This window comes from Streptococcus tangpeifui, assembly GCF_044503215.1.
GTDB lineage: Bacteria > Bacillota > Bacilli > Lactobacillales > Streptococcaceae > Streptococcus > Streptococcus tangpeifui.
The window spans coordinates 1,959,555-2,074,897 of the sequence record NZ_CP172427.1 but is presented as its reverse complement, the minus strand read 5'-3'; the positions used below and the strand labels follow the sequence as shown (position 1 = coordinate 2,074,897).

The 115,343-nt window shown below is 41.4% G+C and carries 106 protein-coding genes and 1 tRNA gene (2 of these 107 cut by a window edge); 78 read left to right on the top strand and 29 right to left on the bottom strand.

Annotated features, from left to right (window positions below):
- Together ACFSN5_RS09555 and ACFSN5_RS09550 are read left to right on the top strand one after the other, a co-directional pair.
- Window positions 1-124: the final stretch of a CPBP family intramembrane glutamic endopeptidase gene (locus ACFSN5_RS09555; RefSeq protein ID WP_165212181.1), read on the top strand. 587 nt of this gene lie to the left of the window's left edge; the window shows 124 of its 711 coding nt (coding positions 588-711); its start codon lies off the left edge, out of view; the stop codon is at window positions 122-124.
- 34 nt (window positions 125-158) lie between these two features.
- Window positions 159-842, top strand: coding sequence for a CPBP family intramembrane glutamic endopeptidase (locus tag ACFSN5_RS09550; RefSeq protein WP_165212183.1), 684 nt, complete (start codon window positions 159-161; stop codon window positions 840-842).
- A gap of 420 nt (window positions 843-1,262) precedes the next feature.
- On the opposite strand, the gene proC is transcribed toward ACFSN5_RS09550, so the two are convergent.
- Together proC and pepA are read right to left on the bottom strand one after the other, a co-directional pair.
- The gene (gene proC / locus ACFSN5_RS09545) at window positions 1,263-2,033 is read right to left on the bottom strand and encodes a pyrroline-5-carboxylate reductase (protein WP_165212185.1); all 771 of its coding nucleotides are present in this window, start codon (window positions 2,031-2,033) and stop codon (window positions 1,263-1,265) included.
- Between the two features lie 62 nt (window positions 2,034-2,095).
- The gene (gene pepA / locus ACFSN5_RS09540) at window positions 2,096-3,163 is read right to left on the bottom strand and encodes a glutamyl aminopeptidase (protein ID WP_165329421.1); all 1,068 of its coding nucleotides are present in this window, start codon (window positions 3,161-3,163) and stop codon (window positions 2,096-2,098) included.
- Window positions 3,164-3,262: 99 nt separating this feature from the next.
- Here pepA and ACFSN5_RS09535 point away from each other — a divergent pair, with 99 nt between their 5' ends.
- From ACFSN5_RS09535 to ACFSN5_RS09520, 4 genes are all read left to right on the top strand, one after another.
- Entirely contained in the window at window positions 3,263-3,553 is a 291-nt protein-coding gene (locus ACFSN5_RS09535) for a DUF4651 domain-containing protein (RefSeq protein WP_165212187.1), read from the top strand.
- On the top strand, window positions 3,546-3,863 hold the full coding sequence (locus tag ACFSN5_RS09530) for a thioredoxin family protein (protein ID WP_165212189.1): 318 nt from the start codon (window positions 3,546-3,548) through the stop codon (window positions 3,861-3,863). The genes ACFSN5_RS09535 and ACFSN5_RS09530 overlap by 8 nt, the downstream gene beginning before the upstream one ends.
- A gap of 21 nt (window positions 3,864-3,884) precedes the next feature.
- Window positions 3,885-4,511, top strand: coding sequence for a YtpR family tRNA-binding protein (gene ytpR / locus ACFSN5_RS09525; protein ID WP_165212191.1), 627 nt, complete (start codon window positions 3,885-3,887; stop codon window positions 4,509-4,511).
- A 377-nt stretch (window positions 4,512-4,888) separates the two neighbouring features.
- Complete coding sequence (locus ACFSN5_RS09520) at window positions 4,889-5,284, top strand: single-stranded DNA-binding protein (RefSeq protein ID WP_165212193.1); 396 nt, start codon at window positions 4,889-4,891, stop codon at window positions 5,282-5,284.
- Between the two features lie 204 nt (window positions 5,285-5,488).
- Here the strand turns inward: ACFSN5_RS09520 and ACFSN5_RS09515 are convergent, their stop codons facing one another.
- From ACFSN5_RS09515 to ACFSN5_RS09500, 4 genes are read right to left on the bottom strand one after another with little or no spacing between them, the layout of a single operon-like run.
- A complete protein-coding gene (locus tag ACFSN5_RS09515; protein WP_165212195.1) occupies window positions 5,489-7,108 on the bottom strand; it encodes an ABC transporter transmembrane domain-containing protein in 1,620 nt (539 codons plus the stop codon).
- 45 nt (window positions 7,109-7,153) lie between these two features.
- Window positions 7,154-8,176, bottom strand: coding sequence for a hypothetical protein (locus tag ACFSN5_RS09510; RefSeq protein ID WP_165212197.1), 1,023 nt, complete (start codon window positions 8,174-8,176; stop codon window positions 7,154-7,156).
- Complete coding sequence (locus ACFSN5_RS09505) at window positions 8,169-8,687, bottom strand: hypothetical protein (RefSeq protein WP_165212199.1); 519 nt, start codon at window positions 8,685-8,687, stop codon at window positions 8,169-8,171. Before ACFSN5_RS09505 ends, ACFSN5_RS09510 begins: the two co-directional genes overlap by 8 nt.
- A gap of 27 nt (window positions 8,688-8,714) precedes the next feature.
- Window positions 8,715-9,299: a hypothetical protein gene (locus ACFSN5_RS09500; protein ID WP_346773318.1), complete on the bottom strand. Its 585-nt coding sequence runs from the start codon at window positions 9,297-9,299 to the stop codon at window positions 8,715-8,717.
- A 169-nt stretch (window positions 9,300-9,468) separates the two neighbouring features.
- On the opposite strand from ACFSN5_RS09500, the gene ACFSN5_RS09495 reads away from it, so the two are divergent.
- From ACFSN5_RS09495 to groL, 4 genes are all read left to right on the top strand, one after another.
- Window positions 9,469-10,065, top strand: a complete 597-nt coding sequence (locus tag ACFSN5_RS09495) for a TetR/AcrR family transcriptional regulator (RefSeq protein ID WP_165212201.1) — start codon at window positions 9,469-9,471, stop codon at window positions 10,063-10,065.
- Between the two features lie 297 nt (window positions 10,066-10,362).
- On the top strand, window positions 10,363-11,154 hold the full coding sequence (locus ACFSN5_RS09490) for a Cof-type HAD-IIB family hydrolase (RefSeq protein WP_165212203.1): 792 nt from the start codon (window positions 10,363-10,365) through the stop codon (window positions 11,152-11,154).
- Window positions 11,155-11,317: 163 nt separating this feature from the next.
- A complete protein-coding gene (gene groES, locus ACFSN5_RS09485; RefSeq protein ID WP_165212205.1) occupies window positions 11,318-11,602 on the top strand; it encodes a co-chaperone GroES in 285 nt (94 codons plus the stop codon).
- A gap of 197 nt (window positions 11,603-11,799) precedes the next feature.
- Complete coding sequence (gene groL / locus ACFSN5_RS09480) at window positions 11,800-13,425, top strand: chaperonin GroEL (protein WP_165212207.1); 1,626 nt, start codon at window positions 11,800-11,802, stop codon at window positions 13,423-13,425.
- Between the two features lie 386 nt (window positions 13,426-13,811).
- Here the strand turns inward: groL and ACFSN5_RS09475 are convergent, their stop codons facing one another.
- Together ACFSN5_RS09475 and ACFSN5_RS09470 are read right to left on the bottom strand one after the other, a co-directional pair.
- The gene (locus tag ACFSN5_RS09475; protein WP_165212209.1) at window positions 13,812-14,510 is read right to left on the bottom strand and encodes a DUF975 family protein; all 699 of its coding nucleotides are present in this window, start codon (window positions 14,508-14,510) and stop codon (window positions 13,812-13,814) included.
- Window positions 14,511-14,696: 186 nt separating this feature from the next.
- A complete protein-coding gene (locus ACFSN5_RS09470) occupies window positions 14,697-15,569 on the bottom strand; it encodes an RluA family pseudouridine synthase (RefSeq protein WP_165212211.1) in 873 nt (290 codons plus the stop codon).
- A 68-nt stretch (window positions 15,570-15,637) separates the two neighbouring features.
- Here ACFSN5_RS09470 and pbp2a point away from each other — a divergent pair, with 68 nt between their 5' ends.
- The 3 genes from pbp2a (at window position 15,638) to secE (ending at window position 18,531) form a co-directional block, all read left to right on the top strand.
- Window positions 15,638-17,983 (top strand): penicillin-binding protein PBP2A, encoded by a 2,346-nt coding sequence (pbp2a, locus tag ACFSN5_RS09465; protein ID WP_165212213.1) that lies wholly within the window; start codon window positions 15,638-15,640, stop codon window positions 17,981-17,983.
- A 180-nt stretch (window positions 17,984-18,163) separates the two neighbouring features.
- Window positions 18,164-18,316: a 50S ribosomal protein L33 gene (rpmG, locus tag ACFSN5_RS09460; protein WP_081478736.1), complete on the top strand. Its 153-nt coding sequence runs from the start codon at window positions 18,164-18,166 to the stop codon at window positions 18,314-18,316.
- A 26-nt stretch (window positions 18,317-18,342) separates the two neighbouring features.
- Window positions 18,343-18,531: a preprotein translocase subunit SecE gene (gene secE / locus ACFSN5_RS09455; protein ID WP_165212215.1), complete on the top strand. Its 189-nt coding sequence runs from the start codon at window positions 18,343-18,345 to the stop codon at window positions 18,529-18,531.
- A 171-nt stretch (window positions 18,532-18,702) separates the two neighbouring features.
- Here secE and ACFSN5_RS09450 read toward each other — a convergent pair whose 3' ends face one another.
- Window positions 18,703-19,782 carry a hypothetical protein gene (locus tag ACFSN5_RS09450; protein WP_165212217.1) on the bottom strand — a complete coding sequence of 360 codons (1,080 nt, stop codon included), beginning with the start codon at window positions 19,780-19,782 and terminating at the stop codon, window positions 18,703-18,705.
- Window positions 19,783-19,981: 199 nt separating this feature from the next.
- On the opposite strand from ACFSN5_RS09450, the gene nusG reads away from it, so the two are divergent.
- Window positions 19,982-20,524 carry a transcription termination/antitermination protein NusG gene (gene nusG, locus ACFSN5_RS09445; RefSeq protein WP_004227945.1) on the top strand — a complete coding sequence of 181 codons (543 nt, stop codon included), beginning with the start codon at window positions 19,982-19,984 and terminating at the stop codon, window positions 20,522-20,524.
- 565 nt (window positions 20,525-21,089) lie between these two features.
- On the opposite strand, the gene ACFSN5_RS09440 is transcribed toward nusG, so the two are convergent.
- Window positions 21,090-22,274, bottom strand: coding sequence for an SAM-dependent methyltransferase (locus ACFSN5_RS09440; RefSeq protein ID WP_165212219.1), 1,185 nt, complete (start codon window positions 22,272-22,274; stop codon window positions 21,090-21,092).
- A gap of 986 nt (window positions 22,275-23,260) precedes the next feature.
- Between ACFSN5_RS09440 and ACFSN5_RS09435 the strand changes: the two genes are divergently transcribed.
- From ACFSN5_RS09435 to ACFSN5_RS09400, 8 genes are all read left to right on the top strand, one after another.
- Window positions 23,261-24,694: a 6-phospho-beta-glucosidase gene (locus ACFSN5_RS09435; RefSeq protein ID WP_165212221.1), complete on the top strand. Its 1,434-nt coding sequence runs from the start codon at window positions 23,261-23,263 to the stop codon at window positions 24,692-24,694.
- A 48-nt stretch (window positions 24,695-24,742) separates the two neighbouring features.
- The gene (locus ACFSN5_RS09430; RefSeq protein WP_398600716.1) at window positions 24,743-25,078 is read left to right on the top strand and encodes a hypothetical protein; all 336 of its coding nucleotides are present in this window, start codon (window positions 24,743-24,745) and stop codon (window positions 25,076-25,078) included.
- Window positions 25,079-25,290: 212 nt separating this feature from the next.
- Window positions 25,291-25,608 carry a PTS cellobiose transporter subunit IIB gene (locus ACFSN5_RS09425; protein WP_165212225.1) on the top strand — a complete coding sequence of 106 codons (318 nt, stop codon included), beginning with the start codon at window positions 25,291-25,293 and terminating at the stop codon, window positions 25,606-25,608.
- Window positions 25,609-25,631: 23 nt separating this feature from the next.
- Window positions 25,632-27,617 (top strand): BglG family transcription antiterminator, encoded by a 1,986-nt coding sequence (locus ACFSN5_RS09420; protein ID WP_165329422.1) that lies wholly within the window; start codon window positions 25,632-25,634, stop codon window positions 27,615-27,617.
- A gap of 4 nt (window positions 27,618-27,621) precedes the next feature.
- The gene (locus tag ACFSN5_RS09415; RefSeq protein ID WP_165212230.1) at window positions 27,622-27,936 is read left to right on the top strand and encodes a PTS cellobiose transporter subunit IIA; all 315 of its coding nucleotides are present in this window, start codon (window positions 27,622-27,624) and stop codon (window positions 27,934-27,936) included.
- Window positions 27,937-27,948: 12 nt separating this feature from the next.
- Window positions 27,949-28,467 (top strand): hypothetical protein, encoded by a 519-nt coding sequence (locus ACFSN5_RS09410; protein WP_165212232.1) that lies wholly within the window; start codon window positions 27,949-27,951, stop codon window positions 28,465-28,467.
- Between the two features lie 14 nt (window positions 28,468-28,481).
- Window positions 28,482-29,834 (top strand): PTS cellobiose transporter subunit IIC, encoded by a 1,353-nt coding sequence (gene celB, locus ACFSN5_RS09405; protein WP_165329423.1) that lies wholly within the window; start codon window positions 28,482-28,484, stop codon window positions 29,832-29,834.
- 112 nt (window positions 29,835-29,946) lie between these two features.
- Entirely contained in the window at window positions 29,947-30,291 is a 345-nt protein-coding gene (locus tag ACFSN5_RS09400) for a thioredoxin family protein (protein WP_165329424.1), read from the top strand.
- 116 nt (window positions 30,292-30,407) lie between these two features.
- Here ACFSN5_RS09400 and gshAB read toward each other — a convergent pair whose 3' ends face one another.
- A complete protein-coding gene (gene gshAB, locus ACFSN5_RS09395; protein ID WP_165329425.1) occupies window positions 30,408-32,663 on the bottom strand; it encodes a bifunctional glutamate--cysteine ligase GshA/glutathione synthetase GshB in 2,256 nt (751 codons plus the stop codon).
- Between the two features lie 357 nt (window positions 32,664-33,020).
- Between gshAB and ACFSN5_RS09390 the strand changes: the two genes are divergently transcribed.
- Complete coding sequence (locus tag ACFSN5_RS09390; protein WP_165329426.1) at window positions 33,021-34,313, top strand: adenylosuccinate synthase; 1,293 nt, start codon at window positions 33,021-33,023, stop codon at window positions 34,311-34,313.
- 196 nt (window positions 34,314-34,509) lie between these two features.
- Here the strand turns inward: ACFSN5_RS09390 and ACFSN5_RS09385 are convergent, their stop codons facing one another.
- Window positions 34,510-35,220, bottom strand: a complete 711-nt coding sequence (locus tag ACFSN5_RS09385; RefSeq protein ID WP_004226876.1) for a UTRA domain-containing protein — start codon at window positions 35,218-35,220, stop codon at window positions 34,510-34,512.
- Window positions 35,221-35,433: 213 nt separating this feature from the next.
- Between ACFSN5_RS09385 and malQ the strand changes: the two genes are divergently transcribed.
- From malQ to ACFSN5_RS09325, 12 genes are all read left to right on the top strand, one after another.
- Window positions 35,434-36,927 (top strand): 4-alpha-glucanotransferase, encoded by a 1,494-nt coding sequence (gene malQ / locus ACFSN5_RS09380; protein ID WP_165212242.1) that lies wholly within the window; start codon window positions 35,434-35,436, stop codon window positions 36,925-36,927.
- 4 nt (window positions 36,928-36,931) lie between these two features.
- Entirely contained in the window at window positions 36,932-39,193 is a 2,262-nt protein-coding gene (glgP, locus tag ACFSN5_RS09375; RefSeq protein WP_165212244.1) for a glycogen/starch/alpha-glucan family phosphorylase, read from the top strand.
- A 218-nt stretch (window positions 39,194-39,411) separates the two neighbouring features.
- On the top strand, window positions 39,412-40,203 hold the full coding sequence (locus ACFSN5_RS09370) for an endonuclease/exonuclease/phosphatase family protein (RefSeq protein WP_165212246.1): 792 nt from the start codon (window positions 39,412-39,414) through the stop codon (window positions 40,201-40,203).
- A gap of 244 nt (window positions 40,204-40,447) precedes the next feature.
- Window positions 40,448-42,622, top strand: coding sequence for a PTS transporter subunit IIBC (locus ACFSN5_RS09365; protein WP_165212248.1), 2,175 nt, complete (start codon window positions 40,448-40,450; stop codon window positions 42,620-42,622).
- A gap of 176 nt (window positions 42,623-42,798) precedes the next feature.
- Window positions 42,799-43,941 (top strand): tRNA guanosine(34) transglycosylase Tgt, encoded by a 1,143-nt coding sequence (gene tgt, locus ACFSN5_RS09360; RefSeq protein ID WP_165212250.1) that lies wholly within the window; start codon window positions 42,799-42,801, stop codon window positions 43,939-43,941.
- Window positions 43,942-44,062: 121 nt separating this feature from the next.
- Window positions 44,063-44,365, top strand: a complete 303-nt coding sequence (locus ACFSN5_RS09355; RefSeq protein WP_165212252.1) for a CHY zinc finger protein — start codon at window positions 44,063-44,065, stop codon at window positions 44,363-44,365.
- A gap of 122 nt (window positions 44,366-44,487) precedes the next feature.
- Complete coding sequence (locus ACFSN5_RS09350) at window positions 44,488-45,027, top strand: biotin transporter BioY (RefSeq protein WP_165212254.1); 540 nt, start codon at window positions 44,488-44,490, stop codon at window positions 45,025-45,027.
- A gap of 162 nt (window positions 45,028-45,189) precedes the next feature.
- Window positions 45,190-46,446: a DUF975 family protein gene (locus ACFSN5_RS09345; protein WP_165212256.1), complete on the top strand. Its 1,257-nt coding sequence runs from the start codon at window positions 45,190-45,192 to the stop codon at window positions 46,444-46,446.
- 915 nt (window positions 46,447-47,361) lie between these two features.
- Complete coding sequence (locus ACFSN5_RS09340) at window positions 47,362-51,768, top strand: PolC-type DNA polymerase III (RefSeq protein WP_165329427.1); 4,407 nt, start codon at window positions 47,362-47,364, stop codon at window positions 51,766-51,768.
- Window positions 51,769-51,975: 207 nt separating this feature from the next.
- Window positions 51,976-52,137: a hypothetical protein gene (locus tag ACFSN5_RS09335; protein ID WP_165329428.1), complete on the top strand. Its 162-nt coding sequence runs from the start codon at window positions 51,976-51,978 to the stop codon at window positions 52,135-52,137.
- A 773-nt stretch (window positions 52,138-52,910) separates the two neighbouring features.
- A complete protein-coding gene (locus tag ACFSN5_RS09330) occupies window positions 52,911-53,348 on the top strand; it encodes a MarR family winged helix-turn-helix transcriptional regulator (RefSeq protein ID WP_004225599.1) in 438 nt (145 codons plus the stop codon).
- A gap of 116 nt (window positions 53,349-53,464) precedes the next feature.
- Window positions 53,465-54,013 (top strand): NADPH-dependent FMN reductase, encoded by a 549-nt coding sequence (locus tag ACFSN5_RS09325; protein WP_165329429.1) that lies wholly within the window; start codon window positions 53,465-53,467, stop codon window positions 54,011-54,013.
- A gap of 996 nt (window positions 54,014-55,009) precedes the next feature.
- Here the strand turns inward: ACFSN5_RS09325 and ACFSN5_RS09320 are convergent.
- Entirely contained in the window at window positions 55,010-56,410 is a 1,401-nt protein-coding gene (locus ACFSN5_RS09320) for an MFS transporter (protein ID WP_165329430.1), read from the bottom strand.
- A 178-nt stretch (window positions 56,411-56,588) separates the two neighbouring features.
- On the opposite strand from ACFSN5_RS09320, the gene ACFSN5_RS09315 reads away from it, so the two are divergent.
- Window positions 56,589-57,233, top strand: a complete 645-nt coding sequence (locus ACFSN5_RS09315) for a TetR/AcrR family transcriptional regulator (protein WP_004228848.1) — start codon at window positions 56,589-56,591, stop codon at window positions 57,231-57,233.
- A gap of 28 nt (window positions 57,234-57,261) precedes the next feature.
- Here ACFSN5_RS09315 and def read toward each other — a convergent pair whose 3' ends face one another.
- Together def and ACFSN5_RS09305 are read right to left on the bottom strand one after the other, a co-directional pair.
- Window positions 57,262-57,876 carry a peptide deformylase gene (gene def, locus ACFSN5_RS09310; RefSeq protein ID WP_165329431.1) on the bottom strand — a complete coding sequence of 205 codons (615 nt, stop codon included), beginning with the start codon at window positions 57,874-57,876 and terminating at the stop codon, window positions 57,262-57,264.
- 78 nt (window positions 57,877-57,954) lie between these two features.
- The gene (locus ACFSN5_RS09305; RefSeq protein WP_165329432.1) at window positions 57,955-58,608 is read right to left on the bottom strand and encodes a Crp/Fnr family transcriptional regulator; all 654 of its coding nucleotides are present in this window, start codon (window positions 58,606-58,608) and stop codon (window positions 57,955-57,957) included.
- A gap of 89 nt (window positions 58,609-58,697) precedes the next feature.
- Here ACFSN5_RS09305 and ACFSN5_RS09300 point away from each other — a divergent pair, with 89 nt between their 5' ends.
- The 11 genes from ACFSN5_RS09300 (at window position 58,698) to ACFSN5_RS09250 (ending at window position 71,763) form a co-directional block, all read left to right on the top strand.
- Window positions 58,698-59,882, top strand: a complete 1,185-nt coding sequence (locus ACFSN5_RS09300) for an MFS transporter (protein WP_165329433.1) — start codon at window positions 58,698-58,700, stop codon at window positions 59,880-59,882.
- Between the two features lie 370 nt (window positions 59,883-60,252).
- A complete protein-coding gene (locus tag ACFSN5_RS09295; RefSeq protein ID WP_165212274.1) occupies window positions 60,253-60,624 on the top strand; it encodes a hypothetical protein in 372 nt (123 codons plus the stop codon).
- Between the two features lie 287 nt (window positions 60,625-60,911).
- A complete protein-coding gene (rpsO, locus tag ACFSN5_RS09290; protein ID WP_165212276.1) occupies window positions 60,912-61,181 on the top strand; it encodes a 30S ribosomal protein S15 in 270 nt (89 codons plus the stop codon).
- A gap of 476 nt (window positions 61,182-61,657) precedes the next feature.
- Complete coding sequence (gene adhE / locus ACFSN5_RS09285; RefSeq protein WP_165212278.1) at window positions 61,658-64,327, top strand: bifunctional acetaldehyde-CoA/alcohol dehydrogenase; 2,670 nt, start codon at window positions 61,658-61,660, stop codon at window positions 64,325-64,327.
- 334 nt (window positions 64,328-64,661) lie between these two features.
- Window positions 64,662-64,994: a hypothetical protein gene (locus ACFSN5_RS09280; RefSeq protein WP_165212280.1), complete on the top strand. Its 333-nt coding sequence runs from the start codon at window positions 64,662-64,664 to the stop codon at window positions 64,992-64,994.
- Window positions 64,995-65,413: 419 nt separating this feature from the next.
- Window positions 65,414-67,690 carry a polyribonucleotide nucleotidyltransferase gene (gene pnp / locus ACFSN5_RS09275; protein WP_165212282.1) on the top strand — a complete coding sequence of 759 codons (2,277 nt, stop codon included), beginning with the start codon at window positions 65,414-65,416 and terminating at the stop codon, window positions 67,688-67,690.
- Window positions 67,683-68,432, top strand: coding sequence for an SseB family protein (locus tag ACFSN5_RS09270; protein ID WP_165212284.1), 750 nt, complete (start codon window positions 67,683-67,685; stop codon window positions 68,430-68,432). The genes pnp and ACFSN5_RS09270 overlap by 8 nt, the downstream gene beginning before the upstream one ends.
- A gap of 11 nt (window positions 68,433-68,443) precedes the next feature.
- Complete coding sequence (gene cysE, locus ACFSN5_RS09265; RefSeq protein WP_165212286.1) at window positions 68,444-69,028, top strand: serine O-acetyltransferase; 585 nt, start codon at window positions 68,444-68,446, stop codon at window positions 69,026-69,028.
- A 66-nt stretch (window positions 69,029-69,094) separates the two neighbouring features.
- Window positions 69,095-69,271, top strand: a complete 177-nt coding sequence (locus ACFSN5_RS09260) for a hypothetical protein (RefSeq protein WP_165212288.1) — start codon at window positions 69,095-69,097, stop codon at window positions 69,269-69,271.
- Between the two features lie 748 nt (window positions 69,272-70,019).
- Complete coding sequence (gene cysS, locus ACFSN5_RS09255) at window positions 70,020-71,363, top strand: cysteine--tRNA ligase (protein WP_165212289.1); 1,344 nt, start codon at window positions 70,020-70,022, stop codon at window positions 71,361-71,363.
- Window positions 71,356-71,763 carry a Mini-ribonuclease 3 gene (locus ACFSN5_RS09250; protein ID WP_165212291.1) on the top strand — a complete coding sequence of 136 codons (408 nt, stop codon included), beginning with the start codon at window positions 71,356-71,358 and terminating at the stop codon, window positions 71,761-71,763. Before cysS ends, ACFSN5_RS09250 begins: the two co-directional genes overlap by 8 nt.
- Before the next feature lie 395 nt (window positions 71,764-72,158).
- Here ACFSN5_RS09250 and pbp3 read toward each other — a convergent pair whose 3' ends face one another.
- Together pbp3 and ACFSN5_RS09240 are read right to left on the bottom strand one after the other, a co-directional pair.
- Window positions 72,159-73,394, bottom strand: a complete 1,236-nt coding sequence (gene pbp3 / locus ACFSN5_RS09245; RefSeq protein ID WP_165212293.1) for a D-alanyl-D-alanine carboxypeptidase PBP3 — start codon at window positions 73,392-73,394, stop codon at window positions 72,159-72,161.
- A 226-nt stretch (window positions 73,395-73,620) separates the two neighbouring features.
- Window positions 73,621-74,979: an aspartate kinase gene (locus ACFSN5_RS09240; protein WP_165212295.1), complete on the bottom strand. Its 1,359-nt coding sequence runs from the start codon at window positions 74,977-74,979 to the stop codon at window positions 73,621-73,623.
- Between the two features lie 157 nt (window positions 74,980-75,136).
- On the opposite strand from ACFSN5_RS09240, the gene ACFSN5_RS09235 reads away from it, so the two are divergent.
- The 18 genes from ACFSN5_RS09235 (at window position 75,137) to ACFSN5_RS09150 (ending at window position 90,917) form a co-directional block, all read left to right on the top strand.
- Complete coding sequence (locus tag ACFSN5_RS09235) at window positions 75,137-75,793, top strand: HAD family hydrolase (protein WP_165212297.1); 657 nt, start codon at window positions 75,137-75,139, stop codon at window positions 75,791-75,793.
- A gap of 169 nt (window positions 75,794-75,962) precedes the next feature.
- Window positions 75,963-76,754 carry a trans-2-decenoyl-ACP isomerase gene (locus tag ACFSN5_RS09230; protein WP_165212299.1) on the top strand — a complete coding sequence of 264 codons (792 nt, stop codon included), beginning with the start codon at window positions 75,963-75,965 and terminating at the stop codon, window positions 76,752-76,754.
- Between the two features lie 399 nt (window positions 76,755-77,153).
- On the top strand, window positions 77,154-77,588 hold the full coding sequence (locus ACFSN5_RS09225) for a fatty acid biosynthesis transcriptional regulator FabT (protein WP_004229930.1): 435 nt from the start codon (window positions 77,154-77,156) through the stop codon (window positions 77,586-77,588).
- Window positions 77,588-78,562: a beta-ketoacyl-ACP synthase III gene (locus tag ACFSN5_RS09220; protein WP_165212301.1), complete on the top strand. Its 975-nt coding sequence runs from the start codon at window positions 77,588-77,590 to the stop codon at window positions 78,560-78,562. The genes ACFSN5_RS09225 and ACFSN5_RS09220 overlap by 1 nt, the downstream gene beginning before the upstream one ends.
- A gap of 65 nt (window positions 78,563-78,627) precedes the next feature.
- The gene (locus ACFSN5_RS09215; RefSeq protein ID WP_165212303.1) at window positions 78,628-78,852 is read left to right on the top strand and encodes an acyl carrier protein; all 225 of its coding nucleotides are present in this window, start codon (window positions 78,628-78,630) and stop codon (window positions 78,850-78,852) included.
- Between the two features lie 223 nt (window positions 78,853-79,075).
- A complete protein-coding gene (gene fabK / locus ACFSN5_RS09210; RefSeq protein ID WP_165329435.1) occupies window positions 79,076-80,050 on the top strand; it encodes an enoyl-[acyl-carrier-protein] reductase FabK in 975 nt (324 codons plus the stop codon).
- A gap of 73 nt (window positions 80,051-80,123) precedes the next feature.
- Window positions 80,124-81,044 carry an ACP S-malonyltransferase gene (gene fabD, locus ACFSN5_RS09205; RefSeq protein WP_165212307.1) on the top strand — a complete coding sequence of 307 codons (921 nt, stop codon included), beginning with the start codon at window positions 80,124-80,126 and terminating at the stop codon, window positions 81,042-81,044.
- Window positions 81,045-81,053: 9 nt separating this feature from the next.
- A complete protein-coding gene (gene fabG, locus ACFSN5_RS09200) occupies window positions 81,054-81,791 on the top strand; it encodes a 3-oxoacyl-[acyl-carrier-protein] reductase (RefSeq protein ID WP_165212309.1) in 738 nt (245 codons plus the stop codon).
- Between the two features lie 57 nt (window positions 81,792-81,848).
- A complete protein-coding gene (gene fabF, locus ACFSN5_RS09195; protein ID WP_165329436.1) occupies window positions 81,849-83,081 on the top strand; it encodes a beta-ketoacyl-ACP synthase II in 1,233 nt (410 codons plus the stop codon).
- A 6-nt stretch (window positions 83,082-83,087) separates the two neighbouring features.
- On the top strand, window positions 83,088-83,549 hold the full coding sequence (accB, locus tag ACFSN5_RS09190) for an acetyl-CoA carboxylase biotin carboxyl carrier protein (protein ID WP_165212313.1): 462 nt from the start codon (window positions 83,088-83,090) through the stop codon (window positions 83,547-83,549).
- A complete protein-coding gene (gene fabZ, locus ACFSN5_RS09185) occupies window positions 83,546-83,968 on the top strand; it encodes a 3-hydroxyacyl-ACP dehydratase FabZ (RefSeq protein ID WP_004229915.1) in 423 nt (140 codons plus the stop codon). The genes accB and fabZ overlap by 4 nt, the downstream gene beginning before the upstream one ends.
- A gap of 202 nt (window positions 83,969-84,170) precedes the next feature.
- On the top strand, window positions 84,171-85,538 hold the full coding sequence (locus ACFSN5_RS09180; RefSeq protein WP_165212315.1) for an acetyl-CoA carboxylase biotin carboxylase subunit: 1,368 nt from the start codon (window positions 84,171-84,173) through the stop codon (window positions 85,536-85,538).
- Window positions 85,539-85,546: 8 nt separating this feature from the next.
- Window positions 85,547-86,410, top strand: coding sequence for an acetyl-CoA carboxylase, carboxyltransferase subunit beta (gene accD, locus ACFSN5_RS09175; protein ID WP_165212317.1), 864 nt, complete (start codon window positions 85,547-85,549; stop codon window positions 86,408-86,410).
- Window positions 86,407-87,177 carry an acetyl-CoA carboxylase carboxyl transferase subunit alpha gene (locus ACFSN5_RS09170; RefSeq protein WP_165212319.1) on the top strand — a complete coding sequence of 257 codons (771 nt, stop codon included), beginning with the start codon at window positions 86,407-86,409 and terminating at the stop codon, window positions 87,175-87,177. Before accD ends, ACFSN5_RS09170 begins: the two co-directional genes overlap by 4 nt.
- 267 nt (window positions 87,178-87,444) lie before the next feature.
- Complete coding sequence (locus tag ACFSN5_RS09165) at window positions 87,445-88,617, top strand: IS110 family transposase (RefSeq protein WP_398600561.1); 1,173 nt, start codon at window positions 87,445-87,447, stop codon at window positions 88,615-88,617.
- 469 nt (window positions 88,618-89,086) lie between these two features.
- Window positions 89,087-89,713 (top strand): hypothetical protein, encoded by a 627-nt coding sequence (locus tag ACFSN5_RS09160; RefSeq protein WP_004229403.1) that lies wholly within the window; start codon window positions 89,087-89,089, stop codon window positions 89,711-89,713.
- 17 nt (window positions 89,714-89,730) lie between these two features.
- Window positions 89,731-90,387: a DNA alkylation repair protein gene (locus ACFSN5_RS09155; protein ID WP_165213174.1), complete on the top strand. Its 657-nt coding sequence runs from the start codon at window positions 89,731-89,733 to the stop codon at window positions 90,385-90,387.
- Between the two features lie 296 nt (window positions 90,388-90,683).
- On the top strand, window positions 90,684-90,917 hold the full coding sequence (locus tag ACFSN5_RS09150; protein ID WP_165213176.1) for a leucocin A/sakacin P family class II bacteriocin: 234 nt from the start codon (window positions 90,684-90,686) through the stop codon (window positions 90,915-90,917).
- A gap of 356 nt (window positions 90,918-91,273) precedes the next feature.
- On the opposite strand, the gene serS is transcribed toward ACFSN5_RS09150, so the two are convergent.
- Entirely contained in the window at window positions 91,274-92,554 is a 1,281-nt protein-coding gene (serS, locus tag ACFSN5_RS09145) for a serine--tRNA ligase (RefSeq protein ID WP_165213178.1), read from the bottom strand.
- Between the two features lie 267 nt (window positions 92,555-92,821).
- Complete coding sequence (locus ACFSN5_RS09140; RefSeq protein ID WP_165213180.1) at window positions 92,822-93,193, bottom strand: DUF956 family protein; 372 nt, start codon at window positions 93,191-93,193, stop codon at window positions 92,822-92,824.
- A 210-nt stretch (window positions 93,194-93,403) separates the two neighbouring features.
- Here ACFSN5_RS09140 and ACFSN5_RS09135 point away from each other — a divergent pair, with 210 nt between their 5' ends.
- Together ACFSN5_RS09135 and ACFSN5_RS09130 are read left to right on the top strand one after the other, a co-directional pair.
- Entirely contained in the window at window positions 93,404-93,754 is a 351-nt protein-coding gene (locus ACFSN5_RS09135) for a hypothetical protein (protein ID WP_165213182.1), read from the top strand.
- A gap of 547 nt (window positions 93,755-94,301) precedes the next feature.
- Entirely contained in the window at window positions 94,302-96,593 is a 2,292-nt protein-coding gene (locus ACFSN5_RS09130) for a peptide cleavage/export ABC transporter (protein ID WP_165213184.1), read from the top strand.
- Between the two features lie 434 nt (window positions 96,594-97,027).
- Here ACFSN5_RS09130 and ACFSN5_RS09125 read toward each other — a convergent pair whose 3' ends face one another.
- From ACFSN5_RS09125 to ACFSN5_RS09090, 8 genes are all read right to left on the bottom strand, one after another.
- Complete coding sequence (locus tag ACFSN5_RS09125) at window positions 97,028-97,954, bottom strand: PTS system mannose/fructose/sorbose family transporter subunit IID (protein WP_165213186.1); 927 nt, start codon at window positions 97,952-97,954, stop codon at window positions 97,028-97,030.
- A 14-nt stretch (window positions 97,955-97,968) separates the two neighbouring features.
- Window positions 97,969-98,784 (bottom strand): PTS mannose/fructose/sorbose transporter subunit IIC, encoded by an 816-nt coding sequence (locus ACFSN5_RS09120; RefSeq protein ID WP_165213188.1) that lies wholly within the window; start codon window positions 98,782-98,784, stop codon window positions 97,969-97,971.
- 32 nt (window positions 98,785-98,816) lie between these two features.
- On the bottom strand, window positions 98,817-99,818 hold the full coding sequence (locus ACFSN5_RS09115; RefSeq protein ID WP_165213190.1) for a PTS sugar transporter subunit IIB: 1,002 nt from the start codon (window positions 99,816-99,818) through the stop codon (window positions 98,817-98,819).
- A gap of 1,018 nt (window positions 99,819-100,836) precedes the next feature.
- Complete coding sequence (locus tag ACFSN5_RS09110) at window positions 100,837-101,223, bottom strand: DUF956 family protein (RefSeq protein ID WP_165213192.1); 387 nt, start codon at window positions 101,221-101,223, stop codon at window positions 100,837-100,839.
- Window positions 101,224-101,236: 13 nt separating this feature from the next.
- Window positions 101,237-102,157, bottom strand: coding sequence for a PTS system mannose/fructose/sorbose family transporter subunit IID (locus ACFSN5_RS09105; protein ID WP_165213194.1), 921 nt, complete (start codon window positions 102,155-102,157; stop codon window positions 101,237-101,239).
- Window positions 102,158-102,172: 15 nt separating this feature from the next.
- Window positions 102,173-102,976, bottom strand: coding sequence for a PTS mannose/fructose/sorbose transporter subunit IIC (locus ACFSN5_RS09100; RefSeq protein ID WP_165213196.1), 804 nt, complete (start codon window positions 102,974-102,976; stop codon window positions 102,173-102,175).
- 17 nt (window positions 102,977-102,993) lie between these two features.
- Complete coding sequence (locus ACFSN5_RS09095) at window positions 102,994-104,004, bottom strand: PTS sugar transporter subunit IIB (protein ID WP_165213198.1); 1,011 nt, start codon at window positions 104,002-104,004, stop codon at window positions 102,994-102,996.
- Window positions 104,005-104,280: 276 nt separating this feature from the next.
- Window positions 104,281-105,093 carry a Cof-type HAD-IIB family hydrolase gene (locus tag ACFSN5_RS09090; protein ID WP_165213200.1) on the bottom strand — a complete coding sequence of 271 codons (813 nt, stop codon included), beginning with the start codon at window positions 105,091-105,093 and terminating at the stop codon, window positions 104,281-104,283.
- A gap of 252 nt (window positions 105,094-105,345) precedes the next feature.
- Between ACFSN5_RS09090 and ACFSN5_RS09085 the strand changes: the two genes are divergently transcribed.
- The 4 genes from ACFSN5_RS09085 (at window position 105,346) to brpA (ending at window position 109,042) form a co-directional block, all read left to right on the top strand.
- The gene (locus tag ACFSN5_RS09085) at window positions 105,346-106,764 is read left to right on the top strand and encodes an NCS2 family permease (protein ID WP_165213202.1); all 1,419 of its coding nucleotides are present in this window, start codon (window positions 105,346-105,348) and stop codon (window positions 106,762-106,764) included.
- A 100-nt stretch (window positions 106,765-106,864) separates the two neighbouring features.
- Window positions 106,865-107,305 carry a tRNA (adenosine(37)-N6)-threonylcarbamoyltransferase complex ATPase subunit type 1 TsaE gene (gene tsaE, locus ACFSN5_RS09080; protein WP_165213212.1) on the top strand — a complete coding sequence of 147 codons (441 nt, stop codon included), beginning with the start codon at window positions 106,865-106,867 and terminating at the stop codon, window positions 107,303-107,305.
- Window positions 107,298-107,810, top strand: a complete 513-nt coding sequence (locus tag ACFSN5_RS09075; RefSeq protein WP_165213214.1) for a GNAT family N-acetyltransferase — start codon at window positions 107,298-107,300, stop codon at window positions 107,808-107,810. The genes tsaE and ACFSN5_RS09075 overlap by 8 nt, the downstream gene beginning before the upstream one ends.
- Before the next feature lie 8 nt (window positions 107,811-107,818).
- A complete protein-coding gene (gene brpA, locus ACFSN5_RS09070; RefSeq protein WP_398600687.1) occupies window positions 107,819-109,042 on the top strand; it encodes a glycopolymer--peptidoglycan transferase LytR in 1,224 nt (407 codons plus the stop codon).
- A gap of 348 nt (window positions 109,043-109,390) precedes the next feature.
- On the opposite strand, the gene ACFSN5_RS09065 is transcribed toward brpA, so the two are convergent.
- Window positions 109,391-109,693 carry a hypothetical protein gene (locus ACFSN5_RS09065; protein ID WP_165213218.1) on the bottom strand — a complete coding sequence of 101 codons (303 nt, stop codon included), beginning with the start codon at window positions 109,691-109,693 and terminating at the stop codon, window positions 109,391-109,393.
- Window positions 109,690-110,109, bottom strand: a complete 420-nt coding sequence (locus ACFSN5_RS09060) for an HIT family protein (RefSeq protein WP_165213220.1) — start codon at window positions 110,107-110,109, stop codon at window positions 109,690-109,692. The genes ACFSN5_RS09065 and ACFSN5_RS09060 overlap by 4 nt, the downstream gene beginning before the upstream one ends.
- 100 nt (window positions 110,110-110,209) lie before the next feature.
- Between ACFSN5_RS09060 and ACFSN5_RS09055 the strand changes: the two genes are divergently transcribed.
- From ACFSN5_RS09055 to nusA, 7 genes are all read left to right on the top strand, one after another.
- Window positions 110,210-110,935, top strand: coding sequence for an ABC transporter ATP-binding protein (locus ACFSN5_RS09055; protein ID WP_165213222.1), 726 nt, complete (start codon window positions 110,210-110,212; stop codon window positions 110,933-110,935).
- Window position 110,936: 1 nt separating this feature from the next.
- On the top strand, window positions 110,937-111,983 hold the full coding sequence (locus ACFSN5_RS09050) for an ABC transporter permease (RefSeq protein WP_165213224.1): 1,047 nt from the start codon (window positions 110,937-110,939) through the stop codon (window positions 111,981-111,983).
- Window positions 111,984-112,101: 118 nt separating this feature from the next.
- Window positions 112,102-112,908 carry a cell cycle regulator CcrZ gene (ccrZ, locus tag ACFSN5_RS09045; RefSeq protein ID WP_398600683.1) on the top strand — a complete coding sequence of 269 codons (807 nt, stop codon included), beginning with the start codon at window positions 112,102-112,104 and terminating at the stop codon, window positions 112,906-112,908.
- Window positions 112,909-113,544: a tRNA (guanosine(46)-N7)-methyltransferase TrmB gene (gene trmB / locus ACFSN5_RS09040; RefSeq protein ID WP_165213228.1), complete on the top strand. Its 636-nt coding sequence runs from the start codon at window positions 112,909-112,911 to the stop codon at window positions 113,542-113,544.
- A 166-nt stretch (window positions 113,545-113,710) separates the two neighbouring features.
- Window positions 113,711-113,797 (top strand) — tRNA-Ser (locus tag ACFSN5_RS09035).
- 247 nt (window positions 113,798-114,044) lie between these two features.
- Complete coding sequence (gene rimP, locus ACFSN5_RS09030; protein ID WP_165213260.1) at window positions 114,045-114,521, top strand: ribosome maturation factor RimP; 477 nt, start codon at window positions 114,045-114,047, stop codon at window positions 114,519-114,521.
- 164 nt (window positions 114,522-114,685) lie between these two features.
- On the top strand, window positions 114,686-115,343 hold the 5' portion of the coding sequence (nusA, locus tag ACFSN5_RS09025; RefSeq protein ID WP_398600680.1) for a transcription termination factor NusA. 575 nt of this gene lie beyond the right edge of the window; only the first 658 of its 1,233 coding nucleotides appear in the window; the start codon lies at window positions 114,686-114,688; its stop codon lies off the right edge, out of view.

Sequence of the window (115,343 nt, the reverse complement as noted above, 5' to 3'; positions counted from 1 at the left end):
GGGAGCTGTTATAGGTTTCTTTGCCTTTAAATACAAACGGCTGGAATATGGTATTGTTCTGCATATCCTCAATAATTTTATTTCTGTTTTAATCATGTACCAAATGATTAGCCTTCCTTGGTAGGTCAAGTTAGTAATTAAATGGGAAAGGAAAAGATATGAAAATTGCTAAAATTGCTTTTAATAAGTTGAAATGGCTGTTGTTAGCCTTCCTACTTTTTTATCTGGATAATGCTCTCCAAGTTTGGTTTATCCTTGGGAAAAACTTAAGCAAGACAGGAACCTCTCTAACGGCTACACTTGTATTTTTACTGGCAACTCTCCTTTTGTTTTTACTCTTTAAGTTTTTGAGAGAACCTCTGTCCATTAAATCCTTGACCAGCACTAAGTTTGCTTGGTATTTATTAGCCCTGCCAGCTGTTTTTATCACCAATGTTATTGGCAGTTTGGTTCAACAACTGTTAACACATTCTAGCGCCAGCGCCAACCAAAATGCCTTGATGAACTTAGGGATGCCCTTTTATTTAGCGATTGCTTTTTTGGTTATTTTCGCTCCTGTTACTGAAGAATTGATTTTCCGCAAGTGCCTCTTAGAAAAGGTTTTTGGCTTTGAGGGCTACTGGAAATGGATTGGTTGGCTGGTGACGGCCGTCCTCTTTGCTGCCATTCATCTCATTCGGGATCCTGCTAATATTGGCGGTTGGATTACCTATGGAGGTATGGGCTTGGTCTTTGGTTTTGTGGCGATGCAATCCAAGCGGGTTGAATATAGCATCGCTATTCACATGTTTATGAATGCTTACGCTACCTTCATCATGATTTTGATGACCTTAGGTCAATAAGGGTTAAAGAAAAAAGCTGAAGGGCGAACGTCCGACTAAGCGGGCTAGATGTAATTGATAGCTGGCACGCCTGATTCTAGGCTCTATCGCATTGGTAACCCCTGCTAGGCCCAACTTTACGGGATGCTTGCCTGATGGCAGGAAAATACTAAAACTCCTCAGAAACCAGTATTTCTGAGGAGTTTTGTTAAAGATAATATCTAAAGAAAATCAAAATAGACAAAGCGGACCTTCGTTAAATCTGCTGTCTCTGAATTTAACACGTCAAGTTTTATAGGATCGTGTCTAAGCCTCCATTAAAACACACCGATGACAAAGCATTGATTGCTAGGGCTCGTGTCATAAGGTCCTTATAGGCTGGGCTCACTTCTACCCATTTAGCCAAAGGTAGAAACGGGGAGTATTAACATTAAGTCAGGCTCAGAGCTCTTTAGCTCGAGCGATAGTGGCATCAATGCTGGAAATGGCAGAAGCGGTTAAACCAGTCTTTTCCAAATCTGCCAAGCCTGCGATGGTAGTACCGCCAGGACTGGCAATCTTATCAATTAAATCATGGGGACTTTCCTGTCCCTGACTGAGATTCTGTGCACTGGCTAGGACAGTTTGTGTAACAATGCTCAGGGCTTGATCCTTAGGAAAGCCATGCTTGACACCAGCCAGAGCTAAGGCCTCCATGAAGAGGTAGATGTAGGCTGGACTTGAACCAGCCAAAGCAGTGAAAGTATCAAAATCCTTCTCAGCAATTGCAAAGGTAGACCCGAAACAATCGGTGATGGTTGTAGCTAAGTCCCAAACTTCCTCATCAACATACTGATTGGCACAGATGGCTGTGGTACTCTGCAAAATCTGGGCATTGATATTAGGCATAATCCGAATCAGAGGTAGGCTAGGGTCGGTTAGCTCGGCCAAGCGTCTTAGGCTGACCCCAGCTGCCATGGATATGATGGGCTGATGAAAGTCCAAGGGTTCAAGAACAGTAGGCAAGACCTGAGGCTTGACTCCCAAAATGATGAGATCGGCCTCTGCAACTAAATCAGTTTGTTTTGCCAAGGCTCTGACTCCCAATTGTTCAGCTTGACGGGCTGTTTTTTGCGGGTCACGCCCGGTCACTAAAAGATCAAAGTCTGTTTTCTCTAGCCCCTTGATGATAGCTGTGGCCATCTTTCCAAGGCCGATAAATCCAATTTTCATAGCTGATAACCAAGACTTTGCAGCCTGCAGCCTAACCAGTTGCGTTAGCAAAGTCCCTTTCCTTAATAGTTTTTGATTAGATTGACTGTGGAGCGATCCAATTTTCTAATAATTGCTTGCAAGAAAGCCTGAGCCTGATAGAAGTCGTCTATATTGTAGAGAGTTTGGTGGGAGTGGATGTAGCGAGCACAAACACCAATGGTAGTCGCAGGCACCCCGCTGTTTTGTAGGTGGGCAGCTCCAGCATCAGTACCGCCCTTGGCTGCATAATACTGGTACTTGATGCCGGCTTCTTCAGCTGTTGTCAAAAGGAAGTCTCGCATATTAGCCAGCATAACATGACCTGGATCGTAGAAACGAATCAAGGTACCGTCACCGATTTTACCTTGGCCACCGTAAACGTCGCCTGCCGGTGAGCAATCAACGGCAAAAAAGAGTTCAGGGTCAAACTTGGTCGTTGAAACATGAGCTCCGCGCAGACCAACTTCCTCTTGAACATTGGCACCAGCAATCAGGGTATTGTCCAGTTGGCTTGTTTTCAGCTTGTCTAAGAGCTCAGTCACCATGAGAATTCCATAGCGATTATCCCAAGCCTTGCTGATGACGTTTTTTTGATTGGCTGTCAGAATAGCTTGACTATCCGGCACAATAATGTCACCGGGAGTAATGTCAAAGCTTTGCGCCTCATTCTTATCACTAAAGCCGCCATCAAAGATAATATCAGCAACGGCTGGTAGGTTAGTCTGACCATTTTGTCCCCGCAAGAAATGTGGAGGAACTGATCCTGAAATAATCGGTAACTTCTGACCCGAGCGCGTGATTAAAGTAAAACGCTGCGAGGAGAGAACCAATGGATTCCATCCTCCTATAGCTACAGCTCTCAGAGTCCCATTTTCCTTGATTTCACTGACCATAAATCCGACTTCGTCCATGTGGGCAGCCACCATGACTCGCGGAGCATCAGACCTTGCACTTTCTTTGATCCCAAAGAGTCCTCCCAGACCGTCGGTTTCAATTCTGTCGACATGAGGTTCAATAGCCTGACGCAGATAGTCTCTCACTTGGCTTTCATGACCAGCCAAGCTCTTAAGATTTGTCACTTCTTGAATTTTTGTAAATAAGTCTGTCATTGCGTCCTCACTTTCTTAGTCTTATTTTAGCATAAAGCTGGTTGGTCAGTCCTATTCTGTCTGTCGCCAAAGGCCTTTATTTATGATAAAATGAAAGGCATGAAACATAAGAAATTACTGCTAACAACAGGTCTGGCAGGTCTAGCAGGCTTGACAGCTCTGGGCTATGGTCTGCAACAAAAGATGGCTGACCGTAAGCAGGCCCGCCTTGTAGCTGAAATTAGAGCTTATTTTAGTCAGATGGGGGATATTCAGGTCCTCTATATCAAGGATTATGAGACAGAAGGCTCCAGTTTATCAGGCGGTCTGGTCTTTGAAGATGGCCGCGTCCTTGATTTTATCTATGATGACGGCCATATTTCCTATAGTGAGGAGCAAGAAGATGCTTAAACCAGAAACTTACGAAGAATTAGCTGCCTATTTAGAACAAGATGGCCGTTTGGTCTTCTTATTCACAGCGGATTGGTGTCCCGATTGCCAGTTTCTCTATCCGTTTTTGGATGAGTTAGAAGCCGACAATCCTCATGTTACCTTTGTTCAAGTAGATCGCGACGCCTTTATGCCCCTGGCTCAGAAATGGGATATTTTTGGGATTCCTAGTCTGATTGTCGTGGAAAATGGTCAAGAGATTGGCCGTCTGGTCAATAAACTTCGTAAGACCAAGCAGGAGATTAACAGTTTTTTAGCAGGATTGAATTAAACAGAAGGAAGTCAGATACTCATGATTTTTGCTTATAATAAAGAACAAGTCGGCGATGTCCTCATGGTCATCCTTCAAGATACCAAGCCAATTGCCCGTCAAGTTGAGCGCAAGGGCAAGGTTGCTCGTGTTTATGCAGAAAATGACGGACGTACCTTAGCTTGGAATATTTTTGAAGTTTCCAGTCTGATGGAGCTGACTGGAAATGGTCAAGTCTTTCCGAGCGAAAAGGATATAGAGATTCTCAATCAAGAATTAGCCAAGGAAGGCTTTGAGGAAAGTTTAGAAGCAACTCCTAGTCCAGTTTTTGTTGTTGGACAAATTAAGGAAATGGAGTCTCATCCAGATAGTGATCACCTCAATATTTGTCAGGTAGCTATTGGCGGGGACCAGACCGTTCAAATCGTGGCTGGAGCTCCAAATGCTGCTGTTGGCCTTAAGACCATTGTAGCTCTGCCCGGAGCTATGATGCCCAGTGGCAGCCTGATTTTTCCAGGTAAGCTTCGAGGAGTTGATAGTTACGGCATGATGTGTGCTCCTCGGGAATTAGCCCTGCCAAACGCTCCGAAGAAACGCGGTATTATTGAACTGAATGATTCTGCTGTAGTCGGTGAAGCTTTCGACCCAGCCAAACATTGGCAAAACTAGGCCTGCTAACGTTTCATTTGTTAGAAATATCTACAAGAATCAGGAAAATGGAATAGACAACTGGCAGCGTCCTTCTTCACACAATACTATATTTTTTGATGTTGACGTATAAGAAATCTGTAGATGAGGAAGCTTGATTTTTCTTACTCTTTAATTTTTGAAATTAGGCTGCAATTTGCCTACTGGAGCATTTTAAGCTCACCTCTTAGAAATGCTTTGCCATTAATCCATGCATGATATGGAAAGTCAAAAAGCGGACAAGATTAGAGTTCTACTACGACAATTCTAAAATGTTTGCTTTTTAATTTATTATTGTTTTTTATCCTAAACCTCTTTTTTCATTTCTTTTACGAATAAGAAAGTAAGGAGGTGAAGATATGTATAATAAAGTCATTCTTATCGGCCGTTTGACAGCAACTCCCCAGATGGTTAAAACCCCTTCGGATAAATCCGTCTCCCGCGTGACTTTAGCTGTCAATCGCCGTTTTAAAACTCAGGATGGTGAACGCCAAGCTGACTTTGTCACTGTCGTTTTCTGGGGCAAGTTGGCTGAAACACTCGTCTCTTATGCTGGCAAAGGGAGTCTGGTCTCTCTTGATGGTGAGATCAGGACGCGTCATTATGAAAAGGATGGACAGACTCGCTATGTAACCGAGGTCCTGGCTCAATCCTTCCAGCTGCTGGAAAGCCGTGCCCAACGAGCCTTACGTGAAAATAACGGCACCGGCGACCTAACAGACTTAGTCCTCGAAGAGGAAGAACTCCCTTTTTAATTCTAATATCCTAATTCCTACCTTGATCATAGTGCAGTTTCATTGAAGTCATCTATGCTCACGTAACAGTCTCCCGCCCAGAATATCTATTTCCAAATTTATATTAAAGATTGACGTATTTATCAAACATCATCAAAGCACTCTAGCCCTTGTCTTTCGAGAGACTCAAAAATCGCATGAAGCTATTATCCTTCATGCGATTAATTATTTGATAGTGTTATCATGAATTTTTAATACTCTATCAAAATTTATTCCTTTTATAATATGGTGATCAACAATTAATAAAATACTATCTGGAAGTTTTGATTTTATAACAGATAGTAAACTATCCATTGACGTATAATCTATATTAGAAAAAATTTCATCCAAAATCAATAGCTTGGGCTTATATGATATCGCTCTAGCAATTCGTAATTTTTGAAGTTCACCTAAACTAAGATAATTTCGTAATTCCTGACTAGAAATATTCAAGCCTTTATCTAAGGACAGAATTCTCTCGTATATACCCACAGATTTTAATAAATCATAAATTTCTTCATCAGAAGATAAAAGTGATGAGAACTCCTCTTTTAATGTTTTTAACGGGAATCCTTGATTATTAGATAAATAGACAATTTGATGAGGTCCCAATTTCTGCGAACTATTTAGTTTTAGATATAAACTATCCCCATTTTTTTCTTCTAAACGAATACAACCTGTATAATTATTGTATATGTTGGCAAGAGATTTTAAAAATAATGATTTACCAGTACCATTTTCCCCTTTCAATAAAATACACTCTCCATTATGAAGAATCAGATTAATACCCCTTAAGATACTACTATTTCCACTATACACCGAAAAATCAGATAACTCTATAGCACTTAAGTTATCAAAATTAACTATATAAGAACTATCTGTTACCTTATTCAAATACAATAATATCCTTGCTTCATAAGTTCTGCTGATTGATAAAACAGCCCACAAATTAATCAGTTGAGTAACAGGACCAAAAATCAAACCACTATAAGAATTAAAAGCTACCAAATCTCCAATAGAAAAAATTCCATTTCCTATAAAATTTACTCCTAATACGAATATCAAAATTGTAGTAGAAGAAACTATTCCTGTAGAAATAATCTCAATAAAATTTTGAAAACCTCGTATTTTTGAATTAATAATGAAATTATTATTAATTACGTTCCAAAAATCAGAACGAATCTTATCGAACATTCTAAATACTCTTATTACTTCTAAATTAGTTGTTATATTTTTTAAAGTGTTAAGCAACTGATCTCTGCTAAATTGTTGCTCAAAACTAAAGGTTTTCAATTTTTTTCCGGCATAAATAATCCACAACACATATGTAGGAATGACTATCAACACTGGCAACGTTAATTGGATATTTAATCTTAAAAGCATTATTAAATACCCCATAAAAAGACCAATACTTGATATAAAAGTCACAACAATATTTTCAATATTAGATACGTAAAGCTCAGAGTCATTAAATATCACAGTAGTTATATTTGAATTATCCGATAATGACTCAATATTGTTCTCTGACAAAATTTGTTTACGTATCTCTAATAAGAATCTTTGGAAAAAGGTAGCAGATAAGATGGAATTTATCCTCCCTACTACAAATTGAAAAAAAAGAACAACAACTATAAGTATAATATAATAATATAAAGAGTTGAACTGCTTTAATATTAAAACTTTATCGATTATCATCTTAGAGATATAAGGAATTGGCAAAGATAACAAATTACCTAATATAATTAGAAAAACAATCAAAGTGAACTGAAACTTATGGTATCTAATGAATTTTCTGAAAATAATCATAGCTAATCCTTAATCAAATATACACCCTTAAAAAGGTAATTAAAATTAATTAAGTATCGAATTATAAATAACCACCTTTTCTAAATATCTAGTCAAAACTTCCTCTTTGACAGATTCGTAATTATCTCTTATAGTTCCTAGCAACTGTTTATTATTATATAAATATGCACAATAAAGACATTTATGAGCGAAAAATGGAGCTTCTTTCCCCATCCACTTAGACGCTGTTTCTACAATTTTTTTAGGTCCATCAACAAAGATCCAAGCTTTTAAAAAGTCTCTATGGTGACTAGATAACACCTTATTCAATTCCACTCTGTCAATTTTACCTAAGTGCAGCTCACTAATATCATTGGAGGTTAACCCACAACAGCCAACTACATCACCACGGGGTTCCAAAGCAACTGTATCAAATATTCCATCACAACCTTCATTATTACCTGATAAGAGTTTTTTGTCGAACTTATAAACTGTATTCGTATGAAAAGAAACCCATATTGTCGGCATGACCTTCAAAAGTTTTGAATATTTTTGACCTTGTATATACTTAGTGTAAAGTGGATGATTTACAAAATCCTCTACTTTAAATTTCTTACTGCTATTGGTTTCAACTGCAATACAAGTCAACATTCCTTGTTCCACACTAGCTATAGCACAATGCAAAACACATTCTACCGGAATAAACTTTTGATGACTATCCCCAGTTGAAAAATTAATTTCATTTAATCCATTATATTTTAATATTTGAATCTTTTCTCTAGCAGATTCTATACTTGTACCCCAAAAGCCATTAGTGACACATCTTGTTAGAAAACCTAAATCATGTGCATATCTAATACTTTTGACTAACAATTTAAAATTAATAAAACACTCGCCACCTGAAAAAACAACAACTTTGATACTCTCAATATGTTTAATCTTGTCCAAAAATGATTTTATTTTACCAAAATTTAAAGAATTTCCTTTCAATCGCGGTGAGCAAGAAAAACAACATTCATCACACTCAGCAACGCATTGATATGTCATTAGTATAGCTGCTGTACGCGGATTAGGTTCTAAATTATTCATTAATTTCTCCTAAATTATTGTATTCTCTAACAATTTCAACAAATTCTTCGATTACACTTCTTAAATATGATATCCCACCAATTTTCAATGCTTTCTTAGAAATTTTAGATAAGAATTTATTATCAATTTTTTTGAAAAACTCTTCACTTTTATCAGGATCAGAAGCTAATACGCCTAATGCAACAGCAACAAGTGTGGCTGCTCCTACTACTGTCGTTACTCCTGCTACTACATTAGCTCCGGCTGCAACCTCATGTAAGGCCACATAGGATACAGTATAGAGCCACCCTTTGCTGTATTCTACAGTAGGCTTTAACGAATACACTTCATCTTTAGACATATCATAATTAAGTCTTTCATTTTCTATAAAATCATAAGGACTTAATAAATCTTGACCAGATAAAACATCTAAAGTCATCACATCTGCAATATTTTCTGGCATATCTAAACTAAATTTAGATTCTTTATCCATATTTCTTAAAGAATCACCAAAAATTCGTTTGTCACTCATAACACATACTCCTTTCAATTATATGAATTAATTGGTTGGTCCGAAAATTAACAATAGGCAAAATATAATTAATATCAGAACAAATGCACTTGCATAAATTATACGCCCTATGGGATGCTTAGGATTTATAGCTATACCAAATTTTCTAACCTCTGAAAATGTCTTAGAGGTTTGAAATCTATTAACTTCAAATTTATATCCTGCTGCTACCATACAGAATATTGAAACACACAATAAACAGGCTAGTAACTTTTGACTTTTTAGGGGAAGACTATTATTAAAGCAAATCATTATAATCATTATTATTAATTCACAAGCAAGAAAAATAAAGAACAAAAATAATGGCATACTGGTTCTTTTATGTTGCTTAACTTTTAAAGATTTGGACTCTCTTTTTTTATGAGTATTCCCAGAATAATTTCCCAGAAATAATAGGATCAGCAGACCCATTATTACTATTAGATTTTCAGTAAAGCTAATCTCAAAATGAATATTAAAGGCGGCTAATGAAATGAATCCTACCACTATTAAGATATTAAGCATTTTTGTCTTCTGTTGCATAACAATATCACCTTCACCTAACCATATAAAAAATCCTTTGATTTCTCTCATAATTATCATAATTTCTAATTAAATATTATTCCTAAAACACCAAACATTCAATAGTGATTTTTTGACAGAGTGTAAAAATATTAATTTGCAAAAAGCCCTTAATTGCTATAAACTTACTGTAATATGATGTTATTTAGTTCACAATATGTAAAAAAATAGGAGTAAACCAATGACAAAAGGAACTCGAGAAAATATCATCAATGCATTTTTTATATTGGCTTCAAAATATCCTGAACGTTCATCTTTCTCTCTTGCTGAAATAGCTAGAGAAGCTGGTATAACTAGACAAACTATCTACAAAAATCACTTTAATAGCTATGAAGAAATTATTGATTATATCCAATTTGCGACAGATAGAAAAATTGATAGTCTATTTTCTGAATTTGATGGTAGCCAAACAATTGATTGTTTTTTATGTTATGTGATAATCCCAGAATTGTATAACAACAAAAGCTGGCTAAGATATCTCTATTCAACTGCGGCTGATCCCAAATGGAGAAAATATCTTCAACAAAAGTATTATAAATGGATACTAAAAGAGCTGACGATCAACTGTCATAATTTTCAATTAGATAATATCTTTATTTCTAAATGGTTAGTTAATAGCGTTTTAGCACTTATCGAGATATGGATATCCGAAGAATTTCCAATTCCCCCAGAAAAATTTTCAAAAGAATTTTTAAATTTGATAAATAGCCCACTTTCCGATTTCTTTTTACGTGAAAACTCTCAACAGAAAAGGTTAACAAATAGAAAAGCTAACTAATTTTTTTACGTTACACAATATTTTTCCATCAACATAACTATAATTCATTACAATAATTTGGTAATGCTACTTCAAACTACGATATTAAGCGGAGACCATTTAATCACTGGATTAATCAATAAATTTTTACAATCAATGGTCCATCAAGATAATATTTTAATTTCCGCCTCCTCTTGACAATACTATATGCTTTTGTTGTACATTTATATAACGGAATGATTATGGCCTTAGAAATCATACGAATACAAGCTTAGAAAATGTTATAATAAAAGTAATTTAGGTCAAGGAGGCTGATTTATGCAAATAATTTTCAGTGATATAGATGGTACTCTTCTTAACCAAGACCATCAGGTAACCCCAGCGACTGCCCGAGCTATCAAGTCTTGTGTAGATAACGGGCTCTATTTTGTGCCAGTGTCTGCTCGAATGCCTGAAGCCATTCGCCCAATTATTGATAACATCGGTATTCTCAGTCCCATTATTGCCTACAATGGTGCCTTGATTCAGGCTCAAGACGGGACAGTTGTCGACAGTAAGACTATAGCCATGTCTGAGATTCGATCAGTCTGCCAGACGGTTGAAAATCTGGGGCAGGATCTGGCTTGGAACATCTATAGTTATAGTGATTGGTACTCATCCCATCAGGGCCATGATTTGGTTCACGATGAAGAAGTGGTGGTTAACTTAGAGTCGCAAGTTGCTGACCTTGATCAGTTGGACAGTCTTAAAGAAGCCCACAAGGTTTTAGTCATGTGTCCACCTAATCGGACCGACCAAGTTTTGCAGGCCCTCAAGCGGGGCTATCCTGATCTATCCATCGCTAAATCTGCTGCTCATCTGATTGAAGTCATGGCAGCAGGAATTGATAAAGGTCAGGCAGTTAAGACCTTAGCTGACTACTATAGAGTTCCTATAAATGAGACTTTGGCTTTTGGCGACAACTATAATGATTTAGAAATGTTGGAAACTGTCGGTTATGGCGTCCTCATGGGCAATGCTCCCAAAGCTCTGAAGAATCGAATTGGCAAGGTTACCTTGGACCACAACCACGATGGCATTGCCAAGGTTCTACAAGAAGAAATTCTCTAAGAGTTCACGCGGAGAATTCTGAGGATGTCTAACTTTTAGCATGCAGAAAAACTTTACCAATTGGTAGAGTTTTTTCTTGACTAATTTTGACCAAATGCTACAATAATAAATGTAATTAGCACTCGAACTGTTGAAGTGCTAAAAAATTAATGGAGGTCAGACAATGTTAAAACCTTTAGGTGATCGTATTGTTGTAAAATTTGAAGAAGTAGAAGAAACCACAGCTAGTGGTTTTGTTTTGGCAGGTAGCTCACATGAAGCTACTAAAACAGCAACTGTTTTAGCCGTTGGGCCAGGCTCTCGGACACTGCATGGAGATTTGATTGCTCCGAGTGTAGCTAAGGACGATAAAGTTCTGGTTGAAAATGGTGCTGGTTTGGATGTTAAGGATGGTGATGATAAAGTTTCCATCGTCCGTGAATCTGATATTTTGGCTATTCTTAGCTAAGAGTAAGGCCGAATCCCATTCAAAATTGTCAGCTTACTAGTATCTAATATAAAAAGAACCTTAGGTCGGTTTTGTTGGAGAAAAAATGCAAAGTTCTAGGTGTTCTTGAACATGGAAACGTGAAGAATTCCGAGGGCTACCTCTCCTAAGGTTACTAATCTAAGCAATATATAAACAAGAAAGACAGGTAATAATAAATGGCAAAAGATATTAAATTTTCAGCAGATGCGCGTTCTGCAATGGTCCGCGGAGTCGATGTTTTGGCTGATACCGTTAAGGTAACGCTTGGCCCTAAAGGCCGTAATGTTGTTTTGGAAAAATCCTTTGGTTCACCTTTGATTACAAATGACGGTGTAACTATCGCTAAGGAAATCGAGTTAGAAGATCATTTTGAAAATATGGGAGCCAAATTGGTTTCAGAAGTTGCTTCAAAAACCAATGATATTGCTGGTGATGGTACAACAACTGCCACCGTTTTAACCCAAGCCATCGTTCGCGAAGGGCTTAAAAATGTAACAGCAGGAGCTAATCCAATCGGTATCCGTCGCGGTATCGAAAGAGCTGTTGCAACAGCTGTTGAAGGTCTAAAAGCTATCGCTCAACCAGTTTCTGGTAAAGAAGCTATTGCGCAAGTTGCCGCTGTATCTTCACGTTCTGAAAAAGTTGGTGAATACATTTCAGAAGCTATGGAAAAAGTTGGCAACGACGGTGTCATCACCATTGAAGAGTCTCGTGGTATGGAGACTGAATTGGACGTTGTTGAAGGGATGCAATTTGACCGTGGTTACCTTTCTCAATACATGGTAACCGATAACGAAAAAATGGTTGCTGATCTTGATAATCCTTACATTTTGATTACCGATAAGAAAATTTCAAATATCCAAGATGTCCTTCCTCTTTTAGAAGAAGTGCTTAAAACTAGCCGTCCTCTTTTAATTATTGCAGACGATGTTGATGGTGAAGCCCTGCCTACTTTGGTTCTTAATAAGATTCGTGGTACCTTTAATGTCGTAGCTGTTAAGGCGCCTGGCTTTGGTGACCGCCGCAAGGCTATGCTGGAAGATATCGCTATTTTAACGGGCGGTACTGTTATTACGGAAGATCTTGGTTTGGAACTTAAAGATGCTAGTATCGCTTCGCTAGGTCAAGCTGCTAAAATCACTATTGATAAGGATTCAACAGTTATCGTTGAAGGAGCTGGCCAAGCTGATGCAATCGCAGAACGGGTCAATGTGATTAAGTCACAATTGGAAACAACAACATCAGATTTTGACCGTGAAAAATTGCAAGAACGTTTGGCAAAATTATCTGGCGGTGTTGCAGTTATCAAGGTTGGTGCTGCGACTGAAACAGAATTAAAAGAAATGAAACTTCGCATTGAAGACGCCCTTAATGCAACCCGCGCTGCCGTTGAAGAAGGCATCGTTGCCGGTGGTGGTACAGCCCTTGTTAATGTCATTGAAAAAGTTGCCTCTCTTGATGTGAAAGGGGATGAAGCAACTGGCCGTAACATTGTTCTGCGTGCGCTTGAAGAACCCGTTCGTCAAATTGCCCGTAATGCTGGCTATGAAGGTTCCGTTATCATCGAAAAACTTAAAGCTAGCGCTGTTGGTACAGGCTTTAATGCAGCCAATGGAAGCTGGGTAGATATGGTTGAAGCAGGAATCATTGATCCTGTCAAAGTTAGTCGTTCAGCCCTGCAAAATGCAGCTTCTGTAGCCAGCCTCATTTTGACAACTGAAGCCGTTGTTGCCGATCATCCAGAAGAAAAAGCTCCAGCTGCCCCAGCAATGGATCCAAGTATGATGGGCGGCATGATGTAATAGAAAAAAATTATCTAAGCAGCAAAGAAGGCTGATAGTTAACGGGAGTGGGATCAACCCAAAAGTTGAAAATTTTGGCTCTCACCATTTCTTAATTTCTAGAGTGACCTGAAACGGTCTCTCTCCAGATCGTTTCACTCCCACCCCTGTGCAAGAGGTTAGGAACACTGGACGAGTTTTGTCCAGCCTCCATCTCTCTTACTAATTCAAAAGAGACAGTGTTATCAGCTGTCTCTTTTTTGTATCGTAAGGTTAATGGCTTTCTAGTTATCAACACTAGCTGAAAGATTAGGCTGGCTTGCTATGATGAAGGAACTATATTCCTCACTAACTTATAAAAACGGAAGGCTCATCTGAACCTTCCGTTTTCAATATGGGAGTAGCTTTTAATCTGCTAAGACAGTCGGATTTTGAGCAATGAGGCAGCGATAGAACTCGGCGCGTGTCGTTAGGATGTAAGGGTAGAGCCAGAGATAGCCGATTCCAAGGGTTAGGGTTGCTAAGAACCACCAACCAAGAAAACTGAGATCAAGGACGAAAAGTTCCCATTTGTGTCCCTTCATCAAATGCTTAGATCTGGTAATTGCTTCAGTAGCGGATAGATTTTTTCCTTGCCGTTTAAGATCATCAACGATATAAATAGACATGGCATAAGAATAAGCTTTGATGATGCCAGGAATAATGAGGAGCAAAGTCCAAAGTAGTGTAAAAATATATTGAAGAATCCAAGTCAGAATGAAGGCCCAAATACGACCTTCCGTAAATCCTGCGAAAACGCTGGTCAGAACATTTTCATCCTTACGGTTGTCACTGAAGTGCAGGAAGCCCAGAATAGTACTAGCAGCAATCAGGCCAAGGACTAGGCCTCCGGTCTGTACCAAGGGTGAAGCATAAAAAGTGAAATGTACATCAGTGATAAGGCCATTATGATGAGTAAGCAATTCCTTTGTGGTTAGGATATCATGGATGCTATTCATTTGAAGACAAATTTGAATAATCCAAACGATGGCAACAACCCCGATAGCCCATTTCCAATTACCAGAAAGCTTTTGTTTGGCTCGGGATTTTAATTCACTGCGTTTCATAATTGTTCTCCTTCGAACGATAATTTTTTGTGGGAAGTAAAGATAGCATAAGTTATTTAGTGTTGTTGTCTAATTGAACTATTCTCTTGCTACAATAAGTGTAATGGATCTTCTGAAATTTGTAAAGCCCTAAATTGAAAAATTCTCCTAAATCGAAATCTGCTGGAAATAAAAAAAGGGCTTGCCTTATTTGGGCAAGCCCTTTTCAAAGCTAGGAGATTGAGCCTTGACGGTGATTGTTTCCCCGCTGAAAGGATGGAGAAAACTGAGTTCATGTGCATGAAGCATGAGCCGTTCAGCAGGGACCTTGCTGTAGAGCGGATCCCCAATAATGGCGTGACCATGGTGGGCAAGATGAACTCGGATTTGGTGGGTGCGACCAGTTTCCAACTGACAGTTGAGCAAAGTGCAGGTTCCTTTAGGACCAATAAATTCCTTTAGCTTACGAATATGGGTGATGGCAGTCTGTCCTTTGGCGGTTACCAGCCGTTTTCGCCGATCGTGGCGATCTCGGCCAATTTTATCACGATAGGTCATGGATTCTTTTGCTAACCTTCCTTGAACAAGAGCCCAGTACTGTCGGGAAATTTTCTTATCTTCCAGCAATCGATTAAGAATAGGCAGGACAAAAGGATTTTTGGCAAAGAGGACTAAACCACTGGTCTCCTTATCCAGCCGATGAACCACATAGCAGGTGTCTCCGACATAAGCTGAAACATGGTTGAGGAGGGCAATTTCATTGGGGTGGTTAGCGTGCGTCTTCATCCCTTCAGGTTTATTGACAATAATCAAATGTTGGTCTTGATAGAGGCAGTCCACCAGTTGAGCTTGCCCCATTGGGAGATTTTTCTTGGGATAATCTTCTTCATCAAAAATCAGACTAATATTGTCTCCGGCTTTAACTTGGCTTTGCCAGTGAATGCTTTGACCATTGACTAAGAGATGCTTCTTGGTCCTAAGAAAATGACGGATTTTTCGCGGGACCAGCCAATGATTTTCCAAGAGATCTTTGACAGTCGTTGGCGGAAAGGAAGTTGGCAGTTGGATGAGAAATTTCATGACTTTGATTTTAACACAAAAGACGTTTTCTCTCTAGGTTTTTGGAAGAAACTTGCTATAATAAGGCTATGAAATTTTTAGAAATGATCAAAAAGGGAGCCAAGAAACTTGGCAGTAAGTTCTTGACTTTGATTTCAAATAAGAAGCAAAATAGGAAACCATCTGTTAAGGCTGGACCATCTGATAAGGATAATGGCCTGTCCATGACTCAAAAACTGGAGTCGGTTCCAGTTCATGAAAGTGACTATCATCGTAGTCGAACCCATCATCAGAGCCGGCTAGATAAGTTAGTTGAGAAGTATCCCAAACTAGCTTTTCTTAAGGTTATTATTCCTGACAAGCAGTCTTGGATTCGTCGATTCTGGCGTCGCTACAATCTCAGCCGAATTTTACTGTTAGGAGTTAGCCTTTTTGTCCTCTTTACAGCAGCCTACCTCTTTTATCTGGCCAAGACGACCAATGTCTCTGACCTTCAGGATGCTCTCAAGTCCTCAACGGTTATTTATGATCGTAAAGGTAAGGAAGCAGGTACCCTCATGGGTAACAAGGGAACCTATGTTGAACTGGATCGGATTTCCGATGACTTAGAAAATGCGGTTATTGCAACGGAAGACCGCAGTTTCTACAAAAACCATGGGATCAACTACAAGCGGTTTTTCTTGGCAGTCTTTACAGCCGGTAGGTTTGGTGGCGGTTCAACTATTACCCAGCAGTTGGCTAAAAATGCTTACCTTAGTCAGGAGCAGACGGTTACGCGGAAGGCCAAAGAATTCTTCTTGGCTGTTGAGCTCAATAAGAAATATTCTAAGAAACAAATCCTGACTATGTACCTCAACAATGCTTACTTTGGTAACGGAGTTTGGGGAGTTGAGGATGCCAGTCAAAAATATTTTGGCACCTCAGCTGCCGATTTAACCATTGATGAAGCTGCAACCTTGGCAGGTATGCTTAAGGGTCCAGAAATTTATAATCCTCTCTACTCAAAAGAGAATGCGACCAACCGCCGTGATACTGTCTTGCAGAATATGGTCAATGCCGGTTTCCTCAAAGAAGCTGATGCTAGATCCTTTAAGGCGGTGAATGTGTCCAGCCGTCTGCAGGACACCTACTCGGGTAAGAATGAGTCCTATAATTATCCCTCTTATTTCGATGCTGTGGTCAATGAAGCCATCAATAAATATGGAGTGTCTGAGAAAGATATTCTCAATAATGGTTATAAGATTTATACAGAATTAGATCCTGACTATCAAGAAGGGATGCAGACAGTCTATTCAGATGCTTCAATCTTTCCAACTTCTCCTTACGATGGCTCATCAGCCCAATCGGCCAGTGTTGCTGTCGATCCGTCGACAGGTGGGGTCCGCAGTTTGGTTGGCCGCCTTAATTCGACAGAAGATCCAACCTTTAGGGCTTACAATTATGCGACTCAATCGTCGCGGAGTCCAGGCTCGACTATTAAGCCTCTGGTGGTTTATTCCCCAGCTATCTCAGAGGGTTATGATATTGACGAAGATCTGCCCAATACGGTTCAGGATTACGATGGCTATGCTCCGTCTAACTATGCAGGTATTGAGTCTGATAAAATTCCTATGTATCAAGCTTTAGCCAATTCTTACAACATCCCAGCTGTCTACCTCTTGCATGAAATGGGAGTGGACACTGCTTTTGACTATGGTAAGAAGTTTGGTTTAAATATGGATAAAGTTCCGAAAAATCTCGGAGTTGCTCTGGGTGGTAGTGTGACTACTAATCCTTTGGAAATGGCTCAGGCTTATTCGACCTTCGCTAATGATGGAGTCATGAATGAAGCTCACTTTATTACTAAGATTGAGACCGCCTCAGGGAAACCTGTAGCGGAATACAAGAAAGCTTCTTCTCGTGTTATCAGCAAATCGGTCAGCGACAAAATGACCAGCATGATGCTGGGCACTTTCTCCAATGGTACAGCGGTCAGTGCCAATGCCTATGGTTATACCATGGCGGGTAAGACCGGGACCACTGAAACCAGCTTCAACGAGGATCTGATTGGTGATGAGTGGGTTATTGGTTACACGCCTGATGTGGTCATTGCTCAATGGATGGGCTTCGAGCATACCGATGAAAATCATTATATTGTTGATGACTACGGGGCTTCGGACAATGTCTTTAGTCAGACAGCCAGCTATATCCTCCCTTATACCAAGGGAACAGAGTTTACGCAGCAGAACGCCTATGCATCAGACGGTCAAAGTCTAACCTACGATGCTAGTAATAAAGATAGCAGCAGTAATTCTGATGAATCCAAAGATATTATTGATAAGATTCAAGATGCTGCGGAGGATGCTAAAAATAAGGTTAACAAGGCTGTTGATGATTCTGGTTTGGTGGATAAAGCTAGAGATGCTTGGGATACCGTCAAGGGCTGGTTCCAATAAAGGGCTAGCCGTCAGCAGCAAGCTGAGCAGTGTTAAGAAGTGCAGGTGTCAGAAAACAAACTTTTTACTGCCTCACTTAAAATGACTGAATCAAATATGATACCTCCCTGCCTGGTGCCTCAACTTGCCTATCAGCTAAAATCATGGTAAAATAATTGGGATTAAAAGGGGAGGCCAGCTATGGCGCAGAAAAAAGCAAGCCTAGCCTGTTCGGAATGTGGCTCACGAAACTATTCAATTGCTGTGAGTTCTACTCCTAAACCGACACGCTTGGAAGTCAATAAATATTGTAAACACTGTAAAAAATATACCTTACATAAAGAAACTCGCTAACAAACGAGCAGAAGGAGAGAGACATCGTGAAATTTTTAGCAGGAATTTTTCAAATCCTAGAGCACACCAATTGGCCAACGCCTAAACAACGCTGGAAAGATTTTCTGGCTATCTTAGAATATACATTCTTCTTTACCGTGATCATTTACGCATGTGATCTAGCTCTTCATTGGGGAGTTAATTATCTGCTTAACTATGTGAACCTACCTTTCTAGGAGAAAAATTAGCAAATAAAAGAAATGACCTAGCCAAATGCCAGGTCATTTCTTTTTTTATGATTAAAAAGAACGAATCGATAATCTCTTTTGACTGAGGAACAAGTGGCTCAGTCAGTGTGGCTTGCTCTACTAAAAAATCCTTGAGACGAGTCTCAAGGATTGGGATTTTTAACCTGCTTGGAAGTCGCTGTTATCAGAGTCATCAAGATTTGAATAGTCATCTGAATCATTGCCATTGACTTTATTGTAGAAATCTTTGTAGGAAATATAGTAGTCTTTAGCATTGCGCTTAGCTTTTTTAGCTCGAGCCCCTGAGATTGACTTGTAAGTTTCCTTGAAATAAGGCTGATCATCATCGTAATAAACAATAGTCAGTTCTTGATCCTTGACAAAAAATTTAGCTTTCAAATCATCGAACGGAACATGATCTTCCATTTCAGCAGGGTAATAGTTGAAGTAGTCATCATCATCAATTCTGACTTCAACGGCCTGCCCTTTTTTATTAATATTGAAAGTCAAAGAAGGATGGGCAGGAGAAGCGAAGGCAAAAATGTAATCCCCATTATAGGTTGAAACTGTAGTCGCGTTATAAGAAACGAGGCCCCCGTTTTTGCTGGTCAGATAGGTATCGAATTGAACATTTTCATAATCTGATTGAGAGTCGCCATCAACAATCTTACCATCCCGTGAGAAGGTCGTCCAGTCATCACTCTTGTAATAGGCGGTTTCAGTCAGCTGCCAGTCACCAGAGATATCTTTTTGTGAAGCTTTCTCTTGGGAACTGTGGCCAAAAATCCCTAAGATTAAGAGAACCAAGGCGATGACCACCATAATGCCAATATTGAGCCAGAGAGGCCAACCTTTATGGCCGTCTTTTTTCTTGAAAGCCTGTCCCATTTTTTTGAAAACTGATGGCTTAGCTGGAGCAGCTATTGGAGCCATCTCAGGAGCAGATGGTACTGGTCCATTGGCGGGAGCAGTGACTTGAGGCTGACTAGGGGTTGGGGCTGTTCCTGTTGCAGCTGTCGTTGGCTGGGGCTGGAGGTTTTGCTCAGTAGGACTTGTAGCAGCTGGATCCTTGGGCTCTTGTTGCTTGTTCAGCTCTTCAGCTGGAGTTTGAGTAGCCGGTTCAATAGTTTGATCAGGCTGATATTCACCAGCCAAAGCAGCTTTTTGATAATCCTCAGGCTGAGGTTTTCGTCCTTGAGTTAGTTCAAAAAACTCAGCCCATTCTTTTTCATTCATCATAGCAATGGTCTCCTTGGTTAAATTTTCTTCTAAAAGAGTTAGATAGAAATAGTATATCATTTTTTAAGAAATTTTGAAAATCTGCTAAAAATTCTTTGCAAGGTCCAGAAATATGCTATAATAGTGAGGAAATGAAGCCCAAAGAAGGCTTTTTTATATTGCTCTTAGTTAGCTGAGAAGGAAAGAAAGGAAAATTGAGATGCTAGATTCATTTGATAAGGGCTGGTTTGTTCTGCAAACTTACTCTGGTTACGAAAACAAGGTTAAGGAAAACCTTTTGCAACGTGCTCAAACCTACAACATGACAGAGAATATTCTGCGTGTGGAAATCCCAACTCAAACCGTTAATGTTGAAAAGAACGGAAAGGTTAAGGAAGTTGAGGAAAATCGCTTCCCCGGTTATGTCCTTGTAGAAATGGTAATGACCGATGATGCCTGGTTTGTCGTACGTAATACCCCTAATGTTACCGGTTTTGTTGGCTCCCACGGGAACCGTTCAAAACCAACGCCGCTCTTGGAGGAGGAAATCCGTGCCATCCTTGTTTCTATGGGACAAACTGTTGATGTGATTGATACCAACATCAAGGTTGGTGATGTCGTACAAATTATCGACGGTGCTTTCATGGGACAAGAGGGGCGTGTTATTGAAATTGAAAATAACAAGGTCAAAATCATGATCAACATGTTTGGTTCTGAAACGGCTGCTGAAGTTGAGCTCTACCAAATTGCAGAATTAAATTAAGAGGTTAGGGTGTTAAAAAAGACGTATGATTTTAGGGATTTCTCAAAAAATACTGATTTTAGAGAGAAGACATCTAAATTATTAGTCTTTTAATCGGAGAAACTAAGATACAACGCCAACGCCGTTAACGTCCTAAAGGAGAATTGGCGAAGAAATGACTTCTAGCCTTATTTTATCTTTCCCCACAGAGGTTTCGGCGGTTCAGTTATTAAGGTGTATATGGCAAAGTTATTTAGTTACGACAATAACAAATGTCCAAAAGTGAATGGAATAAAATCACTATAGTTAGCTATCGAATTTATTGTCTCATTCCTACAAAGATGATGATTAGATTAACCACTAGGGATAAGAAGCTCCCATCACTTCTTGCATCAAAGTGTTCATCGAGTTAAAGCTAGAAGGAGTAAGGCTTTTTCTCAGCTTATTAGTCTTACTAGCTTCGTGGAGATGACACTGTTGGTTATCTCGGTTTCATATTGCTCCTAACCAAGCAAGTTATACCAGTGTTTGAAAATCACTAATAAAAACTGAGTCTAGGAAACTCCTAGGCTCAGTTTTTGTGTGGTTATCTATACATATAGTCCCTAGTCATGGGCATGGTAGATTTTGTTTTGCCTTTCGATAGCAAGTATTGAACGACATCAATATTTCCTGCTTGGAAGGAGCCGGCACAAGCCTGTAAATACAAGTCCCACATTCTGATGAAGCGTTCATCGTGGAGTTTTCGAACTTCTGGCAGGGCTTTATGGAAGTTTTCTGTCCACATCTCAAGAGTCTTCTGGTAGTGACGGCGCAGGAACTCAATATCAGCAACTTGAAGTCCAGCATCAGAAATATGATCTAGATTTTCAGTTAGCCGAGGAATGTAACCGCCAGGGAAAATATATTTATTAATCCAGCCATTATAGCCATTGCCGTGGTTTCCTCCAGCTTGGCCAGTAATCCCATGAATTAATGCTAATCCGTCATCTGCTAGGTAACGAGAGATGGTATCAAAGTACTGGCCTAAATTCTCTTTACCGACATGTTCAAACATGCCAACACTGGTAATATAATCGTAAGGCCCCTCTTCAATATCGCGGTAATCTTTGAGGATAACCTTTGCCCGATCTTCCAGACCTTTTTCTTTAATGCGTTGATTGACATAATTGGCTTGTTCTTCACTAAGCGTGATACCTGCGACTTTCAAGTCATATTCTTCACAGGCTGTTAGCATGAGAGTCCCCCAGCCGCAGCCAATATCCAATAATGTTTTTCCAGACTTAGGATTTAGTTTCTTAATAATATGGTGGACCTTATTGATTTGGGCCTCTTCCAAGCTATCATCCTCATGCCTGAAGTAAGCACAAGAATAGGTTGCTGTTTTATCAAGCCACAGGCGATAAAAATCATTTCCAATATCATAATGACTTTGGACATCGGATTTGCTATCACTTTTAGTATGGGATTGCTTCGGTAAGAAGCGGGCAAATTTACTGTTTTTCAAAAAACTATCAGAGGCACGGTAGGCCGATACAATCAATTCTTGAATCGATCCCTCAATTTCAATATCGCCATCCATGACGGCTTCCCCTAAAACAATTGAAGCATTTTGGGTTAGATTAGCTACTGAAATTTTCTTATTAAATTTAATTTTAACTCGTGGATTTTCACCATTATAAACCTCAGTTTTGCCATTAGGATAAGTAACCTGCAGCGGGATATCAAATGAATTTTTAATGAGTTGTTTAACAATTAAGTTATCCATCATGAGAGCAAAAACCTCCAATTCTAATTTTAGTTCTATTATAGTTCTTGGAGAAGCTGAACGTAAAAAATTTGATTTGTTCTTGGACAAATCAAGGGAAAGTGTCTAATTTTAAAAAATAGGATGTTTGGGTTGAATAATTATTGATATCAATGCTGACATAGGAGGTCGCTTTTAAGATGCAAAGCCGCTCTATTCTCTGAGAAATCATTAATTGGAAGTAGGGAATAGAGAGTAGACTAGGTTTTCCGCTTTGAACTTGAGGCAAGAGGAAAACCAGCCAGCAGGGTTCATTGGTGCTAAAGTATCTAATAAATGGTTCAGGAGTAATACTTCTTGGCGTAGCCAACAAGTTTTGCTGCCATCTACTGCGCCGAAAGCTGGTTTCTAAACAGGAATATTGGACGAGTTTTTGTCTAATATCAACGAAAGGCATGAAGGAATTCAAAGAATGTGAGATTCCTTTCGTATAATTGTTGCTTTTTAATTTTGAAACCAAGCTTCAACAGTTTTTCCCCAGCTTGCTGAACTTCCTAGAGTGGCAGTCGGATTCAATATAAAACGAAACCGTTTTCCTTATTGGTGCGGAAAAAGTTTAACTGGTCATTTTTCATCTGCCCTCTTATAATGTAAATGAGTCAGTGTGTGACTGTTCAAAAATCAGATCAAGTATCTTTAGTGGCGCTGTGCTTCTTCAAAAATTAGTTGTTTAACGGCTTAGATCTTGATAATTGAACACGGTCTGTGGATTGTGTCAAAAAGATAAGTTCTCCCAGAATCCTTAGTGATTCGTCGTCGTACTCCCTATTTTGACTTTATCCGCGGGCGCCCTTTGTATCTTATCAATTGAACACGGGACTAATTCCCTTGGAAAAAAGATAGCTTGTCTCTGAAATCAGGATTTCCGACCAACCTTCTATTTTTCTGTCGGGAATTTTCGCTAAAGCGAACCGTCCCTTTGTATCTTAAAATAATAGAGGAGGCAGATTATGTCTAAATTACCAAACAACTTTTTATGGGGCGGTGCGGTAGCGGCCCATCAATTGGAAGGCGGCTGGCAGGAAGGCGGCAAGGGGATTTCCGTTGCTGATGTCATGACAGCAGGCCGACATGGTGTCCCGCGGGAAATCACTGATGGTGTGATTGAAGGCAAATACTACCCCAATCATGAAGCTATTGATTTCTACCATCATTACAAGGAAGATATCAAACTCTTTGCAGAGATGGGTTTCAAGTGTTTCCGGACGTCTATTGCTTGGACCCGCATCTTTCCAAATGGGGATGAAACTGAGCCCAATGAAGCAGGTTTGCAGTTTTATGATGACCTCTTTGATGAATGTCTCAAATATGGCATAGAGCCTGTGGTGACTCTGTCGCATTTTGAGTTGCCTTATCATCTAGTTACTGAATATGGTGGCTTTACCAACCGCAAGGTTATTGATTTCTTTGTCCGTTTTGCAGAAGTTTGCTTCCGTCGTTATAAAGACAAGGTCAAATACTGGATGACCTTCAATGAAATCAATAATCAAGCTAACTACCAAGAAGATTTTGCACCTTTTACCAATTCGGGTATTGTCTATAAAGAAGGCGATGACCGTGAAGCCATTATGTACAAGGCGGCCCACTATGAGCTGGTGGCTTCTGCGCGTGCAGTCAAGATTGGCCATGAGATTAATCCTGACTTGCAGATTGGCTGCATGATTGCTATGTGCCCTATCTATCCGGCAACCTGTAAGCCATCTGATGTTTTGATGGCGCAAAAAGCCATGCAAAAACGTTATTACTTTGCTGATGTACATGTGCATGGCTATTATCCAGAACACATCCTAAAATACTGGGAACGTAAAGGCATTGATGTTGATGTGACTGATGACGATAAGGCAGACTTGTTAGCTGGTACAGTGGATTATATCGGATTTAGTTACTACATGTCCTTTGCGATTGATAGTCACCGTCCAAATAACCCACATTATGACTATCTGGAAACCGAAGACTTGGTCAAAAATAACTACGTTAAAGCATCTGAATGGGACTGGCAGATTGATCCTGAAGGCCTGCGTTATGCTCTCAACTGGTTTACTGATATGTATCACCTGCCGCTCTTTATTGTAGAAAATGGTTTTGGCGCTATTGACCAAGTGGCAGAGGATGGCATGGTGCATGATGATTATCGGATTGATTACCTAAAAGCCCATATTGAACAGATGATTAAGGCTGTTGATGAAGACGGTGTTGATCTCATGGGCTACACGCCTTGGGGCTGTATCGACCTTGTATCTGCAGGAACAGGTGAAATGCGCAAGCGCTATGGTTTTATTTATGTGGACAAACATGATGATGGCACAGGAACCTATGCCCGTTCACCGAAGCTGTCCTTCGATTGGTACAAAAAAGTGATTGCCTCAAATGGGGAAAATCTATAATGGCTTCTGCTAGCTATTTGTCCGAAATCAGAAGATGAGATGAGATTTATGTGGAATGTTATTTTGGAAATTTTATCTGTCATTGCTATCCTAGGTTTGATATTTTACCTTATTTTGTGGGTAAGAAAAAGAATAACCACTCCGACCTATCAGGGGAAAAGTGGCAAACCAGCTAGCACTTATTTCATTAATTTTAAGGAAAATGATAAGCCAGATATTCGCCAAAATTCCAAACTGATGGATATTTTATCCATAAAATATGAAACATCGGATGGTTTTGTAGTTGCCTCAACCATCAATGATATCAAGTTGCGGCAGTTAATCATGCGGGAATATCAGCTCAAGCTTAAAAACGTTATTGTAACCTACCGTCAGCTTGTTTAGGCTATTATTTTAGTTGGGTTTTATCGATAAAGAAAAGAAGTCAATCATGGAGGTTGACTTCTTTTTGCGGAAATTTTAGAGAATGCTGTTTTCATAATTTCCGCATTCATAGAGAAATTTTCCGTTGAGATACGGAAAAAGTAGCCATGCACATATTGAAAACGCTGTTATATAATTAAGGTAGAAATAAATTAATAAAGGAGTTTAATATTATGGCAAAACAAGCATTGATTATCTGCGCAGGCGGTATGTCCTCTTCGATGATTGCTAAAAAAACAATGACTATGCTGCAAGAGCAGGGAGAAGATATTGAAATGGATGCGGTAGGCGTACCAGAAGGTCAAAAACGCATTGAAGCTGATGAGTATGACCTTTATCTGGTTAGTCCGCAGACAAAAATGAACTTCAAACAGCTGGCTGATGCTGCTGCTAAAAAGAATAAACCTATCGTTCAAATTCCGCCGCAAGCCTATATTCCTATTCCGATGGGAATTGAAAAGATGGCTGCCTTGGTCAAGGAAAATATCTAAATCTGATGAGGGGAGAGCGTCTTATGCTGAATAAACGTGAAAGACAGATTCTCCAGGTTCTTATTAAGAATAAGGATCATTATACGACCAGCCAGGAGCTGGCCGATCAACTAGCCTGTTCAGATAGGACAGTTAGAACCTACTGCAAATCCTTAGTGGATAAATTATCACCCTATCCCAAATTAGAGTTGACCTCAAAGCAAGGACATGGTTACAAACTTATCATTTCCGATGATGATCAGTATTCTGCCTTCTTGGAAGAAAATCATCTGAATCTAGCTCAGCTCCCCTATAAGGAAATTTCTGATATTAACGATCGTTATAATTATTTGCTTAACAAGCTTCTCTTCGAGCAAAATGAGATTTATTTTGATGATTTAGCGGATGAACTCTATGTCAGCCGTTCAACGCTGTCAAGTGACTTTAAAAAAATTCGAGAAAAGTTTATTCCCTACCATCTAGGAATTGAAAGTAAGCCTAACAAGGGGGTTTATATTACCGGCAGCGAACGTGATAAGAGACGCTTTATTATGGATTACTTTATCAGTTCGGGTTTTGTCAATACCATGCATACCTATGTTGATAATGATCTTTTCAGCCAGAAAATCAGCTTTGAAGAACTCACCATTATTGTCTTAGATGAGTGCCGTGAGGGGAAATTAAAACTCTCCGATTACGTTATTCAAAATTTAGTCATTCATATTGCTTTGGCTATTCGGCGGATTACGGAAGGATTCAAGATTAGTAAGCTCAGCGAGGCAGTTGACATAGCCGATTGGCATGAACGCAAGATTGCTCAGCGTATCCTTGACAGAATTAGTTCAGTGACAGGTATTGATTTTCCTAGTGAAGAAGTCGACTATATTACCTTGCATCTAGTGACTAAAAAACAAGCCACTGCTAATCACCTCGTGCAGGAGCAAGAAGATCGTCTCCGTCAGGAATTGCTGGCATCCATTGAAACCTTAAATCCAGCAGTCAAGAATGATTTTCAGCTGATTGAAGGCTTGTTATCCCACCTCTCAACCATGCTGATACGTTTGGAAAATGAGGTGATTTTAGATAATCCGCTGACGGATGAGATTGAGAAAAAATCTCCAGATATGTATCAACTGGCTGAAAAGACCCTGTCACTCATGCCGACCTTCAGCCAGTTTTCTGTGTCAAAAGATGAGCTGGCCTATATCGCTCTTCATTTTATGGCAGCTAAAGAGCGCTATAAGGAACATAAAAAATATAATATCCTCGTTATCTGTGCGACTGGTTATGGCAGTGCCCAAATGCTCAAAAGCCGTATTGAAAATGAATTGGGGAATATCGTTCGTGTCGTTGATGTGATCGGCTATTATGAAATCAGCGATGAAAAGCTAAAAGATATTGATTTTATCATTTCATCTATTGATTTATCAACCTTGATTTTTAATATCCCCGTATTTACAGTATCGGTATTTTTAGATGATGAGGAAATTAATCATATCAGGCAAGAAATAGCCAGTTTGTACACCAAAAGTCGCCTAGCCCACTATGCTAATAATGAGAGATTTTCACTAGGGCAGGTTTTTGATGAGTTTTTTACAAAAGAGACCTTCTTTATTTTTGACAAGGGTGATAAAGATGAGGTGCTTGCCCAGCTGATCCACAGTATGGCGGATTGTGAAGGAAAACATTTTGAAAGCCGTATGCAGGAGATGATTAAGCAAAGGGAACTGATGAGTTCTGTCGTCTTCAGTGACAGCATTGCTGTTCCCCATCCGCTTAAGGCAGTGGGAACGAAACACCGAGTAGCCGTAGCAATCATCCATCAGGGCTTAAAATGGAGCGACGATTATCCAATGATTAAGTTGATTTTTCTAACGTCCATGTCAATTTATGAAAATGACGGTCTGCCCGTTATTGCCAGCAGTATCGTTGACTTAGTAGACAGGCCTGAATTACAGACTAAAATCCTAGCTTGCCAAACTTTTGAAGCGTTTAAAGAGCTGTTTTTACAATTAGAAGAAAGGAAATAACGATATGAATACAGAAGAGCTACAGGTTGCCGCATTTGAAATTATCCTCAATTCGGGAAATGCCCGTGCCATCGTTCATGAAGCGTTCGACGCTATGCGACAGGGTGACTATGATTTGGCGGAAACAAAGCTCGACCAAGCTAATGAAGAATTTCTGAAGGCTCATCAGTCACAGACAGAGCTTTTACAAGAATATGCAGGCGGGACTGAAATCAAGGTAGAAATTATCATGGTCCATGCCCAAGATCACCTAATGACAACCATGACCCTACGGGAAGTGGCGCTTGAAATGCTTGAGTTGTATAAAAAAGTAAATTAGAAAGGAGTCGGGATGTCCCATCAATCAAATAGAGATTCAAAAAAAGTAGACAGTCAGGAATTAAAACGGCAAATGACTCTGAAAAATAATTTGTTTTCACGCTACCTGTTGTTTAGGTACAGTCTGGCTTTATTTTTCTTTGTGAATCTTTATTGGATACTTTCTCTGGTTTACAGACCAAGTGTCTATCTCATTTTGCCGGTGGTTTTGCTGTTTCTGTTCATTGCAGCCTGTGCTGAGCAGTTTAAACTTTACGGAGCTAAGGAGGTTCATCTTAAACAGACTGAGCGATCCTTAAAAACTCAAATCAGTGTAGAGCTGTTTTTGCTGGCTGTTTCTGTGATTCCCCAGCAGCTACCCACAGCTGTTCCCTTCTTTTCAGATACTGTACCGGCTCACCTATTTTTTGCCCTAGTGCAATTTCTTGGTTTGCTTATCTGTTGGTATAATCTCAAACGTATTAGACAAATCAAGAGCAATGAAGACAAATTTTACCATCGTTTTCATAATCATATTAAAAAATATATTTAATGGAGGAAAAAATTATGGATGAACAAAAGGGACTATTTGGTTTCCTGAATAAGTATCTTATGGGACCGATGAGCGTTATTGCCCAATATAAGGTTGTCCGAGCTATTACGGCAGCGGGTGTTGCTTCTGTACCTTTTACAATCGTCGGATCAATGTTTTTAGTATTTAATGTTTTACCAGATTCATTTAGTTTTTGGCCGGTTGTAAGAGACATTTATGAAGCAACATTTTATAAGTTTTCAAGTCTTTATATGCTTGCTTATTATGTTACTATGGGCTCTTTGTCACTTTATTTTGTTTTAACCATGGGGTATGAGTTAACCAAAATATATGCCGAAGAGGAAGAATTGAACTTGAATCCTTTGAATGGTGCAATGCTCTCGCTCTTTGCTTTTCTGATGACCGTTCCGCAAATTATTTTTAAAGGCGGTTCAATGTCAACAGTTCTTAATCTGAAAAAAGGTAAAGTAGTATCAGATGGTTGGGCAATTGCTGATGGAGCTATTACACGTTTTGGAACATCAGGGATTTTTACAGCTATCATTATGGCTATTTTGGCTGTCATGCTTTATCGCATATGTGTGAAACATAACTGGGTTATTAAAATGCCGGAAGCTGTACCGGAAGGGGTATCCCGTGGCTTTACAGCTTTGGTACCAGGATTCGTTATCGCATTTGTTGTCTTATTTATAAATGGTGTGTTTGTTGTATTAGGGACAGATATTTTCCAAGTTATTGCAGCACCATTTGGCTTTGTAAGAAGTTTAACAGATACTTGGATAGGTATCATGATTATTTACCTCTTAACACAAGCATTATGGAGCATTGGTATCCATGGAGCTAATACTATCTTTACGCCTTTTGTTAACCCAATTGCCCTTGCCAATATGGCAGCTAATGCCAAAGGAGCTCACTACATTGTTGCCGGTGAATGGTCTAATATGTTTGTTATCGCTGGTGGATCTGGTGCAACTCTAGGGTTATGTATTTGGTTAGCAACCCGTGCCAAATCAGAACAATTAAGTGCTATTGGTAAAGCGTCAGTTGTTCCAGCAATTTTCAATATCAATGAGCCACTTATTTTCGGGATTCCAATTATCTATAATCCCTCTTTGATTATTCCGTTTATTTTAGCACCTATGACCTCTGCTACTCTTTATTACTTTGCCATGAAATTGGATTTGATTAAAGCAGTATTTGCTCAAGTTGCTTGGCCAACTCCAGTGGGAATTGGTGCCTTTACAGGTACAGGAGACTGGAGGGCGATTATTTTAGCCTTAGTTTGTGCCCTTGCTGCCTTTCTTGTTTATTATCCGTTTATTAGAAATTATGATAGAAAATTGCTTAAAGAAGAGCAAGGTGCTTAATTAGATCTCTTTTATAAGCCTGCAAACTTGCGGGCTTTTTTCATAGCCAAAATTTGCATGGCTCCTAGTTTTGTTTTATGATAGGGACAAAAGAATAAAGTGAGGGAATCTTATGTCTAGTTTTGATCAAGCTGTAGCGCTTATGGAACCTATTTCTGCGGCAGAAGCCCGCAATCGTATTGCTGCTCAAGAGAAGTTTATCCTTTTTATCGGCCGTCCGACCTGCCCATTTTGTCGGCGTTTTGCGCCTAAGCTGGGTCAGGCAGTGCAAGAGACAGGCGCAGCTGTTGCTTATCTAAACAGCGAGGATATGTCACAAATTGAGGATATTCAAGCCCTTCGCAATCGCTACGGCGTAGCCACAGTACCCGGACTTCTGGTCTCTCAAAATGGTTCTGTAAAAGTTGTTTGTGATTCATCATTAACACCAGAAGATATCAAAGATTTTATGGGTTAAAGCAAAGCTATAAAAGGGTGCCTACATTCCGTCCCTTTCTATAAGTATCATAAAAATTCCTAACAGTTCATCAATCTGCTAGGAATTTTTTTGTTTATGATATTAGCGTCGCGGTCTTATAGTTCTGGAAAAAGTTTTTCAATAACTCGAGTTGAAACAATCTGTCCGGGCCCTTGAGCACAGTAGGTATGCATATACATGAGAGGGTTGAAGTTGAGCTCGATACAGGTAGCGTTGGCAGCCTCTTTGGAGTAGGGCTCTCGATAATCAGGGATGATGAGATCCACACCGCAGACCCAGGCGTCCATAGCTTCTGCCATTTGAGCAGCTAATTCTAGGTAACTGGGATGCATCTGCTCGGTCATGTCAATCGAATCTCCGCCAGTTGAAATGTTGGAATTCTCCCGCAGGTTAATACGGCTATCCTTGTCTGGGATACTGTCGAGCGTGTAACCTTGCTGTTCCAACATCAGCAGTTCAATCTCTCCCAGCTCAATTTTTTCTAAGGGTGAACGGTGGCCAGTGCCGCGCAGAGGATTGCTGTTTTTCTTGTCAACCAGCTCTTTGATGGTAGAGTGTCCATCGCCAATGACATTGGCTGGCTGCCGTAAAAGAACAGCCAGAGTCCTCCCCTCTAAAACGAAGAAGCGATACTCAGTTCCAGAGACATAGTCCTCAACCAAAATGCTATCGTCTTCCGCAAAAGCTAGCTTCACAGCCTTTGCATAATCCTCTTGACCGACACTGTCTTTAAAAATAGAGATTCCCAGTCCAAAATTTGTACTCTTAGGTTTGATGACAATCCCCCTCTTATGACTGAAGCGGGCAAAATCATCAAGGGCATCTTCCAAGCAGTGAAATTCAACCCCATCTGGAACTGGGAAACCAGCCTTGCTTAGAATTTTTTTAGTAACGGTCTTATTTTCCATGGCTAAGGGAACGATATAGCTATCCTTAGAAGTCATATTCCCATTTTTGACATATTCGGTATGATTCCCAAGGGATAATTTGAGGAATTGATCACTTTCGTCCAAGATTTCCAGCTGAATCCCCTTTTGAATGACATCAAACATGATAAGCTGGGTTGATAGTTCCATGCTTTCAAAACCCTTGAGAGCATAAGGGGCCTGCCAAGCTAGATTGCTGAAAATCTGTCCTTGTTTGCGGCCAAATTCTTCTAAAGAGCCCCCTTTGATTTCCTTGGCCAGCCGACCGCCGATGGTTAAACTAGGGTCTGCCAATTGGGTTTCCAGCTTGTCGACCAGCTGGCTATAATAAGGAGGTAGGCTAAAGTGTTCAATAACGGCTCGCATGGCCTGCAGAAGGTCCTTGACGGGGGCCTGATTAGGCAGGGGCTCGAGAGGATTGGCTTTGGCAATGTGTTCATTCAGCTTTTCAGCAGCAGCCAGTTCCTTGTCAACTGCTTCAGGGCCATCCAACCAAAGCAGAGCTAAAGCCAGAAGGTGAACGGTGTCCAACGTTTCTTGAGTAATTCCCTGCTGGTCAAAAGGATCAATGTCAAAACAGCGGAATTCCAAGTAGGTAATGCCTTGTTCCAAAAAGTCTCGGCTGCGTTTTGAGCCGCGTAGGCGAACTGGCGAGTAAAATTCTTTTTCTGCAATCAACCGCCCATCAGCCACACAGGCCTCAATATCTGCTACATACTGGTTTAGGCTGCTGTAGGAAATTTTGACAGATTCATGGTTAACATAACCCAGAGAACTGTTACGAATAGAGCGAACAGAGCCATCCAAATCGTGGTCAAAGAAGCCTTTTTCTGCAACCGGACTTGCTCCATAAAGATAGGTCAGGAACCAGCGATATTTGATAAAGTTTTGAGCCAGCTTGAGGTAAAGATCATTTTTAAAGGCAACCAAATCCTGATAGTCACTTTGCTGGAATAGCTGATTCAGCAAGTCGGTTCCCAGTCCAAAATTATAATGAATACCCGAGATAGTCTGCAATCTTTTACCGTAGACTTTAGCGAGATGCTCCCGATATTCCCGTTCAAAAGCATCCTCTAAGTGAGCAATAACGATCTCGTCTTCGCTAACCTGCGGTGGCATAGACAGAGGCCAGAGGTAGTCTTCTTTAGCGATGGAACGGCCAGCGACATCTGTGATAGCCCGCAAAAAGCGGCGTGCTTCCGTGGTCGATTGGCTGATTGGTGTAATCAGTTCAATCTGAGGCTCGCTGTAGTCGGTCTGAACATAGGGATGAAAATTGCGTGAGCCCAGCCGATCAGGGTGGGATCTTTGGGACAGGCGGTTACTTTGGCGGTCAATCCTCAGACTTTCATGTTCCAGTCCAAAAGTCCCTTGGAGAATAGGGAGGTTGGTGGAGCTATTTTGTAGGATTTGGTCGACAGTCATAAAATCTCCTCTTCTAGCAGTTCTTATATCCTATTAAATGAAATAATCAGTCTACCCCCACTATACAACGAAATACCTTGGCATTCAAACGTTGGCTATAGATTAGTCATAGTTTTTTCTTATGGCAGGAGAAATGGTTTCATCAGGAAGAAAAAACTAGAAAGTTCGGCTTTTACTTACAAAATGATATTATAAAAAGTTTTTCCTTCACTTTTAGCCAATTTCATTGACCAAATCTTGAAAAAAAGTCAGAAATTTCCTATAATAAGATGTTGTAGAAAGCTGATAGGTGAAAGTCCTATCGTCTATTTTCCAGAAAGGTGAGAGGGTCTTATTCAGCCCCTCCAAAGTATTTATATGACATCAGTAGTAGTCGTCGGAACCCAGTGGGGAGACGAAGGTAAGGGAAAAATTACAGATTTTTTGAGTCAGGATGCAGAGGTCATCGCCCGCTATCAGGGGGGTGATAACGCCGGTCACACTATTGTGATTGATGGCAAGAAGTTCAAGCTTCACTTGATTCCATCAGGAATCTTCTTCCCAGAAAAACTGGCAGTTATTGGCAATGGCGTTGTGATCAATCCGAAGTCTTTGGTGAAAGAGTTAGATTATCTTCATGCAGAAGGTGTCAGCACTGATAACTTACGCATTTCAGATCGGGCTCATGTTATTCTCCCTTATCATATTAAATTGGACCAGCTGCAGGAGGCCGCTAAGGGAGATAATAAAATCGGAACAACCAACAAGGGTATCGGCCCTGCCTATATGGATAAAGCAGCCCGTGTCGGGATTCGTATTGCTGATCTTTTAGACAAAGACATTTTTGCGGAACGTTTAAAAGTTAATTTAGCTGAAAAAAATCGGCTCTTTGAAAAGATGTATGAATGTTCTCCCCTTCAATTTGAGGATATTTTCCAAGAATACTATGACTATGGCCAAATCATTAAGGACTATGTCACAGATACTTCTGTCATATTGAATGATGCCCTTGACAGTGGCAAACGCGTTCTTTTCGAAGGAGCGCAAGGAGTGATGCTGGACATCGATCAAGGAACTTATCCTTTTGTCACCTCATCCAATCCCGTTGCTGGTGGCGTAACCATCGGTTCTGGTGTTGGGCCAAGCAAGATTAACAAGGTTGTCGGAGTTTGCAAGGCTTATACCAGTCGCGTTGGAGATGGTCCTTTCCCGACAGAATTAAATGACGAAACGGGTGATCGTATTCGGGAGATTGGCCATGAATATGGGACAACAACAGGTCGCCCGCGCCGGGTTGGCTGGTTTGACTCCGTTGTCATGCGCCATAGCCGCCGAGTTTCAGGGATTACTAATCTTTCGCTGAATTCTATTGATGTTTTATCGGGCTTAGATACGGTGAAAATCTGTGTCGCTTACGATTTAGACGGTGAACGCATTGACCACTACCCAGCTAGCTTGGAACAGCTCAAACGCTGTCAGCCAATCTATGAAGAATTGCCGGGGTGGTCAGAAGACATTACTGGTTGCCGCAGTCTTGATGAACTGCCGGAAGCCGCCCGCAACTACGTTCGCCGTGTCGGTGAACTGGTCGGCGTCCGCATTTCGACCTTCTCAGTCGGACCGGACCGCGACCAAACTAACATCTTAGATAGTGTTTGGGCGAATATCTGATTAAGGGACAAAGCTGTTAAGTGACTTGAAGAAAATAGGAGGTTTGTACTTTTTTCAAATCCTTGTGGCGCGTTCAGTTATATAAAATATAAAGTAATGAGTTGTTTAAGAAAACTATTGCGCATTTATTGGCATAGACAAGAAAAACCTCGACTAGTTTAAACACTAGTCGAGGTTTTTATCAGTCTTACCACACTTACCGCTTAGCCATGGTGACAAAGGTAAATTTATCAGGGCGGTAACTAATGGTACCGTATTGAAAGAGCTGGCCGTTTGAGAGATAGGTCAGGCTGGTGACAACCGCTACCATATTGAAGTCGCCAAGATCCATATTATCCTTTTCTTCCTGAGTAGCGTAGCGGAAGGAAATTTCTCGACGAGAATGGGTGATTTTTAATCCCAGCTGATTTTCTAAATACTGATAGATGGACGTTTCGGCGATCTCTTTATTAAGATAGGGAACTACCCGACGGTCGAAGTAGGAGAGTTCAAACTCCAACCTTTCATCATCAATCAGACGGCTGCGGCTAACACGGTAAAAATCAACACTGTCATCAACCTTGAAGATATCCATCAGCTCTTGCTCTCCTTGAACAATGTAGAGATTGTCTAGCTGAGTTTTGATATCCAGATGTTCATCGCGGTTGAGTTCATCAGAGGTTTTGATTTCAGAGAGATAGTTATTTTTAGTGCGGCCGTGCTCCATGACGATAGAATTGCGGCCTCGCATCTTTTGGATGTAGCCATCCAATTCCAAGAGCGATAAAGCCTTACGAATGGTGTCCTTGGAGTAGCCATAAATGGCCATCAATTCATTTTCGGTTGGCAATTCTTGATTGGGCTGGAGCTTGCCTTCTTCAATTTGTTTTTTTATATCTTCATAGACCTGCTTGTACTTGCTCATCATCATTATATCCTTCAGTTTTATACGATTATTCTACCATAAATTATCGTTAAAAACCAGTTTAATACGTATCAAAGAAAGAGTAGAAAAAAGAATTACGTAAAACTATTGACAAAAGAAATCGCTTCCACTATAATGAAGACTGTAAAATGAAACTTTAAGACCGTTCCGGCGAGCCTAAACAAAGCTCTAGTCTGGTAATTATGGAGGATATTTATGAGAAAACGAAAAAGCGGTGTCTTGATGCACATAACGTCACTGGCAGGAGACAGGGGGATCGGTAGCTTTGGGCAGGCAGCTTATGATTTTGTCGATTTTCTAGTGGAGACCAAGCAAACCTATTGGCAAATTCTGCCACTGACCACGACCAGCTATGGAGATTCCCCCTACCAATCCTTTTCAGCTATTGCTGGTAATACCAATCTGATTGACTTAGATATTTTGCTTGATCAAGGTTGGCTAGAAGAGGAAGATTTAGCAGGCCTTGATTTTGGAGACAATCCTAATAAGGTTGATTATGGCCTGCTTTTTGAGGTTCGACGTCCTCTTTTGGAAAAGGCCGTAAAAGCCTTTTTAGTGGATAAAAATGCCCAAGAGGCTCTGGCTAAATTTGAAAAGGATAATCAATCTTGGTTAGCTGACTATGCGGAATTTATGGCCATCAAGGAGCATTTTGGACTTAAGGCCCTGCAAGAATGGGATGATAAAAAAGCTATCCAGCGTGATCAAGCAACCCTAGTCAAGCTGCGTAAAAACTTGGCAGATACCATTGCCTATCACAAAGTGACTCAGTATTTCTTCTTTGAACAGTGGCAGGCGCTTAAGGTCTACGCCAATAGAGCAGGGATTGAAATTATCGGTGATATGCCAATTTATGTTTCGGCTGATAGTGTGGAAATGTGGACCCAGCCTCAACTCTTCAAGGCTGATGATAATCGTAAACCACTCTATGTAGCGGGCGTACCTGCCGATGAATTCAGCGATGAAGGTCAATATTGGGGCAATCCTATTTATGATTGGGAAGCCCATAAGAAGACTGGCTATGCTTGGTGGATTTACCGCATGGAAGAAACCCTCAAGCTCTATGATGTTATTCGGATTGACCACTTCAAAGGTTTTTCTGATTTCTGGCAGGTTGATGCCAGTCATGATACGGCTAAGTACGGGACCTGGCAGTCTGGCCCTGGTTATGAGCTCTTTGCAGCAATCAAGGAAGCGCTTGGCGACTTACCTATTATCGCTGAAAACTTAGGTTATATTGATGAAAAAGCTGAGAAACTTTTAGCAGACACAGCCTTCCCAGGCATGAAGATCTTGGAGTTTGGCTTACAAGGGCCGGATGAAAGCAATGTCGATTTGCCACACTTCTACACGAGTCACTCAGTAGCTTACACAGGCACCCATGATAATGAAGTAGTGCGCGGGTGGTATCAGGGCTTAAGCGAAGAAGCAAGAGCCTATACTGACCGTTACACCCATCGGGCACCGGGAGAGCCCGTGACACAAGCACTGCTACGAACCCTCTACGCATCGGTTAGCGATATTGCCATCGCCGCCATGCAGGATGTTCTTGATTTGCCGGCCTCCAGTCGGATGAATACGCCAAATACCGTCGGTACCAACTGGCAATGGCGGATGACAGCCGACCAATTAACGGATGATAAGAAAGAATTTTTAAAGACTATTACAGAAACCTATCACAGAGGATAAGAAAATGAGTATTACACAGTATATAGAAGAAAAACAAGGGACTAAGCTAGCAGATTTGGATAACAAGGCCATCTATTTAGCTCTGATGGACTATGTTAAAGAGAAGGCTAGTCAGCTTCCTAAAAATAGAGGTAAACGCAAGGTCTACTACATTTCAGCTGAGTTTCTAATCGGGAAGCTCTTATCCAATAACCTTATTAATTTAGGAATTTATCAAGAAACCAAAGAAGCCCTAGCAACAGTTGGGAAATCCATTACCCAGATTGAAGATGAAGAACTAGAACCATCCCTTGGAAATGGCGGACTGGGGCGTCTAGCCTCTTGTTTCATTGATTCTATGTCAAGTCTTGGTATCAATGGTGAAGGTGTTGGACTTAACTACCATTGTGGCCTTTTTAGACAGGTCTTCCACGATAATCAGCAAGAAGCTGAACCCAACTACTGGATTGAAGATGACTCTTGGTTGGTACCGACAGATATCAGTTATAACGTGCCTTTTAAAGAATTTACTCTCAAGTCCCGCCTGAATCGTATCGATGTGCTGGGTTACCACAAGGATACTAAAAACTACCTCAATCTCTTTGATATCGATGGTTTGGACTACGACCTAATTGAGGATGGCATTACTTTTGACAAGGCACAAATCCAAAAGAACCTAACCCTCTTTCTCTATCCGGATGATTCAGATAAGAACGGTGAGCTTCTGCGGATTTATCAACAGTATTTTATGGTCTCAAATGCGGCCCAGCTTCTGATTGATGAAGCCTTGGAACGTGGTTCTAATCTCTATGACTTGGCGGATTATGCCTATGTCCAAATCAATGATACTCACCCATCCATGGTTATTCCAGAACTCATTCGACTCTTGACAGAGAAACATGGGATTGATTTCGATGCAGCAGTGGCTATCGTCTCTCAAATGGTCGGTTACACCAACCACACTATTTTGGCGGAAGCCTTGGAAAAATGGCCTCTGGATTATCTCAATGAGGTAGTACCACATTTAGTGACTATTATTGAAAAACTGGATGCCTTGATTCGAGACAAGTACAGCAATCCAGCCGTGCACATTATCGATAAAGACCAACGTATCCACATGGCCAACATGGATATCCATTACTCGACCAGTGTCAATGGGGTTGCTGCTCTTCATACGGAAATCCTGAAGACTAGTGAACTTAAAGATTTCTATCAACTTTACCCTGAGAAATTTAATAACAAAACTAACGGTATTACTTTCCGCCGCTGGTTGGAATTTGCCAATCAAGATTTGGCGGCCTATCTCAAAGACCTGATTGGTGATAGCTATCTGACCGATGCTATGAAATTGGAGAAACTCTTGGCTTTTGCTGATGATGAGAGAGTTCAAAATCATCTGGCTGAAATCAAATTCAATAACAAGCTAGCCCTTAAGCGTTACCTCAAGGATAATAAGGGGATTGATTTGGATGAGCATTCTATCATTGACACTCAAATAAAACGTTTCCACGAGTATAAGCGGCAACAGATGAATGCCCTCTATGTTATCCATAAATACTTGGAAATCAAGCGAGGCCATCTGCCTGAGAAGAAAATTACCGTCATCTTCGGTGGTAAAGCAGCGCCGGCCTACACCATTGCTCAGGACGTCATCCACCTTATTCTCAGTCTGTCAGAGTTGATTAACAATGACCCTGAAGTTAGCCCTTACCTTAATGTACATCTGGTGGAAAATTACAATGTTACTGTAGCTGAGCATCTGATTCCAGCAACCGATATCTCAGAACAAATTTCTTTGGCCTCTAAAGAAGCTTCAGGTACAGGAAACATGAAGTTTATGCTCAATGGTGCCCTGACCTTAGGGACCATGGACGGAGCCAATGTCGAAATCGCCGAGCTGGCTGGGAAGGATAATATTTATAGCTTTGGTAAGGATTCTGATACCATCATTGACCTTTACGCTAAGTCTGGTTATGTTTCTAAAGATTATTATGACAAGGATGCTGAAATTAAAGAAGCTGTAGACTTTATAGTTAGTCCTGAACTTAAGACGGTCGGTAATGAAGAACGGCTCAACCGCCTTCATCATGAATTGATTTCTAAGGACTGGTTTATGACCTTGATAGATTTAAAAGACTACATTGCAACGAAAGAAAGAATGGTGGCAGACTATCAAGATCAAGCAGCTTGGAATTGTAAGGTTATCCATAACATCGCCAAGGCTGGTTTCTTCTCTTCTGATCGGACCATTGCTCAGTACAATGAAGATATTTGGCATAGCTATTAACCCTTGACCTTACAAGGAGAAAATAAATTGGCTGGAAGCTAAGGCTTCTGGCTTTTTAAATACCATACAGTGAGACTTTTATTTCGGAATTGAATTGAAAAAAATAAAAAGAATTCCGTAAAACATATTGACAAAAGAAAGCGCTTACGGTATAATGAAAAAGTCTTAAGGAGATTAAGGGAATTATTTACTAATTCCCTTATGAAAGGAGTGTGGAGATGAATCTATTAAGCTTGAATGTTCATGCTTGGTTAGAAGAAAATCAAGATGAAAAGCTTGAACATTTAGCGGAAACGATTGCTGAGAAAAATTACGATGTCATCGCTCTGCAGGAAGTCAATCAGACGATCTCAGCACCAAAAGTTAGCGGAGAGCTGGGAAAGGATAATTACGGCTTGATTCTGCTTGATTTGCTTAGGCAGAAGGGATTGACGGCTTATTCTTACCATTGGTCAATGTCTCATATTGGTTATGATATCTACGATGAAGGAATTGCCATTCTGACCAAATACAAGGTTTTAGAAGCTGAGGGCTTTTACACTTCAAAAAGTCAGGATATTCATACCATTGATTCGCGGAAAATTATTCGGCTCAAGCTGGAAGTTAATAATAGGTTGTTGGAAGTTTATTCCTGCCACATGAATCTACCGACTAGTCAAAGAGAAAGTCAGATTGATAATTTGCAAAGATTAGTTAACCATTCTCATTTCTCTGGGCTTAAAATTTTTATAGGAGATTTTAATACCGATGCCCTTGGCAATCCAGAAGACTACCAAACCATCCTTGATCAGGGGCTGCTGGATACTTACCAGCTGGCTAAGAAAAAGGATTCTGGCGTGACAGTTTCCCAATCCATTGATGGTTGGAAAGGCCAAAAGCAGGATAAGCGTCTGGATTATATCTTCGTCAATCAAGAAATTTCAGTCCAATGCAGTCGGGTCATCTTCAATGGCCAGAACAAGCCAGTCGTTTCCGACCACTTCGGATTAGAAGTGACTTTGAAGATTTAAGGGACAAGAATTCGACCGAACAATTTATGAAAGACCTTGGTTAGCAAATTCTAGTTTGCTCGCTGGGCTTCTAATTTTCCATCATCTTAATAGTTTAATGTCACTAAACTCGAACTAAATTTCTTAGAAAAAAGATAAACTATCTTGTATCTCGCTGAGACTGCACTAGTTTCCCATTTTCTAAGAAATTTTCGCAAGACGAAATGGTTCTTGGTAATATATATACACAAAGGAGTAGCTTTACATGAAAAATCTTAAAAGCTTAGCTAGTTTCGAATTTTGGCAAAAATTCGGGAAATGTTTAATGGTTGTTATCGCTGTCATGCCTGCTGCAGGTTTGATGATTTCTCTCGGTAACTCTCTTGCTTTGATTGCCCCCAATAATACAACTTGGACACAAATCACCAATCTGATTTCTCAAATCGGTTGGGGTTTCCTTAACAATTTGCATCTGCTCTTTGCTTTAGCTATTGGTGGCAGCTGGGCTAAGGAAAAAGCTGGCGGTGCCTTTGCTGCAGGTATTTCCTTTATCCTGATTAACTTAATTACTGGTAACTTCTATGGAGTAACCACTGACATGTTGGCCGATGATAAAGCGGTTGTTCACAATATTTTTGGCGGCACCATGCGAGTTGCTGACTACTTTATCAATGTCCTTAACCAGCCAGCCCTCAACATGGGAGTCTTTGTTGGTATCATCGCTGGTTTTGTTGGTGCGACCGCCTACAACAAGTACTACAACTTCCGTAAGCTTCCGGATGTTTTGACCTTCTTCAATGGGAAACGTTTCGTACCATTTGTGGTTATCCTGCGTTCTGCTATTGTTGGTCTTGTCATGGCTATCTTCTGGCCATTGGTCCAAACAGCGATCAACAACTTTGGCCAATGGTTGGCTAACTCACAAGATACTGCCCCATTTTTGGCGCCATTCCTTTATGGAACTCTAGAACGTCTGCTTCTGCCATTTGGTCTGCACCACATGCTGACTATTCCTATGAATTATACTCAGCTTGGCGGGACCTATCACTCAATCACTACGGGCAAAGATGTCCTTGGACAAGACCCGCTGTGGTTGGCTTGGGTAACTGACTTGATTCATCTTAAAGGTTCTCACCCTGGACAGTACCAACATTTGTTGACTCATGTCACACCTGCTCGTTTCAAAGTGGGTCAAATGATTGGTGCATCCGGTATTCTGATGGGAATGACTGTTGCTATGTACCGTAATGTTGATCCTGATAAAAAGAAAAAATACAAATCAATGTTCATCTCAGCAGCAGCGGCAACCTTCCTGACAGGGGTTACAGAGCCTCTTGAATACATGTTCATGTTTGCTGCAATGCCACTCTACCTTGTCTATGCCTTTATCCAAGGCTGTGCCTTTGCTATGGCTGACCTTGTTCATTTGCGCCTCCATTCTTTTGGTAATATCGAACTCTTAACCCGTACCCCAATGGCTATTAAGGCTGGTCTGGGTGTAGATGTCATCAATTTCATTTGGGTATCTGTCCTCTTTGGCCTGATAACTTACTTTATCGGTAACTTCATGATTCAAAAGATGAATCTTGCAACTGCTGGACGTAACGGCAATTACGACAGCGAAGAAGTTGATGAAGCCATCCATGCCAACAACGGCGATGCTAATACTTCTGTTGATTCCCAAATCGTTCAAATTATCAATCTACTTGGTGGTCGAGACAATATTGACGATGTTGATGCTTGTATGACACGCTTACGTGTAACGGTTAAAGATCCAGAACAGGTTGGCGACGAAAATGACTGGAAGAAAGCTGGTGCCCTCGGTCTAGTTGTCAAAGGGCATGGTGTTCAAGCCGTTTATGGGCCTAAGGCTGATGGTCTTAAATCTGACATCCAAGATTTGCTTGATTCCGGTGCTCGTATCCCAGTGGTTGACTTCTCTAAGAAAGAAGACGTTGCTGCCCCTGAAAATACCTTCAAGGGCGTGACAGAAAATGTACTCTCTGTTGCTGAAGGGGAGATCATCCCAATCGACCAAGTTAAAGACCCAGTCTTCTCTGGTAAGATGATGGGGGATGGCTTCGCAGTTCAACCAACAGATGGCAATATTTACTCACCAGTAGCTGGTGTGGTTACGAGTGTTTTCCCTACGAAACACGCTTATGGCCTCCTGACTGATGAAGGCCTAGAAGTTCTGGTTCACATTGGTATTGATACCGTTAGCCTTAATGGAATTCCATTTTCGCCTAAGGTGACAGATGGTCAACGTGTAGAAGCTGGCGATCTTTTAGCAGTAGTTGATTTAGAGGCTCTAGAAGCCGCGGGTAAAGAAAAATCTGTCATTGTTGTCTTCACGAATGCGGCAGAAGTTAAATCCGTTACCCTAGAAAACTTAGGCAAACAACCAGCTAAGACTTTAGCCGCTAAGGTTGAAATCTAAGAGAAAGTCTCAGTCTATCAAGAAAAAAGCTTGTTAGCCTCAGGAAAGAATGTTTAAGAAGTCGGACTGGCCGACTTCTTTTTTAGATGCAAATCTGAGTGACATCTTTTTCATATTTTGATAGAATAGTAAGGCTAAAATCGCCCTTGCAAGGGGCTTACAAGGGAGAACTATCAATGACTGATGTACCGATTAAATATCGTCTGATTAAAAAAGAAAAACACACAGGTGCCCGCCTAGGGGAAATTATCACCCCGCATGGCACCTTTCCAACTCCCATGTTTATGCCAGTGGGGACTCAGGCGACGGTCAAGACCCAGTCACCTGAGGAACTTAAAGAAATGGGATCAGGGATTATCCTCTCCAACACCTACCACCTCTGGCTGCGTCCGGGAGACGAGCTGATTGCTGAGGCTGGTGGTCTCCACAAGTTTATGAATTGGGACCAGGCTATCCTGACAGATAGTGGCGGTTTTCAGGTCTACTCACTAGCTGATAGTCGTAATATTACAGAAGAAGGCGTTACGTTCAAAAACCATCTCAATGGGGCTAAGATGTTCCTCTCACCTGAGAAAGCCATCTCTATCCAGAATAATTTGGGATCAGATATCATGATGTCTTTCGATGAGTGTCCTCAGTTCTACCAACCTTATGACTATGTTAAAAAATCCATCGAGCGTACGAGTCGTTGGGCTGAGCGTGGTCTCAAGGCCCATCGCCGCCCGCATGACCAAGGCCTCTTTGGGATTGTGCAGGGAGCCGGATTTGAAGATCTGCGCCGGCAATCGGCAGCTGACCTTGTCAGCATGGACTTTCCTGGTTATTCTATTGGGGGTCTAGCTGTTGGAGAAAGTCATGATGAGATGAATGCGGTCCTAGATTTCACGACCCCGCTCTTGCCAGAAAATAAACCCCGTTATCTTATGGGCGTCGGAGCACCAGATAGCTTGATTGACGGAGTTATCCGAGGAGTAGATATGTTTGACTGTGTGTTACCTACTCGTATCGCCCGTAATGGGACTTGCATGACCAGTCAGGGACGTCTTGTGGTCAAAAATGCTGCCTTTGCTAAAGATTTTGGACCTTTAGATCCAGATTGTGAGTGTTATACATGCCGAAACTATTCACGCGCCTATCTGCGTCACCTGCTTAAAGCAGACGAAACCTTTGGTATTCGCCTGACCAGCTATCACAATCTTTACTTCCTAGTCAACCTAATGAAGAAAGTTCGCCAAGCTATTATGGATGACAACCTGCTGGAATTCCGACAAGATTTCATGGATCGTTATGGTTATGGTAAAAATGGCCGCAATTTCTAAACAAAACAATCACTCCTCATAAGGGGAGTTTTTAATCGCCCTATTTGTTAACCTCTATAAAAAAATAAGTTGACGAGCAAAAACTAAGATGGTAGTATAAGATTATACTTAGGAGAAAAAAATGCTAGAAATTTTAGGCTTAGATTTAGATAAAGCAGGTCGTTGTCAACACTACTACGGTCCCAATGATGTTCTTGCTTTGAAGTGCCGGGACTGCCAGAAATTTTATGCCTGTTACCAATGCCATGATGCTCTTTGCGACCATCCCTTTAAAGCTATGGATAAACGGGAAGTAAAATTGGTCCTTTGTGGCAATTGCCGGAGTCTCTTGAATTGGCAGGATTACCAGACGGGAGCTTGTCCTTCTTGTCACCACGTTTTCAATCCCAAATGTTCTTACCATCACGATATTTATTTTGAATAGAATTGAACCCGCCTACACTTCTGCGAAAAAAGACCCACCTGTCTTGAATTTATAGGATTCATTGTCCGGTTTGCTTTTCTTCGGAGTGCTTGACAGTTTAGTATCTTATGAAAGGAAGTCTTATGAAGACTAAAGATTTGGCTGCGATTGCCATGATGACAACGCTTCTAGTCGTTCTCAGTTATATTCCAGGAATTCCTTTGGGCTTTATTCCTGTTCCTATTGTTTTACAGAATCTAGGAGTCATGCTGGCTGGCTGCTTGTTAGGCGGTAAAAAAGGAAGCTTATCGGTTTGCTTACTCTTTTTAGTCGGCTTGGCTATTCCGGCTTTTTCTGGCTTTACTACAACTATTCAGGTTCTCATTGGCCCAACCGCTGGCTATGTTTGGACTTGGCTATTGGTTCCTCTCTTGCTCGACTGGGGGCTGTCTCATCTGCGAAAAATTACGGCTTTGACCAGTTTTATTGTCATCTGGTTGACTGGTGTTTTTTTCGTTGACTTACTGGGTGGTCTCTATTTGGCGGTCTATACAGGGATGTCGATCTTTACAGCGGTCGTTTCCAGTAGTCTCGCTTTTATTCCTGGGGATAGTCTTAAAGTTTTAGTAGCGACCCTTGTTTTTCTGCGTTTTCATAAAATTTCAGCAAGTCATAAGTCTTAGAAAAATTTTTATCTGTCGCCGTCCTTTGAGGTCAGGCGACTTTTTTACATTGACAACCCCCATCAAGCGTAATAGAATAGTAGTATTAAACTGTATAAATGACAAAAGGGTTTAAAAGATCAACCTATCTGCCCTTTGAAATTGATAGTGAAGGAGTTTACTGTGAAAACAAGGAAAGATTTAAAAGAGCAAGCAAAAACAGCCCTTCGAGGGAATTGGCCCTGGGCAGTTGGGGTCCTTTGGGTTCCAACTATCATTCTGGGACTCATCTCCACCTTCTTGCTGGGAGTGCTGGCTCTGGTTTGGAGAGCAGCTTCATCAGATTTTACTGCCACATCTAATGTTGTCCTGATTTTTATCGTAATGGCTTTCTTGCTGCTGGTGCTCTTTACCTTCTTTGCCTCTGTTGGTATAGGTGCCGGAGCCAGTTATGCCTACTTGGATTTGATTCGTGGTCGTAAGCAATCCTTTAGAGAAGCGGCAACTTATGCTTTCAAGGAGCAGCGCTTCGATAGTATTTTTGGGGTCGTTTTGATGACTGCCATTTATACTTTACTTTGGATGGTGCTTTTGATTATCCCTGGCTATATGAAAGCCGTGTCCTATTCCCAAGGACTTTTCATCCTCAAGGATGATATGGAAGCAGGTAAGGGAATTACCACAACCTCTGCTATTACCAAAAGTAAAGTGATAATGGAAGGACACAAGAGAGATTACTTCATGCTCATCTTGAGTTTTTCGAGGTGGTTCTTGGTGCCGGCAATCTTTGTTGCTTTGTCAGTTTTCCTTTTCGCCAATCAGCAAGTGGTTTGGGGGGCTTTCTTTTTCCTTTGCTATTTCCTTACTCTGGCTGTTTGGATTCCCTATGTGGCAACAACTCAAGCAGCTTTCTATGAAGATTTGATCCATCAGGAACAGCCCAAGGAAATTGTCCAGCTTGAAGAAAAACTAGCCAATGCTAAGTTAGAGGCTGATAAAGCTATGTCGGATTATAATGACCGTATCGCCGACCGTAAGGCTGATAAGAAAAAGGCTCACGACAAAAAGATGGCCAAAAAGTTGAAGGCTAAGAAGGAACGTGAAGAACAGCGTCGTGAAAGAGTTGCTAAGAAACGTCGAGAGCGTGAAGAAAAAGAAGCGAAAAATCCTAAAAAGAAAGCGTCTAAAAAATCCAAAGTGGCCGATAAGCAGCCTGTTGAGTCCAAAAAAACAGAAAAACTGTCTAAAAAAGTAGAGGATGCTAAGCCAGAAACTCAAGAAGAATCTAATAAGAAAATCATTAAGGCTGAAAAAGAAGTAACAGAGCAAACAAATCAATCGTCCAAGAAGTCAGGACCTAAGTCAGATAAGGTTCATCACTCAACGTCTAAAAAGCCTAAGACCAAAGCCAAAAAGAAAAAAGGTAAGAAACGTAAGTAATTGTCTAAACTTTTTGTATTTGTGAAAAAGTAAGGTAATCAAGCCGTCTAAAACTAAGTACTTAAGGAGTGGGATAGGCAGCTGCAGTCAAACTACCCTATTTAAAACAGAGTGGGACTCAATCAGTAAACCGTGATTTATCACGGTTTTGATTTTCCTCGCTCTCCCGTTTTAAGGCTCAGGCCTCTGCCACTTTCTTATTTTTAGGTGGCAGGCTTTGGCAGTCTATCCCCAGATTGCCAAAGTCCACTGGAGCATTTTGACACTTGCTTTGCAAGCTTTATTTCCCGATTAAAAAGCTCTACCAGAGCGTTTTAACCCACCTTCGCACAGCTCAAACATATTAAGATTAGTAGTGATAAACTCCCCCGACGGGAGACAGTCCTCACTACTTTTTCTTTATGATAAAGTAGAGGAGTCTTGTTAAGTCGTAAGACCTTTTGAGGTTGGAAATAAGATGAACAAGCTTCATCAGATTAGTAACCTCCAACAGTTTGGAAAACTGTTGGAGCTATCACTTACGTGGTAATTAAACAGTCCTGTAGACTGTTTAAGGGGTGCCTGAAAATGAGACTGCGCCCTAGCCCCAAGATAAGGATCGCCAATCAGCAGTGGTTCATTGGTGCTAAAGCACCTAATGAACTGTGCAGGAGTAAGACTTGTTGGCATAGCCAACAAGTCTTACTCCCAGCCACTGCGTCAATCTAGTTAAATCTATAATCATGTTAATGAGACAGGACCTTGTCCAGTCTTTTTTTGATTTGGTCTTGGCTAAGGGAACTTATGGTTTAAATATGCTATAATATAAGGGCTAAATTGGCCAAGGCTAGGTTGAAAGTTGATCCAAGGGCCTAGGTCAAATGCTACAAGTATCGTCAGGAAACTCGTCATTTTAGGAAAAAACGGGAGTCAGTCATGTCAGAGCTATTTAAAAAATTGATGGAACAGATTGAAATGCCGCTTGAGATGAGACAGTCTCAGGCCTTTTTGTCTGCTGATATCAAGGAAGTCAAGGTACATGCCCTTAGTCGTCAATGGGATTTTCATTTTAGTTTTGAGCAAATTTTACCGATTGCGCTCTATCAAGAGCTGGCTTATCGTCTTGTTTCGACCTTTAAGGCAGCAGATATTAAAGCTACCTTTACCATTGAGGCAGAAAATAGAGATTTTTCTGATTCTGATTTATTACAGGCCTACTATACAGAGAGTTTTAATCACCCCCTCTGCTCCAGTGCCAGCTTTCGCTCGAGCTTTTCAAATCTGACAGTCACCTATGATCCAACCAAGGAACAGATTCTTATCCATGCTCCAGGCTTTTTGAATAATGACCATTTTAAACAAAACCATTTGCCCAAGCTGGAACAGCAGTTTGCCCAATTTGGTTTTGGTCAGGTCTCTTTTGCCATTGAGGTTGATGAGGATAAGACGCAAGAGCTTACCCAAGCCTTTGAGTCCAGTCGACATAAGAAGATTGAGCAGGCTCAGGAAGAAAATGCCCAAGCGGTTGCTTCTTTGGAAGCTTCTATGCCAGCTCAGGAAGAGTCAGCGCCGGCTCCTCAATTTGATTACAAGGAAAGAGCAGCCAAACGTCAAGCTAGTTTTGATAAGGCGGAAATCACGCCTATGGTTGAGATTGAGACTGAGGAAAACCGCATTGTCTTTGAGGGAATGGTTTTTGATGTGGAACGCCGGACGACGCGGACCGGCCGGCACATCATCAGCTTTAAGATGACCGACTACACTTCTTCCTTTGCTATGCAGAAGTGGGCTAAAGACGATAATGACCTCAAAAAGTACGACATCATTGCCAAAGGAGCCTGGCTCCGAGTTCGAGGAAATATTGAAAATAACCAATGGACCAAGACTTTGACCATGAATGTGCAGGATGTGAAGGAAATTGTCCACAAGGAACGCAAAGATCTTATGCCTGAAGGACAGAAGCGGGTTGAGTTTCACGCTCATACTAATATGTCTACCATGGATGGTCTGCCTACGGTTGAACACTTGATTGACAAGGCGGCTAGTTGGGGCCATACAGCCGTTGCTATTACCGATCATGGCAATGTGCAGAGCTTCCCTCATGGCTATCATCGAGCCAAAAAGGCTGGTATCAAGGCCATCTTTGGTTTAGAGGCTAATATCGTTGAAGACCGGGTGCCAATCACCTATAATGAAGTGCCTATGGACTTACATGAAGCGACTTATGTTGTCTTTGACGTAGAAACCACGGGGTTATCTGCTGTTAACAATTCCTTGATTCAAATTGCGGCTTCCAAGATGCACAAGGGCAATATCATTGATCAGTTCGATGAATTTATCAATCCTGGACATCCTTTGAGTCAATTTACGACAGATTTGACAGGGATTACGGATAACCACCTTAAAGATGCCAAGCCCCTCTTGCAAGTTTTGCAAGAATTTCAGGAATTTTGTAAAGACACTGTCTTGGTAGCCCACAATGCCACCTTTGATGTAGGCTTTATGAATGCTAATTATGAGCGTCATGATCTGCCTACCATTACTCAGCCCGTTATTGATACTCTAGAGTTTGCCCGCAATCTCTATCCTGAATATAAGCGCCATGGTCTAGGGCCTCTCACTAAGCGTTTCCAAGTTGCCCTGGATCACCACCACATGGCCAACTACGATGCGGAAGCGACTGGACGTCTGCTCTTTATCTTCATCAAGGAAGCGCGTGAAAATCGTGGTATCAGTAATTTAGCTGATCTTAATACGAAATTAGTATCGGAAGATTCCTACAAAAAAGCCCGTGTCAAACATGCCACTATTTACGTGCAAAATCAGATTGGTCTTAAGAATATTTTCAAGCTGGTCAGTCTGTCTAATGTTAAATACTTTGAAGGTGTAGCTCGGATTCCCAGAACAGTGCTGGATCAGTATCGAGAAGGCTTGCTTTTGGGGTCGGCCTGCTCAGAAGGGGAGGTCTTCGACGCTGTTCTTTCCCATGGGGTCGATAAGGCTCTCGAAGTGGCCAAGTATTATGATTTTATCGAGGTCATGCCACCAGCCATCTATCGCCCTCTGGTTGCCCGTGAGCTTATTAAAGATGAAGAGGGAATTCAGCAGGTTATCCGTGACTTGATTGAGGTTGGTCGCAAACTCAATAAGCCAGTTCTGGCAACAGGTGATGTCCACTATCTTGAGCCGGAAGACCAGCTCTACCGAGAAATCATCGTCCGCAGTTTGGGTCCGGGGGCTATGATTAATCGTCCAATCGGCCGAGGTGAAGATGCCCAACCCGCCCCCCTGCCGGATGCCCATTTCCGAACTACCAATGAAATGTTGGATGATTTCTCCTTTTTGGGTGAAGACTTAGCCTACGAAATCGTTGTAACCAATACACAAGAATTTGCGGAACGGTTTGAAGAAGTGGAAGTCGTCAAGAATGATCTCTATACGCCTTACATTGATAAAGCCGAAGAGACTGTTGCGGAAAAAACTTATGCCAGAGCCTTCGAAATTTATGGCAATCCTCTGCCGGATATTATTGATCGCCGTATTGAAAAGGAATTAACTTCTATTTTGGGAAATGGTTTTGCCGTGATTTATTTGGCTTCCCAAATGTTGGTTGATCGCTCCAATAAGCGTGGCTATCTAGTCGGTTCACGGGGGTCTGTTGGATCTAGTTTTGTGGCGACCATGATTGGGATTACCGAGGTCAACCCTATGCCGCCTCATTACATCTGCCCAGACTGTCAGTATTCAGAATTCATCACCGATGGTTCGGTTGGATCAGGTTTTGACTTGCCGGACAAAGATTGTCCAAACTGCGGTCACAAGCTAACTAAGGATGGTCACGATATTCCCTTTGAAACCTTCCTAGGATTCGATGGAGATAAGGTTCCCGATATCGACCTTAATTTCTCTGGGGACGACCAGCCATCTGCACATTTGGATGTCCGTGATATCTTTGGTGAAGAATACGCCTTTCGGGCTGGGACCGTTGGCACAGTCGCCGAAAAGACAGCCTACGGCTTTGTCAAAGGCTATGAGCGCGATTACAATAAATTCTACCGTGATGCTGAAGTGGACCGTTTAGCCATGGGATCAGCCGGCGTTAAGCGGACAACGGGTCAGCACCCTGGCGGTATCGTTGTTATTCCAAATTATATGGATGTCTATGATTTTACGCCGGTCCAATACCCTGCTGATGATACCTCAGCAGAATGGCAAACAACCCACTTTAATTTCCACGATATTGATGAAAATGTCCTCAAACTCGATATTCTGGGCCATGATGATCCAACCATGATTCGTAAGCTTCAGGACCTGTCTGGAATTGATCCTACAGATATTCCGGCCGATGACCCAGATGTCATGAAACTCTTCTCAGGTACGGAAGTCCTTGGTGTTACAGAAGAACAAATTGGTACCCCGACAGGTATGCTGGGAATTCCAGAATTTGGTACTAACTTTGTTCGGGGGATGGTTGATGAAACTCATCCGACAACCTTTGCTGAATTGCTCCAGCTCTCTGGACTCTCTCACGGTACGGATGTTTGGCTGGGCAATGCCCAAGATTTGATTAAAGAAGGCATTGCTACTCTTTCAACAGTTATCGGCTGTCGGGATGATATCATGGTTTATCTCATGCATGCAGGCCTTGAGCCTAAAATGGCTTTTACGATTATGGAACGGGTTCGTAAAGGACTTTGGCTTAAAATTTCTGAGGAAGAGCGCAATACCTATATTCAAGCGATGCGGGATAATAATGTGCCAGACTGGTACATCGAATCTTGCGGTAAGATCAAGTACATGTTCCCTAAGGCCCATGCAGCGGCCTATGTTATGATGGCCCTACGGGTAGCCTACTTCAAAGTGCACTATCCTATCTATTACTACTGTGCTTACTTCTCTATTCGGGCTAGAGCCTTTGAACTCAAGACCATGAGTGCCGGACTGAGTGCCGTTAAGGCCCGCATGGAAGATATTGCAAATAAACGCAGGAATAACGAAGCTTCTAACGTTGAAATTGACCTTTATACCACCTTGGAAATTGTCAATGAAATGTTGGAGCGAGGCTATAAATTCGGTCAGTTAGATCTTTATAACAGTGAAGCAACTGAATTCAAGATTGAAGGTGATACCCTGATTCCGCCATTTGTCGCTATGGATGGTCTTGGTGAAAATGTTGCTAAACAAATTGTTGCTAGCCGCCAAGAAGGAGAGTTCCTGTCTAAAACCGAGCTGCGTAAGCGCGGTGGTGTTTCAGCAACCCTAGTCGAAAAAATGGACGAAATGGGTATTTTAGGTGATATGCCAGAAGATAATCAGCTATCTTTATTTGATGATTTCTTTTGATTATTTACAGCGATTGCTTCAGTGGGGTGCAACTCCTTCGCTAATAGCCAATGCAACACTGATCGGTTGCCTTTCATACCGTCAGCTGTTAAACAACTTATAAAATTTAGGGAAACCATCTAGCATAAAAATCTATATAAGTATGACAGCTAATGTTAACTCGCGAAAGGAAAACAGTACGAAGGTCGAACAAGAAGGGAGATTTCAATGCAATTAGATATCAAATGGGATGACAAATCCAAAAACGAACATTTTGATTACCATTTAGAAATTTCTGGTAAGCAGGCTTTTGGGGTAACCATAGTCATCTGTGGGACAGTTATTCTAGGAAAATGTTTGAAAACTATATACAGCAATAAACACCACTAAACATTTAGCATAAAGTGGTCAGGACAGACAATTTTTCTTTTGAAATTTATTTGTCATTACATCAAGCTTCTTGATATAAAAAGTAAAATCGAACACATTAGAATTTTCACCTTTAAAAATCTAATCGTGTTCGGTTTTTAATATTACTGTCGGATTATGGTGCGTCATACCCTTTGAAAGTCAAAACGATAGGCCGTTGCTTCAGACGATACTAAGTAAAGCAACAGGTTAGTAAGGAAACAAGGTAAGTTAGTAGGGGATTTGCTTTCGTTAAGGTTCCACAGGCCCTGACGTGTTAAGCCTGATAGTAGCGGATTTAACCAAGGCTCCGCCTTGTCTATTTTGTGATTTTCAGAAAGTATAAACTGATGAAGCACATGATATTGTCTGTGAGAACGCTGCTCAAAGATGTCTATTCCAGCCTCGAAAGCCTCAAGAAGTCAACTCGCTTGCTTGACGTACTTTTTAGTGCTACAATGAATGAAATTGGATGTCATTTTAGGAAAGAATTACTAATTAGTGCAAAACGTTTGACAGGAAAATTCTTTCGCTCTACAATAATCACACCCTGCTTAATAGCTGGCGCATTTGAGTCAAATTTGCGCATGTGAGCAGAGAAGAACGTAGAAAGGAAGCCTTCCCTAACAGACCCTCTATAACCTGAATCTAGATTTTTCATAATTCCGAGAAGTCTAGATTCTAAAGCTTAGTGGCTAAATGCCTCTTCTGCTTAGGTTGTTCTGTCTCGTTTTGTTGGTTTTAGGAGAACGTCCATGACAAAATTTAAGAATTCTGCTGTCAAGAGTATGGTTGTAATGCGTAAGGCATTTCGAACTATTGATACCAGAGTTTCCGCAACTTTCCGTGATTTTGATTTAACACCTGCTCAATTTAGTGTCTTAGATGTCCTTTATGCTAAGGGTCCTCTGCGTATTGGTGATCTGATTTCTAGTATCTTATCAACGTCAGGCAATATGACCATTGTCATTAAAAATATGGAAAAAAATGGCTGGGTCCAACGTCGGGTCAGCAGAAAGGACCATCGCGCCTATATTATCTCGATTACAGATAAAGGGCGACGCATTATAGAAAAAGCTCTACCGGCTCATATTGAGGCCGTTGAAGAAACCTTTAGCGTTTTGACTGAAGATGAGCAAAACCAATTAATTGAACTTTTGAAGAAATTCAAAACTCTTAATGATAAGGACTGAGCAAATTACTGTGCAGTCTTTTAATTTAATGCTATTATTACTACATAGTAATAATATGCAGGGCAGTTTTATGTCAAGCATTACTAAAAAATCTATTTCAAAAGGAAAACCAAAAAATGAAAAATATTCTTTTTATCGTTGGCTCTCTTCGTGAAGGGTCCTTCAACTATCAAATGGCTGAACAAGCTGAACAAGTTTTAGCTGAAAAAGCTAAGGTGTCTTATCTGGACTGGTCGCAAGTGCCAATGTTTAATCAGGATCTTGAAACACCAGTCTTGCCGGCTGTTCAAGCTGTTCGCGATGCCGTTGAAGCAGCAGATGCTATCTGGATCTTCTCACCAGTTTACAACTTCTCAATCCCAGGTTCTATTAAGAACCTTTTGGACTGGTTGTCACGTGCTAAAGATCTTTCAGATACGACAGGTGTTTCAGTCCTTCAGGACAAAGTTACAACAGTTTCTCTCGTAGCTAACGGTGGTACTGACCAGACAGCAGAAATTTACCGCAACCTTTTGCCATTCATCCGTACTAATTTCGTTGACGAAGTGACGACTTCTCGTGTTAATGATTCGGCTTGGGCGGATGGTCAATTCGTTGCTGAGCAAGAAACCCTGGCACAGCTGAACAAGCAGGCCGATGCTCTTCTAGCAGCTTTGGCTGACTGATACTAAAGCAATAGAAAAGAGAGTGGGACAGAAGTCAATTTTTTATATAAATTGACTTCGTCGTCCCACCTCTGCACAGTTGATTAGGATGGCCGCTAACAATTGCGGAGTAGTTAAACAGTCCAGTGGACTGTTTAAGGGGGTACCTGAAATGCCAAGATAAAGACTCCCAATTACTGCGTCAAACTGTTATTACTGAAAAAATAGAAGGCTGGAATATTTTTTTCCAGCCTCTTTTTGAAAGCTGAAAACATCTTCCAGCAAGTAGAATTAGAAAGATTTCAAGATTTTTGAAACCATCAAACGGGTACTGTACTCCTCTACTTTATTGTTTTACATAAGAAAGGTAAACAAGATAGCTACTAGATTATTGAAAAGACAGAGGCTGTAGCCTATTCATCACAGTTACAAAACCAATCACAAATCTCCTGTCTTCGTAAATACTTTGGACTTCTGGAGAAGGAAACAAGGAAGGTTGATGAAAAGTTGGAGAAAACCAAAAAGTAGAGAGGCAAAGCCCCTACCCTCCAATCATTTTGGCCAGCTATCACAACTTAAAAGCCTTTTAAGAAGGCATTGCAGGAAATATCTTTTTCAACCATAGGAGCAAATCACAGGTAAAAAAGATGGGGTAAAGGCAAAGGGCATGCCAAGTTTAATGCTGCCTGACTAGCCGAGGTCGTTGTAGGGCTAGCCATCCTCATCACAAAGCCACCGATAGATAAATTTAACAGCTAATAACACCGCGATACCAAAGACGTAAAGACCATATATGTCCCATCTAATCTTTTTACAGTTTCTAGGTCCTTGTAATAATTAGAGAAACAGCCAAACTAAGGCGGCAAAGACGACTGAACTCAAATTAGCGACTAAAGCTGGTTCAATTTGTAACAAGTGCTCATGAGTCATAAATAGAATTTGAACCAAGTAGTCAAGAACGAGAAAGGCAGGGACTAAGACAAGCTATTTTATCTTATTTCTAGAGAGTTTTTGATCTTATTTTTTATCAGCCACCCCTTTGAGATAGTCTTTTCTCCTAGGGAAGAGGAGGGTCAAAGCCAGCATCAGAATCATGAAAGGAATCCAAATCTTGTAGATGGAGATATAGGCATCTGCCATAGTGCTTGGTGTATAGAGCTTTAGGGCCTTAAGATTATTGGTCGCCATAGAAATGAAGACAGAAACGGCTAGAACAGAGCCGATTTGACGGACAACTCCAAGAACACTTTGGGAGGAAGTTAAGAGCTCCCCTTGCAGACTGGAGGCCGCCAAGACATTGACAGGACCAGCAATAGTCCCAAAGCCGATACCGAGAATAATAGTAGCAGCAGTCATTTCCCAAGTCTTGGCAGGGTTAACGGTGACTAGTAAGCCATAGGAAAGGAGGATGCTCCCCAAACCGATTAGGACCAAAATCCGTGGGCCTAGCCTATTGATGAGCAGGCTTCCTAGGCCACCAAAGATGAAGACAATGATGGACATAGGTAAGAGAATGAGAGCTGCACCAAGCTCCGCCTTACTTTGCACATTGGTGAAGTAGGTTGGGAGAATAACGAGCACACCGACATAGAAGAACTGCACGACCGTGGCTATAAAGGTGGAGGCAGAGAACTCTCGGAATCTAAATAGATTAAGGTTAATCATAGGGTGCTCAATCCGCTTTTCCAGAGAAATAAAGATGATAAGAGCTATGAGGAAGACAAGAAAACATGCCAAACTTTTAACATCCCAAAATCCCCAGTCACGAATTTTAATGATACCAAGGGAAGCAGCAAAGAGACTCATCATAGAAAGGAGACTACCTATCCAGTCAATCTTGGTTGAAATTCGTTCGTCATTGCGAAAATGATAAGTAAAGCAAATAAGCAAAAAAGCGAATAGAACAAAGGGGAGATTGATAAAGAAAATCCAATGCCAAGACAGACTATCTGTTAAGAATCCACCGAGAGTAGGACCGATAGCGGCAGCTCCTCCTTGGGTCAGGCCTAAGGCAGCAACGACCTTAACCCGATCCTCAATGGACCAAGTGGAAATACCTAAGGTATTTCCAACGGGCAAGAGAATGGCAGCTCCAAAACTGGCAATGAGACGGCCGACCAGCAGCCAATTAAACCCTGCTGAAAAACCAGATATTAAACTGCCGCAGCCAAAGAGGCAGAGACCAAGTGCAAAGAAATGTCCCTTGCCGTAAATATCGGCGAGCTTACTTAGGGGGATAGTAAAACTGGCAAAAATAATAGTGTAAATATTGATAGCCCAAGACAGTCTGTCCAAGCCGATGTTAAAACTTTTCTGAATAGCTGGAATAGTGATATTCATGATGGTGGTATCTAGCATCACCAGAAAAACTCCCAGACACATGGCCAGTGTCAGTAAAATCTTTTTCAATTTAGTCATAATGACCTCCTTTTTGTGTTCACACAAATATGAGCGATTGCTCATATTTTAGACATATTATAGTCTCACTTAGGAATCTTGTCAAGACAAAAAATGAGTCAATGCTCATGTTTTTAAGGTATTTGAGTAGCTCCATCATGTGCTATAATAGGAGTAGCTTTGATAAAGAGGAAATCACATGATAGAAAAAAAGGTTCGCTCTCCTCGGCAGGAGAGAAGCATTGAAAAACGAGAAAAAATTTTAAGGATAGCTAAGGAGCTGTTTTCAGAAAAAGTCTATTTTAATGTGACAACCAACGAAATTGCCAAGACGGCTGGTCTGTCTGTTGGGACTCTCTATTCTTATTTTGCCAGCAAGGAAGATATTTTAATTACGCTCTTGGAACGCTACAATCACGCCTTTATCGATAAGATTTTTACGGAACTCAGCACCAAGGAGTCTTTAGACCTGTTTGCTCAGGCTCCTAAAAAATGGCTGCATTCTCTGGTAGAGCAATTGCTGCGGGTAGAGGATACAAAATTTCATGCCCAGATCGAAATGCTGGCTTATGCGGTTCCTCAAGCCAAATCTCTTCTTGAAGAGCACAATGAGAAAATAAAAACTCTGACTTATCAATGTTTCTTGGATTACCAAAACAAGCAATCAGATATTAGTCTCAAAACCTTGTCACTTGTAGTCTTTGACTTTATATCCGCCTTGGTTGATGAGCTACTCTACCATGATCATAGCCCAAAAGAATTTGAACAGATAAAAAAGACTGGTATCGACAGCCTTTACCTAATTATAGATACTTATTTAAGTGAACCCCAAAACAAGCCCTGACTTTATTAGCCAGAGCTTGTTTGTTTTTTTATTGAATAATCAGCATGCCTTCCTTTATTTCGAAAGGATTGTTTTCATTGATGCGATCGTAGAACATGATACCGTTAGTGTGGTCAATTTCGTGTTGAACCACCATGGAGTTGTAGCCTCGAAGTTTGACTTTTTGTTTATTACCGTTTTTATCAAGATACTCAACAGTCACCCGTGAATGGCGAACAACGTAACCGGGGACCTCACGGTCGACAGAGAGACAGCCTTCACCATCGGCTAAGGCTGCATCCTGTACAGAGTGGGACACTATACGAGGATTGTACATAATTTCCTGCAGACTATAGGGTTGAGCTGGCGGATTGCCTTCTTCGTCTTCAGGATTAGGGACTAGAACAGCGATAATCCGTTTAGAAATGTCTAGTTGAGGAGCTGCCAAACCAACCCCCCCTCGAAGGCCCATTTTTTCAGCCATAGCAGGATCTTGTGAATTCTTGAGAAACTGCATCATTTTTTCGCCTAGAATAATATCTTCATCAGAGAGCGGTAATTCCACATCCTTGGCAACTGCTCGTAATGTTGGATTTCCTTCACGGATAATATCGGACATATCAATCAGATGACTGGCCTTAATGATTTTTTCTTGTGGTGACATGATTAAACCTCTTTAAATGTAAAATTTATACTTGAATTCAGTATAGCACGAAAAAATGGAGAAAGAAAGATTGGGACACTAGTTTCGAATACTAGCTATTTCTAACTGTGAACGATCGATAATTTTATAAGTCTTAAAAGCAATCTTTTTTATAATGCCTCGATCCTGCAATTGCTTGACCACTCGGCCGAGGTGGCGGTAGGAAGTCCCGAAGACATCGGCTAAAACACTGGGGTGTAACTGAAAGATGTTATCGACCTCCTGAGCCAGAATATAAGTAGCCAAGCGCTCCTTGACGGAATAGGAAATATTGGTCGAAGAGATGATGTTTTGTTGCTCCAATTTTTGGGCAAGCTGGCGACCGATCTGATAGAGAAAGAGAGGATCTTGGTAGAGCTGATCACGGTTGGTCAGGGGTAACTGGATGATTAGGCTAGGCTTTAGGGCTATGACAGATGAGACACTGACCTCGCTAGTCATCAGCTCAATATCACCGATAAGGGTTGGTTGTTCCTGAGTTTCTAAGATATGTTCCTTACCATTAAAGAGCCGCCGAACAATCTTAATGTGGCCTTCGATAAAATAGAAGAGATGCTGTAAGTCCTGCCCTTGCTGGCAGATAGCCTGTCCCTTGTCGTAGGTCACAATCTGGAGTTGCTTAATATAGTGCTGAGGGAAAATACGATCTAGCTGGTATTTGTTTAGGTAGTATTCTAAGGACTTTTTTGCCATAGCGACCTCTTTTTAGGACCTATGTCCTATTTTTCTTTTCTAATTTTCATTATACTGGTATCATTACTGTTTTTCAAGAAGGAATTATTATGAAAATGACGATGGAGAAAATCAGCCTCTTGGCCTTATCCCTGATGCTGGTTTCAACCTATGCGATCTCTCCAGCCCTACCGGAGATGATTCATTATTACAGCCAGAGGGGGATTAGTCCTGACCGAGTGGAACTGCTTGTTTCCCTGCCTTCCTTTGCTATTATTGCGGTCCTATTGATAACGCCTTGGATCAGTCGGGCCTTTTCTGAACGCTTGATTATTGTCAGCGGTCTTTGTTTGCTTTCGCTGGGAGGCTTTTTCCCTTTAATTAATCAAACCTATAGCCTGGTTTTTCTCTCACGCCTGGTTTTGGGGTTTGGGATTGGTCTCATCAATGCCCGTGCTATCAGTATTATCAGTCAACGCTTTACAGGACGAGACCGCATCAAAATGCTGGGCCTTCGTGGATCAGCAGAAGTCCTAGGCTCAGCTCTTTTTACCTTTATAGCAGGTCAATTACTGAATTTTACATGGTCGGTAACTTTTGCAATTTATGCGCTAGGTTTCCTTATCTTGGGGCTTTACTTGGCATTTGTTCCTCGATCACCTGAGTTAACGCCTGTCCAGCAAGAGCCTGTTAAAGATAAAAAGCAAATAAAAACTGATCATTTAAGTCCTCGTCAATTGCTGTATATTTTATCCCTTGCCCTCTATGCAGGTTTTGTTATCCTTATTAATTCGGCTAATACTCTGAGAATTCCTCTCGTTGTGACCCAGTACGGATTGGGCAGTGCCCAGCAGGCCAGCCTGATTCTCAGTTTGATGATGCTGATGGGGATTGTGGCGGGAACATTCTTTAGCAGCTTAGTGGAGTTCCTTGGCCGCTCTTTGATGAGTCTAGTTGTCTTCATTTTGGGCTTGGGACTTCTTATCATGTGGCTGGCCCCCAATATTATTATTTTGGGCTTAGGGGCTCTTCTGACAGGCTTTGTCTATAGCCTAGGTGTCACCTATGTCTTCAACCTCATCTCTGAAACCATTCACAAGCGCCACCTCCATACAGCTACCACCTTGGTTCTTCTGGGCTGTAATCTGGGAGGAGCTTGTGCCTCGCTGGTTCTGCGCTTTTTTGGCTTCTTTGCCAGCGGATCGGGAGCCACTTTTGCTATTTTTGGGGGTCTGAGTATAGGACTGGGTTTAGTTCTTATGTTAAAAAATCTTTTGCTTAAGGGAAATAAATGAGGAAAACAGAATCAAAAAAATTAGAAGAGACAGGAAAAGCTGACTGTTCTAGCTAAGCACGATGAGAAATTATGACTAAAGAAAATCATACAGAAGGACCTATCGAGAAAAATCGAACAATGGCTATCCTAGGTTGGTCGTTTTAGGAGGATGTCTAGTTTGCTTGATCTTTTTGGGAGTTTTAACACTTGCTCTCTGTATAGGCAGTCGCATCGGTCTAGCTCTGCTAAGGACTCTTACTTTTGGACTGAGCCAAAATCTCATGATATTAAGAACTATATGGATGCTGATTATCAGTTCGACTGGACATTAAAGGAAGTTAAGCAATTAAAAATCAATAAAACCATTCTCAATAAAGTGCTAAAGAAACATGGGAAAGCGTCCCAAGCCAGTAGTTACGATGAAGGATAATAGTAAAATATATTTGGATTACAATAGTAACGACAATGATTGGCAGCTTGCTGTCCATTTAACCTTTGAGAAAAATGGATTTGGCAAGTACCAATTGACAGATGTCGATGGAGGCCTAGTAGCTGATGATGTTGAAACTGTCAAACAAGAAAACCCCACAATCGGCTGGTCACGAGAACAATTTAACCAGCTGATTGAAGGTGACTATGAAAACCAAGCCAAGGGTGGGACAAGTTGGAAGACCATTCAAAAAGATCATCCTTACTCAGCCCATTATCTATTTGAATACGATGACACCTCCCCAGATGCAAAAAGAGGATCCCTAAGCTAAAAGCTAGAGGTCAGGTATGGTGATGATATTGATCCCAATGGTATCGTTCTGGAATTTTTGTCCCCAGATAGTGGAAAAAATTTTTACTTGAATGAGAAATCTGGGCCAGACTCTTTTTCAGATTAACTTGTTAAGGGATGAAATTTATCTTGTCCAAATTAAAATACTTTGACAGACCTAACCCAATTTGCTAGAATGTAAGAGTCGCAAAGACAAACTAACTTCTTCTTGGTAGTAGGATTTGCCAAAGCCTACCACTCGGATGGAGCAATAAAAGGAGAAAAAATATGGCAATTTCAAAAGAGAAAAAAAATGAAATCATTGCTCAATATGCTCGTCACGAAGGCGACACTGGTTCCGTTGAAGTGCAAGTTGCAATCCTAACTTGGGAAATCAACCACCTTAATGAACATATTCAGCAACACAAAAAAGACCACGCAACTTACCGTGGTTTGATGAAAAAAATCGGTCACCGTCGTAACCTTTTAGCTTACCTTCGCCGTACCGATGTTAATCGCTATCGCGACCTCATTCAATCACTCGGACTTCGTCGGTAATAAAATGATGCTGAGGGCGATTAAAAGGTGTAGGATTTTAGGAGCCTGTTAAGGAATTTTGATTTCTTAAGACAGATTCCTAAAACCTGTTAGCCCGAGCTTGAATAACTAAGCTTAGTTTTACAACTGAGCTTATTTTTATTGTCTATCAGTCTCAAAGAAAAATAGGGAAGCAGGCAGTGAAGCAAGAAACTTCAAGCCTGCTTTTTTCTTTTTTACAGAGTTGTAGGCTCTGCAAGTCACTTTTTTAGACTTACTAACCGTTTGGTTTGATAGTTTTTTCATAGAAAGGAAAGCAGTTTATTGTATAAATTAAAAAAATCGTGAAAAAATTCACAAAAGTACTTGACATTATTTTGTAAAAGATTACAATATTAATGTGAAGAAAATCACAAACTAATTTTTTAAAAATTCTTATGTGTGATTATCTTCTTAGTCAAACATTCGTTAATGGATTATCGTTGGAGGATAAATTTATGGCAAAAGCAACTAAAACTGCAGAACTCAGTGCTGAAGAATTGGCGCAACAGTATACAGGGGAACTTGTAGACAAAGCCGTAGAAGCTGAACGTGTTTATGCAACTTACTCTCAAGAGCAAGTTGATAAAATTGTTGCAGCTATGGCGCTTGCCGGTTCAGAAGCCGCTCTTGAACTGGCGAAAGAAGCACATGAGGAAACAGGTCGCGGTGTTATCGAGGATAAAGATACTAAAAATCACTTTGCGACAGAATATGTTTATGAACGTATTAAAAATGAAAAAACGGTTGGCATTATTGGTGAAGATAAAGTAGCTGGCAGTATCCAAATTGCAGCCCCTCTTGGTGTTTTAGCTGGTATTGTACCAACAACTAACCCAACATCAACAACCATGTTCAAAATTTTGGTTGCTTTAAAGACACGCAATGCGATCGTCTTTGCCTTCCACCCATCAGCTCAAAAATGTTCAGCGCACGCCGCACAGATTCTCTACGATGCTGCGGTCAAAGCCGGTGCTCCTGAAAATATTGTTCAATGGATTGACACACCATCAATCGCTAATACCAATGCCTTGATCTCAAATAAGAAAATTGCCTCCATCTTAGCAACCGGCGGCCCCGGCATGGTTAATGCAGCTCTTAAATCTGGTAACCCATCAATGGGGGTTGGTGCTGGTAATGGTGCTGTTTATGTAGATGCAACGGCCCACCTTGATCGTGCAGTCGAAGATCTTCTTTTGTCAAAACGTTTTGATAACGGCATGATTTGTGCAACAGAAAACTCAGCAGTAGTTGAAGCTCCAATTTACAAAGAATGGCTGGCTAAAATGCAGGAAAAAGGTGCTTACTTGGTACCTAAGAAAGACTATAAAAAACTTGAAGATTTCGTCTTCAATGACAATCACGGTGTTAACGGACCCGTTGCTGGTATGTCAGCTGCCTGGATTTGTGAACACGCTGGTGTGAAATTACCAGAAGGTAAAGATGTGCTCTTGTTTGAATTGGACAAGAAAAACATTGGTGAAAAATTATCTTCAGAGAAGCTTTCTCCAATCCTTTCAGTTTATAAAGCGAAAGATCGCCAAGACGGTATCGAGATCGTGGCTGCTTTGCTTGATTATCAAGGTGCTGGTCACAACTGTGCTATCCAAATCGGTTCTCAAGCTGACCCATTCGTTACGGAATATGGTGATGCCCTTAATTCATCTCGTGTCTTGGTTAACCAGCCAGACTCAGTCGGTGGTATTGGTGATGTCTATACAGATGCACTGCAAGCCAGCTTAACTCTTGGAACAGGATCATGGGGGAAAAATTCATTGTCACACAATCTATCTACTGGCGACCTCTTGAACGTAAAAACTGTTGCGAAACGCCGTAACCGTCCTCAATGGATTCGTTTGCCAGAAAAAACTTACTACGAAAAGAATGCTATTTCTTATTTGCAAGATGCCTATGAACCAATGACACGCGCCCTCATCGTTGCCGACCCGGGGATGGTTCAATTTGGTTTTGTTGATACGGTTTATGCGCAATTAGCACTTCGTGATGAAAAAGTGGTGACCTCACTTTATGGCACCATCAAGCCAGACCCAACTCTTGGTCAAACAATTGAAATCGCCAAACAAATGCGTGACTTCAAGCCTGATACCGTTATTGCTATCGGTGGTGGTTCTGCGATTGATGCCTCTAAGATTGCTCGTTTGATTTACGAAGTATCTCTTGATCGTGAAGAAGGATGGCTTGATGCTTATGAAAATGTGAGTGAATTCTTCCTTGAATTGCAACAAAAATTCATCGATATCCGCAAACGTATTGTGAAGTTCAAACATCAAACAGAGACTCGTCTCTTCTGTATTCCAACAACATCAGGTACAGGTGCAGAGGTAACGCCGTTTGCTGTTATCACAGATGATTTCACACACGTGAAATACCCACTTGCCGACTATGAATTAACACCTCAAGTCGCTATCGTTGATCCAGAGTTTGTTATGACTGTACCAAAACGTACAGCTGCTTGGTCAGGTCTTGACGCTTTATCACATGCCCTTGAATCTTACGTATCTGTTATGGCGTCTGACTTTACACGTCCATGGTCACTTGAAGCTATCAAGTTAATCATCGAAAACTTGGAAGATGCTTATAACTATGATCCTAAGAATCCAACACTTCGCGGTGAACAAGCCAAAGAAAACATGCATTATGCTTCAACGCTTGCTGGTATGGCTTTCGGTAATGCCTTCCTTGGTATTAACCACTCACTGGCACACAAGACTGGTGGCGAATTCGGCCTTCCGCACGGCCTTGCTATCGCAATTGCCATGCAGCATGTTATTCGCTACAATGGCGTAGCAGGAAATGTCAAACGTTCAGTTTACCCACGTTATGAAGAATACCGTGCACAGCGTGATTATGCAGATATTGCTCGAGCCCTTGGACTTGAAGGTAAAGACGATGCTGAATTGGTTGAAGCACTCTGCGCACGCATTGACAAGTTGATGCATGCAGTAGGTGTTGAACCAAAACTTTCAGCTAACGGGGTTACCAAGGAAGCCTTTGACGCAGCTGTGGATCGTCTGGCTAGTTTGGCTTATGATGACCAATGTACACCAGCTAACCCACGTCAGCCATACATTGAAGATATGAAACAACTTTTGATTGATCAATTCTAAGGTACAATCGGATAAACTAGAAGAAGGCTGGACAAGAATTCGTCCAGTCTTCCTATTTTGGAACAAACTCTTGGCGCAGCAGTTGAGAGTAAGACTTCTTCGTAACCAACAAATCTTACCCTTGCATAGTTCATAGGTGCTTTAGCCTCTATGAACTGCTGCTGGCAGTTTTTCCTTTTGCCGCAAGGCCAAAGTGGAAAACCTAGCCAATTGTGCAGAGGATAGTGGGATAACAAAATCAAAATCGTGATTTTATCACAATTTACTGATTTTTGTCCCACTCTCCTCTTTTTTTGCTGACTTGGCTTTTTAACCTTTATGCTATAATAGAGCCATGTTAGTTCAGCTTCTCTTTATTTTTATTCTAGCCATGCCAGCCTTAGGTCTGGTTTTTCTCGGGCTAGCCCTGTCCTCAGGCTACCGCAAATTGGTCTGGATCAGTTTCTTAGGTATTCTTGTTTTTGGTCTGTCTTTTTACAGTCTTCATCTAAAAAATGATGTCTTTTTTTATAGCTTCTTTATCCTAGGCCCCTTTTTGTTTGGCTTAGGACTGCCACTAAATTTAACCAAGCCCAAGCGGATTCAAGCCGGATTTTCTGGCTTCGGAATTATTGTCGTGTTTTTCTTAGCCTTGTTAATCATAGCTCAGATGCTTAATCGCTTCTAATGCTTTTTGAAAAACTAAATGATATGTCATTGCCTTAGGCCTTGCTTCGTTTCAGTGTTATCAATTGTCGTTTGTCTTATTCCAACCTTAAATCCACTAGATAATTTAAGCTGCCTGTGCTTGATGCCTAGTCTGATTTTATATAAACATAGACTTCAAAGGACAATTTTGAGGCTTTTTCTTAGCTTTAATCCTGTTCCTAATCTTATCATTAGCCTCCTTTTGTGGTAGAATATAAGCGATACCATGATTTTATACAAAATTAAGTCAAGAGGCCTTGCAGTAAATCTTTAAGCTCATCTTTATTTAATTTTGTAAAAAACAGGTATCAATTTTAACTAGAACATTCAAGGATTAGCGAGGGCCAGGCTTTAGCCTATGAAAAAGTTCTTGCTGATTCATGGGTATGAGGTAGATTCATGGCAAAACAAACCTTTCAAATGACTTTTGCAGGGAAACCCCTAGTGGTTGAAATCGGTCAAGTAGCCAAACAGGCTAACGGTGCTGCTGTTGTGCGTTATGGAGATTCAACAGTCCTATCCGCTGCAACCATGTCCAAAAAAATGGCTACAACTGACTTTTTTCCTTTGCAGGTTAATTACGAGGAAAAGATGTATGCGGCTGGCAAATTTCCTGGTGGATTTATGAAACGGGAAGGTCGTCCTTCGACCGATGCCACTTTAACGGCTCGTCTGATTGATCGTCCTATTAGGCCCATGTTTGCCGAAGGTTTTCGCAATGAAGTACAGGTCATCAATACGGTTTTATCCTACGATCCTGATGCTTCTGCTCCAATGGCAGCGATGTTTGGAAGTTCTCTCGCTCTCTGTATTTCTGATATTCCCTTTAATGGACCGATTGCAGGCGTTCAGGTTGCCTACCTAAATGGTGATTTTATCATTAATCCTACAGCTGAACAAAAGGAGGCCTCCAGTCTGGAGTTGACGGTGGCGGGAACTAAGACAGCTATCAATATGGTTGAGTCGGGTGCTCAGGAATTATCCGAAGATATTATGCTAGCAGCTTTACTCAAAGGACATGAAGCCATTCGGGAACTGATTGCCTTCCAAGAAGAAATTGTCGCTGCAATTGGTAAGGAAAAAGCAGAGGTTGAGCTCTTGCAGGTTGCCCCTGAGCTTCAGGCTGAAATTATTTCAGCTTATAACAGTGATCTGCAAAAAGCTGTTCAAGTTGAAGAAAAACTGGCGCGTGAAGAAGCAACGCAGGCGGTCAAAGACCAAGTTTTGGCAATCTATGAAGAACGCTATGCTGAAGACGAAGAACTCGAGCGCATCTTGCGTGATGTTGCTGAAATCTTAGAAGAAATGGAGCATGCTGAGGTTCGTCGCCTGATTACCGAGGAGAAGGTTCGTCCAGATGGCCGCAAGGTCGATGAAATTCGTCCTTTAGAGGCTGAAGTCGATTTCTTACCCCAAGTGCACGGCTCAGGGCTCTTTACCCGAGGCCAAACTCAGGCTCTGTCGGTTTTGACTCTGGCACCTATGAGTGATAGCAAGATTGTCGATGGCTTGGATCCAGAGTACCGCAAGCGCTTTATGCACCACTATAATTTTCCTCAGTATTCTGTCGGAGAAACAGGTCGCTATGGAGCGCCTGGCCGCCGAGAAATCGGTCATGGTGCTCTGGGGGAGCGGGCTTTGGCTCAGGTTTTACCGCGTTTTGAAGACTTCCCCTACGCTATCCGTCTGGTGGCAGAAGTACTGGAATCCAATGGCTCTTCATCCCAAGCTTCCATCTGTGCTGGCACTCTAGCCTTAATGGCAGGGGGAGTTCCCATCAAGGCTCCGGTAGCAGGTATCGCCATGGGACTGATTTCTGATGGCAACAACTACACCATTCTAACAGACATTCAAGGTCTTGAAGATCACTTTGGTGATATGGATTTCAAGGTGGCCGGAACCCGTCAAGGGATTACAGCCTTGCAGATGGATATTAAGATTTCAGGGATTACTCCAGAAATTCTTAAGGAGGCTTTAGCTCAAGCCAAAAAGGCCCGTTTTGAAATTCTCGATCTGATTGAACAAACGATTCCAGCTCCGCGGCCTGACTTGGCTCCAACCGCGCCTAAGATTGACACTATTAAGATTGATGTCGATAAAATCAAGGTGGTCATCGGCAGAGGCGGTGAAACTATAGATAAAATTATCGAAGAAACAGGGGTTAAGATTGACATCGACGAAGAAGGAAATGTGCAAATCTACTCTCCTGACCAAGCAGCCATTGCTCAAGCCAAGGAAATCATTGCCAATCTAGTGCGTGAAGCCAAGGTTGGTGAGATTTACCATGCCGAAGTTGTCCGTATCGAAAGCTTTGGTGCCTTTGTCAATCTCTTTGATAAGACTGATGCCTTAGTCCATATTTCAGAATTAGCTTGGGAACGAACTAATAAAGTTGAAGATATCGTTAAAGTGGGTGATAAAGTCGATGTTAAGGTGATTAAAATAGATGATAAAGGTCGGGTCAATGCTTCCATCAAGGCTCTCTTGCCAAAACCTGAAGGAAACGAGGGACAAGAGACTAAAAAGCATCATTATAAGAAACGGAACCATCAGTCAGCAGGACAGCATCCAATGATTGAAAAAGATGAACACCATCACCGCAAAGGTCACCACCCCCATCAATCTAAGAATCAAGAAGAACAAGTAGTAGAATCAGAAGAAGGTCATCATGAATAAATTTAACTCAGAACTCGATTTTGCCTTACGTAATTTTATTGCTAATCCAGAGAACTTTTTAGACGGGTTGACCCTAGTTAACTGTCTTCATTCTATTCCAGTGATAGCAGCTGCCCAACCCTATGCTGTTGCTATGCAAGGTCAAAAAGTTATTCCTGTTTTCAGTAATAAAAGTGATTTGGATACTTTCAAAAAAGAACACCCTAGTGCTAAAACGCAAGACTGGGTAGAACGGCCTAGTATTGAAGTTTTAGAAGAGGCGGTAACTAACCGCTTGCATGGTTTGGTCTTTAATATTAAAAAAGCTGGCGACTTTGCCAACTCCACTATTTTCAAGAGCAGTGAATTGATTCAACTCATCAATACTTACACCAAGCTTTTGAATGATGTTTTAGGGGAAGAAAATCAAGGTCGAGATAGCTTGCAACGTCAATACTTTGTCCCTGTCATTATCTTGGCTAGCGAAGATGGCAGCTATCAACGCAGTTACCCGGCTTTGACAATTGAAAATGAAACTTACATCCCATCCTTTTCTAACATTCCTAGCTTTGCTAAATGGTATAATGACGGGGATTTAGGCTATCCTTTCCGTCTAGCCAAGGGAACAGTCATGACTTGGACTGTGGATCAGATTGCCCATCCAGCTCAAGGAGAGAGCGGTGTTGGCGATACCAAGGGTGTGGTACTTGATCCCCTCAACGAAAATCAAACCTTGGTGGATTGGGCTAGTATCGAAAATTAAGTGAGGTGCCTATGGGTTGGTGGAAAGAATCAATAGATATTGTTAAGCAACAGGATCCAGCGGCCCGGACTTCCCTAGAGGTGATTTTAACCTATCCGGGAATCAAAGCCCTCGCTGCTCATCGGATTTCTCACTTTCTCTGGCGACACCACCTGCGACTGCTGGCTCGAATGCACAGTCAATTTTGGCGCTTTTGGACAAATATTGAGATCCATCCAGGAGCTCAGATAGCCAGCGGGGTCTTTATTGACCATGGAGCGGGATTGGTTATCGGAGAGACAGCTATTGTTGAAAAGGGAGCTATGCTCTATCATGGTGTTACCCTAGGTGGAACCGGTAAGGATGTTGGCAAACGACACCCCACTATCCGCCAAGGAGCCCTAATCTCGGCTCATTCTCAACTGATTGGTCCTATTGAGGTCGGTCCCAATGCTAAAGTAGGTGCAGGAGCTGTTGTCCTATCGGATGTCCCAGCAGATGTCACCGTAGTCGGAGTCCCAGCTAAGGTTGTTCGAGTCCATGGGCGAAAAGATGAGGTGGCCATCAAAACTTTGCAAGAAGCTCGTGAAGCTAGCTATCATTCATCCCACCTGTAGGCTAGTAACTAGCGATTACCCAGATGTGAGAATCTCGTCAGTTCGGACACCGTAAAAGAGGGAATAATGAACTTTATTAAGAAAAATTGGTTAAATTTACTGGTCATTATTTTGGCCTTTCTCAATGTTGGTCAGCAATGGCTCAATGGCAGTCGTAGCTATGCTTATATCTGGCTGGCTATCGGTATCTTTTGGGTTATCCTGACCTTTATCATCAAAGATGATGGGCCAAAGAAGAAATAGGCTAAGCCTAAGTTTTGTGCTTTACTCTTGTTAGGTAAATACTTGTCTAGTTCTTGATGACAGTGGACTTTGAGAAATCTGAGAATATTATGAGAGGGGACTCAATCGATAAATCGTCATGAAAGGCGATTTCGATTTTCCTCGCTCTCCTATTTTAAGGCTCAGGTCTCTGCTGCTTTCTTATTTTTAGGTGGTGGGCTTTGGCAGTCTATCCCCAGACTGCCAAAGCCCACTGGAGCATTTTGACACTTGCTTTGCAAGCTTTATTTCCCGATTAAAAAGCTCTACCAGAGCTTTCTAACCCACCTCCGCACAGTTTAATCAAGACATAAAGCTGCTAAGCCTGCAAAGGAATTTAGGAAAATCGACGCAGGTGTAAAACACCTGAGAGATTTTATACTGTCAGAGCCATATTTGTAAAGTACTAAAGCACCAACAACTATGTCTCTAATTCCACAGCACTGTAGGCGTGCTCGATTATTAGCTATCTCTTGTATGGCACTTAAACAGTTCAGTGGACGGTTTAAGAGGGACGCCTGAAAATGGGACTGCGCCCCAAGATAAGGACTTCCAATCATCAGTGGTTCAGTGGTATTAAAGTACCTAATGAACTGTGCAAGAGTAAGACTTCTCGGCATAACTAACAAGTCTTACTCCTAACCACTGCGTCAAACTACTCTATCTAAACTAGTTAATAGGAGGCAGGACTTTTGTCCCACCCTCTGACTATTTCATGAGGAAAAACATTATGATAAAAATCTATGATACCATGACGCGAAGTTTGCGCGACTTTGTCCCCCTACATAAGGGTCAAGTCAATATGTATGTCTGCGGACCAACAGTTTACAATTATATTCATATTGGTAATGCTAGATCCAGTGTAGCCTTCGATACTATTCGTCGCTATTTTGAATACGCTGGGTATCAAGTTAACTATATTTCCAATTTCACTGATGTTGACGACAAAATCATCAAGGCAGCCAAGGAAGCTGACATGCTCCCAAAGGACTTGGCTGATAAGTTCATCGCAGCCTTCATGGCCGATACCAAAGCGCTAGGGATCAAACCAGCTACGCAGAATCCTAGGGTTATGGACTTTATGGATCACATTATTGATTTCGTCCAAGTCTTGATGGATAAAGGTTTTGCCTATGAAGTTGAGGGAGATGTTTATTTTCGTGTGCAAAAATCGCAAAATTATGCAGCTTTGGCCAATAAAACTCTAGCTGATCTGGAAGTTGGAGCCAGTGGCCGCACTGATAGTGAGACTGAGCTCAAGGAAGACCCCCTCGATTTTGCTCTGTGGAAATCAGCTAAACCGGATGAAATTTCTTGGGACAGCCCATGGGGAGCCGGTCGACCAGGCTGGCATATCGAGTGCTCGGTGATGTCGACTACTATTTTAGGAGACACTATTGATATTCATGGTGGCGGAGCAGATCTTGAGTTTCCTCACCATACCAATGAAATTGCCCAGTCTGAAGCCAAGACGGGGAAAACCTTTGCTAACTATTGGATGCACAATGGTTTTGTTAATGTTGACAATGAAAAAATGTCCAAGTCCCTGGGTAATTTCGTAACTGTCCATGACCTTCTCAAAACAGTTGATGGTCAAGTGCTTCGTTTCTTCTTAGCAACCCAGCACTACCGCAAACCTATCAACTTCACCGAAAAGGCCCTCCACGATGCCAAGACCAATCTCAAGTACCTCAAGAATACCTATACGCTTCCGCTGAGTGATCAGGTTGATCAAGCCGGCTTGGACAAGTTTCTAGCAGATTTCAAGACTGCCATGGATGATGATTTCAATGCCGCTAATGGCATTACGGTTATCTTTGAATTGGCCAAATGGATCAATTCAGGTCATTATAACCAAACTATAAAGGAATCGTTTGCTAAGATGCTGGAGGTTTTTGGCATCATCTTCCAAGAAGAGCGTTTAGACAACGAAATTGAGGACTTAATTGAAAAACGCCAAGCCGCCCGGGCACAAAAAGATTTTGCGACAGCTGATAAGATTCGTGATGACCTAGCAGCTCAAGGGATTAAACTGTTGGATACCAAAGATGGCGTGAGGTGGACCCGTGACTAAAGTCAATGTCAATCTCATAAACGGTATCGCCCTAGCTTTTGAGGGAGATGCTGTTTACTCCCTCTATATTCGCCGTCACCTGATTTTTCAAGGACAGACTAAACCTAACCTGCTTCATCGTCTAGCTACTCACTATGTATCAGCCAAGGCTCAAGCTATGCTGATTGAGGCCATGCTGAACCGCAATCTTTTAACGGAAGAAGAAGTGGTTATTTATAAGCGGGGCCGTAATGCACACAGCCATACTAAGGCTAAAAACACCGATATTATCACCTACAAGATGTCAACCGGTTTTGAAGCCATCATGGGGTATCTCCACATGACTGAACAAATCACCCGACTGGAGGAACTGATTGACTGGTGTATCAGTTATGTCGAAGAAAATAGGGGGAAAAAATAAAAGAGCTAGACTCAATTGTTAGGACAAAGCTAACAATTGAGTCTAGCTTTTTAGTTGCAGGGTTCAAAAAAATCGTGACTATGATATGAACGACTGTCCTTTTCCTTAAGACTCACTTTTTAAAACAGCACAGCGTTTGAAAGTGATTTATCACACGAAAAAAGTTTCCTCCTAAACTTCCTTTCCCGCACAGTTGGATTGGATTTCCGCTTTGGTCTTGTGACAAAGAAAAGCTAGCCAGCAGTGGTTTATTGGTGCTAAGCACCTAATGAACTGTGCAAGGGTAAGGCTTCTTGGTATAGCAACAAGTCTTACCCACCTGTGTCCGTCTGATAAATCTAGAGTCATAACAAAAGAGGCAAGACTTTTATCTCGACCTCTTGTTGCATCTTACTTTATAGCTTTTCGTTGACGTAGCGGACGAAGTGGTTCCACCATACCTTGAGGAAGAAACTCTTTTTGACAGGTTTCTGAGCTACTAAGGTTACTTGCGGTGGACCATCTAGATAACCTGTACCGATTAAATCGGGATCATCGTAGGTCAGAGTACCAACCTTGGTACCTTTTTTGATTGCTGCTGTGACCGGCTTAGTCTTAGCTTTAGCACTTGGTTTATTGTCGGAGCCAATCTTAGTGACTACACGGAAATCGTCTTTGGAAACTGCAGAGACGTTTTTTGATTTACCATCCAAGACTTGAGCCTTACTGGCTTTGTAGGCCTCTCCTTCGACTGTTAGGTTAGTCAGTTGGAAATTATAAGCTACGTAGTTGAGTAATTTATTTGTAGCATCAAATCGAGCATATTCATTGGTGTCAGCATGATCCGCATGGAGAATAACCGAGATAATTCGCATACCATTTTCAGTCGACGTTGCGACGAACGACTGACCAGCTAGTTCAGTCGTTCCTGTTTTCAGACCATCGACGCCTTCACGAGCATAAGGCATTCCATCTAACATAAAGTTAAAAGTAGTCATGGTTGTACCATGAAAGTCTGCCTTGGTTTTCTTACTAATATTCAGAACATCGGGATAATCTTTAATCAGGTGCTGGGCAATAATAGCAACATCGCGAGCGCTCATGAGGTTTTCGTCATCAGACTTAGAATCAGGATAAATATGGTCGCCAAGATAGCTATTGTTGAGGCCAGAGGCATTGACCAGTTTGGCATCCTCAATTCCCCACTCCTTAAGTTGGGTCTGCATCATATCGACGAAGGTCGGTTCGTCCCCCCCAATTTTCTCAGCCAAGGCAATAGCAGCACTGTTGGCACTGGCAATCATAGCAGCCTTGACCAATTCTTTAACTGTGTATTCGCGGTCATCCATAGGGACATTGCTGGCTTCAGAATTGGTCGTTAGTCCATAGGCATAATCGGAAATTTTAACTTTAGTACTCCAAGAGAGTTTGCCATCATCAATAGCCTTGTAGACCATATAAACGGTTAAAATTTTGGTAATTGAAGCAATGCCGTCTGGACTGGTAGCATCCTTTTCATAGAGTACTTTCCCAGTTGAAGATTCAACGGCAATAGCATGCTCAGCGGGGGCCTCGAAGTCATCAGCCTGGACTAGATTGCCAGCAAGGATTAGAGCAAGAGCCATTAAGAGGCTAATAAAAAATTTCTTCATAATCATTCCTTTTTAAAGTAGACTGGGACAGAAAAAAGAACGTCAATCAAAAATAAGAGGTCTTCACCTTCCCATCCTTTTATGAGTCAAGATATATTTTCCGTAAACAATCTCCCTAATTATATCATAAAAGCTAAGGTTACGAGATGACAATCTGATTAAGGCTAAGAATGCTTTTAATTGAGCAAGGCAAAATAAAAGCCCTCGAACTGAGAGCATTTGAAAATTATTTATCCTGACCAAAGAAAGCCTTATAAATCGCCCGAACTGCTGTTTTTTCATGGCTGGACTTGATAACCAGCATGACGGAAACTTCACTGGAGCCTTGGGAAATCATTTCGATATTAATGCCTTTATCAGACATAGCTTTAGTTGCAGTTGACATAACCCCAACTTGATTTTTCATGTTTTCTCCAACAATCATAATGATGGAAAGATCCCTTTCAAATTCGACCTCATCGACACCCAAGTTACGGGTTAGTTGCGTCAGAATCTCTCTTTCTTTGATAGGGGTCAGTTCTCTTTCCCGTAGAATGATGGACATATCGTCAATTCCGGTTGGAATGTGTTCCCAACGGATGTTGAGGTCTTCCAAAACTTGCAAAACCTTGCGGCCAAAACCGACTTCTCTGTTCATCAGGTATTTGGAAATATTGATGCTGACGAATTTATCATCGCCTGAAATCCCTACAACAGGTAGTTCTTGTTTGCTATGTTCTAGGACAATGCGGGTTCCTGGATGGCTAGGATTATTGGTATTCTTAATAACCAGCGGAATCCGTCCTCGATAGGCAGGGATCAAGGCTTCATCGTGCAAGACAGAAAAACCAGCATAGGCCAGCTCCCGCATTTCCCTGTAGGTCAATTCCTCGATGGAGTGAGGCTTATGGACAACACCTGGATGAGCTGCAAAGATACCGTCAACATCAGTGAAATTTTCGTAGAGATCAGCCTTGACACCGGCAGCAACAATAGAACCAGAGATATCAGACCCCCCGCGGGAGAAGGTACAAATTTGCTTGTCAACAGTCACACCGAAGAAGCCAGGGATAACTAGTACCTCATCGCTATCTCGCAATTCTTCCAGTTTATCGTAACTTGAAGGAAGAATTTGGGCGTTGCCGGGTTCACTGGAAACAATAATACCGGCCTTACCAGGGTGCAGGTAACGGGCAGGCAGACCATTCTTACGGAAGTAAGCCGCCACTAACTTAGCATTGTTATCTTCTCCGGCTGCTAGGAAGGTATCGTAGAGAAAATCGTTTCCTTCAATAGGCAGGGTGGCTAATTCTGTAATTGAGGCGGTAATCCTATCAAGGATACTGTGAGATAGGCCTAGTTCATCAATGATACCTTTGTAGCGTTTGATAATCCAATCTTGATCTGCTGAGACATCATCTTCGTTGGTATACGAACGATAATATTTAATGAGAGCATCGGTAACCTTAGTATCCTCAGGGGTACGTTTTCCTGGTGCTGAAACAACTACGAAGCGTCGTTCAGAGTCCGAGCGGACAATATTGAGAACCTTTTTTAACTGTTCTGCAGAAGCCAGCGAACTTCCACCAAATTTAATGACTTTCATAATAATTCCGTCTATCTTTCCTTGTGAGATTGCCTAAAATTATAGCAAAATTCAGACATCTTTTCAAATTCAGTTTTAATCCCCATCAGTCTGCCTGGTGCCTGATTGAACTTTGTCCAGACAGACTCTTTATGGTAAAATGAGGCTGAGGTTTTTCATGAAGCAAGCAATTATTTTTGATATGGACGGTGTTCTCTTTGATACTGAAGAATTCTATTACAGCCGTCGTCAAACTTTTTTAGCAGGTCTGGGAATCTCGATTGACCATCTGCCCCTTAGCTTTTTTGTCGGTGGCAGTATGAAGCAGGTCTGGCAAAAAATTTTAGGTCAAGATTATGAGAACTGGGATATCAACCAGCTACAGGCAAATTATACAGCCTATAAGACCGCCCATCCTCTCCCCTACCAAGAAGTTATTTTTTCAGACGTTCGCTCAAGTTTGGAACGTTTAAAAAGGGCTGAGATTAAAATTGGTTTGGCCTCTAGTTCAACTAAGTCAGATATCTTGAAAGCTCTGGGGGATACGGATTTGACTGCTTATTTTGATGTCATTTTATCGGGGGAAGAATTTCCAGAGAGCAAACCGAATCCTGCTATCTACAATACTGCAGCAGATCTCCTAGGCCTTGCTAAGACAGACTTACTGATTATTGAAGATAGTGAAAAAGGTATTGCTGCTGGGGTTGCAGCTGGTATTGAAGTTTGGGCTCTCGAGGACAAGCGTTTTGGTCTTGATCAGAGTCAGGCAGACCGTCTGATAAGCAGCCTAGATCAGGCTATGGAGCTCCTCCGGATACCTGTGTTAGAAGGATAAAATAAAGATAAGTGAGAGGCTGAGCCTAGCATTCGGCCTCTTTTGTTACAAATATAACAAAGGCAAAAGACAGTAATTCCTTGTCAAACTCGTATTTTCAGATATAATAAATTGGAATACGACAAAACCTTTATTTTTGTTTGAGCATTAAAATAATTGGAGGTATCTTATGAATTTTTCAACCATTCTTTATGGTGTCGAAGATGGTGTCGCCACCCTAACTCTCAATCGTCCTGAGGTTTCTAACGGGTTCAATATTCCTATCTGTGAAGAAATCATCGAGGCCATTAGTCAGGCTGAAAAAGATGAAACTGTGCAAATTTTACTTATCAATGCTAATGGAAAGGTCTTTTCAGTCGGTGGAGATTTAGATCAGATGCAAAAGGCTGTTGATGCTGACGATGTTCAATCACTCGTAAGGATCGCAGAATTGGTAAACACTATTTCTTTCATGATTAAGCGTCTGCCAAAACCTGTTATTATGAGTGTTGATGGACCAGTTGCAGGGGCAGCTTTTAACATGGTGTTGGCGGCAGATTTTACCATTGCCTCCGAAAAAGCTAAATTTATCCAAGCCTTTGTTGGTGTCGGTCTAGCACCCGATGCTGGGGGCCTCTTCCTCCTAACACGTTCAATTGGTATCAATCGTGCTACGCAAATTACCATGACGGGTGAGGCTGTTAATGCTGAAAAAGCTTTAGACTGGGGTTTTATCTACCGTCTAGCGGATTCTGAAAAATTGGAACGTGACACGGACCGGTTGATTAAGCGACTGAAACGCAGTTCACCAAACTCCTTTAAAGCGATTAAAGAAATGGTTTGGAAGAGTGAATTTGCCGGTTGGGAAGAATATGCTGACCTTGAATTGGCACTGCAGAAATCTTTGGCCTTTACTGAAGATTTTAAAGAAGGGGTTAATGCCTTCAGTGCTAAACGTAGGCCGAAATTCATTGGGAAATAGATGGTAGATGGCCTTAATCAACAAAGGATTTTGGGAAAATTAGCTGAAGTATTAAATACCCTGAGAGTGCTTTTTTAAATTCAAGAGTTGTATGAGCCCCAGTTTCAAGGGACTAGATTTTGGGAGAAAAATTCCAGTTCTTTTCTCGTCTTAACCTTATCTTTACATTAAAGTGCTAAATAGTCTTAAATTTACTTTTAATTAGTAATATTGCGACTGAGCCAGTTTTGTCAAGGATAAGTTCCAGTCAGTTAATTAATTGGTAAAATAGGACCTGAAAATAAGCTGAAATCCTGCTAAATCGTTAAGAAAATATTTCATTTTTCTTGCAAAGAGATTTCGCATCTGATATACTTTGAATATCAAATTATTTGAGAATCGAGGTATAAGAGATATAAATTGGATTATAAACTAGTAAATGAATATCTAACCAAAGTTTTCAACAATGTCTTAGTCATTGAGGAAATGAGTTTAAAAAACAGCCGCTTTAATGACGTCTCCATGAAGGAAATGCATACTGTTGATATTATTGGTCATATTCCGGATGCTACCCCAAGCGATATTGCTCGTGAGCTGATGGTGACCTTGGGAACGGTGACAACCAGCTTGAATAAGTTGGAAAAAAAAGGTTATGTTGAACGCCATCGCTCAAAGGTTGACCGTCGTGTTGTTCACCTCAACTTGACCAAAAAGGGTCGCTTGATTTATCGTCTTCATAACCGTTTCCACAAGAACATGGTGACACAAATTACAGAAGGAATGGATGAGATAGAGATTAAAACCTTAGAACGTGGGTTGCATAAGCTCTATCAATTCCTTGAGGAGTTGAAATAATGGCTTTTGCAAAAATTAGTCAAACAGCCTACTATGTACCTGAGCAGATTGTTACTAATGATGATCTGTCCAAAATTATGGATACCAGTGATGAGTGGATTTCCAGTCGAACTGGTATCAAAGAGAGACGTATCAGCCGCAATCAAGAAACAAGTGAATTGGCTACTGAGGTGGCCAAGCAACTGTTGGCAAAATCAGGCAGTCAGCCTGAGGAACTTGACTTTATTATCGTAGCTACTATCTCACCCGATTCTATGATGCCAACGACTGCAGCACGTGTACAAGCTAATATTGGTGCAATCAATGCCTTTGCCTATGACTTGACTGCTGCTTGCAGCGGCTTTATTTTCTCACTATCTACAGCGGAGAAACTGATTAAGTCCGGGGCTTATCGAAAAGGAATGGTTATTGGAGCCGAAGTTTTATCAAAAACTCTGGATTGGTCAGACCGCCGTACGGCAGTTCTCTTCGGAGATGGTGCTGGTGGTGTCCTTCTCGAAACAAGTGAGGAAGAGCATTTTCTTGCTGAGTCCCTTAACACAGATGGCAGTAGGAGCGATAGTTTATGCTCAGGAAAGTCAGGACTTAACTCGCCTTATTCGGAGTCTAGTGAAAATGCTCCATTCATGACTATGGATGGTCGAGCTATCTTTGATTTTGCTATCCGAGATGTAGCTTCTAGCATTAAAGATCTTTTAAAAAGTTCGGAAATTTCTAGTGATGACTTAGACTATGCTCTGCTTCACCAAGCTAATATCCGGATTTTAGACAAGATGGCTAAAAAAATTGGTATTGAGCGGGACAAATTTCTGGCGAATATGATGTCTTACGGTAACACCAGCGCTGCTAGCGTGCCAATTTTGCTGGCAGAGTCGGTTGAAAATGGTATAATTAAACTTGACGGTAGCCAAACAGTGCTCCTATCGGGATTTGGTGGGGGATTGACATGGGGCAGTCTAATTGTTAAAATTTAGTATAGATAACTGTGACAAACAGTATTTATAAATATTATTTTTTATTTTAAAGGAGAAATTTTAAAATGGCAGTATTTGATAAAGTACAAGAAATCATCGTTGAAGAACTTGGTAAAGAAGCAGAAGAGGTTCAAATGACAACAACCTTTGACGAACTTGATGCTGACTCACTTGATGTCTTCCAAGTTATCTCAGAAATCGAAGATGCCTTTGACATCCAAATCGAAACTGAAGATGGTTTGAATACTGTTGGTGACTTGGTTGCCTACGTAGAAGAAAAAACTAAATAAGTTCTTTAAGGGACTGGGAGCTTTTCCCAGCCTTTGAATTTTAGGGCTTTAGTCACGAAGATGTGGCCTTGAATCGTCTTGGTTCTTCTGAATAATTCGCAAGGCTGCAAGGTGGAAGAGGAAACTCATCCGCCTTCTTCTTTAGACCGATACTTTGATACTCAAACTTTGACGTTCAAAGTTGTTGGAGTGTTATCAACTTATTAAGAAGGTAAGTAATTATATGAAAACTCGGATTACAGAATTATTAAATATTAAATACCCTATTTTCCAAGGGGGTATGGCATGGGTAGCAGACGGCGATTTAGCAGGAGCTGTTTCCAATGCTGGAGGACTTGGAATTATTGGTGGCGGTAACGCCCCAAAAGAAGTTGTCAAAGCTAATATTGATAAGGTAAAATCTATTACTGATAGACCTTTCGGTGTCAACATCATGCTTTTGTCTCCTTTTGCTGATGATATTGTTGACCTTGTTATTGAAGAAGGGGTTAAGGTGGTAACAACAGGTGCAGGCAATCCAGGAAAATATATGGAACGTTTGCACGATGCTGGTATTACAGTAATTCCTGTAGTTCCGAGTGTCGCCCTTGCTAAACGTATGGAAAAACTAGGCGCTGATGCGGTTATTGCAGAAGGCATGGAAGCAGGCGGCCATATTGGTAAATTGACAACCATGACTCTGGTTCGCCAAGTGGTTGATGCCATTGATATCCCTGTTGTCGGTGCTGGGGGTGTAGCTGATGGTTATGGTGCGGCAGCGGTCTTTATGTTGGGTGCTGAAGCTATTCAGGTCGGAACTCGTTTTGTTGTTTCTAAAGAATCTAACGCCCATCAAAATTTCAAGAATAAATTGCTCAAGGCTAAGGACATCGACACAGTCGTTTCTGCCAATGTTGTTGGTCACCCAGTTCGGGCTATCAAAAATAAATTATCTTCATCTTATGCTCAAGCGGAAAAAGATTTCTTAGCTGGTAAGATTACTGCCCAAGAGATTGAAGAACTCGGTGCAGGTGCCCTTCGCAATGCTGTTGTTGATGGCGATGTGAAAAACGGTTCAGTCATGGCAGGTCAAATTGCAGGTCTAGTGCGTAAGGAAGAAACCTGTGAAGAAATTTTGAAGGACCTCTACTATGGAGCTGCTAAGGTTATCAAGGAACAGGCAGCACGCTGGGCAGATGTAGATGTATCGGAAGACTAATCAAGCGAAGACCTCAGGTGGCTGATTGAGCTTAGCTTAGCAGCCATCTCTAGCCAAACTTGGAGGAAAGACTGTGACGAAAACAGCATTCTTATTTGCCGGTCAAGGAGCGCAGAAGCTCGGCATGGCCAGAGATTTGTATGATACTTATCCGGTTATTAAAGAGACTTTTGACACTGCTAGTCAAATTTTAGGTTATGATGTGCGCGATTTGATTGATCGCGATGAAGAAAAACTGAATCAGACACGCTATACGCAGCCAGCTATCTTAACAACATCGGTTGCAATTTACCACCTCTTGAAGGAAAAAGGTTATGAACCCGATGTAGTTGCAGGGCTTTCTCTAGGGGAGTATTCAGCCTTAGTAGCTGCAGGTGCTTTATCATTTGAAGAAGCTGTAGCTCTTGTGGCGAAGCGTGGTGAATTTATGGAAACAGCCGCACCAGCAGGCACTGGGAAAATGATCGCTGTCATGAATACACCTGTAGAGGTTATCGAGGAAGCTTGTCAACAGGCTTCTGACAAGGGGTATGTCAGACCTGCTAATTATAATACACCGTCACAAATTGTTATTGGCGGTGATGCTGCAGCAGTCGATGCTGCAGTTGAAAATTTGAAAAAGGCAGGGGCTAAGCGTTTGATTCCGCTCAAGGTCTCAGGCCCCTTCCACACGGCCCTTTTAGAGCCTGCTAGTCGTCAGTTAGCTGAGGAGTTAAAAAAAGTAACCTTTTCTGATTTTAAACTTCCCTTAGTTGGTAACACCGAAGCCAAGGTTATGGATCAATCAGAGATTAAGTCTCTATTGGCACGCCAAGTCATGGAACCAGTTCGTTTCTACGATTCAATTGCGACCATGCAAGCGCTAGGCGTGACCTCTTATATTGAGGTTGGTCCTGGCAAGGTACTCTCGGGTTTTATGAAGAAAATTGATAAAACTGCAAACCTATCCCATGTTGAAGATTTGACTAGCCTTCAGGCCTTGCTAGAAAAATAGGAGATTCTTATGGAATTAAGGAATAAAAATGTATTTATTACGGGTTCAACCCGTGGTATCGGTTTAGCTATCGCTCATAAGTTCGCTAAACAAGGTGCAAATATTATTCTTAATGGCCGTTCAGCAATTTCGGATGAGCTCTTAGCTCAATTTGCTGGCTATGGCGTTAAGGTTGTAGCCATTTCAGGAGATGTCTCTGATTCAGCAGATGCTAAACGCATGATTGATGAAGCCATTGCTAGCCTAGGTTCAGTTGATGTCTTGGTAAACAATGCCGGTATCACCAATGATAAACTGATGCTCAAGATGACCGAAGAAGACTTTGAGAAGGTACTCAAGATTAATTTGACTGGGACCTTCAATATGATTCAGGCGGTTTTGAAACCGATGAGCAAAGCCCGTCAAGGAGCAATTATCAATATGTCATCTGTTGTCGGTCTCATGGGGAATGTCGGTCAGGCTAACTATGCTGCTTCTAAAGCAGGTTTGCTTGGCTTAACTAAGTCGGTTGCCCGCGAAGTGGCTGGCCGTAATGTACGGGTTAATGCTATTGCTCCGGGATTTATCGAATCAGACATGACGGATGCTATTCCTGAGAAGGCCAAGGAATCTATGTTGGGTCAAATTCCCATGAAGAGAATTGGCCAAGCTGAAGAAGTTGCTGATGTGGCAATATTCTTGGCAGGTCAAGAATATATTACAGGTCAAGTTATCGCTATTGATGGTGGTATGACCATGCAAGGCTAGTCGCATGACTAGATAGCCTGTCTATTATTATAAAAATCAAGAAATTGAGGAAGAATTATGACTTTTAATCGTGTTGTTGTAACAGGTTACGGTGTCACATCACCAATCGGACACACCCCAGAAGAATTCTGGAATAGTTTGGAAAATGGAAAAATCGGTATCAAACCTATTACGAAGTTTGATACATCAGAAATTCCTGTTCATAATGCTGGTGAGATTCAAGATTTCCCATTTGATAAATACTTTGTCAAAAAAGATAAAAACCGTATGGATATGTATTCGCTTTATGCGATCTATGCAACTATGGAAGCACTTGAGAATGCTAAGCTAGATATGGATCAAGTTGATCGTGACCGGACAGGGGTTATTGTTTCCTCTGGTATCGGTGGCCTGCAAGAATTGCAAGACCAAATCATCAGGATGCACGAACGTGGTATGAAGCGGATTCAACCAATGTTTATCCCTAAGGCTCTTTCAAATATGGCTGCAGGGAACATTTCACTTAAGCTTGGTGCTCGCGGTGTAAGCAAGTCTGTTACTACTGCTTGTGCTTCTGCTAACGATGCTATCGGTGAAGCCTTCCGTGAAATTAAATACGGTATGCACGATGTCATGTTTGCTGGAGGTGCCGAAGCTTCTATTACTAAGATTGGTATCGGTGGTTTCAATGCTCTGACTGCTCTTTCTACAACAGAAGATCCAGCTCGTTCAGCGATTCCATTCGATAAAGATCGCAATGGCTTTGTCATGGGTGAAGGTGCTGGTGTCTTAGTCCTTGAAAGCTTGGAGCACGCTCAAAAACGTGGTGCCACTATCTTGGCAGAAATTATCGGTTACGGTGCTAACAATGATGCTTATCACATGACAACACCAACTCCAGATGGATCTGGAGCGGCTAAAGCTATGCGTCTAGCCATCAATGAAGCTGAAATTACGCCTGAACAAGTTGGCTATGTCAACGCCCACGGAACCTCAACTCAGGCCAATGAAAAAGGTGAAAGTGCAGCTATTGTCGCTGTTCTCGGTAAGAATGTCCCAGTATCTTCTACCAAATCCTTCACTGGTCATTTGCTCGGTGCAGCTGGCGGTGTTGAAGCAATCGCGACAATCGAAGCCATTCGTCATGGCTTCCTGCCAATGACAGCTGGTACTAAGGAACTGTCAGATGACATTGAGGCGGATGTCATCTATGGTGAAGGCCGCAAAGCTGATGTTGAGTATGCTATCTCAAATACCTTTGGATTCGGTGGTCATAACGCTGTTCTCGCATTCAAACGCTGGGAGGACTAATTCAAGATGAATATTTCAGAAATCAAGGATTTGATGAGTCAATTTGACCAATCAAGTTTACGTGAATTTGCCTACAGTAATAATGGGGAATCTCTGGTCCTGAGTAAAAACGATACTCAGTCTATTAATCCATCCGTACAGCCTGCTGTTGCTCCGGCAACATCGGTTAACCCAACCCCAGCTGAGTCTGTAGCTGAGTCAGTACCAGCGCCTGCTGCCGGTTCTGCTGCAGAAGGTGACTTAGTTGAAAGTCCTTTGGTTGGCGTGGCTTACCTTGCTCCAGCTCCTGATAAACCAGCCTTTGTTTCAGTTGGTGATAGCGTTAAAAAGGGTCAAACTCTTTTGATTATCGAAGCTATGAAGGTTATGAATGAAGTCCCAGCACCTAAGGACGGTGTGGTAACTGAAATTCTTGTCGCCAACGAAGAAGTGGTTGAATTTGGAAAGGGCTTGGTACGCATCAAATGATGGACATTAATAAAATCAAAGAAGCTCTACCGCATCGCTACCCGATGCTTTTGGTTGATCGAGTGTTGGAGATGTCTGAGGAAGAAATTGTGGCCATAAAAAATGTCACTAGCAATGAACCATTCTTTGAAGGACATTTTCCGGAATACCCTGTTATGCCAGGTGTCCTGATTATGGAGGCTCTTGCTCAAACCGCTGGTGTTTTGGAGCTTTCTAAGGAAGGTAACCATGGAAAACTAGTCTTTTACGCTGGTATGGACAAGGTTAAATTCAAAAAACAAGTAGTACCAGGAGATCAATTAGTGATGACAGCTAAGTTTATCAAACGCCGTGGTTCTATCGCTGTTGTTGAAGCCAAGGCAGAAGTCGATGGTAAACTAGCAGCTAGCGGTACTCTGACTTTTGCTCTAGGCAAATAATCATAGTGAGTTGGCTTTTCTAGCTGACTCTTTACTAAGCATGAAAAACTCAAGTAAATAAAAGAAAGATTAGCGAAAAAATTTTTCAACTTAACAAATAGAGACTGGCTGGATAAAGGATTCCAAAGATAGGGAGCCCTAGCCAGCTAGTTTCTTTTTCAATACGAACACTTAAGTTTTGCATCTTACTGAAAGGCAGAATATGTTTAAGAAAATTTTGATTGCCAATCGTGGCGAAATCGCAGTGAGAATCATTCGAGCGGCACGTGAATTGGGCGTAGAAACTGTTGCTATCTATTCAGAAGCTGACAAAGAGTCCCTCCACGTCCTCCTAGCTGATGAGGCTATCTGTGTTGGGCCAGCTCGTTCAACGGATTCTTATCTTAATATGAATGCTGTCTTATCAGCAGCTATTGTTACAGGGGCGGAGGCCATCCATCCTGGTTTTGGCTTCTTGAGTGAAAACTCTAAGTTTGCCACTATGTGTGAAGAAATGAATATTAAATTTATCGGCCCTTCTGGAACTATCATGGATAAAATGGGAGATAAAATCAATGCCCGCTCTGAGATGATTAAGGCTCAGGTCCCTGTTATTCCTGGCTCGGACGGTGAGGTTATGACCGCTGAGGATGCCTTGAAGATTGCTGATAAGATAGGCTATCCCGTTATGCTCAAGGCTTCTGCTGGCGGTGGCGGTAAGGGAATTCGAAAGGTAGAAAAACCTGAAGATTTAGTCTCAGCTTTTGAATCAGCCTCTCAAGAAGCTTTAGCAGCCTTTGGTAATGGAGCCATGTATATCGAGAAGGTTATCTACCCTGCCCGCCATATTGAGGTGCAAATTTTGGGAGATAGTCATGGTAATGTTATCCATCTAGGAGAACGCGATTGCTCCCTCCAGCGTAATAACCAGAAGGTTTTAGAAGAAAGTCCTTCTATCGCCATTGGTACCAGCCTACGGTCGAAAATGGGGGACGCTGCTGTTCGAGCTGCTAAAGCAGTCGGTTATGAAAATGCTGGAACCATTGAATTCTTGCTGGACGAGGATTCTGGCAATTTCTACTTTATGGAAATGAATACCCGAATTCAAGTTGAGCACCCCGTTACCGAATTTGTTACTAATGTTGATTTAGTTAAGGAACAAATCAAGGTGGCTAATGGGCAAGAGCTGTCTTATGATCAAGAGGATATCAAAATCATCGGTCATGCTATCGAATGTCGGATTAATGCCGAAAATCCTAAGTTCAACTTTGCTCCAAGTCCTGGTAAGATTACAGACCTCTACCTGCCAGCTGGTGGTGTCGGTATGCGGGTAGATTCAGCTGTCTATCCCGGCTACACAATCCCGCCTTATTATGATAGTATGATTGCTAAAATCATCGTTCATGGAGAAAATCGTTTCGATGCTCTGATGAAGATGCAGCGGGCCCTCTATGAATTGGAAATTGATGGAGTTTTAACTAACGCCGACTTCCAATTAGATTTAATTTCAGATCAAAATGTCATTGCTGGGGATTATGATACCTCATTCTTGATGGAGAAATTTTTGCCAGCTTATAATCAAGAGGATTAGGAGGTTCTATGGCTTTATTTAAAAGAAAAGATAAGTATATCCGAATCAATCCTAATCGGTCTTTGAGAACGCCTGAGAAAGCAAAACCAGAAGTTCCGGATGAACTTTTTGCTAAGTGCCCTGGCTGTAAACATGTGATTTACCAAAAGGATCTGGGAATTGAAAAGATGTGTCCAGCCTGTGGCTATAACTTTCGAATTTCGGCCTCAGAGCGCTTGGCCTTGACTGTTGACTCCGATAGCTTCGAAGAAATGTTCACGGGTCTTGAAAGCAAAGATCCTCTCAACTTTCCAAACTACAAGGATAAATTGGCTGCTGCCAAGGAAAAGACGGGCCTTGACGAAGCTGTTATGACTGGAACGGCTAAGATTGATGGCCAAGACTTGGCTTTAGCTATTATGGATTCAAATTTCATCATGGCTTCTATGGGAACTGTTGTTGGGGAAAAAATCACCCGCCTCTTTGAATATGCAACAGAAAATCAGCTTCCAGTTGTTATTTTCACTGCATCAGGTGGTGCTCGGATGCAAGAGGGTATCATGAGCCTCATGCAGATGGCTAAAATTTCGGCTGCTGTCAAACGCCATTCCAATGCGGGTCTCTTCTATCTAACCGTGCTGACGGATCCAACGACCGGTGGAGTCACAGCTTCCTTTGCTATGGAAGGAGATATTATTATCGCTGAACCTCAGGCTCTTGTCGGTTTTGCTGGCCGTCGCGTGATTGAAACCACGGTTCGTCAAACCCTGCCAGAGGGCTTCCAGAAGTCTGAATTCCTTTTGGAGCATGGTTTTATTGATGCTATTGTCAAGCGGACAGAAATGAAGGAAACCATTGCTAAATTATTAGCCTTTCATGGAGGTGCCAAATGAGTGATGTTGCCCGTATTTTAAAAGAAGCCCGTGATCAAAGTCGGATGACGACACTGGATTATGCCAAGGAAGTTTTTGATGACTTCTTTGAACTTCACGGAGATCGGCATTTTGCTGATGATGGCGCCGTGGTTGGTGGACTTGCCTATTTAGCCGATCAACCTGTAACAGTCGTAGGTATTCAAAAGGGGAAAAATCTCCAAGATAACCTCAACCGTAACTTTGGCCAACCCAATCCTGATGGTTATCGTAAAGCCCTTCGCTTAATGAAACAGGCTGAAAAATTTGGCCGTCCTGTTGTGACTTTTATCAATACAGCAGGTGCCTATCCAGGCATCGGCGCAGAAGAGCGCGGACAAGGAGAGGCTATTGCCAAGAATCTGATGGAAATGAGTGATCTCAAGGTTCCGATTATTGCTATTATCATTGGTGAAGGAGGATCAGGTGGAGCCTTAGCGTTAGCTGTCGCTGACAAGGTTTGGATGCTGGAACACACAATCTATGCTATCCTCAGCCCGGAAGGCTTCGCTTCTATCCTTTGGAAAGATGGCTCCAGAGCCACTGAAGCAGCTGAATTGATGAAGTTAACAGCTGGAGAACTTTACAATATGCAAGTCATTGACAAGGTTATTCCAGAGCATGGATACTTCACCAGTGAAATTGTTGAAAATATCAAAACTAGTTTGGTTGAAGAGTTGGATCGTCTCAGTCAACTTCCCCTAGAACAGTTGTTGGAAGAACGCTACCAACGTTTTAGAAAATTCTAATCACAAGAAAAGCTGAAAAGTCTGGGCAAGACATCCATGATGGCTCCGCCCTCACCCACAGAATAATGAAAACGGACACACAGCCCTCACTAGGTGTATAATCTTAGTGAGGGCTTTGTGGTTGACGAGTTAATGATTCTAGTAATCGAGGGCAAAACTGATCCACTCTACTGACGAGCACCCCAAAATATGCGATAAGCATGAGTATAAAAATACGACTAAAATTCGGTAGATAAGCTCTCTTATTTTAGGAAGGAGGGAATTGTCATGGATGTTCTCTATCAATCTTGTGCAGGTATTGATGTCCATCAAGCCAATATTGTTGTTTGTATTTTACATGGGTCACTCACCTCAACTCGTCCAAAGCGTGAGATGGCAACTTTTGATACAACAACTAAAGGCCTACGTGCTTGCCACGATTTTCTTAGACAATTTCATGTGGAAGCCGTTGGTCTGGAAAGCACCGGTGTTTATTGGCGACCTGTCTGGCATGCTCTATGTGATGACTTCGAGTTGATACTCGCTCAACCAGCTCACATGAAGGCCATTCCGGGTCAGAAAACCGATAAGAAAGATGCTCACTGGATTGCTAAATTAACACGGATTGGTCTGCTTCCTCGGAGTTTCGTTCCCGATGAAACCATCCAAGAATTGAGAGAGTTGACCAGACAACGAAAACATTATGTGGAAAGCCGTAATCGTGAAACCAATCGTATTCATAAAATTCTTCAGTCAGGCGGCATTAAGATAACGACGTATATCGAAGATATTATGGGTGCTTCTGGTCGTCATCTCCTTCAACTATTGATTGATAAGACGCCTATTACTCCTCGCATTGTCCATCAATCAGTTTATACCACCTTGAAGAAGAAAGTGCCACAACTTCTGGAAGCCTTGGATGGTTATTTCTCTGACCATCATTGCTTTATGTTAAAGCAGTCCTTGGAGATTTATGATTTTTATCAGAAGCAGATTGAGTTGTTGGAAGAGCGAATCAATAGCTATCTATCACAATACGAGAAACAAGTAGAAGTTTTGGATTCTATTCCTGGTATCGATGTGATTACAGCTTCTGTCATCATTTCTGAGGTTGGTGTTGACATGAGCCAGTTTCCAACTGCTGGACATTTAGCCTCTTGGGCAGGACTTTGTCCTGGTAATAATGAGAGTGCTGGCAAGAAACGCAGTACCAAGATTCGACATGGTAATTCCTATTTGAAAAAATGCTTATGTCAAGCCGCTTTTGCCGCTAGGAATCAAAAAGGAAGTCCCTTAGTGGAACGATTTTATCAGATTCAAAATCGGCGTGGTCCACAGAAAGTAACAATTGCCCTAGCACATCAATTATTAAAAATAGCCTATATCCTCTTAAAAGGACAGATGACTTATTCTGAATTTTTAGCACAGAAAAAGACTACTAGGGACGAGCTAGTAGTCTAAATATAATTTTTTTCGCTTTGATTATATCATAGGGAGGGAATTTTTGCATTCTTTGTAGTTTTCGTATAAAAAATTTGTCCAGGCTTTCTGCTTTGGAATAAATTTTTGACGCAGTAGTTGGGAGTAAGAATTGTTAGTTATGCCAAGAGTCTTACCCCTGCACAGTTCATGAGGGGCTAAAAGCACCTCATAAACCGCTGCTGATTGGAAGTTCTTATCTTGGGGCGTAGTTCCATTTTTAAGCGCCCTCTTAAACAGTCCACAGGACTGTTTAACTACCACGCAAGGTTAGGTCAAACAGTTTGGGGAACTTTTGAAGGTTATCTAATCTGATGAACCTTGTTCATCTTATTTCCAACCTCAAAAGGGTTTCCCAAACCTTTTAAGCTGTGCGGGGATGGGAATGTAACCCAAAATTTTGGGGTTGATCCCACTTCCTTTTATCGCCTCCTAGTATTATAATAAACCTATGTTAACCGCAATCAATAACTATCTGGCTTATCAAGGCCAAAAATATATCAAACCTGAAAAATCAGGGACGCAAGCTTCTGCTATGCAGGATTTGCGGATCTTGGCTCAAGCTGCTCGTCAGGAATTCGCTGAAATCAGTCAAGGACTTGCTCAGCGAGTAGCACCTTTTGAACCTGAACGGGTCAGTCAATGGATGAATCAAGCTCAGGTCTGTCGGCCTCATTTTTGGTGTTATTATCGTCTACCTTCTGATAGCCCAGAGGATGTAGCTATAGCCATTCGCCTCTATGGTCGCAAGGATAACTTTGGTATCTCGGTGGAGGTCAGCTTTGTGGAGCGCAAAAAATCAGAAGATACCTTGTCCAAACAAAACAAGGTCTTGGCAGTGCCAATTGCTGAACCTCTTTACTATTTTGCCCAAGAAGCTGGTGTTAGCCGAAAAGTGGAGGGGAATGAAGAAAACCGATCCAAGCTGCAAGAAGCTGTCGAATCAGGAACTGTCCGAAAGGTACTGGTCAAATATGATATTCCTATAGAAGTGGGAACGTCTCTAGATTCACTAACAGATCAGCTGACCTTGGGGGTTGATCGGGTTCTACCTTACTATGATGCAACGAAAAACTAGAATTTACGAAGAAATAAATGGATTATAAAGAATTAAAAGCTCTTTTTGAAGCCCACCAAGACCCTGAAAATGCCCTTGCCATGGCTAAATACATGCGCAATCAGTTTCGTTTTTATGGTTTGAAAACAGCTGATAGGAGGGCTCTTTACAAGGGCTTTCTTAAAGAAGCAAAGAAAAAACAAATACCAGACTGGCAGTTCTTGAATCAATGCTACGAGGATAGCCACCGAGAACTCCAGTATTTTGTTTATGACTACCTGCTGGCACTGAACAAGTATTTAACCTATGAGGATATTGCTCATATCCGTCATTATATCAAAGACAAGCCGTGGTGGGACACCATTGATTTTCTATGCAAGGTAATCGGCAGTATTGGCTTGAGAGATGACAGGGTGGCTCCTTTAATGTTAAGTTGGTCGCAGGATGAAGATCTTTGGATCAGAAGGACGTCTATCGAGCATCAGCTTGGTCTAAAAGAAGAGACCGATAGAGACCTGCTGGAAAAAATTCTCCTTAACAATTTCGGCAGTCAGGAATTTTTCATCAACAAAGCTATAGGCTGGGCCTTGCGGGATTATTCAAAGACCAATCCAGATTGGGTCAGGCAGTTCATCGAGAAATATGGAAATCAAATGTCTTCCTTAAGCGTAAAAGAAGGCAGCAAGTATCTTTAAATAAGAATGCTGACTATCAAAAAAGCCAGACGGTCATTAGGACGTCTGGCTTTTTCTCATGTGCATAGCTAATAATAAAATAATATCGACAGTTTTCCATTAATAGCAGAAATAGCATAATCTGTAGCATTATTTTCATTTGAAATTAAAAATTCTTTTTCTTTAGGGGGCAGTAACGTAGGTATTTAGTTTCATTAACAATGACGCTTTAGGGGTTCACAGGCCAGCTAAAAAATTTTATAATAACGGCTGTCAGGTAAAAAACTGGCAAATAAAAATAAAAGAGGTATAATCTTATGACAACTCAAACATTGGAACAATTTGACGCAATGACTGTTCAAGAACTGGCTGCTATTGAAGGTGGAGCCACAGTTGAAGATGATGGATCAACGTATTATGGTAATGGACTGTATTGCAGCGAAGATAGAGGTTGCTGGGTAGACACTGGCCGCTTGCTTACTTCTCTTATAAACAATATCCCCGCCCAATGGTTTACTGGTGGCAAATCTGGTTGGAATTCCAACTATTAATTTGACCGCTTCAGTATTAGTGGTTGAATCCAAGTAAACACAGCACTAACGCTTAGTTGCCATACTTCAATTTAACTATGAAAAACAAAAAGAAGCGAATTGATTATATTATTGGCAAAATAGGCTAAGATACTTGTCTAGATTAAGAGGCTATCAGAAAAAAGACATCATTTATCTTGATTCTAGAGAACAGCACAGATTTTCAACATTGTAAATACTAGGCTGTGGTTACGAAGAGTTTCTATAAGAAAAGTAAAGATGGAGCAGTTGATGCTTCATCTTTTTTATAAACTTTATTAGCGCTTGCTTAAAAAAAAACAGATCTCCAAATTTGGAAATCTGCTTGAACTAGCTTATTAATGGTTATCAACAATCACTTCAACCCCACCCATATAAGGTCGGAGGACTTCAGGGATAGTGACAGAGCCGTCTTCATTTTGATAGTTTTCAAGAATGGCTGCGACTGTGCGGCCGACAGCTAAGCCTGAACCATTGAGGGTGTGGAGGAGCTTAACCTTGCCATCAGCTTCGTCGCGGTAGCGAATTTGTGCACGACGCGCTTGGAAGTCTTCACAGTTAGAGCAGGACGAGATTTCCCGGTAGGTATTTTGCGCTGGAATCCAGACTTCAAGATCATAGGTCTTAGCAGCTGAGAAGCCCATATCACCAGTACAAAGTGTGATCACGCGATATGGGAGCTCCAATTTCTGAAGGATGTTTTCGGCATTAGCCACCATCTGCTCTAATTGATTATAAGAGTCTTCTGGTTTAGCAAACTTAACCATTTCTACTTTGTGGAATTGGTGTAGACGGATCAGTCCGCGTGTATCTCGACCAGCAGAACCAGCTTCTGAGCGGAAGGATGGACTCATCGCGGTAAATTTAACAGGCAGCTCCCTACCGTCGATGATCTCATCGCGGTAGAAGTTAGTCAAAGGAACTTCAGCTGTCGGAATGAGGACATAGTCGGAATCGGCTAGCTCAAACGTATCCTCTTTGAATTTCGGATACTGGCCAGTACCAAACATAGAATCGTGGTTGACCATGTAAGGAGGAATCATTTCTGTGTAGCCTTCTTTAGCATGCTCATCTAGCATAAAGTTGTAGATAGCCCGTTCTAAACGAGCTCCTAAACCTTTGTAAAAGAGGAAACGTGACCCCGTAACTTTAGCACCGCGTTCCCAATCTAGAATATTTAGGTCTTCTCCCAGGTCCCAGTGTGGTTTAATTTCGAAATCGAAGTTGCGTGGCACTCCCCAACGGCGGACTTCGACATTTTCATCTTCATCTGCCCCAACTGGTACATCAGCATGTGGCATATTAGGCAGGGTTACAACGATATCGTTGAGCTCTTGGTCAACCTCAGTTAGCTCCGCATCAATAGCCTTGATTTGAGTTGAAACTTGCTGCATTTCAGCAATCTGATCGGAAGCATCTTCCTTGTTGCGTTTGGATTGAGCGATAGCAGCAGAAGCGATATTGCGGTGTGCCTTGAGTTCTTCGGATTTGACTAGCAGATCACGGCGTTTAATATCTAATTCCTTGAGCTGGTCCAAAGTTTCAGACTTGACTCCGCGGTTGGCCAAGTTTTTAGCAACATCGTCAAAATTTTGTCGGATACGTTTTAAATCTAACATAAGTCCTTCTTTCTAAATAAAAAGCACAGCTAGCATTTTGTTGGAGTGCCTGAGGCACGGTTCCATCCAACTTCACTAGCTGTGCACTTGATTGCTATTTGATTGAGTGATAACGGTAGAATTTCGATCAAACCTCTTTATCTGCTCGCAGCATCCGCAGACTTTCTGGAAAAGCTGACTGACCTACTTATCCGCTGTCCTCATTATATAAGAAAAGACTTAAAATGTAAAGACTGGGTATTTATTGACTCCTTCAGCTGCCTCACTTTACTTCTTGTTAAAGCGGCTTGTAATTTCTCCCCAAATCTTTTGCCCCAAAGTAGGGAGTCTGACAATTTTATCATTGCCAATCTTTTCACGAGCTACCTTTAAAATCTTACCAGACTCCTTAGAGGCAAAGAGGAATTTTCCTTGTTTGGTAAAAACTTGAAAATGACGGCTGATTTTACGACCGGAAACATTAGCCCCAATCTTTTCTACCGATGTCCAGGGAATTTGAATATTGTCTTCTGGATTGTTGTCGTTGTAGAATTCCAAAGCTTTGTCGCCAACCATATACTTGCCGACCTTGTTACCCATGCCCATGTAAAAGACACCAGTTGTTGCTAAATCTACCGTGTGATTAAGTGATTGTGCCATAGTTCCTACCTTATGTATTTTTATCTATTATACCATACTCATCTTTTATTCAAAAAATCAAATAAATATCTACTAAAAGAATAATTAAAATAACAGAATGTTAATTAAAAGATTTCAGTGATGCTAAAAAATAATAAAATATCCATAAAATCATGCTATAAGTTATTTTTAATGTTATACTAATGGACATAATTAAAAGGAGGAAATACTATGAAATGTCAAGCATTTGAAGATTTTAAAGCTACAAGTTTGGATAAGTTGTCTTGTACGACGGGTGGAGCTACTGATGGCGAAGTTCTAGCTAATCGGATGGTACAAGGTAAAGCAAGTAATGGCGAAATTGCTATGTATACTTGGAACATTGTTAAAGATGGTTGGGTAAATTCACTCATGTCTTGGGGTACAGGAGGTTATAATAGCTCTGTAGGTTATAATCCTAAAGGTAACCAAGGTTTTAGGAATTATTCATACGATGTTTCTACAGGTTCAGATAGTAGCAGTAGTAGTTCAAGTAATGGTGGTTATGTTAATTATAACCAAAGTTTCAATTCTGGATGGTAAATTTATCGTGATGGGAAGACCTTTTTATAGAATAATTAGCGATTGATAATTTTACTTGTGCAAGTAGCTAAAATCGAATATAACAATTTTTCAAGGATGCAGCTTATCTAGGAAACGCTGTAATTTATACCTGGCAGGATTGTTTAAAGTGCATGTGAGAAAATTGTAAGTAGTATTATTAGCACATATTCTGGTGCAGGCAATACCCTCCTGCTAACTTAGGTTTAATAATTGTGGGTACGATGTAACAAGAGATTCATTAGGTGGTTTATTCCATGCTCAGGAGCTAATAATCTTCTGAGCATGGGCGGTATAATCCATAGCGAGTCAATGATGCAATAATGGCTAACTAACAATACATCAATTCTAATATGAGCACTAGCCTGACTCTGACTATACAGATGTCAGGCTTTTTGTGAATAGTTTGTTAAGGATGCCCCTAAAAACTCTTTTTTTAATCAGAAACTTGATTTAACAATGTTTATGAGTATAAAACAAAAAGAAGTTTTTGAGCTTTCTAGGAGCCTTTGAGTAGAAGGAATGATATATGAACACATTTTCTTATCTTCTTTTGACTGTAGTTTTAGTATTATTAGTCAATGTATTCTTAAAATTTATAAAATACTTTTTTAAAACAACTCCAGCAATGAATAAGGAAAATTCTAAGAAATCTTCAAATTTTTTGTGGAGTCGAACTAGACGTTTTAAGTTTGTTCCTCAAATAGATAATAGGGATTGTGGTGCTGCGGCTCTAGCCTCTATTGCCAAGCATTATGGCTCAGATTATTCTTTAGTTCATTTACGTGAACTGACAAAGACAGACCGACAAGGAACTACAGCATTAGGAATTATTGAAGCAGCTAAGAGTATCGGTTTTGAAACACACTCTCTAGATGCTGATATGTCTTTATTTAGTTACGATGATCTTATCTATCCTTTTATTGTTCACGTTGTTAAAAATGGTCGTCTGCAACATTACTATGTTATTTATGCTAATGAAAGAAACCACTTAATCATTGGTGATCCTGATCCCAATGTGCAAGTTACCCGTATAAGCAAAGAAAAATTTAAGTCCGAATGGACAGGTGTAGCAATCTTCTTCTCCCCAAGAGATGATTACCAGCCCCAAAAGGACAAGAGAAAAGGACTAATAAGTTTTATACCATCTTTTTTAAAGCAGAAGGGTCTCTTGTTTTATATTACCATGGCTAGTCTAATAGTTACTCTAGTTGATATTACTGGAGCCTTCTTCTTACAAACAATACTGGATGAGTATATTCCAAGTCAACAAATTTCAACTTTAGGTCTCATCGCTGCAGGATTGATAATAACTTATGTTGTTCAACAGGTAATAGCTTTCGCTAAAGAGTACCTATTGATGGTATTAGGACAAAGACTGACAATAGATATTATACTTTCCTATCTAAAGCATATTTTTATTCTGCCTATGTCTTTCTTTGCAACTAGGAGAACTGGGGAAATTACATCTCGTTTCACGGATGCCAATCAAATTATTGATGCTATGGCATCGACAATTTTTTCAATTTTTCTAGATTTCACGATGATTATTATAGTTGGGGGAGTACTTCTGATTCAAAATGCTGTCTTATTTTATCTTGCTCTCATTTCTATACCAATCTATATTATGATTATTTTCTCATTTATGAAAATGTTTGGCTACTTAAATTATGAAGTGATGGAAAGTAGCGCAATGATGTCCTCATCTATCATAGAAGATATTAATGGAATAGAAACCATCAAATCTTTGACTAGTGAACAGACTAGTTACCAAAGAATTGACAAAGAATTTGTTAATTTTCTAGAAAGATCTTTTAAATTATACAAGTATGGAGCTATTCAAAACTCAATTAAAACTGCTACAAAGCTAATTTTGAATGTAGTTATTCTTTGGTATGGAGCACGCTTAGTCATGACTGGAAAAATTTCAGTGGGACAAATGATTACATTTAACGTGCTTTTAGGATATTTTTCAAACCCGATTGAAAATATGATTAACTTACAGATTAAACTCCAATCAGCCCGCGTGGCTAATACCCGTCTCAATGAGGTTTATCTGGTGGAGTCCGAGTTTGAAAATGATGGTGAGCTCTCTGAAGACAGCTTTTTAGATGGGGATATTTCCTTTGAAAAATTGTCCTACAAGTATGGCTATGGCCGTGATACGCTGTCCGATATCAACCTGACCATCGCGAAGGGCTCTAAAATCAGCTTGGTTGGGCCATCCGGCTCTGGTAAGACAACCCTAGCGAAGATGATGGTCAACTTCTATGAGCCCAATCGCGGGATCGCTCGGATCAACGGTTACGACCTCAAGGTTATCGATAAGACAGCTCTGCGGCAGCACATCAGCTACCTCCCCCAACAAGCTTACGTGTTTAGTGGGACCATCATGGACAACCTGACCTTGGGAGCCAAGGAAGGCACGACTCAGGAAGATATTATCCGCGCTTGTGAACTCGCTGAGATCCGCTCAGATATTGAACAAATGCCTTTGGGGTATCAGACCGAACTGTCTGATGGCGCAGGTGTCTCGGGCGGCCAGAAACAGCGGATCGCCTTGGCACGTGCTCTTTTGACCCAAGCTCCGGTTTTGATTTTGGATGAAGCTACCAGCAGTTTGGATGTCCTAACGGAAAAGAAAATTGTTGATAATCTCATGGCCATGACCGATAAGACGATTATTTTTGTAGCTCACCGTTTGAGTATTGCGCAGCGGACAGAGCGGATTATTGTTATGGATCAAGGAAAGATTGTAGAGACCGGTAGCCATAAGGAACTGTTGGCGAATAAAGGCTTCTATTACACACTGTTTAACTAAAGAGCTCCCAATTAAGTGAGGAATAACAATGAGAAGTTTAAATAATTAAAAAGAGAGAAGAAAAAGTAAAAACAAAAGGGAAAGATAAAGAAGGAGCAACAGTATAAACGAAACAAAGGAATGAGCTTCTGATTTTTACTGTCAGAGAAAAGTTTGGTAATATGTGTCGGCTTTCCACTAAGAAATGAAATCTTAGGTGATAATCAGAGTCAAGCTTTTTATCAGATAGTAAAATATAATGTGACGCATTAAAATAAAGAATACTATAAAAAGGCCACTTAATATTAAAAATGAAAGTGGCCTTTGCTATGTGACAAAATCATCTGTTTCAAAATATTAAACCCCAGATAGTGGATTTTGGCTGAATCCATTATCTGGGGAAGTTTATCTTGTTAACTAAAAAATTTAAGACAATCAGTAACCTTACATTAATCTTACATTAATCCAATAACATGAGCAACAATACCTACGATGAAAAGTCCGAGAATCATTACGATTGGTGAAACTTTCTTCTTGAGTAACCACATACAAAGTAGTGTGAGGAGAAGAGCCATCAAACCTGGAAGTAATTTATCCAATTGGTCTTGTAAAGTTTCCACTTTAACGTTAGTAAGACTCAAATTATCTTTGACACCTTGAAGAATCTTTTGGAGTTGACCACTATGAATAACTTCGCTGTCTTTAGGAAATTCTATATAAGTAGCGCCATTGTCATTTGTTAATTTAGTAGATGGGAGCTTCAGTGCAAAGTTAATTGTTACCCAACGTTGAACAAGTGCACCGATGACAAACATACCTAGAATAGAAGCCCCTTTGGTGATGTTTTTAAGGATACCACCTGAAAGGTCCTTTGTGATTTCTGTACCTGCTTTATAGCCAAATTCTTGAGTATACCAGAGGAAGGCCATACGGATGATATTCCAAGCAAGGAAGAAAATAATTGGTCCTAAAATATTTCCTGAAATAGCAAGAGAAGCACCAAGTGCTCCAAGTGTTGGACGAAGAACAAACCAGAAAACTGGATCACCAATACCAGCCAAAGGGCCCATCATGCCAATCTTAATTCCTTGAATAGCAGCATCATCTACTTCTGTACCATTTGATTTTTCTTCTTCAAGAGCAAGTGTCACTCCTAAAATAGGAGCAGCGATATAAGGGTGAGTATTAAAGAACTCCAAGTGACGCTCAAGTGCAGCGGCACGATCTTCTTTATTTTTATAGAGTTTCTTGATTGATGGAATTAAAGCATATGCCCAACCTAAGTTCTGCATCCGCTCATAGTTCCAAGAACCTTGCAAGAAAGTTGAACGCCACCAAACTTTACGGCGATCAGATTTTGATAATTGAATTCTTTCTGACATTATAATACTCCCTTCTAATAATCTTCTAGGATATCGCCGATCGGATCGTCTGACCCAGTATTAGCGTCTCTGCTATCGCTACTACCCGCTTGATTAGTAATGCCAATATAAATCATAGCAAGCGCTACACCAACCATACCTAATCCAAAAAGAGTAATTTGTGTATCAGGAATAGCAGCAAGAACAAAACCGATAATAAAGAATGGCCAAACTTCTCTCGTCGCCATCATATTAAGAATCATTGCATAACCGACAGCGACAACCATGCCACCTCCGATAGTCATACCATCAGATAACCAACTAGGAATAGCTTCCAGTATTGATTTAACATGATTAGCAGGAAGTGCAAGCAATAAAGCAACAGGAAGGACGATACGAAGACCTTGAAGAAGAAGAGCAAAATAATGTGAACGCTCAACTGCCTTAATATTACCGTTCTTTGCGGCCGCATCAGCTCCATGGACAATACCAATTGAAACTGCACGTACTACCATTGTTAACGCAAGACCAGCAATTGCAAGTGGTACCGCAACACCATAGGCGATGGTAATTCCTTTTTGTGAGAAATCTCCGCCTTTAATCATAACTACTGCAGCGGCAGTTGAAGCGAGAGCAACATCTGGTGCAACTGCCGCACCAATATTTGCCCAACCAAGAGCAAGAAATTGTAAAGTTCCGCCAAGCATGATACCTGCAGCGGGTTGACCAGCGGCTAAACCAATTAAGGTACAGGCTACTAATGGTTGGTGGAATTGAAATTGATCCAAGATGCCATCCAATCCCGCAAGGAATGAGACGATGAGGATCAAGATAATAGAAATAACTGACATTATTCTAGTTCCTTTCACTATTTATATTGAACTTACTGAACATTTGCTTTTTTAATCAAATCAAAAAGATCTTTTGGTGTATCTCCGGATACTTTACGAACATCGAATTTTATACCAAGATCACGCAATTTTTCAAAGGTTGCTACGTCATCCTTGTCCATTGATAAAACGTTGTTAACCATCGTTTTTCCAGTTGAGTGAGCCATGGAACCAATATTAAGTTCCTTGATTGGAACTCCTCCTTCAATTGCACGAAGAGCATCTTGAGGTGTTTCAAAAAGAACCAAGGCATGTGTATTGCCAAAACGTGGATCTTTAGATGCTTCAATCAATTTCTTGATTGGAATAACGTTTGCTCTAATCCCGTTAGGGGCAGCCTGCTTAATTAATTCCTTACGCATTTCATCTTTTGAAACAGCATCAGAAGCAACAATAATCCGATTAGCTTTAGAGGCTGGCGTCCAATTAGTTGCCACTTGACCGTGTAGGAGACGTGTGTCCACGCGAGCTAAATTAATTTTTAGCTTACCATCTCCAATGACGGTTCCTTCTGGGATAGCACCGGAAGGATGCTGTCCGACTGGTGCCGCAGCACCAGCTGCTGGAACAGCCTCAGCGGGAGCCAGCTCTTCAGGAAGCGGTTTGATACCATCTTTTGCTTCCTTAATGATATTTGCCGCTACTTGATCAACACCTGCATCAGCCGCCATCATGCGCTCTGTGTAGGCCTGAATCAACATTGGCAAGTTTAGTCCTGTGATGATAGCGATCTTGCGATCGGTCATTTCACCCATGACACGACTGGCTTGGTTAAATGGCGAACCAGACCAGAGGTCAGCTAGGACTAGAATTTCATCGTCAGCCTCAAAATGTGCGATAGCGTCGTTGAAGTGTCCATAAAGGTCATCAGGCCCTTCGTTTGGCATAAAGGTTACAACTTGAACCTTCTCTTGCTCACCAAAAATCATGGAGCCCGATTGGTGGATACCTTCAGCGAATTTACCGTGGCTGGCAATAATAATACCGATACCCATTCTTGATTTTCCTCCTTTTTATTTAGTTATCCCCGCACTCTTCACTAATCTCTCCCTTGACTTTTCTCTCGGAGCTTAGGGACAGTCAAGAACAAGTCTATTGTAAAACGCTTTCAGAGAAAAGTCAAGGTTATTTGATGAAAAAAATCACATATTTTCAAAAAACGTCAAAAGCTCTCAAATGAAAGGAAATTCTAAGGGATATAAAATCAACTGTTTTCATATAACTATTTGATTTTTGCTTATTTTATGATAGATTTTGGAAATTCTTACAAGAAAATTTTTCCTAACGGTCTGACTAAACTCCCACTTTTGATGGATTGAGAATAGGAAAACAGCCGTGATAGCTTAGTCCTCACTTATAAAGTATTGTAATCTCTGAAGATTACGTATAAAAAATCGATAAATCATCATAAGATGACGATTTCAATTTTCTCCGATCTTCCATTGAAGACTCTGAGCACTGTCACTCTCTTATTTGAAGGCGCCAAACTTTGGCTGTCTGGGGATAGACCGCCAAACTCCGCTGGAGCATTTCAATCTCACCTCCGCACAACTCCAAAGGTCCGGGGGACCTTTGGAGGTTGGAGATAAGATGAACGGTGTTCATCACATAAGGTCTGGGAGACCTTGTGAGGTTGGAAATAAGATGAATAAGGTTCATCACATTAGATAACCTCCAACAGTTCCCCAAACTGTTGGCGCTATCACTTGTGTGGTAGTTAAAACAGTCCAGTGGAGTGTTTAAAGGGGCGCCTGAAAATAGGAATGCGCCCAGGACTTCCAATTAGCAATGGTTCAGTGGTGCTAAAGCACCTAATGAACTGTGAGGACAGGGCTTCTTGGCATGGTCAACAAGTCTTACCCCTAACTGCGTCAATGTTTATTACTGCACAAAAGAATTAAGCTTTGGAGTTTTGTCCCAAGCTCGTCTGTATTGAGAAAGATTATCACTGGTATTTTTCATGATAATAAAAAGGAATTGAAAACCAATTGAGATTTTCAACTCCTTACAATTTTACCTTTTCTTAGTAATCAATCGAACAAGATCTTTAAATCGTTGTTTCAAAATTACGCCGACACTTGGTGCCTTTCTTAGGCTTTCACGAGGAATCCGTTGCTGAATAGCCTTGAGTGTTTCTCGGCTTTGACGGCTGGCAAAACGCAAGCGTCCATTGTGCTTGGTACGAACCTCAAAGCGTGGAATATATTTACCACCAAAGTAGATATCAGCAACCACATAGGTAACTTCTGTCCAAGGAATCTGAATATAATCCTGTAATTTAGTTTCGTTATAAAACTCGAAAGCCTGATCGCCGACCATGATATTGCCGTAAATAGGCCCTTCCCGGAACCAAGTGCCCTTTGAGGTGTGATCCATTTTTGTATTCAGCGATTTAACCATGGGATGCCTCCAATTAGATCAAACCGATAACATGGGCAACGATAGCGACAACAAAGATTCCCAAGATAATCAGAATTGGAGAAACTTTTTTCTTAAGTAAATACATACACAAGAAAGTTAAGCCAAGAGCAGCAAGACCCGGAACCAATTGGTCTAAGTTGTCTTGCAGGGTGGTTACCTTGTTGATATCCAAGGATTTACCATTACCTAGATTATACTGGATAAGGGCCTCTTTAATTCCCTTAGCACCAGATGGGATTTTACTCCAGTCGATATAAGCTCCAGGTTGTTGTTTAACAGTTGAGACAACAGGTGTGAAGGTAATGGTTACCCAACGTTCGATAAGGGCACCGATGACAAACATCCCCATCATAGAAGCACCACGTGTTACTTGTTGGAGGAGATTCCCTGACAGGTCGTCAGTAATAGCAGTTCCGGCTTTGTAACCAAACTCTTGAGTGTACCATTTCACGACTGCTGCCATGACATTCCAGAGAACAAAGAAGAGAATAGGTCCGAGAACGTTACCGGAAACGGCCAGGCTTGCTCCCAAAGAGAGAAGGATTGGGCGAAGTGTAAACCAGAAAAGTGGGTCACCGGCACCGGCAAGAGGTCCCATCATACCGACTTTAACCCCAGAAATAGCAGCATCATCTATATTAGCTCCATTAGCTCTTTCTTCTTCCAGAGCCAGGGTGACACCAAAGATTGGATTAGCCATGAATGGATGGGTATTAAAGAATTCCAAGTGACGTTTAAGAGCAGCCGCCCGTTCTTCTTTAGAACTGTATAGTTTCTTGATAGCAGGGATGAAAGTATAAGCAACCCCACCGTTTTGCATCCGTTCATAGTTGAAAGAACTCAAAAGAAAGTATGAGCGGATAAATGTTTTAATCCGATCTGATTTTGTTAGAGTAATTTTTTTATCAGCCATTATAGGTCCTCCACATTAAAAGTCTTCTAAAATTTCACCGAGTGGGTCACCTGAACCACCGCCGTTATTTGAAGATCCATTAGATCCGCTAGCTTCGAGGGCGAGGAAGAGGAGAGCAAGACAGGCACCGATGATACCTAAACTGATCAAGGTGAGTTGTTTGATGGCAGCCAAAGCAAAACCAATGAAGAAGAATGGCCAAACTTCACGGCTAGACATCATGTTGATAACCATGGCATAACCAACGGCTACGACCATTCCGCCACCTAGGGTCATTCCAGTTGTGAGCCAGTCGGGCATAGCTTGAAGCCCACTGCGAACAGCCTCAACTGGCAGTAACAGCAGTAAAAAGGCAGGAATGGCAACACGTAGTCCTTGTAATCCCATTCCGATAAAGTGCCATCTTTGGATACCGGCGATATTAGCCGATTCAGCAAGCCCGTCCATGATATGTGCGATAAAAGCAGTAGCTGTCCGAACAAACATGGTTAAAGCTAGTCCGGCAACAGCCAGAGGAACGGCCAGACCGATAGCAGTTCCGATTCCTTTGGCCCCTTGTCCACCAAGCATCAGAATGATGGCAGAAGCGACGGCAGCCAGAGAGGCATCTGGTGCCATAGCTGCACCGACATTGGCCCAGCCCATGGTGATCAACTGAAGACTTCCTCCTAGCATGACACCGAGTTCTAAGTTACCGGTTACCAATCCAATAAGTGAACAAGCAACAACGGGTTGGTAGGTTTCAATTTGGTCGTTAACAGAACTACACCCGATAATAAAGGCAACAATAACGACTAAAATGATTTGTATGGTACTCATTTATGTATCCTCCAAGATTATGATTTTTCGGCTAATTTCTTTTCAGCCGATTGAATAAGAGCGTCAATATTTGCAGGGCTGTCAGCTGGTACACCGCGAACATCAAATGCCACGCCCATAGCTTGCAATTCCTTAATAGCATCAACATCGGTTTGGTCAAATGATAAGGCCTTGGTGACGTTGACTTTCCCTTCTTTATAGGCAGAAGAACCAAGGTTGATTTCCTTGACTTCGACTCCAGCCTTGATAGCTGCTAGAGCATCTTCTACCGATTCAAAAAGAAGCATGGCACGTGTATCACCGAAGCGAGGGTCGTTGTTAGCTTTAACCATATTTTTGATAGGAATAACATTAACCATCACCCCGCTCGGAGCAGCTTGTTTAATCATATTAGTACGCAGTTTATCGTGACAAACAGTATCAGATACAACGATAATACGATTAGGATTTGTAGAGTGCGTCCAGCCTGTGGCTACCTGCCCGTGAAGCAGACGGGTGTCAACACGCGCTAAAACGTAATCAATCTTTCCGTCTCCTAAGACAGTTCCTTCTGGAATGCTTCCTTGAGGAACAGAATTTTCAGCAGGTGCTGCCTCAACCTTTCCCTCTTCTGGCGTGAGATCTTGCGGAAGGATTTTGACACCTTCCTTAGTCTCCTTGTAGATGTTTGCGACAACAGCATCAACACCCCCATCAGCAGCCATCAAGCGCTCTGTATAGGCTTGAATCAGCATTGGCAAGTTGAGACCTGTCATGATGACGATCTTGCGTTCGGGATTTTCCTCCATCAGACGGCTGGCCTGATTAAAAGGTGAGCCTGACCAAAGATCGGCAAGAACAAGGATGTCATCGTTAGTTTCAAACTTTGCAATGGCATCTTGGAAATGTTCATAGAGGTCGTCAGGACCTTCATTGGGCATGAAAGTGACAACTTCAACCTTCTCTTGCTCCCCAAAAATCATAGAGCCAGATTGGTGGATACCCTCAGCGAACTTTCCGTGGCTGGCAATAATAATACCGATACCCATTCTTGATTTTCCTCCTTTGTAAATAGTTTCTCTGAGAGACTTTTCAAATTCTTTCTCTCAGAAATCCAAGAATACTTCCATTATAGATAGCTTTTAGTTAAAAAGCAATAAAATCTTAAGAAAAATCAGTATATTTAGCTATATTTTCCAAAAACAGTCAAAAAACATCAAAAAAAATTCAAGAATTTAAGTAAAAACAATAATCTCATTAAAAAATCAGATCCAGTTTCTAGGGACCTGATTATTTTTTTGATATACGCATGCTTCTTAAGACACTTACAAGAAGAGTTCGGCTAACTGTTTGGCAACGCCATCTTCATCATTACTGTATTTTGTCCTAAAGTCCGCAAAAGGGAGAAGGGTATCGCTGGCATTCTTCATGGCATAGCCTTGGCCAGCAAAGGCTAACATTTCGGTGTCGTTATGCTCGTCGCCAAAAGCAATCAGATCATCTTTGTCTTTGCGCAGCCGCTCTAGCAGATATTTTAAAGCAAATGCCTTGTTGACACCTTTTGGAGAAAATTCCAGAATATTAAGAGGGCCGCCCCAAGAATCCACTTCTAACTGGTTATCGAAGTGCTGACGAATATCCTGAGCAAGTTGATACTTGTCGGCAGCGTGAGTCTGCATGAGCAGCGCATTGGGATCGCGGGTGATTTTCTCAGGTTTAAGCTCCATTTTATTGATGATTTTTTTGACCCCAAAGATTTCTGGCGGAATCAGCTGGCGATTTTCCATCGTAATATAGAAGTGCTTACGATATTCACTGGCGAGAAAATCTGTTTCAAAGGTTTGATAATTCTCCAGTACATCAAAGAGATATTGTTTATCAATTCTCCTACTGAACTCCCCAGCCCATTTAGTCTCAGGGATATGGGTTAGGGCACCGTTGAAATTAATCATAGGACCACCTAACCCCAGACGTTTGTAGGGAGCGATGGACATTCGATAAGGCCGCCCTGTTACAATGATAACTTGGTGACCTTGGCTTGCGACCTGCTTGAGGATCTCTACGGTATAGTCTGAAATGGTATTGTCACTGCGTAAGAGTGTTCCATCTAAATCTAAGGCGATAATCTTGTTAGTCATGTCTCCTATTATAGCAGAAAAGCTTTCTGGGACCAAAGCTCGGCAATTTTCCAGAACCAGAGCGGCTTTTTGTCTGCTGGCAGGGAGCGTTCAATCTTGATAAGTAAAGGGGATAAAAAATTGACTAAAAATATTGATTTCCGAACATTTATCATATATAATAGTTATATCGTTCAAAATAATCGAACGAATTCAGGGATAACCATGAGGTTACCTGCAAAATTACTATCTTTTGGAGGAAGTAGATTTCCAATGGAAAAATTTTTCAAATTGAAAGAGCACGGAACAGATATTCGTACAGAGATTATGGCAGGTTTAACGACCTTCTTTGCCATGTCCTATATTCTCTTTGTCAATCCAGCTATTCTGAGCCAAACTGGTATGCCGGCTCAGGGTGTTTTCTTAGCTACCATTATTGGGGCTATCGCTGGTACTCTCATGATGGCTCTCTATGCTAATCTGCCTTACGCTCAAGCGCCAGGTATGGGGCTCAATGCCTTCTTTACCTATACGGTTGTCTTTTCATTGGGCTATACCTGGCAGCAAGGTTTGGCCATGGTCTTCTTGTGTGGTGTTATTTCCCTTATTATCACTCTAACTAAGGTTCGCAAGATGATCATTGAGTCCATTCCTTCCTCGCTAAAATCTGCTATTTCAGCAGGTATCGGAATTTTCTTGGCTTATGTTGGGATTAAGAATGCTGGTTTGATCCAATTTGCTATCGACCCGGGTAAGTACACTGCGACTGGCTCCTTGAAAGGGGCACAGGCTTCAATCACTGCTAACTCAGCGGCTACACCAAGCCTGGTCCACTTTGATAATCCAGCTGTCATTTTGGCTTTGATTGGTTTAGCGATTACTATTATCTTTATCGTTAAAGGGATGAAGGGTGGTGTCATTATTTCCATCGCCTTAACCACTGTCGTTGGGATTTTTATGGGGGTGGTTGATTTGAATGCCATCAGCTGGAAAACAACTAATCTTGGCGCATCTTTCCATGATTTTAAAACACTTTTTGGCGCTGCTCTAGGCAGTAAAGGTTTGGGTTCCTTGTTTGCGGTACCAGCTAAAATTCCTGGCGTCTTGATGACCATCTTGGCCTTCTCCTTGACTGATATTTTTGATACTATCGGAACTTTGATTGGTACAGGTGAAAAGGTTGGTATCATTGCTACAACTGGAGAAACTCATGAGTCGGCTGGTCTGGACCGGGCTCTCTATTCTGACCTAGTTGGGACTTCTGTCGGTGCCATCGCTGGGACTTCAAACGTTACAACCTATGTTGAATCTGCTGCTGGTATCGGAGCAGGTGGACGAACCGGAATGACTGCACTTGTTGTAGCGGTGTTCTTTGGTATTTCAAGTGTTTTCAGTCCATTAGTTTCCATCGTACCAACACAGGCGACAGCCCCTGTTCTCATTATAGTTGGGATTATGATGCTGTCCAATCTCAAAAATATCAACTGGGAAGATTTGGCTGAAGCAGTACCGGCTTTCTTCACTTCAGTTTTCATGGGCTTTGCCTATAGTATTACTTACGGTATCGCAGCTGGTTTCATTACTTATACTTTGGTCAAAATTATCAAGGGGCAAGCCAAAGATATTCATCTAATCTTATGGATTTTAGATATCCTCTTTATCCTTGACTTTATCAGTTTAGCTCTGCTATAATTCATCAAAAAAGGCTACTGTGATAGCCTTTTTAGCTATTTTTAAAAGGAAATACTGGTAAACAATTGGAAGGCTGAGGCATTTTTGATATAATACCTTTATGTTTTATAGTCATAATGAAGCCGAGCTAATGGCTATTGGTTCTAGGATAGGGCAATCTTTGCAAGCGCAGGATGTCCTTATTTTGACCGGAGATCTGGGTGCTGGAAAAACAACTATCACTAAGGGAATTGCTAAAGCTCTAGGAATTTCACAGATGATTAAGAGTCCCACCTATACGATTATTAGAGAATATGAAGGAAATTTGCCTCTCTATCACTTGGATGTTTACCGTATCGGTGATGACCCAGATTCGATTGACCTAGATGATTTTCTCTTTGGTGATGGCGTCACCGTTATTGAATGGGGGGAGCTTTTGGCTGAAAATTTACCGAGTGATTACTTGGAGGTTATCATTGATAAATCCAGTGATGGCCGGCAGGTTGCTTTTAAGGCTAAGGGAAAGCGCTCAAAAGAACTTTTGGAGTCTATTAATGGTTGAAAGAGAGGTGCTTTTTGAAGAAGCTCAGTCTGGCGATGCTGCTCAATTAGTTGATTTTTTAGCTCAGGTCACAGCTGAAACGGATTTGATTAGTCAAACGGCTCCAGCCCTAACTGAAGCTGAAATGATAAATTTTCTGCTCAAGCAGGCAGAAAATCAGAAAGCCATCTGCCTTTTAGCTAAACTAGATTCACAGGTGATTGGCACTTTAAATGTAGTTGCTTACCAAAAAAATGACAGTTGGCTTGGCGACCTTTTCTTAGTTGTTGGTCAGGCCTATCGGGGTTACGGTATCGGTCAAACGCTCTTAGAGATGGCCCTAGATTGGGCAGAAACTATGCAGACTTTAGATAGTCTGGTACTAACGGTTCAAGTTCGCAATAAAAGGGCTCTTCATATTTACCAGAAGTTTGGCTTTAACATTGACAGTCTTCAACCATCTGCTTTAGTGGGTAAAGAGAATAATACGCTTGATGTCTACACTATGTCTAGATCAATAAAGTAAGGACTTATATGAAACTTGGAAGAAAAATACTTTTGATGTTGTTAACAATTTTTGTAACAACCTTTGTCGCAGTGCTTGTCTATACAGGAAATGCCCTTAATTTTTCCAATAACCAGTTGGGAAAAACCTTCAAGCAATTTGGGAAAAATAGTTCTGCTATTGAGCAAACTAAGCCTTTTTCAATTCTCTTAATGGGGGTTGATACTGGCGATAATCAACGTAAAGAGACTTGGGAAGGAAACAGTGATACCATGATTTTGGTCACAGTCAATCCCAAGACCAATCAGACGACCATGACCAGCTTGGAGCGGGATGTTCTGGTTAACCTAGCAGATGACTCTAGCCAAGAAGAGCAGGCAAAGCTGAATGCGGCCTATGCTAACGGTGGTACCAAGGAGGCCTTATCGGTTATCAGTGGCCTCCTTGATATTGATATTGATTACTATATGCAGGTCAACATGCAGGGCTTAGTTGACTTAGTGGATGCTGTTGGCGGCATTAAGGTTACCAATAATTTTGATTTTCCTATCTCAATTGAAGAGAATGAACCTGAGTACACAGCGAAGGTTGAGCCTGGAACCCATCATATTAACGGTCATCAGGCTTTAGTTTATGCCCGAATGCGATACGATGATCCTGAAGGGGATTATGGTCGGCAGAAGCGTCAGCGTGAAGTTATTCAGAAAGTAGTGTCTAAATTGTTAGACATGGGAAGCAGTGTAGGTAACTATCAAAAGATTCTTAAGGCGGTCAGCAAAAATATGCAGACTGACATTGACCTATCAACGGATAATTTGGGTAATCTCTTGGGCTACAAAGATGCTATTGGGCATGTTAAGACCTATCAACTTAAAGGAACGGATGCTATGATCAATGGTGGTTCTTACCAGTTGGCAGATGTGAAAGGTATTCTTAAGATTCAAAATCGCATTAAAAAACAGTTAGGCCGAAAAGAAGGAACTAAGGAAACCCTGAAGACCAATGCGATTCTCTACGAGACCATCTATGGCGAAGGCTATTCGGATGTTTCTGGTGGTTCAGAAACGAGTGACTACAGCAGTGGTTACAGTAGCTATGATTCGGGAGCAGCTGGCGGGAACAATGGTGCTGTCGATGGCTATAGTGACAGCGGTGCTGGGGGCAATACTGGTGGTTACGCTCCAGCGCCGTCTGGCGGCTCTGGTACAGCCGGCGGTAATGATGTCTATAATAGCGGTACGGCTAGCTATTAAGACTCTTTGGTGTCGGATACATCATTGATTGGGTAATTGCTCTACCAAAGTTCAGCCTGCATGTTGTCACGGTACGATTCGTAGCGCTCGATGTTATTGTGGTAGGTGAGTTAGTGAGGACCTTAGTTAGATCCAGCAGCGGATTTAACTAAGGCTCCGACTTATCTATTTTTGAATTTCTTTGGATATAAACGAATAAAAGGCAGCTCGATCGAGCTGCCTTTTTGTGCACAATAGGGAAAATGAGAATACGTCCCAGATAAGAATTACCAAGCACTGCGCCAAACTTTCTATCTAAAATAATAGTTAACATGAGGCGGGAATTTTAGGTCTTCTGTCAGAACACCATTAAACTTGGTCTTGACCAGACCGCCAGCTTTCCATTCTTTGATTGATTTCATTGAGACGGGCTTGAGCTTCCTTGTTAATGAGCTTGAATTTATAGGTCAAGTCCTTCTTATAGTCATGGATTAAATTAGCTTGCTGGGCAATGATTTGCAGCTGATCTTGGATAATTTCAGAATCCACCTGAGCTCTGTCAAATGCTGTTAGGGTTTCTGCAAAGTCTGCCCTGATTTTGTCTCGATTTTGATAGGCTTTGTAGCTGGCAAAGGCTGCAAGGCCAAGCATAGCTATATGGGTGATTTTCATGCTTGCACCTCTTTTGCAATATCTTGAGCCAAGCGACCGAGAGCATCGAAGTCAGGTTCGTGTTCGGTAAATGTGATAGCAATTTCATCTTGACTGCTGTAACGGGGGATGATATGGATATGGGCGTGGAAGACGCTTTGACCAGCAATCTCTTCATTGTTGTTGAGAATATTGAGCCCCTTAGCCCCAGTCGCTGCCTTGACTGCTCGAGCTAGTTTAGGTAGACGGGCAAAAACATTAGCTGCAGTCTGGTCAGACATTTCTAACACATTGCGAACGTGCTCCTTGGGAATAACCAAAGTATGCCCCTTAGTCGTTTGAGAAATATCCAAGAAGGCTAGAACTTTATCGTCTTCATAGACCTTTGATGAGGGAATCTCTCCGGCGATGATTTTACAAAAAATACAATCAGACATGTTTTTCCTCCGCTTTTCTATCGGCTTCAAAAGGGGATAAACCCCAAAGGTTATCAAGTTTTTGATATAATGATTATATCAAAATTTAGAAGAGAACGTTATGTTAAAAATAGACAAAATGACAGGGGGCTACCGCAATATCCCTGTCTTAAAAGAGATTTCTTTTGAGGTTCCTGATGGTCAATTGGTCGGTCTTATTGGCCTTAATGGGGCCGGAAAATCAACGACTATCAAGGAAATTATCGGCCTTCTGACCCCTTATCAGGGAATTATTACTATTGATGACCTCAGCTTAGCTCAGGATAAGGAGGCCTATCGGAAAAAGATTGGCTTTATCCCTGAAACGCCCAGCCTCTACGAAGAACTGACCCTAAAAGAGCACCTAGAAACGGTGGCTATGGCTTACGATATTCCACTTGATAAGGCATTGGATAGGGCTCAAAAGCTCCTCAAAATCTTTCGTTTGGATGATAAATTGGACTGGTTCCCAGTTAATTTTTCTAAGGGAATGAAACAGAAAGTCATGATTATCTGTGCCTTTATCGTGGAGCCTAGGCTCTTGATTGTAGATGAGCCTTTCTTAGGATTAGATCCGGTTGCCATCAATGATTTGATTGATCTTTTAGAGGAGGAAAAAGCTAAGGGTGCTTCCATCCTCATGTCCACGCACGTTTTGGATTCGGCTGAAAAGATGTGCGATAGCTTTATCATCCTCCACCAAGGAAGAATTAGGGCTCAGGGGACTTTGGAGGATTTACGAGCTAACTTTAGTCAAGCAGATGCCAGCCTCAATGACATCTACATGGCTTTGACAAAAGAGGTCTAATATGAAAGAAGTATTTGCCAAACGTCGCTTCGACTTCAATCAGCAGTGCCTTAAGTACCTTCGTTATGTCCTCAATGACCATTTTGTTTTGGTACTAATTTTTCTTTTGGGCTTCATCCTCTATCAATATAGCAATTTACTTAAGCATTTTCCCAAAAATCATTGGCCTATCATCGCTGGCTTGATAATAGTCAGCTTAATCTTGCTCTGGTTGGGACGTGTTGCAACTTATTTAGAGCCAGCTGATCAGGTTTTCTTATTAACTCAGGAAGATGACTTAATTGCCCAAATCAAGCAGGCCAGATGGCGTAGTTTTCTGGTTTGGGGAAGTCTGCAAACCTTCTTCTTGCTGATTCTAGCTCCTCTCTTTTTGGTCTTAGGTTTGTCGAAACTAGGCTTTGTAACTCTGTTGGTGATGATGCTGGTCATCAAGGGAACCCTAGTCCTTTTTAAAAGTCGAAAACTCCTTGTGGGAGAAAAATTAAATTGGGAAGAAACCTTAGCTCAAGAACAGGGACGAAAACAAGCCATTCTAAAATTTTATTCTCTTTTTACTAATGTTAAGGGAATTTCCAGTCAAACAAAGCGGCGGGCCTACTTGGATTTCTTCCTAGCTGGTCTGGCGAAGAGACAGTCTAAGCTCTGGTCCAATCTTTATCTGCGGGCCTATTTACGCAGTGGAGATTATCTGGCCTTAACCTTGCGGCTCTTGTTTCTCAGCCTGCTCAGTTTGGTTTTCGTCAAGGCGAAGTTGGTTGCTCTGGCCTTGACCCTGATTTTTAATTATCTCCTGCTCTTTCAACTGCTGGCCTTGGCCAAGCATTATGATTATCAATATTTAACTCATCTCTTCCCTTTAGGAACGAGCTTGAAAAAGATCAATCTCAAGCAGGTGCTGCGTGGAATTCTCTATGGTCTGGTTCTGCTTGAAGGGACTGCCTTGCTCATTTTTGCCTTTTCATGGCAGAATATGGGCCTCCTGCTAGGAATCAGCCTCCTGCTGGTTGAGGTCTACCTGCCTTATAAGTTGAATAAATTATTTGCTTGAGTGAGCCTAAAAACAGTCTTGCTTAATATTGACTAGGCTGGATAAAACCAGTAAAATAAGAGAGCAATTAATAGCCCCCACTAACCTAGTGGCAGGGGATCCTAGATAAAGAAAATACATGGAGGAAAGAAATTTGGCTACAACTGATTCAGATTTAACGCTAAAACCCTTGCGGGGCAAGAGCGGTAAGGCCTATGTGGGAACCTATCCCAACGGCGACCGAGTTTTTGTCAAAATGAATACGACCCCGATTCTGGCTGCCTTAGCCAAAGAACAAATCGCTCCTCAGCTCCTTTGGGCTAAACGTATGTCTAATGGAGATGTCATGAGTGCTCAAGAATGGCTCAATGGTCGAATTCTCAATAAGCAGGATATGACTAGCAAACAAATCATTCAAATTCTTCTGCGAATGCACCGCTCGAGGACTCTAGTTAACCAGCTCATGCAGCTCAACTACCGGATCGAAAAGCCTTATGATTTGGTTGTGGACTGGGAAAATAGTGTTCCTGAGCAATTGCGAGCCAACTCCTTCTTGCAATCTATTGCCAAGGAATTGAAAGATAATCTGCCGGAATTTGACCAAGACAAGGCTACGATTGTCCACGGTGATTTGCGCCACAGCAATTGGGTCATCACAACTAGCGGTCTAATCTATTTGGTAGACTGGGACTCCGTTCGCTTGACCGACCGCATGTATGATGTGGCTTATATGCTCAGCCACTACATTCCTTATACACACTGGAATGAATGGCTGAGCTATTATGGGTACAAGACCAATGATTTGGTTATGGCAAAGGTGGCTTGGTTTGGCCAACTGTCCTACCTGACCCAAATTCTTAAATGTTACGATGAAAATGATATGGAACACGTTAATCAGGAAATTTATGATTTGCGGAAGTTCCGTGATGTTCTTGGAAAGAATTAGATGCGAGTTAGAAGACGTAAAGGTGCCGAAGAGCATCTAGCCAATCACCCTCATTACGTGATTGTAAATCCCGAGAATGCCAAAGGAAAATGGCAGGAAATTTTTGGCAATGATAAGCCGATTCATATTGAAGTTGGTTCTGGTAAAGGGGCCTTCATTACAGGAATGGCCTTACAGAACCCTGATATCAACTATATCGGGATTGACATTCAAGTTTCAGTACTCAGCTATGCTTTGGACAAGGTGCTGGCTAGTGGAGCAGAAAATATTCGCCTCCTGCAAGTTGATGGTTCCAGCTTGACAAATTATTTTACAGATGGGGAGATTGACTTACTCTATCTTAATTTCTCAGACCCTTGGCCTAAGAAAAAGCATGCCAAGCGCCGTCTGACCTATAAGACCTTCTTAGATACCTACAAACAGATTTTGCCTGAACATGGTGAGATTCACTTCAAAACCGATAACCGTGGTCTCTTTGAATACAGCTTAGCCAGTTTCTCTCAATATGGTATGGTCCTTAAACAGGTTTGGCTGGACCTCCATGCCAGTGATTTTCAAAACAATGTCATGACAGAGTATGAAAAGAAATTTTCCACCAAAGGTCAGGTTATCTATCGGGTAGAGGCGAGATTTTAGATTTGTAATTGCGGTGATAAGTTCGGTAGTCGGTTGAGCTACCAAGGCTTAGCTTCAGAAATTAAGAAGCATTTCTTAAAGATGTTTATCCAGAGTTTAATGAAAAAAAATCATTTTGAAAAATTGTTAATTCATGTTATAATGTCACTCGTGTGGCATTTATTACGGAGAGGTCGCATAGTGGCCGAGTGCGCACGCTTGGAAAGCGTGTAGTCCTTAACGGGGCTCGGGGGTTCGAATCCCCTCCTCTCCTTAGAGACAAAGGCAGGTTGGCGAAGAAATATTTCTGTGGGGAATAAGAAACTTAACCATATTGGAAAGGTGACTTTCTCCCAAAAATCGCTAAAAAGCAACTAATCCCTTGCAATTAGAGGATTGATGTGCTACACTATAGAAAATAATACAGAAAGGGGCGGAGTTGAATGACTTCGCCTCTTAGCTATGTATAGACCTTTGTTGGTATTATTTTAAGTAAAAACTAGAAAGTAGAGGTAGTTGCTATCGCTAATCAAACGCTTATTGATACAGTTACTCAGGTCGTTGCTCCTGCTATTCCAGAGCCTTTCGAATTGGTTGATGTAGTGTATGAAAAGATGGGGGCTGATTATGTTTTGTCCATTCTGGTGGATAAGCCAGAAGGGATTACGGTAGATGATACCGCTGAGCTGACAGATATCATCAGTCCGCTCTTAGATACCATCAAGCCTGACCCCTTTCCAAGCCAGTATATGCTGGAAATTTCTAGCCCTGGTTTAGAACGGCCTCTGAAAACGGCCGAAAGTCTCAAGGCAGCTATCGGTTCCTACGTCAATGTCAGCCTGTACAAAGCCATTGATAAGGTCAAAGTTTTTGAGGGAGAGCTGCTAGATTTTGATGGTCAAAATTTAACTCTGGAATATCTGGATAAGACTCGCAAAAGGCAAGTAGAAATCCCTTACTCGACAGTTGCTAAAGCTCGTTTGGCTGTTAAGCTTTAGTCGGATTGATCAGGAACGAGTCAGCTGACCTACAAGCTTTCTAGTGAGTCTGGATACAGCCAAGTCAAGATAGTTTATCATTTTTGGATGTTCCAAAAATCCAAGTGCGTATTGAAAAACATAGAAAGGATAGAAGTTCCGCCGATCGGCGGATAAAAACACTTATGAGCAAAGAAATGCTAGAAGCCTTCCGTGTTCTGGAAGAAGAAAAACATATCGACAAAAACGACATTATTGATGCAGTGACTGAGTCACTTAAATCTGCTTACAAACGTCGCTATGGTCAATCTGACAGTTGTGAGGTCGAATTTAATGAGAAGACAGGGGATTTTCAAGTCTATAGCGTGCGTGAAGTTGTCGAAGAAGTTTTTGACAGCCGTCTGGAAATCAGCCTAGTGGATGCCCTCAAGATCAGTTCAGCTTATGAGCTGGGTGACAAGATTCGTTTTGAAGAATCCGTTAAAGAATTCGGTCGTGTCGCTGCCCAATCTGCTAAGCAAACCATCATGGAAAAAATGCGCCGTCAGATGCGGGAAATCACCTACAATGAGTACAAAGAGCATGAAGGTGAAATCATGACTGGAACGGTTGAACGTTTCGATCAACGCTTCATCTATGTCAACCTAGGCTCGATAGAAGCCCAGCTGTCTCATCAAGACCAAATTCCTGGCGAGACATTCAAATCCCATGATCGTATTGAAGTCTATGTTTACAAGGTGGAAAACAATCCTCGCGGTGTCAATGTTTTCGTTAGTCGGAGCCATCCGCAATTCATCAAACGTATCATGGAGCAAGAAATTCCTGAAGTTTTTGATGGTACTG

Coding starts and splice junctions, on each gene's coding strand:
- ACFSN5_RS09230 (WP_165212299.1), top strand. CDS start 75,963: ATGAATTTTTCAACCATTCTTTATGGTGTCGAAGATGGTGTCGCCACC.
- ACFSN5_RS09430 (WP_398600716.1), top strand. CDS start 24,743: ATGTGGAATGTTATTTTGGAAATTTTATCTGTCATTGCTATCCTAGGT.
- ACFSN5_RS09125 (WP_165213186.1), bottom strand. CDS start 97,954: ATGTCAGAAAGAATTCAATTATCAAAATCTGATCGCCGTAAAGTTTGG.
- ACFSN5_RS09170 (WP_165212319.1), top strand. CDS start 86,407: ATGAGTGATGTTGCCCGTATTTTAAAAGAAGCCCGTGATCAAAGTCGG.
- trmB (WP_165213228.1), top strand. CDS start 112,909: ATGCGAGTTAGAAGACGTAAAGGTGCCGAAGAGCATCTAGCCAATCAC.
- ACFSN5_RS09355 (WP_165212252.1), top strand. CDS start 44,063: ATGCTAGAAATTTTAGGCTTAGATTTAGATAAAGCAGGTCGTTGTCAA.
- ACFSN5_RS09510 (WP_165212197.1), bottom strand. CDS start 8,176: ATGAATAATTTAGAACCTAATCCGCGTACAGCAGCTATACTAATGACA.
- ACFSN5_RS09220 (WP_165212301.1), top strand. CDS start 77,588: ATGGCTTTTGCAAAAATTAGTCAAACAGCCTACTATGTACCTGAGCAG.
- gshAB (WP_165329425.1), bottom strand. CDS start 32,663: ATGACTGTCGACCAAATCCTACAAAATAGCTCCACCAACCTCCCTATT.
- ACFSN5_RS09075 (WP_165213214.1), top strand. CDS start 107,298: ATGGTTGAAAGAGAGGTGCTTTTTGAAGAAGCTCAGTCTGGCGATGCT.
- ACFSN5_RS09130 (WP_165213184.1), top strand. CDS start 94,302: ATGAACACATTTTCTTATCTTCTTTTGACTGTAGTTTTAGTATTATTA.
- pepA (WP_165329421.1), bottom strand. CDS start 3,163: ATGACAGACTTATTTACAAAAATTCAAGAAGTGACAAATCTTAAGAGC.
- ACFSN5_RS09325 (WP_165329429.1), top strand. CDS start 53,465: ATGAAAAATATTCTTTTTATCGTTGGCTCTCTTCGTGAAGGGTCCTTC.
- ACFSN5_RS09450 (WP_165212217.1), bottom strand. CDS start 19,782: ATGATGAATGAAAAAGAATGGGCTGAGTTTTTTGAACTAACTCAAGGA.
- ACFSN5_RS09055 (WP_165213222.1), top strand. CDS start 110,210: ATGTTAAAAATAGACAAAATGACAGGGGGCTACCGCAATATCCCTGTC.
- groL (WP_165212207.1), top strand. CDS start 11,800: ATGGCAAAAGATATTAAATTTTCAGCAGATGCGCGTTCTGCAATGGTC.
- ACFSN5_RS09425 (WP_165212225.1), top strand. CDS start 25,291: ATGGCAAAACAAGCATTGATTATCTGCGCAGGCGGTATGTCCTCTTCG.
- ACFSN5_RS09165 (WP_398600561.1), top strand. CDS start 87,445: ATGGATGTTCTCTATCAATCTTGTGCAGGTATTGATGTCCATCAAGCC.
- tgt (WP_165212250.1), top strand. CDS start 42,799: ATGACTGATGTACCGATTAAATATCGTCTGATTAAAAAAGAAAAACAC.
- fabZ (WP_004229915.1), top strand. CDS start 83,546: ATGATGGACATTAATAAAATCAAAGAAGCTCTACCGCATCGCTACCCG.
- ACFSN5_RS09515 (WP_165212195.1), bottom strand. CDS start 7,108: ATGATTATTTTCAGAAAATTCATTAGATACCATAAGTTTCAGTTCACT.
- celB (WP_165329423.1), top strand. CDS start 28,482: ATGGATGAACAAAAGGGACTATTTGGTTTCCTGAATAAGTATCTTATG.
- groES (WP_165212205.1), top strand. CDS start 11,318: ATGTTAAAACCTTTAGGTGATCGTATTGTTGTAAAATTTGAAGAAGTA.
- ACFSN5_RS09365 (WP_165212248.1), top strand. CDS start 40,448: ATGAAAAATCTTAAAAGCTTAGCTAGTTTCGAATTTTGGCAAAAATTC.
- rpmG (WP_081478736.1), top strand. CDS start 18,164: ATGGCGCAGAAAAAAGCAAGCCTAGCCTGTTCGGAATGTGGCTCACGA.
- ACFSN5_RS09060 (WP_165213220.1), bottom strand. CDS start 110,109: ATGTCTGATTGTATTTTTTGTAAAATCATCGCCGGAGAGATTCCCTCA.
- ACFSN5_RS09370 (WP_165212246.1), top strand. CDS start 39,412: ATGAATCTATTAAGCTTGAATGTTCATGCTTGGTTAGAAGAAAATCAA.
- ACFSN5_RS09495 (WP_165212201.1), top strand. CDS start 9,469: ATGACAAAAGGAACTCGAGAAAATATCATCAATGCATTTTTTATATTG.
- accB (WP_165212313.1), top strand. CDS start 83,088: ATGAATATTTCAGAAATCAAGGATTTGATGAGTCAATTTGACCAATCA.
- ACFSN5_RS09305 (WP_165329432.1), bottom strand. CDS start 58,608: ATGGCAAAAAAGTCCTTAGAATACTACCTAAACAAATACCAGCTAGAT.
- pnp (WP_165212282.1), top strand. CDS start 65,414: ATGGCAAAACAAACCTTTCAAATGACTTTTGCAGGGAAACCCCTAGTG.
- ACFSN5_RS09315 (WP_004228848.1), top strand. CDS start 56,589: ATGATAGAAAAAAAGGTTCGCTCTCCTCGGCAGGAGAGAAGCATTGAA.
- pbp3 (WP_165212293.1), bottom strand. CDS start 73,394: ATGAAGAAATTTTTTATTAGCCTCTTAATGGCTCTTGCTCTAATCCTT.
- ACFSN5_RS09385 (WP_004226876.1), bottom strand. CDS start 35,220: ATGATGAGCAAGTACAAGCAGGTCTATGAAGATATAAAAAAACAAATT.
- rpsO (WP_165212276.1), top strand. CDS start 60,912: ATGGCAATTTCAAAAGAGAAAAAAAATGAAATCATTGCTCAATATGCT.
- ACFSN5_RS09150 (WP_165213176.1), top strand. CDS start 90,684: ATGACAACTCAAACATTGGAACAATTTGACGCAATGACTGTTCAAGAA.
- ACFSN5_RS09340 (WP_165329427.1), top strand. CDS start 47,362: ATGTCAGAGCTATTTAAAAAATTGATGGAACAGATTGAAATGCCGCTT.
- ACFSN5_RS09415 (WP_165212230.1), top strand. CDS start 27,622: ATGAATACAGAAGAGCTACAGGTTGCCGCATTTGAAATTATCCTCAAT.
- ccrZ (WP_398600683.1), top strand. CDS start 112,102: ATGGAGGAAAGAAATTTGGCTACAACTGATTCAGATTTAACGCTAAAA.
- ACFSN5_RS09215 (WP_165212303.1), top strand. CDS start 78,628: ATGGCAGTATTTGATAAAGTACAAGAAATCATCGTTGAAGAACTTGGT.
- proC (WP_165212185.1), bottom strand. CDS start 2,033: ATGAAAATTGGATTTATCGGCCTTGGAAAGATGGCCACAGCTATCATC.
- fabK (WP_165329435.1), top strand. CDS start 79,076: ATGAAAACTCGGATTACAGAATTATTAAATATTAAATACCCTATTTTC.
- ACFSN5_RS09120 (WP_165213188.1), bottom strand. CDS start 98,784: ATGTCAGTTATTTCTATTATCTTGATCCTCATCGTCTCATTCCTTGCG.
- ACFSN5_RS09390 (WP_165329426.1), top strand. CDS start 33,021: ATGACATCAGTAGTAGTCGTCGGAACCCAGTGGGGAGACGAAGGTAAG.
- ACFSN5_RS09410 (WP_165212232.1), top strand. CDS start 27,949: ATGTCCCATCAATCAAATAGAGATTCAAAAAAAGTAGACAGTCAGGAA.
- ACFSN5_RS09435 (WP_165212221.1), top strand. CDS start 23,261: ATGTCTAAATTACCAAACAACTTTTTATGGGGCGGTGCGGTAGCGGCC.
- ACFSN5_RS09160 (WP_004229403.1), top strand. CDS start 89,087: ATGTTAACCGCAATCAATAACTATCTGGCTTATCAAGGCCAAAAATAT.
- ytpR (WP_165212191.1), top strand. CDS start 3,885: ATGATTTTTGCTTATAATAAAGAACAAGTCGGCGATGTCCTCATGGTC.
- ACFSN5_RS09505 (WP_165212199.1), bottom strand. CDS start 8,687: ATGAGTGACAAACGAATTTTTGGTGATTCTTTAAGAAATATGGATAAA.
- cysS (WP_165212289.1), top strand. CDS start 70,020: ATGATAAAAATCTATGATACCATGACGCGAAGTTTGCGCGACTTTGTC.
- ACFSN5_RS09440 (WP_165212219.1), bottom strand. CDS start 22,274: ATGATGGATAACTTAATTGTTAAACAACTCATTAAAAATTCATTTGAT.
- ACFSN5_RS09420 (WP_165329422.1), top strand. CDS start 25,632: ATGCTGAATAAACGTGAAAGACAGATTCTCCAGGTTCTTATTAAGAAT.
- ACFSN5_RS09280 (WP_165212280.1), top strand. CDS start 64,662: ATGTTAGTTCAGCTTCTCTTTATTTTTATTCTAGCCATGCCAGCCTTA.
- ACFSN5_RS09180 (WP_165212315.1), top strand. CDS start 84,171: ATGTTTAAGAAAATTTTGATTGCCAATCGTGGCGAAATCGCAGTGAGA.
- ACFSN5_RS09115 (WP_165213190.1), bottom strand. CDS start 99,818: ATGGGTATCGGTATTATTATTGCCAGCCACGGTAAATTCGCTGAAGGT.
- ACFSN5_RS09140 (WP_165213180.1), bottom strand. CDS start 93,193: ATGGCACAATCACTTAATCACACGGTAGATTTAGCAACAACTGGTGTC.
- ACFSN5_RS09500 (WP_346773318.1), bottom strand. CDS start 9,299: ATGAGAGAAATCAAAGGATTTTTTATATGGTTAGGTGAAGGTGATATT.
- ACFSN5_RS09240 (WP_165212295.1), bottom strand. CDS start 74,979: ATGAAAGTCATTAAATTTGGTGGAAGTTCGCTGGCTTCTGCAGAACAG.
- def (WP_165329431.1), bottom strand. CDS start 57,876: ATGTCACCACAAGAAAAAATCATTAAGGCCAGTCATCTGATTGATATG.
- ACFSN5_RS09470 (WP_165212211.1), bottom strand. CDS start 15,569: ATGAAATTTCTCATCCAACTGCCAACTTCCTTTCCGCCAACGACTGTC.
- ACFSN5_RS09535 (WP_165212187.1), top strand. CDS start 3,263: ATGAAACATAAGAAATTACTGCTAACAACAGGTCTGGCAGGTCTAGCA.
- ACFSN5_RS09105 (WP_165213194.1), bottom strand. CDS start 102,157: ATGGCTGATAAAAAAATTACTCTAACAAAATCAGATCGGATTAAAACA.
- ACFSN5_RS09475 (WP_165212209.1), bottom strand. CDS start 14,510: ATGAAACGCAGTGAATTAAAATCCCGAGCCAAACAAAAGCTTTCTGGT.
- ACFSN5_RS09330 (WP_004225599.1), top strand. CDS start 52,911: ATGACAAAATTTAAGAATTCTGCTGTCAAGAGTATGGTTGTAATGCGT.
- ACFSN5_RS09085 (WP_165213202.1), top strand. CDS start 105,346: ATGGAAAAATTTTTCAAATTGAAAGAGCACGGAACAGATATTCGTACA.
- glgP (WP_165212244.1), top strand. CDS start 36,932: ATGAGTATTACACAGTATATAGAAGAAAAACAAGGGACTAAGCTAGCA.
- ACFSN5_RS09335 (WP_165329428.1), top strand. CDS start 51,976: ATGCAATTAGATATCAAATGGGATGACAAATCCAAAAACGAACATTTT.
- ACFSN5_RS09090 (WP_165213200.1), bottom strand. CDS start 105,093: ATGACTAACAAGATTATCGCCTTAGATTTAGATGGAACACTCTTACGC.
- ACFSN5_RS09550 (WP_165212183.1), top strand. CDS start 159: ATGAAAATTGCTAAAATTGCTTTTAATAAGTTGAAATGGCTGTTGTTA.
- serS (WP_165213178.1), bottom strand. CDS start 92,554: ATGTTAGATTTAAAACGTATCCGACAAAATTTTGACGATGTTGCTAAA.
- ACFSN5_RS09050 (WP_165213224.1), top strand. CDS start 110,937: ATGAAAGAAGTATTTGCCAAACGTCGCTTCGACTTCAATCAGCAGTGC.
- brpA (WP_398600687.1), top strand. CDS start 107,819: ATGAAACTTGGAAGAAAAATACTTTTGATGTTGTTAACAATTTTTGTA.
- ACFSN5_RS09095 (WP_165213198.1), bottom strand. CDS start 104,004: ATGGGTATCGGTATTATTATTGCCAGCCACGGAAAGTTCGCTGAGGGT.
- ACFSN5_RS09320 (WP_165329430.1), bottom strand. CDS start 56,410: ATGACTAAATTGAAAAAGATTTTACTGACACTGGCCATGTGTCTGGGA.
- ACFSN5_RS09270 (WP_165212284.1), top strand. CDS start 67,683: ATGAATAAATTTAACTCAGAACTCGATTTTGCCTTACGTAATTTTATT.
- ACFSN5_RS09300 (WP_165329433.1), top strand. CDS start 58,698: ATGAAAATGACGATGGAGAAAATCAGCCTCTTGGCCTTATCCCTGATG.
- ACFSN5_RS09350 (WP_165212254.1), top strand. CDS start 44,488: ATGAAGACTAAAGATTTGGCTGCGATTGCCATGATGACAACGCTTCTA.
- malQ (WP_165212242.1), top strand. CDS start 35,434: ATGAGAAAACGAAAAAGCGGTGTCTTGATGCACATAACGTCACTGGCA.
- nusG (WP_004227945.1), top strand. CDS start 19,982: ATGCTAGATTCATTTGATAAGGGCTGGTTTGTTCTGCAAACTTACTCT.
- pbp2a (WP_165212213.1), top strand. CDS start 15,638: ATGAAATTTTTAGAAATGATCAAAAAGGGAGCCAAGAAACTTGGCAGT.
- ACFSN5_RS09295 (WP_165212274.1), top strand. CDS start 60,253: ATGGGAAAGCGTCCCAAGCCAGTAGTTACGATGAAGGATAATAGTAAA.
- fabF (WP_165329436.1), top strand. CDS start 81,849: ATGACTTTTAATCGTGTTGTTGTAACAGGTTACGGTGTCACATCACCA.
- adhE (WP_165212278.1), top strand. CDS start 61,658: ATGGCAAAAGCAACTAAAACTGCAGAACTCAGTGCTGAAGAATTGGCG.
- cysE (WP_165212286.1), top strand. CDS start 68,444: ATGGGTTGGTGGAAAGAATCAATAGATATTGTTAAGCAACAGGATCCA.
- ACFSN5_RS09400 (WP_165329424.1), top strand. CDS start 29,947: ATGTCTAGTTTTGATCAAGCTGTAGCGCTTATGGAACCTATTTCTGCG.
- ACFSN5_RS09155 (WP_165213174.1), top strand. CDS start 89,731: ATGGATTATAAAGAATTAAAAGCTCTTTTTGAAGCCCACCAAGACCCT.
- ACFSN5_RS09110 (WP_165213192.1), bottom strand. CDS start 101,223: ATGGTTAAATCGCTGAATACAAAAATGGATCACACCTCAAAGGGCACT.
- ACFSN5_RS09235 (WP_165212297.1), top strand. CDS start 75,137: ATGAAGCAAGCAATTATTTTTGATATGGACGGTGTTCTCTTTGATACT.
- ACFSN5_RS09065 (WP_165213218.1), bottom strand. CDS start 109,693: ATGAAAATCACCCATATAGCTATGCTTGGCCTTGCAGCCTTTGCCAGC.
- ACFSN5_RS09490 (WP_165212203.1), top strand. CDS start 10,363: ATGCAAATAATTTTCAGTGATATAGATGGTACTCTTCTTAACCAAGAC.
- ACFSN5_RS09260 (WP_165212288.1), top strand. CDS start 69,095: ATGAACTTTATTAAGAAAAATTGGTTAAATTTACTGGTCATTATTTTG.
- ACFSN5_RS09520 (WP_165212193.1), top strand. CDS start 4,889: ATGTATAATAAAGTCATTCTTATCGGCCGTTTGACAGCAACTCCCCAG.
- fabG (WP_165212309.1), top strand. CDS start 81,054: ATGGAATTAAGGAATAAAAATGTATTTATTACGGGTTCAACCCGTGGT.
- accD (WP_165212317.1), top strand. CDS start 85,547: ATGGCTTTATTTAAAAGAAAAGATAAGTATATCCGAATCAATCCTAAT.
- ACFSN5_RS09135 (WP_165213182.1), top strand. CDS start 93,404: ATGAAATGTCAAGCATTTGAAGATTTTAAAGCTACAAGTTTGGATAAG.
- tsaE (WP_165213212.1), top strand. CDS start 106,865: ATGTTTTATAGTCATAATGAAGCCGAGCTAATGGCTATTGGTTCTAGG.
- ACFSN5_RS09530 (WP_165212189.1), top strand. CDS start 3,546: ATGCTTAAACCAGAAACTTACGAAGAATTAGCTGCCTATTTAGAACAA.
- ACFSN5_RS09100 (WP_165213196.1), bottom strand. CDS start 102,976: ATGAGTACCATACAAATCATTTTAGTCGTTATTGTTGCCTTTATTATC.